This is a genomic window from Prosthecobacter sp., assembly GCF_046154365.1.
Lineage (GTDB): Bacteria > Verrucomicrobiota > Verrucomicrobiia > Verrucomicrobiales > Verrucomicrobiaceae > Prosthecobacter.
In genome coordinates, this window is the sequence record NZ_JBJXFV010000065.1 from 1 (window position 1) to 89330 (window position 89330).

Below are 89330 nucleotides of genomic sequence, written 5' to 3' on the forward strand. Positions count from 1 at the left end.
CTATCTTTCAGCGGCTTGATGTTCAGCTCCATTCTCACTCTAAGGCATAGAATAACCATAGGGTACAGTGGTATTTTTGAGAATCTACAGCCCTCTAATCTACATCATTCCGGCGACGCACCCGTCACATCAGCGGCCGCCTCATCCGGGAACAAAACGTCGTTCCTTTGCAGTGACCAGAAGCGACCTGTTTGAAGCTGGCGCAGGATTGCCGCGATCTCCGCCACCCACGTCGGGGCATCTGCCAGAGGCTCCAGCCAGATGTCCACGTCCTTCGTTTTGCGTTCAAGACCGTGAGCAATGACCGCGAGGCCGCCGAGCAGCATCACACGATGCCGCCGTGCTAGCTCCCGGACGAAAAGGTTCGCGGATAGTTGTTCTTCCATTGCTCGATCTCCTCGGTGATCTGATCGGAAATCCACATGCACTCCGCCACGGTGCGCGGCGGGTGCGGCAGCCAGGACACTGCATTGTCAGGTGTTCTGGGCGCGTTCAGGATTTCAGGCCGTTCCGCGCGATGACCTTCCAGCATCTTTTTCCGCATCAGGTCGCGGGAATAGCGCAGTTGGAGTGCTTCGATGCTGGGCCGGATTGTTTTCACAACGGCAGAAGCATAACCTCGTCGTCTGCATCGGCCAAGAGCGAATATTCATTCGGCACACCGCCGCGACCTGCGCTAAACCTGTTTCATGTCACAGCCCCCGCCCACCCGCACCGGACTCGCCCGCGCCATGTCGAAGCTCGGCTTCTGCTCGCGCAGCCGTGCCACAGAACTGATCCGCATGGGCAAGGTGAAGGTGAACCTCACCGTGCGGAAGAATCCCGAGTTCCCCGTGGTGCTCAAAAAGGATGTCATCATCATGGATGACATCAGCATCAATCAAGCCCCGCGCATGTACGTCATGCTCAACAAGCCGCGCGGCCTTGTCACCAGCGCTTCGGACGAACTTGGGCGCGAGACGGTGTTTTCGTGCTTTGAAAACTCCAAACTGCCGCATCTCTCGCCCGTGGGCCGACTCGACAAGGCCAGCGAGGGCATGCTGCTGTTCACCAACGACAACGTCTGGGCCGACACGATCACCAATCCCGACACGCACCTCGATAAAACCTACCACGTCCAGATCAGCGGCGAAGTGGATGCGCAGCGCCTCGCTCAGCTCAAAAAAGGTGTGGAAGACGAAGGTGAGCACCTCGCCGCCAAGGACGTGAAAATCCTCCGCACCGGCGAAAAGAACACCTGGCTCGAATTTACCCTCGACGAAGGCCGCAACCGCCACATCCGCCGCCTGCTCGAAGCCTTCGGCATCGAAGTCCTGCGCCTCGTGCGCGTGAAGATCGGCATGCTCGTGCTCGGCAACCTCGTGAAAGGCCAGTGGCGTGAATTGACGAAGTATGAAGTCTTGAAATCACGTGAACCGCAGGTGGTGAGGCCGGGGTAACCGAGCGCTCCGCGCTCCGCATGAAAGCCTAACGGGCTTTCGTCATGCAGCCCAGGGTTGGAACAATCCTGGGGCACAAGCATCCCTGAGGAAGTGGCGTCGCTTCGATGCGCGAACAAACTCGCTGCGCGAAAAGGTGGATCTGCTGGCGCGGCGTATCTTCGGCAAAAGCAGTGAGCCGATGGATGGCGGCTGCTCATGCTGCAGCAGGGAGATGACGGCGCAAAAAATGCTCCCGCCGCCGTAACTATTCAGTACCTGATGCGAGGCACTGAGGGTTTCCAAGCACGGCGTTCCGTTACATCACGCGAAGATTGTTGCGCCGCTGCAAATCACTCCGCCTGCCTGGAGGCGGAGAATTTATCCAGATTCCAAATGCGCATGGAACGATCGCCGGAGAGGCAGGCAAGACGGCGGCCATTGGGGCTGAAGACGAGTTGTCTGGGCGGGCCGACCGGGCCGCTGAGTTCTTCGAGGAGTTTGCCGTCCGCCAAGTTCCAGAGCTTGATGGTGAGATCTTCGGAGGCAGTGGCGAGAATCGGCCGCGTGGGATGAAAGGCGAGCGCCATAATGGGAGCGTCATGGGCGCGCAACTCCTGTTTGACCGCCAATGTCTGTGGATCACGCAGGCGTACCATGCGGTCGGCGCCGCCTTCGGCGAGCAGGGTGCCATCGGCCGAGGTGGCGATGGCGTTGATGACGCTGCCGTTGATGACGGAGTGTACCCTCACGCCCGAACCGGCATCATACAGCACCAGCCGGTCTTCCGAGCCTGGCAGGCTGCGCGACGCCTTGGCGGCGAGGAGCGCGATGATGCGCGGTGAGGATCCGACCCACTCCGCCTCGCGGATGGAAAATGTCTTGTCCCACGCGACGGTGGTGCTGTGGCCGGTCTGGGTATCGACCACATAAAAAGCGCTGGCAGCGCGGATGAGCAGGCGGTCCCCCGGGGGATTGAAGTGCATGAAGGTAAGCCCGCCGGGTGCAGTCAGGAGTCGCACCTCCACGACGTGATCTAGGTCACGACGCAGCAGTTGAATGTTGGAGACAGATTTATTGACGGCTGCCACGGCTGCCATGACGCCATTCGCGCTGGCGGTGACGATGCGCGCTGCTTTGTCGGATGCCTGCCAGACCGGCGGGCTCGCCGCGCTCTCAAGTTGTAGATCGATGAGATCGATGCCGGAGGTTGCGCCGTGGGTGAAGATCAGGTCGTCGCTGCTCCAGAAGCAGGTGTTGGCAAATTCACGTGCCGTCAGGTGGAAATCTTCACTTATGCCTTTGAGCCGCCAGGCTTTGGCAGTGAGGCCCGTGGCAAGAATTTCTCCGGAGAGCGGATGCACGCACAGATCCCTGCCGGTGCTGCTGGCATTGAGCAGCGGCTGGAGAAAGACACCGGTGGGCGCATCCCAGACCTGGATGGACTGGCGGCCGCCTGAAAGATTGGAGAGAGTGACGAAACGCTTCCCGTCCAGCGCATAGGCCAGGGAGGACACCGCGCGGTCATTGGCGCGGAACTCGTAGCGGAGGTTGCCGGTTTTGAGTTCCAGACAGCGCACAAAGCCGCGCTGATCGCCAGTCAAGGCGTAACGGCCGTCAGGACTGATCGTGAGCGCGGTGAGGCGCATGCGCGGAATGCTCAACTCGCGCAGCACATCGCCGCTGAAGGCGTTGATGATCTGGAGCCTCTGGCCGTTTGTCGCTTTGTTGCAGACTATTTGACGCCCGGTGCGGTCAAAGGCGGCGTGCATTAATGACTCCGTCCCTGCGGCAGTCCAGAGTATCTCCCCATTAAGCGCCAGGCGCATGTGGGCTGGCCCGTTGCGCGATATTTCCAAAAGACGCCGACCATCGGGGCTGTAAATCAGCGCGTCCGTGTCAGAGCTGGCCCAGCGGGTGATGACACTGCCGTCCTGCAGGTTATGAATGACGGTGCCACCGCCGCTGAGCTTCGCGACCGCGAGCCGTTCTCCATCTGGCGAAACAGACAGGCAAAAGTCAGGCGCAGAGCGATCTTCAAAATCGAGCTGGAAGTGCAGCAGAGTCGATTCAGTGCCGAGTTTGGTGATCGACACCCAATGGTCTGAGGAGACGGTAATAAACACGCCCGCCCGGGTGGGGTGCGGCAGCACCCGCTCTACCGCAGCACCACCGGGCACCTGGATGCTGGCCATCGAGGTGTCTGATTTTCCCATCAGATAGCGCCAGTTCGAGTCACGCAGCTCCATTGGGACCGCCTGAAGCGCGGCCTGCATCGCACTGCCGTCCTGATCGCGATACGCGGCGTCTGCCAGGGCGATTTGTGCCTTGGCCAGAGATCTTCTGGCGGCTTCCTTTTCCTCATGCGCGCTGAGCTCACTCAGTTCGGCCAAACTACGCAGCCGGTTGTGTTCGCGCTCGGCCTGCGTGATGCGCCAAGTCTGCATGCCACTGACACTAATGCCGATAAGAAGCGCTACGGCCACCAGGGTGCCCATGATGTAAACCAGCCGGTTGCGGTTCACCAGTTTTCGTAGTCGGTAACGATTGTTGTGCGGGCGGGCGACCAAGGGCTCGCACATCAGATACCGCTCCACGTCCATGGCTAGGCCATTCGCTGTTTCATAGCGCAGGTTGCGATCTTTCTGCATGGCCTTCATCACGATCCAGTCCAGGTCCTCACGCAAAGCAGCGGTCAGCAAGGCCAGTGTGCTCTGTTGACGTGCCGCCACCTTGGCGGCGGCGTCTTTTGGCACCAAAGCGAGCGCAGCCGAAGGCTTTGGGGGAATCTCCTCGCAAATCACCCGGCGGATTTCTTGTTCGCCAGCAGCCAGCAGTTTTTTCTTATCAAAGGGGGTGCGCCCGGTGAGCAGTTCATACAGGAGAACACCCAGGGCATACACATCGCAGCGGGTGTCGATGTCGATGTTCCCCGCCGCCTGCTCCGGGCTCATGTAAACCGGTGTGCCGATCATCTGCTCGCATGGCGGGTGGGTCTTCACGCCGTTCGGCATCGGGCGGGTGGCCCTAGCAATGCCAAAATCAATCACCTTAGGCAGCGGTTGTCCGTCGCTCCTGCTGACGAGAATATTGCTGGGCTTGATGTCACGATGGCTGACGCCCTTTTGATGCGCATGCTGCAAGGCTTTGCAGACGTCAATGAAGAGGCGCAGGCGCTCTGTAGTACGCAGTTGATGTTCATCGCAGAATCGCGTGATGGGAATCCCGCCCACCAGCTCCATCACAAAGTAGGGCAGCCCCTCGTCGGTCGCCCCCGCATCATAAACCTTCGCGATGCAAGGGTGGTCCATCAATGCCAGCAGTTGCCGCTCGGCTTCGAACTGCGCGATGATTTCGCGTGTATCCATGCCCAGTTTGACGACTTTCAGCGCCACCCGGCGTGGAATCGGTCCTTTTTGCTCGGCGTGCCACACGCAGCCGAAACCTCCGGAGCCGATCACTTTCAGCAGCCGGTAACGGTCGATATGGGCATGTTGTTGATGGTCTTCCTGCTGCGCCAGATGCAAGGTTTCCTCATCCTCATCTGCCTCGTTATGTCCTGGTTCGTGTGCCGCACTGCCATTCCGAGCCGCAAGTCGTTCCTCGATACGACGCCTCAAGGCATCGTCATCACCACATTCCCGCTTCAGGTAGGAATTACGCTGAGCCATCGGTCGCTTTAAAACGGCCTGAAAAAGAGCTTCCTCAGCAGGGTGTGAAGCACTCATGGTTAGCGAACATTCTGACGAGTTCGCCCAATGAGGCAATCGCTCACTTCAAAAGTTATTAGAAATGGAATGGCTGCGTTTATCAGCTTCCGACTGCTGAATCCCGGCGATAAAATCAGTCCAACAGCTTCTCCCCACCAGTGTATTTCTTCACTGCATCGGGGTCGAGTTCGAGGCCGAGGCCGGGCGTCGTCGGAATTGCCAGCATGCCATCCGCATCAAGCTTCCAGCCACCGACGGTGATTTCGTCGATGAAGGGCGAGCCGGTGAGATACTCGACGAGATCCGTACCGGGGAATGCCGATGCGAGATGCAGATCAGCCGCGAGACCGACCGCCGTGTTCCAGCCATGCGGGATGAACTGCACACCGTGCTCCTGCGCCATCCAGGCGATGCGGCGCTCCTCGCTGATGCCGCCGACTTTGGTCACATCGGGCTGGATGATGTCGAAGGCGCGCGCTTCCAGGAAGGGCTGGAATGCCTGACGACGTGTGAGCACCTCGCCGCCGGAGATCGGCACGGGCGAGTGCTCGCGAAGTTTGGGGAAGTCTTCGAGCGAGTCGGGCGTGAGCGCTTCTTCAAACCAATGCACATCGTAGTCGGCGAGCATCTTTGCGGTGTTCAGCGCCCACTTGTACCCGTTCGTCCAATGTGCGTCGCTGCCACCGGCATCGACCATGAGCTTGTTATCCGGTCCCACGGCTTCGCGTGCTGCTTTGACGATGGCTTCATCCGTCGCCGCATTGCGCCGACCAAACGGCCCCCAGCCGATCTTGAAGGCGCGGAAGCCCTGCGCTTTCACTTTGAGCAGGTGGTCGCGCAGTTTTTCAGGCTCATCCATCAGCAGCGAGGCATAAGGCTGCACACGTTCGCGATACCGACCGCCAAGCAAGCGTCCGACGGGCTGCCCAGTCGCCTTGCCAAGCAAATCCCACAGCGCGATGTCGATGCCGCTGATCGTATGCGTGATCGAGCCGCCGCGCCCGAGCCAGAACATGTTCTGCTGCAGCTTCTCACTCACGCGTTCGGGTTCGAGTGCGTTCTCGCCGCGATACAGTGGCTCCAACACGGCCAGCGAAGCGCGCACCAGCGCATCGTTGGTGAACACACTGCCGAGTCCAACAGCGCCTTCATCGGTGTGGACGGCGATGAGCGTGTGGACGCAGTCATCAGGCCGGAGTTCGTTGCTCCAGCCGCCTTCAGGTGTGGCTCCGCGCAAACCTGCGCAGCGGATTTCTCGGATTTTCATGGGCGCAAAAAAAGTTTGGGATTGGGAGTGAAGGTGACATCCGCATCGAGCGGGAAAATCGGTCGTGAGCAACGGGTGTGTCCGAGATACGGCAAATTGGCGCTGGAGGAGCCGGGCGCATCCACATTCACCATCCGCACGCACCACGCTGCGTACATGTGGTGCTGACAGTGTGGCGACTTGATCACCACGGCGTCGAATCGCTCTGGGTTCTGACCGTGCGCGTAAAAGAACGAGCGGTCGTAGAGATTCACAGCGCGGCTGCTGACGACGAGCGTGAAGTTTTCAGTCTCCAGCACCGCCGTCGGACCAGCGAGCCACTCTTCGCCGAAGGATTCGCTGCGGAATCGACCGTCGGCGAGCAAACGCACCTTGGCGGTGATTTGCAGCGGTTTGAAACGCTGCGGATCCAGTGTGCCGCCGATCGTCGTCGTGAGCGTAGCCCCGATGCCCGCCGCGAAGGCCATCTTCACGACCGGTTCATCGACGATGGGCAACAGCGTGCGCAAGGCGCAGCCGGATTCCATGAGCGCACGCAGGATGGCGTTGCTATCGCCCGAAGCTCCGGAGCTGGTCGCATCTGCGGCATCGACAAGCGCGAGCGTGCCGCTGGTGAGTGCATTGGCGATGCGCGCCATCTCCTCCAGGCTCACCAGCGGCACCTGCATCTTCTCGTGATGCTCCCAGAACAAGTTCGCGATGCGAAGCGCCTCGCGCTCGGCCAGCACCGGGTCGTTATCGGTCACCACAAAGGCACAGGAGGCGAGTTCCGGCACATCGGTAAACGGATTGCCCCACATCATCGCCGCAGACAATCCGCCAGCACTTTGCTCGATCTCCTTCGCCGCATTCACCGCATGGTGTATCGAGCCACTGGCCGTGATCAGCTCGTCACCGCGCACGAGCGCTGGCACAGTGACTTTGGCAGTCACCGGCTTCACCTCGCCTGCAACGATCCGCAGTAGCAACCGCGCTGCGCGCTGGCCCGTCTCAAAGAAATCAACATGCGGGTAGGTGTGATACGCCACGATGGCATCGCTGTGCTGTAGCATGCGATCCGTCAAAATACCGTGCAGATCGAGCGACACGACGATGGGAATGCGCTCGCCGAGAATCTTCCGCGTCTCCGCCAGCAGCCAGCCTTCGGGATCAAGCTCCACCTCGCTCGCCATCGCCCCGTGCATGCAGAAATACACGCCATCCACCGGCGGTGCCGTGCGGATGGAATCGAGAAACTCCGCCGCGATGCGCTCCCAGTCCGCCTTTGCCAATGTGCCGCCCGAGGTGATGAAGAACGCGCTGTAAGTCGGCACCAGTTCGGCGTCAGGAGTCGAATCGAAAACGCTGAGCGCTCCGCCGATCTCATTCCGCACGGAGCGGTGATAACTCAGCAACTCCCCACCACGCCGAATACCGAAGTCCGTGTAGCCGCTAAGGTGCGGATTGAAGGTGGAGACCTCCTGTTTGCATTCGGCGATGAGGATGCGCGGCATGATTGAGAAAGTAGTGCTGGCCTTTAGCTCGCATCAGTTACGCATGACGTTAATGACAGCTTCCAGGAGAACGATGTTTTCACGGGCTAAAGCCCATGACTACATAAATTGGTTCTTCATGGAAGCACGGGCGGGTCGTTCATTACCTGCGCCTCGATGTCCATGCCCACACGGTGACTCCACGCGCCGATCATCTTCTTGAACAACGGCCCCGGTTTGCCATCGCCGATGGGGATGTTGTTGTTCTTCGTGCAGGGAGCGAGGCAGTAGGGCGTGGTGGTCAGCCAGGCTTCGTCGGCGTTGATCACGTCGTAGGGCTGGAAGTCCTTTTCGATGAACTCCATGCCGATCTGTGGCGCGAGTTCCTTCACGGTTTGCAGGCTGATGCCCCAGAGGATGTTGCGCGTTGTCGGTGAGATGATCGTGCGGCCTTTGATGATGACGAAATTCGAGCCGGAGCACTCAGTGACATTGCCATCAAGGTCGAGCAGCAGCGTGATCGCGCGCGGGTCCACGGCTTGCGCTTGTTTCTCCGCGAGGAACCAGTGCAGGCGGCTGCGGTTCTTCATCTTGGGCTCAATGCACTGCGGCGGAATGTGGCGAATGGACGGCGTGACGACATGCGCGCCATCGACAAACAAATGCCGCCACATGCTGAAGCGCAGCGGGAACGAGTGGATGCAAATGGTCGGCGTCATCGGACCTGAATCTCCAGCGCTGCCAGCGTAGAGCGCGTTCTCGCCAGGTGTGACGAAATGCACGATGCCGATGTCTTCTTCGGGTCGCAACAGCTTGCAGTTGGCTTCGGCCAGTTCGCTGGTTCTCGCCAGCATCTCATCCTGCGACAATGGCACCGCGATGTCGGAATACTTCAGCGACCGATACAGCCGCGCCACGTGATCCGCTGCTCGATACGGCTGATGACGAAACGTGCGCGTCATCTCGGTGAGCGTTGCACCGAGCACGATGCCGAGGTCGTAGATGTTCAGCTTCGCCTGTGAGGCGGAAACGAAGCCGGTGTTCAGATAGACGATGGGTTCGCTCATTGGGCGTGCGGGCTTTGTTTGATGCGGTCGAAGATGTTTGACGTGATGCGTTGCGCTCGCGCATCGACTCCTTTCGGTTCGGTATAAACCTTGGGTCGCACATAGCCTGGAGGCTCGGACAAAGCGTCGGCCCACCAACAGGTGGCGGCGTTGAAGACGAGGTTCTTCTTCGGGCCGGGATACATCGTCGCAGTGTAAACGCCTTCGCCCTTGGGCCCTTTGGTGCCGTTGCGGGTCTTGCCGGTGGACATGACTTCGAGTCCTGGAATGTCTGCAGGCATGCCCATCCACTCCCAACCGACCAAGCCGGGAATGTCATCGCCTTGTTTCATGCCGATGAGCGGCGGGGACAAAGCCAGCGCACTGGACTGGGCGATGAAGTTTCTGCGGTTCATGCGGCGATCAATTGGCAGAGGTGGTCTCATCCTGTGCTGGCTACTTCTACGCGGGCCGCGCCGTTGCATTGCAAGGCAGCGACCAGGTGCCGTGGTTTTATGTGAGCAGCCACTGCCACGCCGTTTGCACTTCGATCTTTGCGGGCGGGGATGTCTTTGGGAAACCCGTCTGGTGCAGTGTGAGCAGCGTTCGTTTGGCACGGGGAAAGCTCGTCGTCGCATCGGCCAGGGCTCGGAACTCACGCTCCGCCGTCGCAGGATCGCTTGCATCTGCGCATACTTGGATCAGCTCCTGCCGTCCATCTGCGTGCCGCGCCAGGAAGTCGATCTCGTAACCGGCAGGCGTGCGCACCCACGTCACTGCCGCCCGGCGGCGCTCAAGCTCCAGGAGCACCAGCGTTTCCAGCATATGGCCGGTGTTCGCGCGGCCCGAACGATCATAGAGCGCCATGAGCGCAGGATCGATGGGATAGGCCTTGCGCGGGTTCACCATGCGCTGCCGCTCCGACGCGGATTCCATCCACACGGTACGCACGAGGAAGGCCTCCTCGAGATGGGCGAGCAGATCATGCAGCGTGTTCTTCGCCACCGGCATGCCCTGCGTCGTGAGGAAGTTGTGAATCTTCTGCACGCTGAACGGGCTGCCCGCATTAGCGAGCAGATGCCGCACGAGGAACCGCAGCGCGCTCACGTTGGCCACTTGATGCCGCTCCACCACGTCGCGCAGCAGCGCCACATCGACATAGCTCTGCAGAAGCCGCGCGCGCGCATCCGGCGGCAGCCCGATGGTCTCTGGAAACCCGCCGCCGACAAGATAATCGGTCAGCGCCTTCTCCATGCGCGAGCGCTTGGCTGGCGTCAGCACGGCCACGTCATCGGGCACCGGCAGTCCCTGGTGCGTGAGCACCTCGCGAAAGCTGAACGGATGAATGACAACCTCCAGCGCGCGGCCCCGCATCGAGGTCGCCACTTCCTGGCTCAGCATCCGTGCCGACGAACCGCTCACAAAAACCTCCACCTTCTCCGTGTCGAGAATGCGTCTGACGAACGACTCCCAGCCCTTCACCAACTGCACCTCGTCGAGACACCACAGCACCTTCTGCTTCGACCGGGTGGCGGGATGTGTGCGGTAGTATTCGTCGAGCACAAAGGTCAGCGCCTCCGCCTCCAGGGAGGGCAAGCGCTCGTCCTCGAAGTTCAGGTAGATCAACTGCTCGCGCCGCGCACCCTGCGCCAGCCGCTCCTGCATCTGTTGATAAAGAAAGCAGGTCTTGCCCGCGCGCCTCATGCCGATCACCGCCTGGGCCTTGCCGGGCAGCAAGGTCATCACCACCTGTCGTGGCGTCAGCACCGGCAGTTCCTGGCTCATGCCGAGGGCGAGCTTTTCCTGGAGAACCGCTTTCTGACTGGCTGTCATTTGTCTTTTAAAATGGGATAACTTTGGCCGCATCTATCTCTCATAGAAAGATAAATGGCAAATGCTCCCTCGACATCACTACAGGAAGCGCGGCGACGATGCTTCGTCTTCGGGCCAATCGCCGGGTTCTTCAGCTTCCAGTCGCGCGTGCCAAGCCGCGCATTCCCCTTCTGGATCACCTCGGATGCTCCCGATGCATTCGCCTCCTTTCTAATCTGTGCAGCCTCGTCTGCTTGAAACAAAATACAGCGAAGCGCGAGGTTGGACTTCACCTTGTCCGCCGGCGGCGGGTAGCTGATGTGCCTGGTGAACTTTGCCACCTCGCCATCAAGTTGCCTCGGCAGCGGCGCGGTGTCATTGCGATTGAAGAAGCCATCGGCCCAGGAATAGCCACCGCGTCGCTCGACGCCGAAGAACACCACGCTCCTGAGTTTGTTTTAACCACAGATTATTTCTACTCTAAAAATCTGTGGGTTTTCTGAATCTGCGGCAATCAGGTTCCTGAGAGCTGCAAGTTTTGGTGCGTAAGCCCTGCATTGTTTCGAGTGAATCTGAAACATGGCTGCCGGGGACGCGTTGTCGCGCCTCATCATGCGTTCCCTCACTCTCGTCCTGCTCTTGGCCCTTGGCTCTACGCTCTACTTGCCCTCCGTAGCCTTGGCGAAGGATGGTGCGGCCAAACCCAACGTGCTCGCCATCATCGCCGATGATCTTGGCTACAATGATGTCGGGTTTCAAGGCTCGAAGGAGATTCCAACGCCGCATCTCGACAAACTGGCCACGCAGAGCCTGCGCTGCACGAATGGCTATGTCTCCCATCCGTTTTGCAGCCCGACTCGGGCGGGCATCATGACCGGGCGCTATCAGCATCGCTTCGGGCATGAGAACAACCCGGCCTGGCTGCCGGAGAGCACCACAGCGGGGCTGTCGCTGAACGAGACGACGTTTCCATCGCTCATGCAGCAGGCGGGTTACACGACCGGCGCAGTCGGCAAGTGGCATCTCGGCGCGCATCCGCAGTTTCATCCGCTGAAGCGTGGCTTTGATGAGTACTTCGGTGCGCTGGGCGGCGGGCATGTGTATTTCCCCGGTGTAGGCGGCGGCGCGGAGTACAACATCCCGCTGAACCGCAACGGGAAGGACGAACCGCAGACGAAATACCTCACCGATCAGTTTGGCGACGAGGCGGCAGCGTTTGTGGGCCGTCATGCAGACAAAGCGAAGCCGTGGATGCTCTATCTGGCCTTCAACGCGCCACACACACCGCTGCAAGCGCCGAAGGAGTGGCTGGAACAGCTCAAGCACATCGAAAACGACAGCCGCCGCACTTACGCGGCGATGGTCTGCGCGCTGGATGCTGCCATCGGCGGTGTGCTGGTGAAGCTGGACGAAACGAAGCAGCGCGAGAACACCCTGATCTACTTCGTCAGCGACAACGGCGGCCCGAATCTGGCGGCGAAGAGCGGCACCAACTTCACCGACAATTCGCCGCTGCGTGGTGCGAAGGGCATGGTCTATGAAGGCGGCATGCGCGTGCCGTTTCTGGTGAGCTGGCCCGCGAAGATCAAGCCTGGAACGTATGATCAACCTGTCATCGCGTTGGATTTCCTGCCCACCGCGCTCGCGGCGGCTGGTGCTGCCGAATTGACGCCGAAGAATCTCGATGGCGCGAATCTGCTGCCGTTTTTGACCGGCGAGAAGACGGGAGCGCCGCATGAGCTGCTGTTCTGGCGCTCCGGCGGACCGGGCGGGAACAATGCGGTGCGTAATGGCAATATGAAGCTCGTGCGCAACGGTTCAGCCGCACCTGAATTGTATGATCTGGCCGCTGATGTCGGCGAAACGAAGAACCTCGCAGCAGAAAAGCCCGAAGTGGTGAAGGAATTCGTCACAGCCATAGCCGAATGGGAAAAGGGCACCATCGCACCGACATTTCAGAGTCCGAAGGCCGGGAAGCCGACAGTGAAGAAGCACAAGTAGCTCGGTATTCCGATACCGAGATTTGGAGCGCTGGGTGATGCGGTGATGTCGCGGAATCGGAATTCCGCGCTACGATCTGCCCATGATTTTACCCCGCATCATTTTACCTTTGCTGTTCTGTGGCGTTGTTCACGCGGACGAATTCGACGCGCTGCGCGAAGTCGTACACAAGGCGGTGGCGAAGGGGAATCCGCCAGGGGCGGTGCTTCACTTTGAAAGCGGTGAGAAGAAGCTGACGCTGGTGGAGGGACAGCGGGCAGTTTCACCAGCAAAGGAGGCGATGACGGCGGATACCGTGTTCGATGCGGCATCACTGACGAAGGTGGTGGCGACGTTGCCGTGTGTTTTGATCCTGATGGAGCAGGGGAAGATCGAGCTGGAGGCGGAAGTGCGGCGGTATGTGCCGGAGTTTCGCGCTGGGATCACGGTGCGGCATCTGCTGACGCATACTTCGGGCCTGAGGCCGGGCATTCCGAAGGAGCCGGAGTGGACGGGCTATGAGGCGGGTATTCGACGTGCGGTCGAATTGGAGCCAGATGGGCCGCCAGATCGCTTTTTCCGCTATTCGGACATCAATTTCATCCTGCTGGGCGAAATCGTGCGCCGCGTGAGCGGTGTGGCTTTGAATGAGTTCGCGGCAAAACACGTGTTTGAGCCGCTGAAGATGGATTCGACGCGGTTTCTGCCTCCAGACGACTGGAAGCCGCGCATCGCGCCCACGGAGAAGGATGAGAATGGCGTGATGCTGCGCGGCGTGGTGCATGATCCGACCTCGCGCAAGATGGGCGGCGTCACGGGGCACGCGGGCTTGTTCACGACGGCTTCCGATTTGGCGAAGTATGCGCGGATGATTCTGACTGAGGGTGCGGGTGTGCTGAAGCCGACAACGGTGAAGATCATGACGACACCGCAGACGATTACGACGGTGTTTGAGCGGCGTGGACTCGGCTGGGACATTGATTCGCCTTTTAGCAGGCCGCGTGGGAAGGTGTTTCCGATTGGATCATTCGGCCACACGGGTTTCACCGGCACGAGTTTATGGATCGAGCCGCAGACGAAGACGTTCATCATTTTCATGAGTTCACGTCTGCATCCGAATGGCAGAGGCAGTGTGCGCGAGTTGTATGAACAGATCGGCACCGTGGCAGCACAAGGGATGAAGTTTGCGGCGAACGGGCCGCCGTGGCCGCGTGATGAGAAGGAAGTGCCGACGGTGCTCAACGGCATCGACGTGTTGGTGCGGCGCAAGTTTGCCGATTTGAAAGGCCTGCGGATCGGTTTGATCACGAATCAGACCGGCATCGACGCGCAACGACGCAGCACGATTGATCTGCTGGCGAACGCGACCGAGGTGAAGCTGAAAAAACTCTTCAGTCCCGAGCACGGCATTCGTGGAGAGCTGGATCAGGAGAAGATCAGCAACTCGAAGGACGCAAAGACCGGCCTACCCGTGCTGAGCTTGTATGGCGAGCAGCGTGCGCCGACGGCGGAGCAACTCGCAGACGTGGATGCGCTGGTGTTCGACATCCAGGACATCGGCTGCCGGTTCTACACCTACATCTCGACGTTGCGGGTGTGCATGGAGGCGGCGGCGAAGGCGAAGAAGGCGTTCTATGTGCTCGACCGTGTGAACCCCATCGGCGGCAACGCCGTGGAAGGCCCGGCGGTGCCGGACAAGGAGACGTTCACCGCCACGCATGCGATGCCGCTGCGCCACGGCATGACCGCAGGCGAACTGGCGGCGATGATGAACGCGGAGCGCAATATCGGCTGCGATTTGAAGGTCATTCCGGTCGAAGGCTGGCGACGCGGCATGCTGTTTGATCAAACCGGACTGCCGTGGATCAACCCGTCGCCGAACATGCGTTCGCTGAATGCCGCGCAGCTTTATCCGGGCATTGGCTTGCTCGAATTCAGCGTCAGCGTCGGCCGTGGCACCGATTCGCCGTTTGAAGTGCTCGGGGCGCCGTATGTGAATGATCTGCGGCTGGCGCATGAGCTGAACAAACTGGGCCTGCCAGGCGTGCAGTTCACGCCGGTGCGCTTCACGCCGACGACGAGCGTGTTCAAGAACGAGGCCTGCGGCGGCGTGCGGATTCAAATCACAGATCGCAACATGCTGCGGCCCGTGCAGACCGGCATCGCCATCGCAACGGTGTTGCAGCGCCTGCACCCGAATTCGTTCGCGCTGGCGAAGGTGAACACGCTGCTGAATCGCGACGAGAGCGTGAAGGCGATCCGCGCGGGAGAACCGTGGAAGAAGGTGATGGAAGCTTGGAGCGAAGAGACAAGTGGGTTTGAGGCGAGGCGGAAGGAGTTTTTGAGGTATGCCAAGGAATGATCTGGCAAGGGGCCAGGCTTTCGGTGATCCACCGGCATGAAATCGAATGCCCCATCACTGCATGGCGAGGCTGAGGTCTTCCAGGACTTGCAGGCGGATGCGCTGGCGATCCACTCCGCCTGGTTGCGGAGCCGAGTCTCAAATGGATCAAAGGATATTTTCCATTACGCGCTTCAAACCATGCCATTTACCACGTTTTCGAGTGGCTGGCCGGTCACGGCGGCAAGTGCGATCCGCGCCGAGGTGCTGCGCATTTCGATCTTCGACTCCACGCTGCAAAAGGCTGCGTGACAGGTGGCGATGAGGTTAGGCGTGGCGGCCTCTTCGGTGGTGCGCAGCGGTTCGTCTTCGATGACATCGAGGCCCGCGCCTGCGAGGCGGTTTTCACGCAGCGCGGCGAGAATCGCGGTTTTTTCGATGATGGCTCCGCGAGCTGTGTTCACGATGAAGGAAGTCGGTTTGAGCAGCGAAAGCTCGCGCTCGGCGATGAGGTGACGTGTTTCAGCATTCAGCGGGCAGTGCAGTGACAAAACATCGGTTTGAGTGAGCAATTCATCGAGCGAGCGCACGCGTGTGATGCCCACCGCTTTGTCCGCGCCGTTGGGAAGATACGGATCGTGGAAAATGACACGGAAGCCGAGGGCTTTGGCTCGCAGCGCTGTCGCGGTGCCGATGCGGCCGAGTCCGACGATGCCGAAGGTGAGCGTACTGAGGCGGCGGAGCTTGGGGCCGACTTTGATGTTCCAGCCGAGTGCTTTGGCTTCTTGATCGAGTGGCAGGATTTGGCGGCACAGGACCATGGCGAGCGCGATGGCATGATCCGCGACCTCTTCGGTGCCGTAGTCCGGCACGTTGCACACGGCAATGCCACGTTCACGGGCTGCGGCGACGTCCACGCTGTCGAAGCCGACGCCATTGCGGATGATGGCGCGGCAGTTTTTGAGTTTCGCGATGCCCTGCGCCGTCAGCGGCATGTTGTGCCAGATGATGATGGCGTTGGCGCTGGCGATCTCGTCATCCAAATCGGCATCGGTGTCGCAGAGATGTCGTGTGACTTTCGCGGCGCTGCCGATGATGGCTTTTTCGATGGCGGACTCCGCATCGCCTTGCGGTGCGGTGCGCCAGTCGATGATGGCAATGTGTGAGTTGGGTGGCATGCAGATGGGACAAATAGGACTGATGGGAGGAATGCGACGAATGCTTTTTACGCGAGCAGTTCTTTGATCACGCCGTGGCCTTCGAGGCCGGTGAGGCGTTGTTGGAGGCCGTTGTGGTAGAAGGTCAGCTTTTCGTGGTCGATGCCGAGCAGGTGAAGGGCGGTGGCGTGCAGTTCGTAGCTGTGGGTGATTTTTTCGACGGCTTTGAAGCCGAGTTCATCCGTGCTGCCGTAGCCGGTGCCGCCCTTGATGCCGCCGCCTGCCATCCAGGCAGTGAAGGCTCCGGCGTTGTGGTCGCGGCCTTTGCCTGCGCCTTGCGCGGAGGGTTGGCGGCCAAACTCAGTGGTGCAGATGACGAGCGTCTCATCCAGCAGGCCGCGTGATTTGAGATCAGCGAGCAACGCACTCGCACCAGTGTCGAGAACGCCCCCCCAGTAGCCATGATCGCGCACCAGATCTTCATGGCTGTCCCAGTTCGGGCGGATTTTTTTCGCCGTGGTGTTTTCAGCGCCGCAGTAGATTTGAATGAAGCGCACACCGCGCTCCGCGAGTCGGCGTGCCATCAGGCACTGTCGGCCAAAGGGGCCGCGCTCGGGATCGTCGAGCGCGTAGAGTTTGTTGGTGAGTTCGGTTTCTCCAGAGAGGTTGGTGACTTCGGGCGCGCTGAGTTGGAGTCGTGCGGCCATCTCATACGCAGCGATGCGCGCATCGAGTTCGGTGTTGGCGGCGCGTGTTGCGCGGTGCTGCACATTGAGTTTTTGCAGGAAGGCCAGCGTCTGCTGATCTTGCTGCCGAGTGGTAAAATCCTTCGGCGGGAAGAGATCTGCGATGGGTTGCTCGGCGTTCGTGGCATCGAGCGTGGTGGCCTGATGCACGGCGGGAAGAAAGCCCGCGCCCCAGTTGATCGGACCGCCGGGCGGGAGTCCACGTGGATCAGGCAGCACGACGAATGACGGCAGATTGTCGCTCTCACTGCCGAGTCCGTAGGTGACCCATGCGCCCATGCTGGGGAAGCCGGGCAGCGTCTGACCCGTGTTCATCATGAAGCAGCCGGGGCCGTGCAGCGCGGTCTTGCTCTGCATGGAGTAGATGAACGCCATGTTATCGACCTGCGTGGCGAGTTTTGGGAAGAGATTGCTCACCCAGCGCCCGCTCTCGCCGTGTTGTTTGAAGGGATAATAGCTCGGCTGGCAGTTGCCTGGCTTCGACGCAAAGAACTGCATCTTCCCATCGGGATCGAAGGGTTTGCCCGCGCGTTTGATCAGCTCTGGCTTGAAATCAAAGGTGTCCACGTGGCTCATGCCACCTGGGCAGAAGATCTGGATGACGCGCTTCGCTCTCGCCGTGTGATGCGGCTGCGCGCCGCGAGCGAGCATGGAGGTCAACGCGAGTCCGCCAAGGCCACCAGCGGCGGTTTGGAGGAAGGATCGGCGTGAGTGAATGGCATTCATGGAAATGAAATGGAGAGTTGATGCCGCACACAATTCTGTGCTAGCCTGCCAGCATGAAAATGCTTCTCGAAAAAGACATCGTCAGCCTCACCGACTTCGCCCGGCAGACGCGCAAGCACACCGCTGAGCTGAAGAAGCACAACCGGCCGCGTGTTTTGACTCACAACGGGAAAGCGACTGCGGTGGTGCTTTCGGTCAGTGCCTTCGACAAGCTGATGCACGCGGCGGAGGAATATCGGCTGGATATGGAGCTGAAGGCGGCGCTGGAGGCCTATGATCGTGGGGATCGTGGCACACCTGGTGAAATAGCGTTTGAGCGCATTCGCAGCAAAGCCAACCTCCGTCAGGCGAAACAATGAGCTTTCTCTGGAGCCTCGCAGACACTGGTGAGGACGATATTGACCGTCAGATGATCTGGTATGAGTCGGATGAGTCTCACGGCGGAGCTGTGCTGGCGAACCGGTGGAGTGATCTATTGAGATTGGCACTCGATAAGCTGGCGCTTTCACCACATCGTCATGGGTTCGCCCCTGAGAGCGGTAAATGGATGCCACAATACGAAATCCGCCAGATGCTCTTTCGCCCCTGGAAGACAGGCGTTGGTTGGCGCGTGCTCTATACCATCGACGAAGCCAGGAAACTCGTGACGATCCTCCAAATCCGTCACGAGCACCGGCGGTGGCTGTTCGAGGCTGAGGATGACGAAAGCTAGTCCACATACACAAACTCGTTGGCGTTAAACAGTGATCGGCAGAAGGCAAAGAGTTCGTTGGCCTTGATGAACTCGGTGGCGAGCTGCTGTTCCTCGGCGGTGGGTTCGCGGGAAAAGGCGAGGGCGTAGGCTTGGTGGATTTGTTTCGCGAGATCGGTGCCGGCTTCGTGTTGCAGGCGCTCGGCGAAGTAACGGGACTGGCGGAGGATGAAGTCGTTGTTGAAGAGGGCGAGGGATTGCAGCGCGGTCGTCGTGGTCATGCGCGCGGGCGTGAGATTCGCGGGGTCGGGACAGTCGAGCGTGGTGAGGAATTTCTGCGGCGTGCTGCGCACGACGAAGCGGTAGATGCTGCGCCGCCATAGCTCGGGTGTGTCGGCGGTGATGTGCTGATACACGGGCGCGTAGCCTTCGGTGTAGGTGAAGTCGGTGAAGCCGGGGCCGCCGGTTTGCTGGAGGTTGAGCTTACCGGAAATGGCGAGGACGAAATCACGCGTGGCTTCGGCTTCGATGCGGCGCGGGTTTTGTCGCCAGAGGAATCTGTTTGATCCGTCTGATCCGACAGCTCGGTCGGATCTTTGTCGATAGGCTTGGCTCGTCACGATCAGCTTGTGCATGTGCTTGAGCGACCAGCCGCTTTTTAGCAGTTCATCAGCGAGATAATCGAGCAGCTCGGGATGCGAAGGCTGACCGCCGCCGAGGCCGAAGTCGCTGGGGGTGTTCACGATGCCTTGGCCAAAATGCCAGTGCCAGAGGCGGTTGACGATGACGCGCCTCGTCAATGGATTGCGCGGATCGGTGATCCACGCTGCGAGGGCTTTACGGCGGTCGCCTTCGGGCGCGTCGAGGGTGCCGAGAGCGGGCTTGAGGTCGCGCAGAAGGCTCAGCGTGCCGGGCGGGATGGATTCGTCGGCGGGAGACTCGGGATCGCCGCGTTTGAGAATCTGAACGGCGGGCGGTTTGTCGGCGATGACGGCGTAAACCTTGTCGGTGGTGACTTTGGCGTTCAGTTTGGCACTGAGTTGCTTCTCTTCGGCTCGCAGCGCGTTGACGCGGGCTTTGTCAGCGGCGGAGAGCGGCTGGGATTCGATGTCGAGCGTGAGTTTGGCATCGCCGAGGAAGAGGAGATCGTTGCTGATGCCGTCGCCGCCATCGGTGGCTATCAATGTGATCGTCGGCGCGTCAGTGGGGATGCTGAGATCGAGGTGCGCGGACTCATCTTTACGCATTTTGAGCCGCTGGAACTTTTGTTCGCTGCCGATGAACACCGTGAAGTCCGCGAGGCTCCTGGCGGCTTGTTGGTTGGCTCCAAAGCCAAGCATCGCGGTGAAGCGCATCTTCGCGTAGCCACTGACTTTGCGAATCTCTTTGAGGTCGAAGGTGACGGCGCTGTTCGCGTGCAGGCCGAGGATGCTGTGGCCGTCTTTCGCATAGTCCGTGCCGTCGATGGTGGTGGAGACTTGAGCGTTGAGTGGTCCGTTGCGGATGGCGTCCCAGGTGTGCCCGGAGGTGGCGGGGATGCCGGAGGGCAGGTCGTTGGGGACTGAGACAAATAGGACTGATGGGACGGATGGGACCAATGTCTGGCGATTGCTTTTGATGTCGCGGTGGTAGCCGAGTTTGGCAATCGTGAGGCTGCCGTTGCGTAGGTCGATGCCGGTGCCTTTTTTGCCGATCATATCGGCGAGATCAAGGCCTTCACCGGTGAGTTTGGCGAGTTCGGTGGTGACCTGGCGGAGGCGCGTTTGTGTTTTGGCACGCTCGGCAGTGAGGCGGGCGGACTCGGCGGTGTCGAGATCGCGATCACCGCGCTTCAAGCCGGCGAACACGGACCACAGCGAGTAATACTCGCGCTGCGAGATGGGATCGAGCTTGTGATCGTGGCAGCGCGCGCAATTCACCGTGACGCCGCATGCAGCAGTCATGACCTGCGTGACCATGTCGTCGAGATCGAGGGTGCGAGCACTGCGGCGCAGCACATCGCTCTTTGTTTCGACCTGCCCGACGAAGTCATAGGGTCCGGCTGCGAGGAAACCGGTCGCCACGATGGATGGCTGATTCAACACATCGCCAGCGATCTGCTCGCGCAGGAACTGGTCGTAGGGTTTGTCGGCGTTCAGCGCATGGATGACGTAATCGCGGTAACGCCAGGCATTGTCGCGGCGCTGATCGCGCTCAAAGCCGTGCGTGTCGGCGTAATGCGCGATGTCGAGCCAGTGGCGGGCGTAACGCTCGCCGTAGCGCGGTGAGGCAAGCAAGCGGTCGATGAGCTTTTCATACGCCTTCGGGTCTTTGTCTTGGCGGAAAGCTTCCACCTCAGCCGGTGTCGGCGGAAGACCATGGAGATTAAAAGTGAGGCGACGAATGAGCGAGCGGCGATCCGCTTCGGGCGAGGGCTGTAGTTTGTTCTCGGCAAGTTTTGCTTGGATGATCGAGTCGATGCTCTGAGGCATGCCGAACTTCGTCAACGGCTGCCAAGCCCAGTGCGAGAGACGTTTGTCAGCCAGTGCGGCTTTGTCGGCGGCGTTCTCCGGCCACACCGCACCGGATTCGATCCACGTTTTAATCGCGGCGATCTGTGACGGCGACAACGCGTCGCCTTTCGGCGGCATGCGCTCCTTGTCATCCGTATTGGTGATGCGCTGGTAGAGCGGCGACTTGTCGGGCTTGCCAGCGACGATAGCGGGGCCGTCGTGACCACCTTTGAAAGCGAATGGCTTCGCATCGAGGCGCAGCTCGCCTTTGTGCTTCTTTTCGCCATGACATTCGATGCAGCTCTCCTGAAGCAATGGACGAATCTCACGGTCGAAATCGACGGCGAGAGCTGGAACAGCCGCCAAGAGAATGAAGATCGTGGTTCTCATCGTTTTGCCTTCGTTTTGGCGGCGAGATCGCGAGCTGCTTCGTCCATGTGATGTTTCATTGCTTTGGCGGCAGCGGGGGCATCGTGCGCGGCCACGGCACTCAAAATAGCGGTGTGGTGATCAATCGCCCGCTGCCTGCCGACGTTGCTGATGGTGATGCGACGACTTTCACGACCGAGATCGGCGAGGGATTCAAGCATGAGCTTCAAAATCTCGTTGCTGGCGATGCGGGCGAGCGTGCGGTGGAAGTCGATGTCGGCCTCGACGGCTTCATCATGCGTCTCAGCGGCCACCAAGCGCTCATGAATGCTGCGGAGTTGCTTCACATCGGCCGTTTTGGCTTTCAACGCGGCTTGTTTCGCGATTTCAGGCTCGATGGCAGCGCGAGCTTCGTTCAACTGTCGCAGACGTTCGGACAATTCGGGTAGAAGCAGTGACAAAGAGCCGCTCAGGGGCTTGTGGAGTCGATTCACGGCTCGAATGCCGCTGCCGTGCCGAATTTCGAGCAGGCCTTGCAGTTCGAGGCGTTTGGTGGCCTCGCGAAGAACAGTGCGGCTCACCCCAAGGCGCTCGGCCATGAGACGTTCTGGCGGCAGCCTGCCATTGCCAGACTCAACTTCGTCGCGCAATTGGCGCGCGAGGCGCGAACAGACCTGATCGACAAGCGACGGGGCGGATTTGAGCGGGGAGAGAGTCATCAATAATTGGTAGGAGGTCATACCAATCGTGATTTGAGCGGTGAATTCTTTCATCCTGTCGAAAAAATGATCATGCATTGCCACCCATGACCTTTGTGTCACTTGCGGCTTGAGCCTGCCCGCGATCACGGGACAGTGCGCGCCAACTTCTGCCGCCTCCGAAATGCCCCTTCGTGACACCTTGCTCAATCTCGCCATCACCTGCGTGCTGGTGCTGATCATCGTGCTGGCGGCGATTCTGCTGAAGGAGAGCCGGCCGGTGCCGCTGGCGGCGCTGCCGATTCCGGTGGCGCAGGTGGTGCCGGGGCAGGCCACGAACGACACCGGGCGCACGTCGCTGCCAGAGTTTAAAATTTTCCCGAAAGCACGCCTCATTGAGAGCCGCACGAACGAGGCGGACACGCTGCGCATCAAGGTGAGCGACACGGAGGACGAGCACATCTTTGTGCTCTACTTCGTGGATGCGCTGGATGCCTCGTGGACACATCCGCAGCGGGTGCAGGAGCAAGGACGCTATTTTGGCGTGAGCAGCCAGCGCATCGTGGATGAAGGCGTGAAGGCGGGGCAATACGTGACGCAACTGCTCAAAGAACATGCGTTTTCGGTGATGACACGCTGGGAGGAGGTGCCGGACCGCAGCCGCTTTTATGCGCTGATCCTGGTGGAGATCAGTCCCGGCAAGCCGGTGTATCTGGCCGATCTGCTGGTGCAGCAGGGCTATGCACGGCTGGCGGGTGTCACGACGACGCTGCCGGCGGATGCACGGACGGCGGACGAGTATGCGCTGGAGCTGCAAGCGCTGCGGCGGCAGGCGCAGCAGAAGAAAGCGGGCATTTGGGCGGCATCGAAGCTGTGAGATGGTTGATGGTGAATGGTTGATAGTTTCAGAATCCGGCCATCAACTATCAACTCACGACCATCAACGGCTCGGCAAACTCCGGTATTGATGAACCATGATGCGTTGATACGATGGGTTTGCCTTGGCATCCATTCTCAAATCTCTAAGCCTTATCGCTGACCCGACGCGGGTGCGGCTGCTGCTGCTGCTGAAGCAGGAGGAGCTAAGCGTGGCGGAGCTGCAGGAGGTGCTGTCGCTGCCGCAGTCGAACATTTCGGCCCAGCTCGCGAAACTGAAGGCTGCCGGTTTGGTGAACGACCGCCGCAGTGGCAAAAACCGGCTGTATCAGCTCGATGAACCCGGCACAAAGGACCAGCCGACCCATGAACACTTTCTGGCGCTCATCGAGGCGGCCGGAGCAGAACTGCGCGAAGTCACCAAGGATGCCGAGGCGCTGCAAGTCGTGCTGCGGAAGCGGGCGCAGACAGCGCAGGCCTACTTCGATGCGCTGGCGGGTAAGTTTGGCCGACATTACATCCCCGGACGTTCGTGGAAGGGCTTGGGAGAGACTTTGCTCAAACTGCTGCCGCCGCTGATCATTGCTGATCTTGGTGCGGGCGAGGGAACGCTGTCGCAGTTGCTCGCACAGCGGGCGAAGAAGGTTATCGCTGTCGATAACAGCGAGAAGATGGTCGCCTACGGTTCGGAGTTGGCGCTGAAGCATGGCTTCACGAACCTCGAATACCGTCTGGGTGACCTCGAAGCACCGCCGATCCCGCCGTTGAGTGTGGACCTCGTGTTTCTGAGTCAGGCGCTGCATCATGCGCAGAATCCAGAGAAGGCGCTCAAGGCGGCGTATGCCATTCTCAAACCCGGCGGGCGCATCGTGCTGCTGGACCTGCTCAAGCACCAGTTTGAGAAGGCACGCGACCTCTATGCGGATGTGTGGCTGGGTTTCTCCGAAAGCGAGCTGCATGAGATGCTGGGCAAGGCTGGCTTCAAAAGCATCGAGACCAGCGTGGTGTATCGCGAGGGCAAAAGCCCGCATTTCCAGACGATCCTGGCGCTGGCCGAGAAGGAGAACCGCTTCACTTCGACAGGTCACTGGTCTGGCTCGTAACGCGTGCGGCAGGCAGGGCGAGTCCGTTTTGCAGCAACGTGAGGCCGTTGATCTGTTGTTTATCGTCACGCGTGAAGACGAGCGTGGCCTTGACGACATCATATTCAAAACGGTCTGGGGTGGTTTCAAACACGGGAACCGAAGGCTGGCCTTCAAGCTGGGCGAAGAGCGTGTTCGCCTGCACGGTGACTTTGAGTTTTTTCAAGCCCATGAGGGCATACTCACCCGCGTAGGGCTGGAGTTCTTTCGAGGTGCGCAGTTGGTACTCAGGCGGCGCGGCGCTGCTGCGCTTGGCGGTGAGTTCACGCCCGTTTTGAAACAGGGTGAGTGATTGAATCACGCCCTTGTCGCGATTGAAGGCGATTTCCGCTGTCACCGCCTTGTAGAAGAAACGATCCGGCACTTTGGCAAAGGCGTGTAGGAAGGCCTGGCCAGTGAGGTTCACCCACAACTTCCCGTCACGCAGCAGCACGGTGAAGCGGGCGTCGCGGTCGAGTTCATAGACGCCGGGATACTGCGTCAGCATCTCCACCGGGAGTGAAATCTCCTTCTGCTTTTGTGGCGTGGCCGATTTGGCATCTGACATCGCGGCGATGACCGCCGAGCCGCTGAGGCTGTTGTTGTTGATCAAGGCGATAAGCACGGTCTCTTTCGACGGGATGACTTGCAGCGACGCGCTGTAGCCGCCTGTGCCGCCATCGTGGCTGAAGATCATTTCACCCTCGTGCTTGCCCAAAAACAAACCGAGGCCGATCTGGCCGCCCATGGCCGGCGCTTCCGCCTGCGCTTGCAGAGCAAAGGCAAAGGCGTCTTTGAGCGGTGTTTTTTCAGGATGCAGCATCGCCTCGCCAAACTTCATCAGATCCGCCGCCGTGCTGCGTAGCGCCCCGGCTCCGGCCACGGCGTCGAAATTCCATGGCTTCACCCCTTTTTCACCGGCATGCGGTGTCGCCAGCGGCAGCTTCGGCTCAGGATGAACCGCCGTGTCCTTCAATCCGAGCGGCAGGCAGATTTTTGCCACCACCGCCTTCTCCCAGCCCGTCTCCCAAAGTTTTCCAAGCAGATGACCCAACAGACCGACACCCAGATTCGAGTAGCTGCATGAGTATGGCCCCTCGCCTTCCAGTTTGGCGCTGATGAGAAAGGCCAGCAGCAGCTTCTCATCGTAGTTCGCGTACGGATCATCCTCGATCGAGCCGACAGCAAGATTCGCCGGCAGCCGTGGCAGGCCGCTCGTGTGCGTGGAGAGCTGCTTCAGCGTGATCGCGGCGATGCGTGGATCGGCAAACTTGAGCTTCGGATCGAGCAAGCTGCCAATGGTCGTCTCCAGCGTCACTTTTTTCTCCACCACCGCCTGCGCCAGCAACAGACCGGTGAAGACCTTCGTGATCGAGCCGATTTCGAACACGATCTGCTCTGGCGGTGCGTTCTTCGCCTCTGGAGCCTTGCCAGAGATGGTAAAACGCACGTCATCGCCGATGCGTTCGCCGGTCACGATACAGCCGGCTTTCAGCTCCTTGGCCTGTTGAGCGGCCGCCGCCGCCAGAGTGCGGGCGTGCAACGATTGGACCGTGATCAAAAGGCTCAGGAGAACGAATTTCATGCACACAGGCTACGAAACCCGACCGCAAACATCAAGGCGTCTCATTGACGCGGCACGCTTCCCCGCCTCCAATGCCGCGCCGTGAGAGAGAGCCTGGAAGACTTGGAGAATTTCATCATCGACGTCGTCATCAACAACCGTCGCGGGATTCGCGCGGCCATGCTGCGGGGCGTCTTCCGCGGGCTTTCAGGCATCTATTCGGCGGTGGTGCGGACCCGGCTCTACTTGTACCGCCATCGCTACATTCACGACCATCACCTCGGCGTGCCGGTCATCAGCGTCGGGAATCTCACTGTCGGTGGGACGGGCAAGACGCCGGTCGTGGAGATGCTGGCGAAGGCCTTGCAGGAGCATGGCCGGCGCGTGTGCATCCTGAGCCGCGGGTACAAGAGCAAGCGACAGAGAAAGGTACCGTTCTCGAAAAAAATGGCCGCGCGCTTCGGCTTTATTCCGAAACCGCCGCAACCGCTGCCGCGCATCGTCTCTGATGGCGAAAACGTCCTGCTCGACTCACACAACGCGGGCGATGAGCCCTTCATGCTGGCGAAGAACTGCCCCGGCATCCCGGTCGTGGTGGACAAAAATCGCGTGAAAGCCGGGGCGCATGCCATTCAGCGCTTCGGTGCCGACGTGCTCGTGCTCGACGACGGCTTGCAATACCTCAAGCTCAAGCACCGCCACGACATTGTGCTCATCGACAAGACCGCCCCGTTCGGCAACAACGGCTTCATGCTGCCACGCGGCACGCTGCGCGAGCCACCACGCAGCCTGCTGCGCGCCAGCTACATCTTCATCACCAAATCTGATGGCGACAGCGAGGAGATCATCGCCCAGATCCGCCGCTACAACCGTGCCGCCGAGATCATTGAGTGCCGCCATCGGGCGATGCATTTTGAAGACATCCACACTGGCGAACGTCTGCCGATGGACGGGTTGAAAGGCCAGTTTGTCGGCGCTTTGTCGGGAATTGCCGTGCCGGAGAGTTTTGAGAATGGTTTGCGCAAACTTGGAGCGAAGGTGGAGGTCATCGCCCGCTTCGCCGACCACCACCGCTTCCACGGCCCGGAACTGAAGCAGTTCGTCGAGCGCTGTGTGCGGCGTGACGTGCATTGCATGGTCACGACCGAGAAGGATTACGTGCGCTTCCCCAAACTGCCCGTCGCCGACATTCCGTTCTACTTCATGCGCGTCGAGATCGAGATCATTCGCGGCCGCGATGTCTTCGACAAGATGGTGCGCTTGATCGCGGAGCCACGCCGCGTGCCTGCGGGCGTGCTGCCGGCGGATTTCATGGAGGCTTCGTGATGAGCGCGGATAATCCAGCCATCGCCGAGGTCCGCATGGTCAAGGTGAACGTCACCGGCGTGCAAAGCGAAGTCAGCGATGTCACCGCACGCGAAGAGCCGCTGGAAATCCGCGTCGAAGGCCGCTCCGTGGCTGTGGTGATGCGCACGCCGGGTCACGATGAAGAACTCGCCGCCGGCTTCCTCGTCAGCGAAGGCGTAGTGCAGCGTCCGCGTGACATTTTGGAGATCTCGCAATGCCCCAGCACCGGCAACAACAAGGGCAACATCGTCGATGTGCTGCTCGGTGGTGCGGTGGTGAACTGGGACTCGCTCACGCGCCACGTCTTCAGCGCTTCAAGCTGCGGCCTGTGCGGCAAGACCAGCATCGAAAGCGTGTTTCAACAATTCCCTCCCGTGAAAGGCGACTGGCAGGTCACACCGGCCTTGATCGCGAGTTTGCCGGACAAACTGCGTGCCGCGCAGGAAACCTTTTCCAAAACCGGCGGCCTGCATGCGAGCGGCATTTTTGACCTCGAAGGTAATCTTGTCGTGTTGCGCGAGGATGTGGGCCGTCACAACGCGCTCGACAAGATTCTCGGCTACGCCTTGCAGCGTGATCTGCTGCCGCTGGATCGCCACATCCTGCTCGTCAGCGGTCGTGTGTCGTTTGAGATCATTCAGAAGGCTCTCGCCGCAGGCATTCCACTGCTCGCCGCGATCTCGGCACCGAGCAGTCTCGCGGTCGAATTCGCCCAAGCAGCCAATCAAACGCTCATCGGCTTCCTGCGGGGCGAAACGATGAATGTTTACACGCATCCGAGACGGGTCCGGTAGCTGAGCTGTCGCACTCCACGGCGTCGTACTCAGTCCAGCCAGTTCTCCACCCGCAGGCCTGGCAGGCAAGTGAAGTCCTCGTCATTGCGCGTGAGCAGCGTGGCATCATGTGCCAGGCAGATGGCGGCGATTTTCAGATCCATGGTGCCGCCCCTGCGAAAGGCACGGCGCAAGCCGGAATAAATCTGCGCGGCATCGTCATCAAAAGGCAGCATCCCGAGCTTCACAACGATTTCCAAGGACTCCTGCATCCGCGCATACGTCTCCACCTGCGCGGGTCCGGCGGTGTGGCGTTGGAGCAGCGCCAGCCAACCTCGCACATCCTCCTCCACGGTCACGATGCAGGCAAAGACGGCGGCTTTCTCCGCAGGAATGCGCTCTCGGAGCCTGCGTCCCGCAGCGGAAGTGCGGCTCACGAGTTTCCGCAGGTGGTTCGTGTCTAAGATGGCGAACATCAGCGGCGGGCATTCTCGGCTTTGCGCCAGGCCTCGCCCAGCCGTGCGGCTTCGCGGAACAGGGCATCATCCTTCACCGTCCCCGCCACCGCTGTCCAGTTTGACTTGGGCAAGGGCTTCCCCTGCGCCGCACGTCGCGCCCGCACGGACGTCACCAGAGTTTCCAATGCCTCCACGGGTTCATTTTTTGTCTTCATGCCCACGATCTTAACTCGTCAGCCAACCCTGACCACCAAAAATCTCTCCCTCTCATCTCTGACTTCTGTCCCTGCACTCATCCATCCACGAACCATCAATGTCGAATTCGCCCAAGCAGCCAATCAAACACTCATCGGTTTCCTGCGGGGTGAAACGATGAATGTTTACACGCACCCGCAACGACTTACGCTTTAACCATGAAACCGATCCAACCTGTTGTCCTCATCATCTGGGCGGCGCTGTGCTTCGCTCTCATCGCTTATGCGGTGATGCTGAGCGCCATCACATTCGTGCCGGCCAAGGCGGTGCAACCGTTGCTGACGAACATTTTTGCGCTGGTGGCCGGATGCTCCGCCGCGCTGAGTTTTTTCCTGCGCAAGCTGCTGCTGGGCGGATTCATTGACGGAACGCAGAGTGTGGATGATCCGGCCAGCCGGGGGCGTTTTCTTGCCGGGCACATCGTGATTTTTGCGCTCAGCGAAGGCGTGGGGGTGCTGGGATTGGTGAACGGCTTGAACTCGAAGGGCGTGGGCGATGCCTGGGTGCCGTTTATCGGCGGGGCGCTGATCCTGATGCTGCTGCACATCCCGCTGCGGTCGCGTTTCAAGTCTCTCGCATGAACGGCTACTTCGATCACAACGCCACTACGCCGCTGCATCCCGCCGCACGCGAAGCATGGCTGCGGGCGAGCGAGAAGCACTGGCACAATCCTTCGAGCTTGTATCGCGATGCAGGCATTGCCAGCCAGCAGCTTGAGTCTGCGCGGGAACGGCTCGGCACACTATTAGGGGCCGAAGCGGAGCGCATCGTGTTCACCTCGGGTGCGACGGAGTCGAACAACGCTTTGATGGCGTCCTTTGAACGTGTGGCAATCTCCGCCATCGAGCATCCGAGTGTGCGCATGGCACGCAAGGCGCTGGAGCTGCCGGTCAATGCCAACGGTGTCGTGGAACCGGAGGCAGTGAAGCAGATGATCGAAGCGAAACGACCCGCACTCGTGTCCGTAATGGCGGCGAACAACGAAAGCGGCGCGTTGCAGCCCTGGCGTGAGATTGCGGCGATCTGCCGTGAGCATGACGTGTTGTTTCACACGGATGCAGCGCAGTGGCTCGGCAAACTCGACGCCGCCAACCTCGGGGAATGCGATTTCATCACCGGCAGCGCTCACAAATTAGGCGGCACCAAAGGCTGCGGTTTTCTGGTTCTGCCTGCTGAGGATTCGCGGCTGAATTTCATGCGTGGAGGGCCACAGGAAGGCGGCAGACGTGCGGGAACGGAGAATTATCCGGCGGTGGAGGCGATGGTGACGGCTTTGGAGGCGATCACGCCTCGGCTTGATGAGGTTGAACGCGTGCAGACACAGTTGCGTGATGATTTCATCACAGCGATACGCGCACGCTTTGAAAACTTGCGTGTGATCAGCGAGTCCGCATCCCGACTTTGGAACACGGTGCTGATGGTGATGCCTGCCCAGCAAAATTTGAAATGGCTGACGGCCCTTTCGCGGCGTGGCTTCAGCATCTCGACGGGTTCGGCGTGCAGTTCGGGCAAAGAGGGATCATCGGTCGTGGTCTCGGCGCTCGGAGCGAGCGCGGAGGAGCTGCGACGCGTCGTACGCATCAGCGGCGGCTGGGAGACGATGGCGGAGGACTGGCTGGCGCTGGCTGCGGCCTTCGGTGATGCGTTCGAGGAGCTGAGCCGGGGCGGTAGGCCGCAATAGGCAGTTGCTCAGCGTGGGATCTCACCTACTCTCGCCGCCATGAACTGGCGGAATTTTTTGCTCGTCGTTGTCATGTCGGGCGCATCTGCTCCGGCGCGTGAATGGCGCAGCGCGGACGGTGCGCGCACGGTGGAGGCGCAGTTTGCGGGATTGCAGGAAGGAAAACTGCTGCTGAAGTCCAAGGACGGCAAGGTGGCGTCCTATCCGGTAAGTGCGTTCTCCAAAGAGGACCAGCAGTTCGCACAGCAGGCACAGGTGACGCTGGCGGCGGCGGTGAAGGCCAGGCCGTTGAATTTTGAGGTGAACCAGATGCTGCCAGAGGGCCTCCTCTGCCGCGTGGTGAGTGAGCTGCCCACACAGAAGGGCCTGTGGATGGCTTCGGGGGCCTCGTTTCTAGTGCTGCCCGGCGGCGAACTCACGGTGGAGCGCGGCTCGAAGGTGCTGGCGCAGACGCTGTACCATGCGGGCACCCGCACCTACCAGGCGCTGGATGGCACGACCTCGCTGATCAGCGCCTACAGTCTGACGCTCGATGAGGCGGTGAACACGGCGCTGCTAATCCAGACCGCGAGCGGTGGTGATCCGGCGAAGCAGGCACCGCTGATCGTGGAGCCGCTGATGGAAAAGGTCGTGGTGCGCGGTCTGGGCCTGCCGATTGGGAAAGGGTTTTTCATCACCGATGCCGCCTTCGCCGAAGGCAAGCATCCCGTGGCGCTTCATTATGAGGGGAAGGACGTGCCGGCGAACGTCGTCAAACTGGACAGCAAACGCGGCCTGGCCGTGCTGCAATGCACCGCCGTCGTGGTGCCGGCGGGCGCGTTCATCGCGCGTGAGGAGGCGGTGTTCGGGCAGGGCATCTTAGTGGCATCGCTCACGCTGAACTCGACGCGCAAGGCCTTCGAGCCGGTGACGCTGACGACCGGGATCGTGGGCCGTCTCATTGACACCACGCGGTTTCAACACGATGCGCCGCTGGTGCCGGATGCGGTGGGCGGCTTTGTGCTGAGCGACCGGATGGAGGTGCTGGGGGTGTTTTTTGCACCTGAAACCCGCAGCGTGGGGAAGGGCTCGTCATCTTCCAAAGCGTCCAGCAGCCCGCCTGAACCGCGTGGCATCACCGAATGCCATCGCAGTGAAATTTTGGAGCAATTGCTCGGCGACAGCAGCAAGGGCAAGCGGCTGCCCGGCGTGCCGGAGTTGAAACGCGGCAGCCTCGGCAGCGACAAACAGAGCGCCGCCGACCTGCTGCGCAAATCCTGTGTCCTGGTGGTTTCCACTCGTGAGATCGCGAAGACTCCGCCTGCCACTGCCGCCACCAGCCAACCGCCGGGTGGTGGCGGCCCAGGCCCAGGCCCAGGCCCAGGCCCAGGCGCGGGCGCGGGCGCCGGACCTGGAGCTGGCAAGAGCCTGAGCGCCTCCGGTATCCGCCACAATGCCGGCTGCCGATATTACAATGCCGCCAAGCCCTGCCAGGCCGGGGAAGGGACGCCGTGCAAGATCTGCGGCGGGTGAGGTGCCTTTCGCAGCCTCCAGGGTGCGAGGGGCTCAGACTGTTTTTTGGCGCCACTACTGAAGTGCTCAGTGCTCAGTCGGAGTGACTTTACGCGGTGATAAACTGAGCACTGGGCACTTCATCTGATCAGGTGTGAGATTCCGCCTTGGGCCGGATCATGAGCACGATCAGCAGCGAAACCACGCAGATGAGGGCGAAGACGCCGAAGATCAGGTTCAGCGGCACATGGCGGTCGGTCATCACGCCGAAGCCCCAGTCGGCGACACCGCCGCACATCATGCTGACGAAGTTCATGATGCCGTAGCCGGTGGCGCGCAGCTCGGGGCGCACGAGCTGGCTGAGGATCGGCATGTTGTTGCAGTCAAAGAAACCCCAGCCGATGCCAAACAAGATCAACGACGCGATGGCGAGCGCGAACGAGTTCAATGCGGGGGCGTTGCCCACGCCGAACATCGCCGGGACGATGAGCATCATGCCGAGCGCACTGACGTAAATGCGGCCGCGTGCGCTGCGCCGCATCCAGCGGTCGGCCAGCCAGCCACCGAGAATCGCGGAGAGCAGCGCCGCGCCCTGCCAGTAGAGCGCGGCAGACACGCCAGCCTTGCCCTGGCTGATGTTGAAGGCTTTTTGCAAGATCGCAGGCATCCAATCGCGCACCACCCATGCGGCGAGGGCGGGGAGCGTGAAATACAGCACCAGCAGGATGAAGTTGCGGTTCGTCAGCAGCTCGGTGATTGCGGTGCCGACGGATGGCTTCGCGGAAACGGCGCCGGAGCTGTCCGGGCTGGTTTGACGCGGCGCGTCACGTAGCAGGAGCAGCAGCGGAATGGCGTAGAGGATTCCCGCCAGCCCGGTGAAGTCGAACATGGAGCGCCAGCCGAGCGTCGGCGCATCGGCAACGAAGCCGGCGAAGCCACCGACCATCACGCCGCAGTAAATACCCATCTGATGCACCCCCACCGCCCGCGACCGCGTGCCGCCGGTGTGGTAGTCCGCGATCAGGGCCAGCGCCGCCGGAATGTAGAATGCCTCGCTGATGCCCATCGCCGTGCGTGCCCAGTACAGCTCGTTGAAGCTGCCGACATGTCCGGTCAGCCAAGTGATGAGCGACCAGACGAACAGACTGCCGCAGATCGTGAGTTTGCGGCTGAAACGGTCGGCGATGTAGCCGCCGATGGGACTGAAGATAGCATACACCCACTTGAAGGACGCCAGCATGTGCCCCCAGTTTTCCTCGCTGCCAATGTCCTTGATGTCGCCCATCACGGAGACCTTCATCGAGGCGATCATCTGCCGGTCCAGGTAGTTCAACAGCGCCACGGGAAAGAGCAGCGCCACGATCAGCCAGGCGCGTCGCATGAAGGTTGGCGAGTCAGAAGCTGCGGACGGCGAGGAAGACATCCCGCCATTAATCACAGCCAGCCGTGAACGAAAAGCCTGAATTCATGCCCAGGCTTGATGCGGGCATGATGGAACCGGGTTTCAGGGCATGCGGAGTTGTATCATGACCTGATCCTCGCACTTGTGGAAGTTCTTGTTCTGGGCATGGATGCCGCCATGACCCTTCAAACCTACCACATTCTTCATCTCGTCGGCCTGATCCTCGTGTTCATCGGCTTTGGCAGCCTGCTTTCCGTCGAAGGCGCGAAGTCGGCCATGAAATGGCACGGCACCGGCCTGCTCATCAGCCTCATCTCCGGTTTCGGCATGCTGGCGAAAATGGGCATCATGGGGGCGATGCCGAAATGGGTTTGGATCAAGCTCGGCCTCTGGCTCGTGCTCGGGGTGCTGCCGGTGCTGGCCAAGCGGCGCGTCATCGCCGCTCCGCTCGTGGTGCTGATGGCCGTGATCGTCGGCGCAGGCATGGCCACCCTCGGCTACCTCAAGCCGGTGTTTTAAGCTGCATCAGCGATAGATCGCGTGAGTGCCGATGTCCACACTCACGACATCGGCACCATCCAAATAGAACACAGCTCGCAGATTCCCTTCGATCCAAACGGAATGAATGGTGCGGCCAAAACGCGCGGAAAGACTGGCGATCCGGTGTGTTTTAAGCCTTGGATCAAAAGGATCCTCCTTGAAGATGAACCACGCGCGGCGTGCCGACGACTGCTGACTTTCCGTGAGCCTGGCATAGGACCGCCAGAACTGTGGCGTGGCACGGTAACGACGGTCCATCACACCGGGGGAAATTGGAAATGTTGGTCTTCCATGTCCAGCAATTCACCACGCCGCGCCTCCGCCATGCCTTGCAGGAACGATTCGGGAATCAGCGTCTCTTCCAGCTCATGAACATGCATGAACACCTGCTCCTTTTCTTCCTGAGGGAGTCGGTCGATTTCAGCAATAAGCTGCGTGGCGGTCATGACAGGAAGAATAATGTTACAATGTAAATTGGGCAACTGCGATGTCGGGATGTGCGGCCTGACAGCTCAAGCGCCCAGCGCCTTGCTCTTTTCCGACGCTGCACGCACGGCTTGGATCAGGGCATTTCGCAAACCGTGCTGCTCCAGCCTTTCGAGGCCAGCAATCGTCGTTCCGCCGGGGCTGGTGACTTCATCGCGTAATGAAGCGGGATGCTTGCCAGTCTCGAGCACCATTTCGGCGGCTCCGGCCACGGTTTGCGCGGCGAGACGCAGTGCAATAGCACGCGGCAGGCCCATGAGCACGCCGCCATCGGCCAGCGCCTCGATCACGGTGTAAATGTAGGCCGGACCGCTGCCGGAGAGACCCGTGACGGCATCGAGCAGCTTTTCAGCGACTTCATCCGCCGTACCAACGGCACCGAGGATCTTCGTGGCGAGTGCGGCGTCTTTCGTGGTGGCTTTGCTGCCGCGTGTGAAGGCGGCGGCACCCTGGCCCACGAGCGCGGGCGTGTTCGGCATGCTGCGGATGACACGCTGTCTGCTACCGAGCCATGCTTCGAGATTTGTCAGCGAGATGCCGGCGGCGATGCTGAGATAAAGCCGCGAGCCTTTGACCTCGGCGAGTGTTTCACACAGCGCCCGTATGTCGCCGGGTTTCACCGCGAGGATGATCACATCCGCCGCCGCCGCCACTTCGGCGGGCGTGCCGGTGATGGATTTGCATGAGAGGCATTTCCGCAGCGAGTTCACCGCCTCTGGCACCACATCGCTGAGCGCCACCTGCAGGCCACCTTTGCCAAGCGCCTGCTCCACGCCGCGCAGCAGCGCGCCGCCCATTTTTCCACAGCCGATGAGTCCGAGTTTCAACATGCCCGCGACTGTGCGGCGGAAGTGCCATCGTGCAAGTGCGCCAATCTTTCCTTGCGCACAGGGGAGGGTCTTTGCCATGCTGCGGTTAATTGCTCGCAAAAAATGTACACCGACGACTTCCAGCCTGAAAAACTCCTCGCCATAGGACCGGCGGCGAAGGTGTATCGCGGTATCGAAACGGCGACCGGACGCAAGGTGCTGCTTAAAGTGCTGCTGAACGATTACGAGGCCCCGCACCCGCTGGATCGCGAAAAATTGCAGCTCCTCGCGCCCTTGCTCATGCAGGTGCGTCATCCGCAGATCGCCGGACTCATCACCCTGCTGCCTACGGAGGACGAGTTCGCACTGGTCTATGAATTCATGCCGGGAGTGAACGCCCGGGACTTCGCCGCCGAGCGCCAGCCCGGGCCTGCGGATGTGCGTGCGCTCGCGGTGCAGTTGATGCAGGCGCTGCTCGTCGGCGAGCATCTGCGCCAGCCACATGGCGACCCCAAACCGAGCAACCTCATCATCGCTGATCATCCCGGCGGCGGCTTGTTCCTCCAAGTGCAGGACTGGGGTCTGTCGCTGGCACGCACGACGCTGCCACCGGAAACACTGTGGTTCCGTGCGCCGGAACTGCACGCCGGCGGCCGGCCGACATCGCAAAGCGATCTGTTCACCGCCGCCGCGAGTTTGTTCTGCATCGCCACTAACACCGCTCCGGCTCAAGGCGAAACCGTGGAGCAAGTCATGGCCGACTGGCATGCCTTCACCACCAATCAGGTTCTAAAGCAGGTGCGGCTGGATTTGGATCAGCCGCTGCGTGACTGGCTGGCTTGGCTGCTCAACATGATGCCGCAGCAGCGGCCGCAGTCGGTGGCACAGGCGCTCGATGTGCTGATGGCGGGGATGCACCCCGGCTTCACTTACATGCCGCAGGAGGCACCAGCCATGGCGCCCGGCACGCAGACTGCACAACTCGCCGCCGCCTCACATCCCAACGCGCCGAAGCCAAGGCCGATCATAGCGAAAGCCGCGCCCACAACATCGCACGGGATGAAACAATCCAACACGCCTGCTGCGACAGCGGCACCTGTGGTGAAGCAGCGTTCTGTCGGTCGCATTTTGGCCATGGTGCTGTTGAACGTCGCTGCCTTGGGCATCGCCGGCTTTTTCCTGTGGCCCATGCTCCGCAGCACCGAGGAGCAGACATCATCCAGTGTGAAAAGTACTGGCAAAACAGCGCCGAGCGCCGGTCTGCGGGGGCGTTATGTGCGCGTCGAGATATGGCGCAAAGACGTCCTCAACCTCGCGGAAGTCCAGGTCTTCAGCGGTATGGTGAACCTTGCCCGCCAAGGCACCGCCACCCAGAGCAGTGTGGAATGGGGAGGCGTGCCGGAGTTTGCCATCGACGGCAACACCGACGGCGTGATGGATCACCATAGCGTCTCACACACTCACAGAGATACGACAAACCCGTGGTGGCAGCTTGACCTGAAAAGCGAAGTGAGCCTGAACACCATCATCATCTGGAACCGCACGGACGCGAAGTATGCAGGTCATCTGGAAAACTTTACCGTCAAGGTCTTGAACGAGCAGCAGAAAGTGGTCTGGGAGACGAAAGTGGTGCAACCGCCCACGCCCAGTGTCACGCTGCCGGTGGGCGGATAAGGCAAGGCGCATGCTTTCCCATGTGGCTGGCGGCGGCTTTCGTGCCGCCAATCTTCGCTTGCACAACGCGCATGGTTCTTGCGATGCTGCTGCAAATCGCCGCCCAAAATGCCCGCCGACCACTTTCAGCCCGAAAAACTCATCGCCGCCGGACCTTCGGCGAAGGTGTATCGCGGCATGGAACCAGCCACTGGGCGCAAGGTGCTGATCAAAGCGCTGCTGCACGATCATGAGACCGCGCAGCCGCTGGATCGCGAGCAGTTGCAACTGCTCGCCCCATCGCTCATGCAGCTGCGCCATCCGCAGATCGCGGGACTCATCACCCTGCTGCCCACGGAGGATGAGTTTGCGCTCATCTATGAATTCATGCCGGGATTGAACGCGCGCGCCTTTGCAGCGGAGCGCAAACCGACGCCGACCGATCTCCGTGCGCTCGCGGTGCAGCTCATGCATGCGCTGCTGGTGGGCGAGCATCTGCGCCAGCCGCATGGCGATCTGAAACCGAGCAACCTCATCATCGCCGACCACCCTGGCGGCGGCTTGTTCCTCCAGGTGCAGGACTGGGGCCAGTCGCTGGCACGCAGGGAGCATCCGCCGGAGACGCTATGGTTTCGCGCACCCGAACTCCACGCGGGCGGCACACCGACGACGCAAAGCGATCTGTTCACCGCCGCCGCGAGCCTGTTCTGCATCGCCACCAACACCGCACCTGCCCAAGGTGACACCGTGGAGCAGGTCATGACAGACTGGCGGGCATTCAACGCCGGACAGGTGCTCAGCCACATGCGTCCTGATTTGGACCAGCCGTTGCGCGACTGGCTGGGCTGGCTGCTCAATCTCGCCCCACAACAGCGTCCACACTCAGTGGCGCAGGCACTGGATGCCTTGATGCTCAGCATGCAGACCGGCTTCACCTACATGCAGCAGCAGGCACCGGCCATGGCGCCCGGTACGATGACCGGACCATTGGTCTCGGCTGTGCATCCCAATACGCCCAAGCCGAAACCGATTGTGCCCAAGTCATCGCCCGCAGCAGCCGCACAGCCAGAAGCGGCGGCGAAACAAGGTTCCGGCAGCCGTTTCTTGATCGCCGTGGTGCTCAATCTCGCCGCCTTCGTGCTGAGCGGCATTTTCCTCTGGCCGTTCATTCGTGAAGCGATCTCTGATTGGAAATTCACCACCACTGCAAGCAGCACGGTCAAAGCCGCCGCCATGGCTCCGCCATCCGCACCGGACCACGCTGGCAAACCAACGCCCACGGTTACGCAAGCCAAGTCTGCTGTGACCACCAGCGTCGCGAAACCGCCGGTGGCTCCCGCTGCGAGCGGTCCCGGCTTGAACGGGCGTTTTGTGCGCATCGAGATCCCCGTCAGCCGCGGTATTCTCAACCTCGCTGAAGTGCAGGTCTTCAGCGGTGGCGAGAATCTCTCTCTCAAAGGCACCGCCACGCAGAGCAGCGTCAGTGGCGAAGGAAGGCCCGAACTAGCCATCGACGGCAACACGGATGGCGACAAGACCAAGAACAAAAGCGTCATGCACACCAATGGCAACGCACGCGGCGCGCCGTGGTGGGAGGTCGATCTCGGTCGCGATGCGCCGGTGCAGACCATCGTCATCTGGAATCGCACTGACGCGGAATACGGTGACCGCACCGTGAACCTCACAGTGCAGGTGCTCGACGCGGAAAAGCAGGTTGTTTGGCAGAAAAAGGGCCTCCCAAAGCCCGACCCGTCGCTCGAACTCGCTGTCGGCCAATGAAGCGGCCCAACAGCATTTTCCATGCGGCGGGCACTGATTTCGCATGTGAGTCCGGCGTATGAATCTCCAATCGTGAAAAGCTCCCCAGCCCTTCTTTTGTTCCTGCTCGCGTCGCCCGCCGCCGCTATCGACTTCGTTCGGGACATCCAACCGATCTTCAGTGAGCACTGCTACCAGTGCCACGGCCCGCACAAGCAGGAAGCCGCGTTCCGTCTCGATCACAAGCCCAGCACTCTTAAAGGCGGCGACTTCGGCATCGCCATCGTTCCCGGCAAGGCCGAGGAGAGCCGCCTCATGCACGCCGTGCTTGGCACGAATCCAAAAATTCGCATGCCACGCAAAGGCGGTCCGCTCACCGCCGATCAAATCGCGAAGCTCAAAATCTGGATCGATACCGGAGCCATTTGGCCGGACAGCGCGAGCGTGAAGCTCGAGCAAAAAACTGATCATTGGGCTTTCAAGCCGCCCGTGAAGCCGAAAGTGCCCGCGAATGCCAAGCATCCCATTGATGCGTTCATCCGTGAGCGCCTCGAAAAAGAAGGCCTCCAACCTTCACCAAGAGCCGCGCCGGAAACCCTGCGTCGTCGCTTGCACCTTGATCTCGTGGGCCTGCCGCCGGATCCGTCCGACCTGTCAGACCCGTCAGACTTGTCCGACAAACTTCTGCAGTCCCCCCACTTCGGCGAACGCTGGGCACGTCACTGGCTCGACGCCGCACATTATGCCGACAGCAACGGCTATGAGAAAGACCCCATGCGCTTCATCTGGTTCTATCGTGACTGGGTCATCAGCGCCTTCAACCGCGACCTGCCCTACGACCAGTTCATCATCCAGCAGCTTGCCGGCGATCAGCTTCCCAAGCCCACGCAGGATCAAATCGTCGCCACCGGCTTTCTGCGCAACACCATGGTCAACGAAGAAGGCGGCGTCGATCCCGAGCAGTTCCGCATGGAGGCCATGTTCGACCGCATGGACACCATCGGCAAAAGCATCCTCGGCCTCACCATCGGCTGCACGCAGTGCCACAACCACAAGTACGATCCCATCACGCAGGAGGAGTACTACCGCATGTTCGCCTTCCTCAACAACGACAACGAGCCATGGCGCGTCGTGTACACCGCCAGCGAGCAGATGCAGCGCTCCACATTGCTTGCTCGCATCGCCGAACTCGAAGCCAAGCTCAAACACGATCATCCCGACTGGCAGCAGCGCATGAACGCCTGGTCCACCGGCATCAAGACCGCGCAGCCGAAATGGCGCACGCTCAGTTTTGAAGACGATCCCTCCGGCGGCGAAAAAGCACTGCGTCAGGCGGATGGCAGCATCCTTGCACAAGGCTACGCGCCGACGAAATCCGAGGTGAAGTTCGTGGTGAAGCTCGAAACGCCCGTCACTATCAGCGCTTTCCGGCTCGAACTCATGAACGACCCCAATCTGCCCGCCTACGGCCCCGGACGTTCGCAGAAAGGCACCGCCGCCCTCACCGAGTTCAACGTGGAGATGAAGATCGACGGCAAGATGACGAAGCTGAAGTTTGTCAAAGCCAGCGCCGACTTTGGCGAGCCGGAGAACACGCCGCTCGCGCCGTTTGCCCGCGATCAAGACGCCGCGAAAGACAAACGTGTCACCGGACCAGTGAGCTACGCCATCGACGGCAACGACAAAACCGCCTGGGGCATCAATGCCGGTCCCGGCCGCCGCAACGTGCCGCGCAACGCCGTCTTCGTGCTCGAAAAACCCGTCGAGGTGAAACCTGACGTCGAACTCACCGTCGGCCTCAGCATGAAACACGGCGGCTGGAACAGTGATGACCTGCAAACCATGAATCTCGGCCGCTATCGCATCAGCAGCACCGAAGCGCCCAATGCGGAGGCCGATCCACTGTATGGCAAGAAGTCCGAGTTCACCGCCTTCCGCACCACCGTCCCCGAGTGGAAATCCATCAATGACGAAATCGAAGCCGCATGGCAGCAGCACCCTGAAGGCACCACCACGCTCGTGCTCGATGCACGCGACCAGCCGCGCATGACCGCGCTGCTAAAACGCGGTGACTTTACCAAACCCGGCGGTTCAGTCACCGCTGGCGTGCCCGCCATCCTCAATCCACTCCCGCAGAACGCGGATGGCAGCCGTTTGACCTTCGCGAAGTGGCTGGTGAGCAAACAATCGCCCACCACGGCCCGTGCTTTCGTCAATCGAGTGTGGCAGACCGTTTTCGGCACCGGTTTGGTCGAAACCGCCGAAGACTTCGGCACGCAGGGCAGCCCCCCGAGTCATCCTGAACTGCTCGACTGGCTCGCCGCCGACTTCATGGAGCACAACTGGAGCACCAAGCATCTGCTGAAGCTGATCATCACCAGCGAAACCTATCAGCAGTCCAGCAACGTCACGCCGCAACTCCTCGAACGCGATCCCTACAACCGCCTCCTCGCTCGCGGACCGCGATTCCGCGTCGAGGGTGAAGTCGTGCGCGACATCCAACTCGCCGCCAGCGGCCTGCTCAATTCCGAAGTCGGCGGACGTCCTGTCATGCCGCCAGCACCCGCGCATCTCTTCGAAAAACCCGCCAGCTACGCGCCCTTCCCGTGGAAAGTCGAGGACGGTGCTGAGAAGTATCGCCGCAGCGTTTATGTCTTCCGCCGCCGCAGCACGCCGTATCCGTTTTTGAGCACCTTCGACGTGCCCAACGGCGAATCCTCCTGCATTCGTCGCTCCAAGAGCAACACACCATTGCAGGCGCTCATGACGCTCAATGAAACCATGAGCATGGAGACCGCCAAGGCCCTCGGTGAACGCATGTGGCTGGAAGGTGGCGCTAATGATGCCTCTCGCATCGCCCACGGCTTCAAACTCTGCACCGGTCGTGCTCCGAGCACCAAAGAAGCCGCCGTCCTCCTTGCGATGCTGAAACGCCACCAGTCCCAGCCCGGCGAGATTGACCCACACACCCTCGTCGCCCGCGTCCTGCTTAATCTCGACGAGACGATCACGAAGGAGTGACCCAGTGGGATGGGTGTGGCGACAGCCCGCCCGTCCATCTGGCGCACACGCAAGGTCCACCACCCCAAACAGTCGGGCGGTGCTGCGATGTTGATTCTGATCGCATGCGGGAGACGATTGCGGAGTTGCTTCGGGCAAAGTGACTTGGTAACGATGGCACCTTATGATTCTCGACACCCTCGACCACGCCGCCCGCTATGAATCGCTGAATTCGCGCTTTGCGAAGGCTTTCGCTTTCCTCCGCACGGTGGATGGCACGCAAGCGCTCGGACGGCATGATCTTGATGGCGACCACTGCTTCGCGTTGGTGCAGACGTATGAGACGAAGCCGATAGAGAAGGCCAAATTTGAGGCGCATCGCAAATACATCGACGTGCAGTTCATTTACAGCGGGCGTGAGACGATCCTGTGGGCACCGCTGACGGCGATGCGGGAGGAGACGATGGCCTACACCGAAGAAAAAGAGGCGGCGCTGTGGAAGTTGGTGGCTGATATGACGCCGTTGCACATGAGCGCCGGTCAATTCGCAATTCTGGCTCCCCAAGACGCCCACGCGCCGTGCGTGGAATGGGATAAGCCGGAACAGGTGTTCAAGGTGGTGGTGAAGGTGGCGGTGGAGTAAGTTTCAGCCCCACAGGCTCTGCAACACTTCGGCTTCCTTCAAGCCGAGCGGGAATTTCTTGCTGAACGGATGATCGACGATGCCCGCGAACTGACGCAGCGCGTGATAGATGTGTTCGGGGCGGACGCGGACGCCTTTGGCTTTGTCGGTGGCGAGTGTGTGCGGATTGAGCGGCACATGGAGCTGACCGTCGTCGGTGGCACCAAGGACGCGGTTGCCTTTGATGCCGGGGCCAATGAACATGATGGAGCCGACGGACCAGTGGTCTTTGCCATTGCCTTTGTTGTAGTCCGGCGTGCGGCCCATTTCGCTTTGAATGATGACGACGAGCTTGTCGCGGATCTTGAGTTCCTCCGCGCGGCGGATGAAATAGGCGATGCCAGCGAGGAACTCGGGGATGAGCTTCATTTGATCGACATCGTTGTTCGCGTGGCTGTCGAACTGGCCAATGCTGAGATTTGCGGAGACACAGACGCCCGCCTTGAAGGAAGCGAGTGCGATCTCGGCCTGTTGTGAGAGACGTTCCTTCGGGATGCTCTTCGGAATGAACGGCGTGACACGTTGCAGGGCCTTGGAGTTCACCTGCGCGGCATAGAGCATGCTTTGCGCACGTTCCTGACGCGGGAGACGGATTTGAGAAGTACGGGCGGCATTTTGCTCCTCCAGCGCCCGCTCGATGCGGTCGAGAGCGAAGTCGTCGTGGTAGGGTGAACGCGGATTGCCTTCAACGAAGTCAGCGTTGGCGATGCGCTGGAGCGATTGCGGATACGGCACACGCGACATGGCGACGACGTTGCCAGTGTTAGAGTAATTGCCGAAGGTGAGGAACGAGATCGGGCACGTCGGGCCTTTGCACGCGGCGACGAGGGCGGCGAAGGTCGGGTAGGCGAGGCTGTCGAGCTTGCCGGTGGCCATGTAGCGTGCGCCGGGCGAGTGATTATTCACCGAGTAGTCGAGGCCATTGAGCGTGAGCAGCTCGCTGCCGAACTCCTTATAGAAGTCCTCGTTGCTCATGCCGGCCTGGATGTGTTTCGCGTTGGGCGCGAACTTGTGCGTGCCGTGCGTGAGGATGTCGCCCTCTTTGTAGAGGCGGTTGATTTCGTTGATACCCTTCGGGTCCATCAGGTAGGTGGTGTCCCAGCCGCCGGAGGCATTGAACACGACGTAATATGGCCCCTCGTAAGCCGGGTTTTCCTTTGACGCAGCGCATAGGGCACGCGGAATCGAAAGACCGAGTCCGGCGAGCGTGCAGCATTTGATGAAGTCGCGTCTCATGATGGTTTACTCGTAGAGGAAGTCGTGCTGGCGGAGGAGGTAGGTCACCACGCCACGCCAGGCACGCACGGTGTAATGCGGATCGGGGGAGGGTTTTTGATCAGGTGCCGGACGGCAGTAATAGCTCTCTTGTTTCTCCACGCCCTTGCGTTCATGCGCATCAGCGAGGATGTCCGAGAAGAGCTGGAAGGTGCGTTCGACCTCCGCTGCCTCGACGCGTCCAAGAATGCGCTGATGCAGATGCTCGATGGCTTTGCGGAGTTGCGCGTTCTTCTCGGTGGTTCCGGGCTGCACATCAGGCTCGATATGTGGAAACAGCACGCGTTCTGCGGCTGGTCGGCTGAAATCGAGCGCGGTTGCCTTGCAGGCGACATCGTTGGACAAAAGACGCTGGATCGCACCCATCGCACCGCTGGGATCGAGAGCGCGTTCGGTGACTTCCTTGGAATCGATGCCGCCGTAAAGCATTCCGAGCCCGCCATCGTTGCTATGCAGGCGGCCCCAGCCTTTGCCGAAGATCGCCGCAAGTTTTCGCTCAACTTGCTCGGGTGCGAGCATTCGCACGATGCCGAGGTCGTCGAGTTCGGCCTCTCGCTCTGGATTGATCGCGACAGTGGTGAGTCCGTCGGCGCGATAGAAGTCGGAGGTGACCCAGTCTTTGAACACATGCTTCAAATTGAAGCCGCTTTTGGCAAATTTTGCCGCGACGGTCTCGATGAGTGCGCGCTGCTCCTGCTGCGCGCGGTGCCGGGCCGTGAAAAGCGGATCATCGAGATCTTTTGGCGACAGCAGCACTTTGCGGCCGGTGAGGATGTAATAAACATGCTCGACCATCGCGACGGCGAAGCGCGGATCTTTCGCCGTTCGCTCACCGAGCCATTGCAGCGAGCGCCAGCGCTCGGCGGGGGCCAAGTCTTCACCTTCATAGCCAGGACCGAACATGTCAGTAAACCAGCCTTCCTTGCGCTTGCCATACACGCCTTGCTCCGCGAAGCGCCAGTAGTCCTGAAACAGTCCAGCAACAGGATCGAGCGTTTTGTGGCACACGACGCACTCGGCGGCCTCCATGGTCGGCACTTTGTATTTCGCGGTCGCTGCTGCCGCATCCGACACACGCGCGGCGAGTTCCAGCACATCCACACCGAGAAAGTGTTGGTAATACATGCGCGCCCGCAGCCGGTTGCGGTTCGTCTCCGTCGTCGGATAGCGGCACAGGTACTGGAAGGTGCTGAGCAAGCCTGCGTGCGGATAGAAACCCGTCGCCGACTCCTGATCCTGCTGTTTGCTGCGGCCCTTCAAGGCCTTGAGCTTCACCGGCACATACTCAAAGGGATCGTCCACGTTTTTGAACTGCGCTTTGATCTCCACAAAGACACCGTAGCCGCGTGCGGAATAGGGCGTGACCATGATGTAGTCCGCCGTGACGATCTCGGTGAAGGGCTTGTCGTTGCGCACGATGTGCTCAATGAGCCGCATGGGTTCGCCGTGGATGGCTTCGCGATACTGGTTGGCGAGCTTGTAACCGGCCAGCCTGCGTTCCTTCTCGTCTTTGATGTGGCTGAGGTCGTGCTTCTGATACCACAGCCGCGTGTTCTGGAAGTGATCATACGACAAGAACGTCTCCGCATTGCCATCAGCGCCGACGGTGAGGAAGATGTCGTTAAACCCCTCACGCAGTCGGTCGTAGAAGGCGTCTTCCTTCATCAACGCATCGAGCACTTTCGACAAAGCATTCGGCTTGCCGAGAGATTTCAGTTCCGCATCACTCGGCAGGCGACCTGCGAGCGACAAGGCCACGCGCCGCAGCAGGCGCTGATCATCGAGCATCGAAACGCCATCGAAGAACGGTGGTGCGTTCTTGGCGGCAGCCGCAGGTGGTGACTGCGGGCTGTCGAGCCGGCGCACGAAGTCGGACAGGATGCGATAGCCGGTGGAATCAGGTTTAAGCACCTCCTCGCCCTCATGATCGAGCTTGCCCGTGGCTTTGAGCAGCAGACGCGATTGATCGTCCTTCAGCGATTTCGCCATGCGCGTGAAGGCTGCGTGATTGTGAATCTGTGACACATGACGGCCTGGAGTTTGATCACGCGCCGGGTCCTGGAGCACAAAATTGCTGTCCTCCGCATCACCGCCGTTCTTGTGGCACTTCAAACACGAGTGCGCGCCGACTTTGGGCCAGACTTCCTCGGTGAAATACGAGTCAGCGCCTGCTGCATGGATCGTGACCGTGATCAGCAGGGTCAGTGCTGGCAGGAGGCTGGTGGGTCGTTTCATCGGGCAGTGATTCAAACGTGAACGACTGGAGTTACTTTCCTCGGCAACAGGCCGCCGCTTCATCCCGTAGGTTTGTGCCCCCTGATGAAGCTGACGCCTGCTGTTTTCCTTTGCTCCCTCGCCGTGACTGCTCACGGCGCAGACGCCGTGCTCACATTTGAAAAGGACGTGCGGCCGATCTTAAAGACGCACTGCACGCATTGCCATGGCGAGGAGGAGAAGCCCAAGGGCGGACTCGATCTGCGGTTGCGGCGGTTCATGGACAAGGTGCTCGATGAGGGCAAGCATGTCCTTGTACCGGGACAGCCGGAGAAAAGTGAGATGGTGCAGCTCATTCGCAGCGGCGAGATGCCGCAGAAGGGCGCGAAGATGTCGGCGGCGGAACTGGCGGTGATTGAGAAATGGATCGCGCAAGGTGCGAAGACGGCGAAGACGGAGCCGCTAGTGCTTGCGCCGGGACCGCTGATTTCCGATGAGGATCGTGAGTATTGGGCCTTCCAGCCGGTGAAACGGCCTGCAGTTCCTCAAATCGTAAATCATAAATCAAGAATCATAAATCCGATTGATGCGTTCCTGCTGCACACGATGCGCGAGAAGGGGCTCGACTTTGCGCCTGAAGCAGATCGGCGAACGTTGATCCGGCGTGTGACGCTCGATTTGACCGGTCTGCTGCCGACGCCGGAGGAAGTGGAGGCATTTGTCGCGGATCAGTCGCCGGCGGCCTATGAGCAGCTCGTGGAGCGCCTGCTGGCGTCAAAAACTTATGGCGAGCGTTGGGCGCGGCATTGGCTGGATGTGGTCGGCTATGCGGACTCGAATGGTTACTCGGAGGCGGATTCGGTGCGCCCGCAGGCATGGCGTTATCGTGACTATGTGATTCGCTCGATGAACGAGGACAAGCCGTGGAGCGAGTTCATTCAAGAGCAGCTCGCGGGTGATGAACTCGCCGGTGCCACGCATGGCGATTATCAGCAGGCGGTGCTCGATCCGAAGCGTCGGGATGACCTCACGGCCACTGCTTTCCTGCGCATGGCCCCCGATGGCACAGGCGATGGCGCGGATGATCCAAAGCTCGCGAAGAATCAAGTCATTGCCGAGCAGATGAAAATCGTGACCTCGTCGCTCATGGGCATGACGGTGGCGTGCGCGCAATGTCACGATCATCGCTACGATCCGATCACGCAGGCCGACTATTACCGGCTGCGTGCGATCTTTGATCCTGGCTACAACTGGGAGGCGTGGCGTGCACCGGCGCAGCGGCTTTACTCGCTTTACACGCCGGAGGAACGAGCGAGGGCGAATGAGATCGAAAAGCGCGTGGGCGACATCAATCGTGAAGCGCAGGCAATGAGCAAAAAGTTTCTCGACGAAATCTTCGAGGTCGAAATTCTCAAGCTCCCGGAAGCCGAACGCGCATCGTTCCGCGTCGCACGCGCCACGCCGAAGGACAAGCAAACACCGGAGCAGAAGGCGCTCATCAAGAAGTATCCGTCAGCACTCGCGACCTATTCGCTTGATCTCTACGACAAGAAGAAACAGGATTTGGTGCTCGCCAAGATGGCGGAGGGCGAAAAGCTGCGCGAGACGAGGCCAGCCGAGGGCTTCGTGATGGCGCTCACGGAAATGAAAGGTCAGACCCCGGCTAGCAAACTCTTCAATCGCGGGGATCACGATCAGCCGAAGCAAGTCGTGACTCCTGGCGAGTTGAGCGTCATCGCGAAACCGGAGATCGAGCCGTTCAAACCGGCCACGGTGAGCACGGGATCCTCCGGTCGTCGTCTCGCGTATGCGCAGTGGCTCACGTGCGGCAAGCATCCGCTCGTCGCCCGCGTGCTGGTGAACCGCTTTTGGTTGAATCACATGGGTCGCGGCATCGTGAACACACCCGGCGATTTCGGCAGGCAGGGTGAATTGCCCACGCATCCCGAACTGCTCGACTGGCTCGCCGATGAGTTTATGAAGGGCGGCTGGGAATTGAAACCGCTGCACCGGCTCATCCTGCTGAGCACCGCGTATCGGCAGTCGTCATCGTCCGATGCCTCGCTGCGTGCCGATCCGGAGAACAGGCTTTACGCCCGCTTCAAAATGCACCGCCTTGATGCCGAGACGCTGCGCGACTCGATGCTCGCGGCGACGGGTTCTTTGATTCAGGCGAGCTACGGACCGCCGAGCGGCATCGGACGCGATCCGTCGGGACGCGTCGTTGTCGGCATCGACAAAGGCACCATCACCGCCAACAAAGTGGAGAGCGCTGGCGCGGATGACTTCCGCCGCTCCATCTATGTGCAGGTGCGCCGCAGCCGGCCGGTCACCGTGCTCGACACCTTCGATGCGCCCACCATGGTGCCGAACTGCGAGATGCGCGCCCAGACCACCGTCGCTCCGCAGTCGTTGCTGCTGATGAACGACACCTTCATCCTCGATAACGCACGCCGTCTCGCCGACCACTTGCAGGCGCAGGCGCCGGATGATCGCCGCACGCAGCTTCAGCGCGCCTGGAATCTGCTCTACAGCAAGCCGCCGACCGAAGCCGACCTCGTGCGCAGTCTGTCGTATCTCGATGAGCAGACGAAAGCGCTCACGCAATACCATCACGACATCCAACACGCGAAGGGCGTGCCCAAGCCCAATCCACCGCAGGAGGCGATGGCCAGCCTGTGTCAGATCTTGTGCAGCTCGAACCGGTTTTTGTATGTGGAGTGATCGCTTTGGCTATTCGCCAAGAAGAAACTTGGCTGCTGTCACAAGTTCTTCGCGCACACGGCGTTGATCGCTCGCGGTGCCGCGCAGGAACTCGGCGGCACGGACAGGTGCATCCGAGTCGATGTGGCAGAAGTCTCGCCTCAGTTCCTCAACGGCCGCGTTGTAAGCTGTGTTGTTGTGTCTGGCCTCGGCATGAAATGCCGTCAGCGCCGCCTGCGGGCCGTCGATTTGTCCGTAACGCGATTGGTGTGGCGCGCCACAGCGGTTGACAGCGAAAGCCCGCCCGCCTACTCTCCGCCGCTTTCGAGCGTGGCGAGGTAGCAAAGTGGTAATGCACTGGTCTGCAAAACCGGTATGCGCGGGTTCAATTCCCGCCCTCGCCTCCACTTTGAAATTCAATGGTTTACGTAGTGAAGTTCGGAAAGTAAGAACACGTTCGGCCACCTCCCATGATGTTTGAGGAGAGTCAGAGGCTTTGATCAAGTTTGGCCAACATTTTGAGTTTCCGGGCGTGCCCTAGAGTGAAACTTCGCAACAGTGGATTTCATCGGCTTGCTTCGAGGAAGGCGCTCTGTTAGCCGTGCCATGCCAGATGCCACCATTTCGCGCGTATAAATTTCATCGAATGAACCGCCCGCATCTCTGCTCACGCCGTCACTTTCTTCATGCTAATGGCTTCGGCCTTGGCACGCTCGGGCTTGCTTCGTTGCTGGAACGCGACGGGCTTCTCGCCGCACCGGTGAAGCCGGAGTTGTTTGGTGCGGCGCGTTACGATCTGACGCCGAAGAAGCCGCACTTTGAGCCGCGGGCGAAGGCGATGATCTCGATGTTCATGATGGGCGGTCCGTCGCAGATGGATCTGTTCGATCCGAAGCCGATGCTGACGAAGTATGACGGCCAGAAGTTCCCCGGTGAGATCAAATACGACAACCTAGCGCAGGCGTCGTCGAAGTGCTTCGGCTCGCCGTGGAAGTTCGCGAAGCAGGGGCAGTGTGGCATGGAGTTGAGCGAGTTGCTGCCGAATCTGAGCAAGGTGGTGGATGACATCACGCTGATTCGTTCGATGACCTCCGGCGTGAGCAATCACGCGCAGGGCCTCTACGCGATGAATGCGGGACGCAGCGTGGCGGGGCGTCCGGCGCTGGGCTCGTGGCTCACCTATGGCCTCGGCAGCGAGACGGACAATCTGCCTGCCTACATGGTGCTCTCGCATCCCGGCGGTCTGCCCACTTTCCAGGGCGAGCATTTCACCAACGGCTGGCTGCCCTCGCTGTTCCAGGGTACGCTAATCCGGCCTACCGAGCCGCGCATTTTGAATCTCGATCCGCCGCCATCGCTCGCTGGTGCTCCGCAGGATCGCCAGCTCGCGTTGTTGAAGGCCTTCAACGAAGAACATCTCGCGCAGCATCCTGGCGAACTCGACTTGCAGGCACGCATTTCCAGCTACGAACTCGCGGCGAACATGCAGACCGCTGCGAAGGAGGCGCTCGACATCTCGAAGGAGCCGGAGCACATCAAGAAACTCTACGGCGTGGACAATCCGGCGACGAAAGATTACGCCACGCGCTGCATCATCGCGCGTCGTCTTGTCGAGCGCGGCGTACGCTATGTGCAGGTGCTCAATGCAGGCCAGTCGTGGGATCAACACGGCGGTCTCATCACGGCGCTGCCAAAGAATTGCGAAGCCACCGACCAGCCGAGCGCCGCACTGCTCATTGATTTGAAACAACGCGGCCTGCTCGACACCACTGTCGTGCATTGGGGCGGCGAAATGGGTCGTCTGCCCGTGCTGCAAAACGACGCGGGCCGCGAGAAATGGGGCCGCGATCACAACACCTACGGCTTCAGCATGTGGGTCGCCGGTGGCGGCTTTAAAAAAGGCCATATCCACGGCGAAACCGACGAGTTCGGCCACAAGGCCATCATCGACGAGGTAAAGCACTTCGATTATCACGCCACGCTGCTCAAACTCTTCGGCCTCGACCACAGCAAGCTCACCTACAAGCGCAACGGCCTCGCTGCGAGCCTCACGGACAATCAGGGCGCGAAGGTGGTGGAGCAACTCATCGCATAACTCGCAGTCATCTCACCGCGCGGCATCAGGGCAAGATCACCGGCATCGCAGGTGTCGTCGCGTGGGTGCTGCCCGCGCCGAAGGAATCGACTTTCTGGCGCGACTGAGTCAACACTTCCGGCAGCGCCAACGCACACTCGTTTCATTCCCGTGACAGCACGGACGACACGATGAGCGCAGAGATGATTTTGAAAATGACCGCATCCCTTCCGACCTCTGCGGTCATTGTGGCTCGCTTCGCGGCTTCGCAACTGCGGCTCCATGCAGAACCATCAATTCGTCAGCAAGCCTTCGAGTTTGGCCAGCGCGATGGCCTTCGCGTCAAAGCTCAGGAAGCGCGTGCAGCCAAGATGCAGCGCCGAGGCGACGTGCATGATGTCGTAAGTGCGGAAGCCATGCTTCGCGGTGTGGCGGCCGACGAGGGAGTCGAACTGCGCATCAATGTTGATCGGCGTGAGGGACGTGCGTTTCAGAAAACAGCCCGCATCCAGGTCGGCCTCAAAACTAGATTTTGCGGCATAAGCATGCTCTTGCGTGACACGCCATTGGCCGCCCGTGCGGCTCTCGAAGACCATGCGCTGGAATCCATTCGTGACCTCTTGCCTGAGCAAATCTGTCACTGCTATCGGCATGACGGCCTTGATGTCAGGCCTCGTGACCCATTGATAGGCTTCACCGCTGCCATCAAAATCAAGATAGAGGCGGATCAGCAAATTGGCATCGACATAAACGCTCATATCTCGCCGGCGATGATGCGGTTGATGCCATCATTCTCCGCAGCCGGTGGAGGGATTAATCCCATCTCCCGCAGACGTTTCCAGCGCGCAGGGAAATCTGGCACGATGTCATCCGCAACCTCATCAACGACTGGTTTGGCCGCCGGCTTCTTGGTGACCTCAAACGTCTCGCCTCCGCTGGTGCGCACGCTCGCGCTGCCGAAGCGGCGGGCCGCGTCGAAAACCTTCGCCACATCGGGCGCGAAGTCCTGGATCGTGAAGGTGGCTGCCTGGGTGCTCATGCGCCAAGGGTGCTCTCCCGGCCCCGATCTGTCAACGCTCCAAACCACGGAGAAACCATAGAGAGACCCGTCACCGACAGCGTTTGTTTCACCGCATGTTGATTTGCCGCGTTCTCCAAGCCTCACTCGTCTGCGTCATCGCCTCGGTGACGAGTGCGGGCGCGCAGGACGTGGCTTTTTTTGAAGCAAAGGTGCTGCCAGTGTTGAAGGCGCGCTGCTATGAGTGCCATTCGCATGAGAAGAAGATGAAAGGCGGGTTGACGCTCGATTCAAAACCCGGCTGGGAGGAAGGCGGCGAGAATGGGCCGGCAATCATGGTGGGGAAGCCGGAGGAGAGTCTCATCATCAAAATGGTGCGCTGGACGGGCAAGGACCATCAGATGCCACCGAAGGAAAAACTGCCGGCTGCGGAGATTGCGGTGTTGGAGGAATGGGTGAAGCGCGGCGCACCTGATCCGCGCGTGCTGGTGACGCGGCCGACTTCGACAGACTGGTGGTCGCTAAAACCGCTGCCAAGGAAGGGCGCTTTGCAAGCGCCCAAGGCGGTTGAAAACCGCCTCTCCTTGAATCCGATTGATGCCTTCATCGGTGCGCGGCTTGCGGAAAGAAAGATCACGTTATCGGCAGAGGCGGATCGCCGCACTTTGATACGGCGTGTGATGTTCGATCTGCACGGACTGCCGCCGACGCTGGCGGAAGTGGAGGCGTTTGCGCGTGAAGGTGATTATGAGGCGTTGGTGGATCGTTTGCTCGCGTCGCCGCGCTATGGCGAGCGATGGGCGCGGCACTGGCTGGACACGATTCACTTCGCGGAGACGCACGGCTGCGGTCACGATCTGCCGCGTGATCATGCGTGGCGGTATCGCGACTACGTCATCGAGTCGCTGAACAACGACAAGCCGTGGCCGCGCTTTGTGCGTGAGCAATTGGCGGCGGATCGCTTGTTCCCGGAAGAGCCGCAACTCATCACGGCGCTCGGTTTTCTCGGTGCGGGCGTATTTGATCACAGCGCATATCAGACGGCGCCGACGAACTTCGATTACCTCGACCGCGATGACCTGGTCACACAAACGATGGCCGCTTTCACCAGCACCACGGCGAACTGCGCCCGCTGCCACGCGCATAAGTTCGATCCGATCACGCAGGAGGACTACTACGCGTTGCAATCGGTCTTCGCGGGTATCATCGAGGGCGATGTGGCCTTTGATGAAAGCGTGAGTGTTTCGCAACAGCGTAAGCGCTGGCAGTCGCTCATCACCGCAGCAGATGCGCAGGACAAAGCAGTGCTGCTGACACCGGAGAATGCGGCGCTCGTCGCCGCATGGGAGAAACTACAGGGGCCGCCGGTGAAGTGGACGACACTGAGCTATGAGAGCTTCATCAGCACCGAAGGCTCGGCGCTTTCACGCAGTGGAGATGTCATCATCTCCGGCGGAGGGAAGCCAGACAAAGACACCTATGTCATCACCACCGCCGTGCCACTCGGCAAGGTGACGGCTTTGCAGATCGACACGCTCGCTGACAAATCATTGCCCATGAACGGGCCGGGCAGACAGGACAATGGCAATCTGACGCTCAGTGAAATCGAGGCGCAGCTTTTTGAGCCGGGCACGGCGCAACCGGTGAAGCTGAAGTTCTCGCGTGCCACCGCTGACTTCGATCAACAAGGCTGGACGTCGTCGATGGCGATGGATGGCAATCCCGCCACAGGCTGGGGCATTCATCCGGCGGTCGGGCAATCACATCATGCGGTGTTTGAACTGGCGCAGCCGCTCACATTGAAGCTCGGCGCAAAGCTCACGATCTCGCTGAGGCAGTTGTCGGGGAAATCTCATCTCATCGGCCGCTTCAAGCTCTCCGCGACCGGCGAATCGGCTGCACATGCCGCAGCCATGCCAGTTCTTGCCTCCGAATCGCTCGCCATCCCGGTGGAGAAGCGCAGTGTGCCGCAGCGCCTCGCTCTCGCTGCTCATGCGTTACGCATTCACGCCAATGAAGAAGCGGACAAACTGCCTGCGCCATCGCTCGTGTATGCCGCAGGCAAGAAGGCGGGGGTGTTGCTCGCCGTGAGCAAAGGTACGCCCACCACGATCGCGAAGCCGAAGGTCGTGCAGTTGCTGAAGCGTGGCGAGTTCGGCAAGCCGATGGCCGAGGTGCCCAGCGGTTCGCTCAGCGCCGTGGCTGCATTGCCTGCTCGATTCACTGCCGCACACGGGGGCGATGAATCGGAGCGCCGTGCCGCGCTCGCGGATTGGATTGCCGATGACAAAAACCCGCTCACCTGGCGCAGCATCGCGAACCGTGTGTGGCACTATCATTTCGGTCGCGGCATCTGCGATACGCCGAGCGATTTCGGGCGCATGGGCGGCGTGCCTTCGCATCCCGAACTGCTCGACTGGCTCGCGTGTGAACTGCGCGACAGCGGCGGCTCTTTGAAGCATCTGCATCGCCTCATCGTCACCAGCGCCGCGTATCGCCAGAGCAGCGAGCACCGCGACGATGCCGCGAAGCTCGACGGCGACAATCGCCTGCTCTGGCGCATGAACCGCCTGCGACTCGATGCGGACAGCTACCGCGACTTCGTCCTCGCCGCCGCGGACAAACTCGACCTCACCGTCGGCGGTCCCAGCGAGCGGCAATTCATCACCGGCCCGCCCGTGCAACTCACGCCCACGCTCGACTACGCCGCCTACGACTGGTCCGCGTTGCCGAAACATCGCCGCAGCATCTACCGCTTCGTCTGGCGCGGTGTGCCCGACCCTTTCATGGACACGCTCGATTTCCCCGACCTCGGATTGCTCGCCCCGAGCCGCAGTTTCTCCGCGTCCTCGCTGCAATCCCTCGCGCTCTACAACAACAGCTTCGTCCTGCACTTCAGCAGCGAACTGGCCAAACAAATCACCACGCCCGCCGATGCCATCCGCCGCATCCTGTTGCGCGAACCGACGGCGGATGAACTCCGCGACTTCACCACCTACGCACAGAAGAACGGCCTCGCCGCCCTCTGCCGCGTGCTCATCAACAGCAACGAGTTTCTCTTTGTGAACTGAGTCCATGAATCATGAAATACATCCTTAACTTCCATCCCGTCTTTCGTTTGGCGATAACAGCCTGCGCCGCGTCATTGATGAGCACCTCCGCCGTTGCCGATGATTCGCCACTGTGGGATTTGTCGCGAAATGATATTCTCCCCGCGCTGCGGTCGGGAGCCGTCGAGAAGGTGGAGGGCGCGGTCAAGTTGCGCGACGGCGCGGCGTTCGCTGTGCCACCGGAGGCATTTCCCGACCAGGCGAACTTCACCGTGCAGGTCACCCTTTCACTCGATGCGCTGGTGCAGGATGCGGTCTTTACCGCGATGCGAAAACAGAGCGAGCAGGACGACGGATTTTCCTTCTACTTCAACTACCGCGACAACCCGTATTACGCACGACAGGTCAACTCCGTGGTGAACAACATCCTCATGACTGGCGGCTCGCTGAACGGTCGTCTGGAGCCAAAGCTCGACACGCCCTATACCCTCACCATCGCAGTCCGCAAAGGCCTCGCGACGTTCTACCTCGACGACATTCCGTGCAAGACGTGCTTCATGGAACTCATCCCCAATCGCGAACCGATGTGGATTGGCCGCAACGCGAACCCGAAGGCGAAGACCATGCCCGTGACGATTCGCGGCGTGAAAGTGTTCGGTCCTTCCTTCAGCTATGTCTCGAAGCGCGAGTCCAAGCCCGAGTTCCCACGCGGCGCAGTCGCGGGCAAAGGCTGGGCGCTCGACGTTCCCAAGCTCGACCACCCCGATTGGCCGAAGGTGCTCATCTACGGGGACTCCATCTCCATGGGCTACAGCGGTTCCTTCATCCCGGAGATGTTGAAGCAGAAAGTCTATGTGTTTCACTGCGTGCATTTCGTTGGCGGTGACGTGCCCGAAGCCGCACTCACCGAGATGGCCGCGCGCTACAAGTTCGACGTGGTCGTCTTCAACAACGGTCTCCATTCCCTGAGTTGGACTCCCGACAAAGTCTCCGACACCGTCGTTCTGGAGCGCATGCAAAAGCTGACGCGTTGCTTCAAAAAAGGCGCACCACAGGCGAAGATTTACTATCTTCTCACCACGCCTCACACCGCCGCCAAATCGGCTCCAGACAAACCGGTCACTAGCCTCGGTGACAAGAACGATGTGGTCATCCGGCTGAACACGCTGTCGAGCCAAGTGATGAAAGAGGAAGGCATCGAGGTCATCGACGCCTATGCCCTCCTGGCCTCACACCTCGAACTCGCCGCAGGCGACAACTTCCACTGGCAAGGCCCCGCCTACCAGTTGCTCACCCAGGAAATCAGCAAGCGAGTCATGTCCACGCTGGAGAAATGCAAGTGATGAACACCATCAAGCTCACTCTCCTTTCCGCCCTGCTGCTCGCGCCGCAGGCCGCGCTCCACGCGGCCGATGCGCCTGCCACGGAATGGAAGAAATGAATCCCAACACAAAGCGCACCCTCACCGTTCCCAGCTACTTTTGGAAATCAGCTTGGCAGGTTGTTTGCCGAGTCGCTTGCAGGAACTCCGGGAAGCGATGGGTTTGAGCTACGTCTGCCCAGGCTCGTGAGCGTGGCATTAGCCGGGAATCCATCGGTAGGAGCAACGGTGGCTGCGTCAGACTGACCGCAGAGGAACCAGCGATTCGGGAATTGTGGACGAGGGGCTGAGGCCGCTCGCGAGGCATCTGCAGGACATCACGGTCGTGCAGGGCTGCTCGAATAAGTTTGCCAACGAAGGGCACTGGTGCTGCACATTCTGACTCACGGGCGCGAATCGGTATGCGGAGCCGGAGCAGAGCTTCCACAATGGCATCGGTGCCGATCAGGTGGCGGCGGCGCATTTGCGTAAGGAGACGCGCTTTGCCTCGATCCAGCTCAACACTCCAGACGTGGCGGAACTTCGAGCAAGTCTATTTCCTTTGTTAAAAAGCGCACTGAAACACACGTATTCGATGACTCATGAAAACCCGCCGCCAATTTCTTCGCAATGCCAGCACGCTCATCGCTCTGCCGATGCTGGAGTCTTTTTCGCCGCGTGGTGTCGCTGCGGACGCGACGGGCCAAGTCTCTGCCAACGCGCGAGCGAAGCGGCTTGTGTGCGTGGGTGCGTATCTCGGGCTTCATGCGCCGGCCATTTATCCGAAGGGCACCGGCTCAGACTACGAACTGACTCCGCTGCTGCAGCCGCTAGCGCATCTGCGGGGCGATTTCACGCTGTTCTCCGGGCTGGATCATCGCGCGCCGGGCGGGCACGGAAACTGGCCGAACTTTCTTTGCGGCAAGAAGATCAGAGCGGTGACGCTCGACCAGCAGGTCGCCGCGAAGATCGGGGGCGCGACGCGCTTTGCCTCGCTGGTGCTCGCGGCCGGGAGTTCTGAGGGCGGCGTGGCGATGAGTTACGGCGAGGGGGGCGTGGCGCTGCCGAGCATCAATCGCCCGAGCGTGCTCTACAAAAAGATGTTTGCCTCCGATGCGGACCGGCAGCGCACGGAGTATCTGCTGAAGAGCGGCCACAGCGCGCTGGACCGCGTGCTCGATGAAGCGCGCGCGATGCAGAAGCGCGTGAGCAGCAGCGACCGCGTGAAGCTCGACGAGTATTTCACCTCCATCCGCGAAGTGGAGACGCGCATGGGCCGGCAGCTCGAGCATTTGCACGACGTGGTGCCGGTGCCGGATTACACGATGCCGGAGGCCGACCCGGTGGCGATGAATCAGATGCTCGAATGCGAAGCGGTGATGCTCGACCTGATGGCCATCGCGTTGCAGACGGACTCGTGCCGCGTGCTCGGGCTGCGTCTGCCGGGTGAAAGCCAGGTCTTCACCATCGACGGGCAGATGCTGAAGTTCAGCTATCACTCCATGTCGCATCATGGAAACGACCCCGTCAAAGTCGGCGAGTTGATCAAGGTGGACACGCAGCACATGCGGCTCTTTGCGCGCTTCATCGAGCAGCTCAAAACGAAGACCGACGCCGAGGGCCGCGCCCTGCTCGACAGCACTATCGTGATGTGGGGCAGCGGCATGGGCGACGCGAGCCTCCACGGGAACACCAACATCCCCACGCTCGTGGCCGGTGGCGGGCTGAAACACGGACGCCATCTCGCCCTTGCCAGAAGGAAGCCGTCGGACAAGGAAATCCTGCTCGGTGATTTGTTCATCACGCTGCAGCGGCAGCTCGGCATCGAGTGCAACCGCTTCTGCGAGGCGCGGAACGGCATGGATGAGTTGCTGGCATGAACTTGCTCCGCATCAGTTTGATGAGCGGGCTGGTGCTCGCGTCGCCGGGCTTTTGCCCAGCGGAACCGCTGCCAGCGCCGTTGGCGTCGTTTCTCTCCGCGCACTGTCTCGACTGCCACGATGCGGCGATGACGAAGGGCGAGGTGAATCTCGACTTCCGTGAAGTGAACTGGAACGACGCGGCGAGCGTGCTGCTGCTGGAGCGCGCGCACCGCGCCGTGACGCGCGGTGAGATGCCGCCGAAAAAGAAGGCGCGCCCTGCGACGGAGGAAACCGCGGCCTTTCTCGCGTGGCTGGATGACGGACTCATGCACAAGGTCCCGCAGCACGGCACCACGTTCCGACGCCTGAGCCGCGTGGAATACGCGCGCACCGTCGAGCAGGTGTTCGGCACTCGTTTCGAGCTGCCGACGAGTTTTCCCGAGGACACTCGCGCGCATGGTTTCGATAGCGTCGCCGAGGCTCTTACGCTCTCGCCCGCGCTGCTGGAATCGTATGCCGAATGCGCGTCGATGATTGCCGATGATTTCTTCGCGCCGCCGAAGCCAACGCTGCCGCCGGCAAAGAAATTCACCGCGCGCATGAGAGACATGTCGTCGTCGAACAACAGCTACGGCCCCACCACGCTGCTAGTCGGGGATGTGATGCGGCTCGCGCTGCGCAAGGAATCCTCCTTTCCGACGAAGTTCGAGGCGAAGGTTTCCGCGATGTATCGCGTCCGCGTGAAGGCCCGCGCGGTGAAGCCGGAGCCCGGTCGCGCCATCACGCTCGCCGTCACCGGCAACGGCCGGGAAATCAAAAAAATCAGCGTGCCGGAAACCGGCGAGATTGATGAGACCATCGAGGTCGCCATTTTCGCGGGGCGCAGCGCCGAGTTCACCTACGCCGATGCGCCGAACGCGAACATCAACTCCAACTTCCCGCATCCGCAGACCGAGGAGGACATCCTGCATCGCTTCCAGCAGCAGCCGCGACTGCTCGCCGCGTGGCTCTCCATCCATGAGGAAGTGACGGACAAGGATGGCAAGCTGCGCACGAGAGCCAAAGGCACGCTCTTCGAGAACTTGGAAACCTCCAAGGTCGCGATTCTCAAAAACATCGACGAGGCGGTGAAGCGCACGGACCTCGACCTCAACACGGCCACGCCGGATGCCGCGCGGCATTTGTATAAGGTGATGGTCGGCACCGACCAGGGCGCGCCGAATATCAACAAAGGGTTCTTCCAGCGCTACACCGAGGCGATCAATCGGCAGGCTTTCACCGAGTGCGCCGCCATCGACCTGCTCGCCGTGGAAATTGAAGGCCCTCTCCAAGCGGTGGAGGATGACACCGATGCGCAGCGCACGCGGATGCGCGCACAGTTGCTCAACAACGAGATTCCCGCTGACGCGAAGGACGTCGCAGCCATGAAAAAGGCTGCGGCCATCATGTTGACGAAACTTTTCCGCCGTCCGGCCAAGGACGAAGAAGCCGCCGCCTACGCTGCCATCGGCGTCGAGCACGCCAGCGCAGGACGCAGCCTGAATGAAGCGCTGCATCTCATGCTGCGCACCGCGTTGATCTCGCCGCAGTTCATCTACCGCGAGCAGCCGCATGAGAGACTCGATGCACACGATCTCGCCACGAGGCTCGCCTACATGCTCACCGTGCGACCGCCGGACAAAAACCTGCTCGCCGCAGCCGCGAACGACAGCCTCACCAAGCCAGAAACGCTTCGCGCCGAAGCAGAGCGTTTGCTCAAGACGAAGGAGGCGAAGTTTGCCCTCATGCACTTCGCCCATCAGTGGCTCGGCACGCGCATGCTGCCGAAAATCTCGCCCGATCCGCTGCTCGGGCCATTCACCGAGAAACACCTCGCGGGTCTGAGTGAGGAAATCGAGATGACGCTGGGTGAAGCGCTCGAAAAGAACCTTCCGGTCGGCGAGCTCATCGATCCCGACTTCACTTTCACCAACACCCGCGTGGGCCGCGACATCTACGCGCTCGGCAAGGACTGGCTCACGCAAGTCGCGAGCAAAAGCGACAAATCATCCGACGGCAGCGGCCCCACCTTTCGGATCGAAGTCCCGCGAGGCGGTCGCATGGGCGGCCTGCTCGGCATGGCCGGCATCATGATGGCCACCGCCAATGGCGTGGACACGCAGCCCGTGGTGCGTGGCAAATGGGTGCTCGAAAACATCTTCGGCGATCCGCCACCACCTCCACCGGCCTCCGTCCCCGCCATCACGCCCGACACGCGCAACGCCAAAACCATCCGCGACCTCATGGCAGCACACACGGCGGATGCAAAGTGCGCTGGCTGCCACAAGAAACTCGATCCCCCCGGCTTCGTCCTGGAAAACTATGACGCCATCGGCAAATGGCGCGATACGTATCCCGTGCATCTCACCGGCCCCGACGGCAAAATCACCAGCAAGCCTGGCCCCGCCGTCAACTCTGCCTCCGTGATGCCCGATGGCACTGCGCTCAAAGACGTCACCGACCTCAAGCGATACGTCCGCCAACATCTCGACCAGTTCGCCGGTTGCCTCGCCGAGAAACTTTTCACCTACGGCACCGGCCGCACGCCCAGCTACGCCGAGCGCCAGGAACTCCACACCTCCGCCGACCGCATCCTCGCCGACCACGGCGGCTTCCGCGACCTGCTGCTCGCTGTGATCGCAAGCGAAGCATTCAGGCTGCGGTGAACGGAACGCTTTCCAAAAAGCATTTCCATGAAATACATCCTCCTCACCGCCCTGTTGCTCGCGCCGCTGGCCGCGCTGCACGCAGCCGACGCACCCGTTTCTCACCGCGTCCTGTGCACCGACTACAAGGGCAACCGCGTGGTCATTCTCTCGGCCAAGGGCGAGATCGAATGGGAGTTTCCGGCGAAGACGCCGCAGGATTGCTGGTTGCTGCCAAATGGGAACGTGCTCTTCAGCCAGATTACCGGAGCGGCGGAGGTGACGATGGATAAGAAGGTGGTGGAACTCGATGCCGACGGTGCGCAGTTGCGCGAGGTTGCCTTCGACGGCCAACCGGGTGCAGTCGTGAAGCTGCCGAATGGGCATCTCATCGTCAGTCTTTGGGACAAGACGAGCATCGTCGAACTCGACGAAAACTTGAAGACCGTCTGGCAGATTGCGGAGAACGAAATCCCCGGCAATCCACTGCGCATCCCGATGGGCATCCATCGCCTGCCCAATGGCAACACCGTCATCGGCAACTACATCGGTCACGGTTTCGAGGGCAAGCAGCCGATGGTCTTCGAGGTCACGCGCGACAAGAAAGTCGTGTGGGAATTCGCCGACCACGCACGTTTCAAAACCGTGTGCCAGATGCAGGTGCTCGATGTGCCTGCCGACGCGACAAAAGGCGAAGTGCTTCGCTGAATGCCTCCACCATTGAACCCCATGAACACACTTCCACTTCACACCCGACGCGATTTTCTCGCCGGCATCAGCAGCGGATTCGCGGGAGTCGCGCTTTCGCAAATGCTCGCTCGCGATGCCTTCGCCAGCGTCCCAGTGCCGAGGCCGGAGTTCAATGGCGGCATTCATCATCCGGCCAAAGTGAAGCGCGTCATTCAGCTCTTCATGAACGGCGGCGCGAGCCCGATGGACCTCTGGGATTACAAGCCGATGCTCACGAAACAGCACGGGCAGAAGCTCGGCTCGAAGGTGAAAATCGAAGGCGCGACCGGCATGCAGGGGCCGCTGATGAAGAGCCCGTTCGAGTTCAAGCAGCATGGTCAAAGCGGACGCTGGGCGAGCAGTCTATTTCCCGAGCAGGCGAAGCTCGTGGACGAGATGGCCTTTCTCATGGCGATGCAGGGCCGGTCCAATGTGCATGGCCAGAGCGCCTACCTCATGAACAACGGCTTCCTTCTACCCGGCTTCCCGTGCATGGGCGCATGGATTTCCTACGCGCTCGGCAATCTCACCGACAACCTGCCCACCTTCATCGTGCTGCCCGATGCGCGCGGCCTGCCTTACAACGGACGCGGTTGCTTCACCTCCGGCTTCCTGCCCGCGGTGCATCAAGGCACCGTGATCAAAGCAGGCGCGTCGCAACCCATCCCCGACCTCTTTGCCAGTGACAAGTTCGCCTTCGCCACGCGCCAGGCCGATGGCGACGGTCTCGCCTTGCTGAACCAAATGAATCATGCGCACGCCGCGCAGCATCCCGGTGATTCACGACTCGATGCCCGCGTTGCCGGCTATCAACTCGCCGCGAAACTTCAGCTCAGTGCGCCGGAAGCCTTCGACGTGATGCGCGAGCCCGAGTCCGCCCGCAAAGCCTATTGCCTCGACAGCGCCGACAAACCCACCGCCGACTTCGGCAAACGCTGCCTGCTCGCCACGCGACTCATCGAGCGCGGCGTGCGTTTTGTCCAAGTCTGGAGTGGCCCCGAGGGCGCGGTGAACAACTGGGACAACCACGGTGACATTCCCAAACAGCTCCCGCCCATGGCTGCGAGCATCGACAAGCCCATCGCCGCGCTGCTTCAAGACCTCCGCCAGCGCGGCCTCGCCGAAGACACGCTCGTGATCTGGACCACCGAGTTCGGCCGCACGCCGTTTTCACAAGGCTCACTCGGTCGCGACCACAACTGCGGCAGCTTCGTGAGCTGGCTCTGGGGCGCTGGTGTGAAGCCCGGCATTGCCCACGGAGAAAGCGATGACTGGTGCTATCAAGCCCGGCACGACATCACCACCGGCTACGACATGCATGCCACCATCTTGCACCTGCTCGGCATCGATCACGAGAAACTCACTGTCCGCACGAATGGCGTCGATCGACGTCTCACGGATGTGCATGGGCGGGTGGTGGCCGAGTTGCTTGCATAGTTTGGCGGCAGCGCGGCGTTTATGCGGCTATGAAACGTGTTATCGCTCTCGCTTGTCTGCTCGCTGTTCGTTGTCTGGCGGATGATCCCGTCGCCGTGTGGTCCAAGGACGTGACCATCAAGCCGATGTCGTCGATTGAAGGACGGCATTCAATTCACAGCTACTACGTGGCCAATCCTGAGAGTCCAGATGGCAAGCATGTGCTGTTCTTCACCTCAACGCATGCTGCAGGTTATGTCGGCGAGGTGCGTATCATGGAACGAGCTACGGGCAAAGAAATCGTGCTGGCGGAGAATGTGCATACCGAGGACGCGCACCGCGTGGCATGTCAGCAGTGGCTCTCAGGCGGCAAGCGCGTGGCGTTCCATGAGGTGATCGACAAAAAATGGCGTGTGGTCGTGGTCGATGTGGCGACGCTGGAGAAGACAATCGTCGCGGAAGATCATCAAGTCGGCTTTGGCAGACCGGAAGGCGATTTGCTGCCGATGTATGGCTGCCATTGGAAGCCGGGGCCGTATCGCGATCTCGAGGTGTGGGATGCGGCGACCGGCAAAACAACCACACGGGCCAAAATCGCCGAGGTGGAGGCGAAATACGGCGAATGGCTCGCCAAGGAGTTTGCGGGCAAGCCATGCTCGATCTTTTTTCCAGTCCTCAGCCCGGATTTGAAGCGGGTGTTCTTCAAAATCGCGGCGGGCAATGGCGGCGACAATTTCATGGCGAAGAACGCGAGTCATCGGCAGGGCATCGTCTGTTACGACTTTGAAAAAGCCGCATGCATCTGGCAGCGCGGCCAGTGGGGTCATCCAGGCTGGACGCCGGACTCTCATCACATCTTCGAGGTCGGTAATATCACGATGGACACCGACAAGCCGGTCTTCACTTACACGAAACTGAAGGACATCCCGAATCTGCGCGGCTCGCATCCTTCCGTCAGCCCCGATGGCAAGCTGATGGTCACCGACGGCATGACGGAGCCCGTGGGCGGCAAGCCGAACGAGTGGGGCATCATGGTGGCCGACATGAACGGCGGGAAATGGGTGCTGCTGCACAGCTTCGAGCAAAATCGCGGCGCACGCTCCTGGCGGCGCAACGATCCGCATCCCGCCTTCAGCGCGGACGGCAAACGCATTTACTACAACACGAGCGACGGCCAGTTCACGCGGTTGATGGTGGCGGAGCGTCCGTAACTTGCACGCAGATGAAAAGCCTTGTTGCGTTGCTGTTGCTGTCCGCGAGCGCTTTCGCCGCGAAGCCGAATATTGTCTTCATCTTCGTCGATAACTTTGGGAATGGCGATCTCGGCTGCTTTGGCTCCAAACTGCACCGCACGCCGAATGTGGACCGGCTGGCGGCGGCGGGGACGAAGTTCACGAGCTTTTATGTGGCGAGTGGTGTCTGCACGCCGAGCCGAGCGGCGTTCATGACGGGCTGTTACCCGCGTCGGGTGAACTTACATGTGAGCGACACGGGTGGTGCCGTGTTACAGCCGGTGGCGCGCAAGGGGCTGAATCCTGCCGAGGTCACGATGGCGGAAGTTTTGAAGAGCGCGGGTTATGCGACGATGTGCATCGGCAAATGGCATCTGGGTGATCAGCCGGGCTTTTTGCCGACGAAGCAGGGCTTCGATGAATTTTTCGGCATTCCCTACAGCGATGACATGATGAAGGAGAAAAAGCCGGACGTGTGGCCGGAACTGCCGCTGATTCGTGGTGAAAAGGTCATCGAAGCACCGGCGGATCGCGATCATCTGGTGCAACGCTGCACCGAGGCGGCGATTCGATTCATCGAGAAGCACGCGGCGGCGCCGTTCTTCCTCTATCTGCCGCACACGATGCCGGGATCGACGCCGCGGCCGTTTTCGAGCGAGAATTTCCGTGGCAAGAGCACGAATGGCGATTACGGCGATGCGGTGGAGGAACTGGACTGGAGCACGGGTGAGATCATGGCGGCGTTGCAACGGCTGAAGCTCGAGGACAGCACGCTGATCGTCTGGACCTCGGACAATGGTGCCGTGAAACGCCATCCGCCGCAGGGCAGCAATGCGCCGTATCGCGGCTCAGGCTACGACACGTCCGAGGGCGCGATGCGCATGCCCTGTGTGATGCGTTGGCCGGGGAAAATCGCCGCCGGCGCGGTGAATGATGCGTTGTGCTCGACGATGGACATGCTGCCGACGTTTGCGGCGCTCGCGGACGCGAAGCTGCCGCTGCAGAAGATCGACGGGCATGACATTCGTTCGATCTTGTTCGATGCGAGCAGCACGAAGTCGCCGTGGGATGACGATGGCTACTTCTTCTACCGCATGGAACAGCTCCAGGCCGTGCGGGCGGGTGATTGGAAGCTCTATCTGCCGCTGGAAGGCAAATTTGCGAACCTGCAGCGCAAGCGTGAGCCAGCCAGGCTCGAACTCTACGACGTGCGCCACGACGTGAGCGAGCAGCAGGAAGTCTCCGCGCAGCATCCTGAGATCGTGCAGCGCCTCGCGGCTCTCGCCGAGAAAGCGCGTGCTGACATTGGTGACGTGGACCGGCCTGGGACCGGCCAGCGTGAGGCGGGAATGGTCGAGCAAGCAGTGCCGCTCTTGCCGTGAGACGGATTGCCTGCTGTGTTGGCAGCATGCACCCAGGCAGCCGCTCGCTCATCCTCCTGATCCTCGTCATTTTTGCGGGCATCGTCGTGCCGTTTGTGATCTGGGGAGCGCAGTTTGATGCGGCGCTCAGTCTCGAAGGGGCGCGGCAGTGGATGGCAGGCTATGGCGCGTGGGCCTGGGCGGCGGGGATCGTGCTGTTGATCGCGGACATCGTGCTGCCGGTGCCTTCGACGGTGGTAATGTCAGCGCTGGGCTGGATGTATGGCTGGTGGCTCGGCGGTTTGATCTGCGCTGCGGGATCGATGCTGTCGGGCATCATCGCGTATGCAGGCTGCCGCTGGCTGGGACGTGGTGCGGCGCTCTGGATTGCGGGTGAGGCAGGTTTGCGCAGAGGCGAAGAAATTTTCGAAAAGCGCGGTGGCTGGCTGGTGGCGTTGTCACGCTGGATGCCGGTGCTGCCGGAGGCGGTGGCGTGTCTTGCGGGCCTGTCGCGCATGCGGTGGCGCGTGTTTTTGCCTGCGCTGGTGTGTGGATCGGTGCCCACGGGTTTCGCCTTCGCGGCGATTGGTCATGTGGGTCAAAGCGAACCGGGCTGGGCGATGGCTTTGAGCTGTATCATGCCGGTGCTGCTCTGGCTGGGCGCGGCGCGGGTGCTGCGGCGTTAAGGCATCGCGGTCAAACCGGCCGCCACGGCAGCGAGGCGTGCGAGTTTTTTCATTTCACGACCTGCGAGCCACAGCGCGAGCGGGGTCAGCACAACGACCGCGATGGCCCCAAACGCACCGATCACGAGCAGATGCCTCGTCGTCATCAACAATCCGGCGATCACGAACCACAGCAGAAAATTCCAGCCAATACCGCGCCGCACGCGCAGAATGCATCTGACCTGCGTCAGACAACGTCCCTCGCCGTGAAACTCAGTGACGCTGAGCCAGGCGCGTGAAACTTCCGCCCATGGCCAGGCTTCGAGGTCAAACCAGCGCCAGCCGTCGTCCTCGCGATAGATGATGTGTGCTGACTTGAGTGCTTTGCGCAGTTCATAGAGCCAAGCGTCGCGAGTGACGCCGGTTTCACTCCAGAAGCGCAGCGTGCCGAGATTGAGCGCAATTTTGTGTGGCCGCACTGGCGGCATGATCTCCGGCAGCATGGGATGCCGGCTTGGGCGTGCGCCGAGCCGCAGCATGCCGCGCAGCCGCGCCCATTCACGCACGACGGGCTGCAACCAACTCAGCCACCACAGCAGCAGGCGATTCCACGGGCCGTGCAAGTTGGCCGAAGCAGCATGGCATGAACTGACACGCCAGGCGGACCAGATGGCAAACAGCAGCACTGCCACGGCAAGCCACGGCAACTGGCAGGCGAGCGCCAGCACCATGCACGCGATCCACAGCAGACCGGTGAACCATTCCCACCAGCGAAAGTTCGATGTCGCATAGATCACCTGAAACGCGCCGAGGCCGAAGGGACCGTGGAAGATGCTGCCTTCGACGGGATGATCGGCCGGCAGCCGGTCACCATAGATGCCGCCACGCCAGCGTGCGCCACCGAGCGGGCCGAAGCGTGCGGGATGTTCCTTCATCAGCAGCGCCTCAGCATGGCCGTAGCCACGCTGCTGCTGCAAATACGCCCTTACCGTGAAGCGGCGATGATGCCAGACCATCGCGCCGGCCACAAAACGCAACACGCCATGCTCGCGCAGACGCCAGCAGACATCGACATCATCACCGGCGGCCATGAACTCGGCACGGAAGCCGCCGATGCGTTCAAGCAGGTCTTTGCGGATGGCGAGGTTGCAGCCGGGCAGGTGCTCGGCCTCGGTATCGTTGAGCAGCACATGAGCGGGTGCTCCAGGTGCGGCGGCGACGATGCGCTCGGTTCGGTTGCGTGGTGACGGCGGGATGTTTGGCCCGCCAGCGGCCACGACAGCGTCAGCGCTGAACGCATGGCTCAAATGCAGCAGCCAGTCAGGGTGCGCGATGCAGTCATCATCGGTGTAGGCGAGAATGGTGCCGGTGGCAAGTTTGGCGCCCAGGTTGCGTGCCACGCTCAGTCCGGCGTGCTCCTGAAACTTATAGCGCACGCGTGGAAAACCTTTGGCGATCTCTGCCGTGGCATCATTTGATCCATCATCGACCACGAGGATCTCGAAATCGGGATAGTTCAGCGCCGTCACGGATTCGAGACAGGACCGCAAGGTGAGAGCGCCATTGCGGGTGCAGACGATGACGGAAATGCGCGGTGCAGGCGATGGTGCGGGCAGTTGCGACGTCAAAGCCTGAACGACAGCGCAGACAGGCCGCTCATTGCGTTCGCGATCCACGATGCCAAACCGCCAGTCCGTGATTTCGCGCCCACCGCGATGCCATTCGTCCGTGTAGGCAAACCAGACGCCGCCTGCCGTGCCGCTATGTAAAAGGCAGCCGTGCTGCCAGCGCATGACTTCGGCCTGCTTCTCGGGGCTGTGCGTGGCAACGTCGAGACCGAACTCGGTGATGAGCAACGGTTTGCTGCCAGCGAGATTCTGCAAACGCGCGAGGCAGGCGGTGAACGCCTCGCGTGATTCGAGATAGACGTTCACCGCGAGGAAATCGGCATTGCGCGGCACGAGATACTCGGTGGACGGATATGTGGCATAGCTAACGAGCGTCTGTGGTGCGTGCTGGTGGGCGATGTCGATGAGATTCTCGATGAAATCACGCACACGCTCCGGCTGCATCCAGCGCACGAGCGTCTTTTCGATTTCATTGCCGACGAGAAACGCAGCGATGCAGGTGTGATCGCGGAGTCGTGCGGTAGCTTCTGCGATGCGTGCTTCGATTCCGCGGCAAAGTCCGCGATCTGAAAGAAAATCGACGTGTTCGGCCCATGGAATGCCGACAATGAGCCGCAAGCCGAGTGCTTCGACTTCACGCAGCATGGCAGGCGTGGGCAGTTCGTAGAGGCGCACCGTGTTGAAGCCTAGAGATGCGATGTGGCGCAGATCAGCGGCCAGACGTTCGTCTTCAGGGAAGGGTTCGCTGCGCGTGTTTGGCTTGAACGGACCGTAGCTGACGCCACGCATGAAAAACGGCGTGCCAGCGGCCAGTTGCAGAAATTTTCCTGCCGTCAGCACACGCGTCCCATGGATCACGGGCGCGTGGTTTGGAGACGGCAGTGCGGAAGTCATGAGAACGACGAAGATGAAACACAGACGCGCTCAAGGCCAGCCGGATTCAGCTTCCGACCCGCTCAGACGACGGTTTCTGGCTTCGTTGCGTCCTGATCGGCCGCAGGCGCAGGCTGCTGCACTTCCATTTCCACCCAGCCGTCGCCTTCGCGCTCGATGCGGCGGGTATTGATGACGAAAACGATGCACAGGCCGATGAATGCGGCCGAAGCCTCGAGCACGAACGGCGTCGTGAGGAAGGCAAACAGATAGGCTAGGCCCTGCATCACGATCTCACGCGCGGTTTCGTTCACATAGGCGGCCACGCTGATCGCGATGGCAAAGCAAACCGTCCAGATGAGCGGTTCCAGCCACCAGCGTGACTTGGCAGGAGATGTTTCGGGCGTAGGCATCAGGTGGATCAATCGACGGGGGTTGCTTTGCGCACAGACACCGGGAAATCCACATGCTTGGTCTTCAGCTTCGTTGCATCCACCGTGCTGAGGGCGTCAGATACAGAGGCAGAAGCTGGCGCACCATCCTCGACCGGCAGCGCCTTCAACGCCGCAGGCTCCATCTGACGGCGCAAGTCAGCCACATGCCTGCCCCACATCGCCGTGCCGGCGAGAATGATCACAAAGACGGCGATGGCGGCAGGCAGTGGTGATTTGATAGACTTCACGCGATTGTTCGCAGGAGCGGTGATGCGATCCGGGCGTGCTTCACGATCACGCAGCCAAGGACCGTGCGATTGCGTGAGGTAGCGGTAATCACGCTCTCCAGCCAGCATACCTTCCGGCAGCTCTTCGAGGGCTGCACTCGCATCCACGGCAAGAAAGTCGCTGTAACCACGAATGAAGGAGCGTGCATACGTCATGCTGCCAAAGGCGGCGATGTTGCCGGACTCCAGATGCATCAAGCGCTGCACGGGGATGCGCGTTTCATGGGCGGTGTCTTCGAGTGACAGGCCGCGTTGTTCGCGCGCGGCTTTGAGTCTCTGTCCAAGGGAGGCTGGCATGGGTGGGTTGGGCTGGGCAAGTGTGACACTTCTCGCCCTGGATGCGATGAAATTTTTTGCGCTCGCCGCAAGATTGCATGACCAAAACCGGCGCAAGGTCATCTCCAGTCTTCTTGTAATCAAACCAAGCAATTCTAGAATCCCCTCCACGAGATCCGCCTGAAGATTCATCGTGAACTGGAAGCCCCATCGGCGCTGCGCAAATTTGGCAGCGGCTGGATCAGCGGCGTGCTGGGCTTGATGTTCGACCACCGGGTCCCCCGAAGGGGAGCCTGCGGCATCAAGCGATCAGCTCACGAATCACATGCCCATGCACATCCGTGAGGCGTCGATCAATGCCGTTGTGCCGCACCGTGAGCTTGGTGTGGTCAATGCCAAGCAGATGCATCATCGTGGCGTGGATATCATAGCAGGTCGTCGGATTCGCGCGGTCGAGGGGTTTGTAGCCCCATTGGTCGCTCTCACCGGCGGTCACGCCACCTTGGATGCCGCCACCGCAGAGCCAGTTGGTGAAGACGTAGGGGTTGTGATCGCGTCCCTTGCCGCCTTGAGTGCTCGGCATGCGGCCGAACTCGGTGGTCCACAAGATGATCGTGTCATCGAGCAGACCACGCTGTTTCAAATCGAGAATCAATGCCGAAACGGCCTTCGCCATGCCCCAGGCGAGTGGACCGTGATCGCGCTCGACGTCTTCGTGGCTGTCCCAGTTGCGACGCGGGAAGCCATTGTCGTTGCCGCTCCAAATCTGTACAAAGCGCACGCCGCGTTCGAGCAGGCGACGCGCGGCGAGGCACTTGCGGCCCATGTAGTCGGCTTCTTCTTCGGGATTGATCTCCGTGGGCCAGACTTTGCGGTGCTCCTGGATGCCGTACATTGTTTTCATCGCCGCAGACTCCTTGCTGATGTCGAGCGCCTCCGGCGCGGCGAGCTGCATCTTCGCCGCGAGTTCGTAGCTCTTGATGCGTGAGTCGAGCCGCGAGTCTTCCTCGCGCAGATGCTGATGTTGACGGTTCAACTGCTCCAGCAGCGCAAAACCTTCGCGATCCGACTTCGCGGTGATGTAGCGGCCGGCTTTGTGCGGAAACAAATCCGCGATCGGCGTCGCTGCGCCGGGATAAATGATCGTCCCGGCGTGCTGCGATGACAAAAAGGCGCTATCCCAATTCTTCGGCCCGTTGGAGGCAAAACCGCGATGATCCGGCAGCACGACGAAGGTTGGCAAATTATCACTCAACGAACCCAGCGCATAGCTCACCCAACAACCCACACCCGGAAAGCCCGGCAGATTGAAGCCGGTGGATTGCAGCAGCGTGCCTTGGGAATGCACGCCGGTCTTGCCGACCATGTTATGCACGAAGGCCATGTCATCCACGCAGGCTCCGAGCGGCGCGACGGCCTCGCTGAGCATCTTGCCGCTCTGTCCATACGGCTTGAAGTCCCACACCGGCTTCTTCCACGGTCCGAGGCCGTTTTGAAATGCTTCCACGGCCTCGCCGAAGTTGGACTCCTCGCCGTGATGCTTGATGAGCGCGGGTTTGAAATCAAAGAGGTCCACATGGCTCGCCGCACCGCCCATGAAGAGCTGCACGACCCGTTTCGCCTTCGGTGTGATGATCTGCGAGTGATGCGCTGTTTCGCCTGCCTGGATTGACGCAAACGCGAGCGCACCAAACCCTTGTCCGGTCGTATGAAGCAGTTGGCGGCGGGTGAGCATGGTCGATGGTGCTGCTGACACTACGCACGCGCCAGTCACGTCTTTGCGGGACGGAGCTTTCAGCTCATCCCACCATCCGCTCCAGCGTGGGCCGCAGGCGCAGCATTTCCGTGTCGAGCGTGGCACAGGCGGCTGGCGCGGCCTGCAAATCTGTTTCGTGGCCGATCGTTTCCAGCCGCTGTGCGGCGGCGGTGGCGCGGTCTGAGCCGAACAGGGCCAGCGCGCCTTTGAGGGAATGCGCGTGAGTTTGCAGCGCCTTCGCGTCACCGTTGGCGATGGCGGTGTGGATGCCAGACAGAAGCGTGGCAGACTCTTCGATGAACACCTGGGCGAGCTGGCGCATGAAATCGACACTGCCGCTGGCAGACTTCAACACCTGGGCCCGGATGGCGGCGTCCTCGGGGTGGAGATCAGTCAGCGCTGGTGCAGGGGCTGTGGCCACTGGCAACGACGCGGGTGGCAGCAGCTCTGCCATGGTTTGCCAGAGTTCGTCAGGCTGGATGGGCTTGGAGACATAGCCGTCCATCCCGGCTGCCAGGCAGCGCTCACGGTCGCCTTTCAAAGCGTGGGCGGTCATCGCGATGATCGGGACGTGACCACCGATGATTTTTTCGCGCTCACGGATGGCGGCAGTCGCCTGAAAGCCGTCCATCTCAGGCATCTGCACGTCCATGAGCACACAGTCGAACGACTCACGTTCAAAGGCGGCGAGCGCCTCCCTGCCGTTTGGCGCGATGAAATTAGTGTGCCCCTGTTCATCGAGCAGCAAGGCCGCGAGCTTTTGGTTCACCGCATTGTCTTCGGCGACCAGGACATGCAGGCGGCTCCCGCTGGCGATGGTGGTCACGGTGCCCGTGGCAGCAGTCGCGGACGGCGGATGGCGGAGCGTGTGATCGATGTTCAGCGCTCCCAGCATCGAGTCGAGCAGTTCGGACTGCTTCACGGGCTTGGTCAGGCAGGAGGAGATGCCCATTTCACGCGACCGTGCGGCATCGCCAGCTCTAGGGCCCGAGGTCAGCATCACGATGGGCGTGGGAGCCAGTTCACGCAGTTTTGCGGCAACGGTGAAGCCATCCATCTTGGGCATGTGGAAGTCGAGGAGGACCAGGCCAAACGGCAAGCCGGTCTGCGTGGCGATTTGCATGGCCGCAATGGCCGCTGTACCGCCGTCGGTCAACGTCGGCTGCATGTGCCAACTGTTGAGCGTCTCTTCCAGAATGCGGCGGTTGGTCGCGTTATCGTCCACCACCAGCACACGCAAGGCATTGAGCAGATCCAGCCGCACCGGCGTCTCGCTCGACACCGGATTGGCCACTTTTTGGAGATGGGCGGTGAAGTGAAACGTGCTGCCCCGGTGCAGCTCACTCTCGACCCAGATGCGCCCGCCCATCATGCCGACCAGACGTGCCGAGATCGCCAGCCCCAGACCGGTGCCGCCATATTCACGCGTCGTGGAACTGTCGGCCTGGGTGAAGGCGTCAAAGATCAACTGTTGCTTATGTGCTGGAATGCCGATGCCGGTGTCGCTCACGGTGAAGTGCAGGCAGCAGGCTTCGTCGGCTTGCGACTCGACGCCCACATCCAGCACGATCTCACCCTGATGGGTGAATTTGATCGCATTGCCCACGAGGTTCACGATGATCTGGCGCAGGCGTCCGGGATCGCCCGCCAGAACGTCGGGCACCTCGGCATGGAAATGACAGGCCAGCTCCAGGCTTTTCTCGTTGGCGCGATTGGCGAGGGTTTTCATCGTGTCGCCAAAGATTTCGCGCACGCGGAACTCCATGTGGTCGAGGCTCAGCCTGCCCGCTTCGATTTTGGAGAAGTCCAGCACGTCGTTGATCACCGTCAGCAGCGCATCGGCGCTCGTCCTGACCATGGTGAGGTATTCCCGTTGTTCGGGGGTGAGCGGTGTGTTCAGCGCCACGCCCGTCATGCCGATGATGCCGTTCATCGGCGTGCGGATCTCATGGCTCATCTGGGCGAGGAATTCGCTCTTGGCATGGCTGGCACGCTCCGCCTCGGCCTTGGCGGCGAGCAGTTGGGTGTTCATGACCTGCACTGCCTGTGACGCCTGCATGATGCGTTCCGCAGCGAGTTTCGCCTCGGTGATGTCCCAGTTCGTGCCGATCATGCGCACGGCGCTGCCCGCAGTGTCACGCTGGACGACGCCGTTGGCTTTGATGTGCCGCACCGTGCCATCCGGCCACACCACACGGAATTCCGTGTCGAACTCTCTTTCCCCACGCAGGGCCATCTGCAGCCGCTCCACTTGGTGGGCCTTGTCGTCAGGATGCAGGCCGGACTCCCATGCCTCATAGGCACCAGAAAAAGTCGCCGCCGTGATGCCATAGAGCCGGTACATCGCATCGTCCCACTCCAGGCGCTGATGCACCACATCGTAATCCCAGATGCCCACGTTCGCGGCGCGCGTGGCCAGCTGTAGCCGGTCAGCCATCCTGCTCTGCGCTTCCTCCGCCCGTTTGCGCTCCGTGATGTCCTGGCCCACGCCGAGGAAGCCGGTGATCTGTCCGCTCTTGTCCATCAGCGCCGTCACCGACAGCAGCACCGGATAACGGCTGCCGTCCTTGCGGATGTAAGTCCATTCGTTCTCATCCGGCATGCCTAGTCGCGCTTTCGCCACAAAAGTTTCAAAGCCAGGCTCCACGGGGCGGCCCAGTTCCTTCGTGAGCACTGCCGCGCGCTTCACCACCTCTTCAGGATCGTGAATGATGGCGGGTGATACCTTGCCAACCACCTCCTCCGCAGTGTACCCCAGCTTGTGCTCCGCCTCGGCATTGAAGGTCTGGATGATGCCGTCCGGCGCACCGGAGATGATGGTGAAATTCGCACCGTCCAGAATCGCCTGCTGCAACTGCGTGGTGTGGCGCAGCTCTTGCTCCATGATTTTTTTCGCCGTGATGTCACGTGCGGCGGCAAAGATCAGCCCCCGCTCGCGGTCAGGCATCGCATGCCACAGCAGCCAGATGTGGCCGCCGTCTCTGCACCGGAAGCGGTTTTCGAACGACAACGTCAGTGCGCCCGTGCTGAGCTTTTGCGCTTCCGCCACCGTGCATGCGATGTCATCGGGATGAATGAACTCCACATAAGGCACGGCCATCAATTCCTCGCGGCTGAACCCCAGCGCCCCCTCCCATGCCGGATTCAGTTTGGTGAACCAGCCCTCAAAGTTGGCGACACACAGCAGATCCAACGAATGCTCAAAGAAGAAACGCATCTCATCCTCAGTCGGACGAGTGTCAGTTGGAGTGGCATCGTGGTCGCTCATGCTCATCGTGAGCTTCACCATAGGAGATGCCAGTCCCGTCTGACAAGCGGAGTCTTGCTTTCCTCAGGCGGAAACCGTGAAAATGCGCACGTGAATCACTTCACCAGCATCCACGGCAGCCAATACGCCTGCACCATCACCAGCACGCCCATGAGCAGCGCCAGCGCCACGCTGTGCCAGAACACGCTGCGCAGCACGGTGCCCGCATCAGGACTCTCTGGGTGACCGCCCGTCGCCACAGCGGCGACGACGATGCTCTGCGCGTCGATCATCTTGCCCATCACGCCGCCGCTGCTGTTCGAGGCCGCCATGTGGATCGGTGAGAGTTGCAGTTGGTTCGCGGTGACTTGCTGAAGATTGCCAAACAGCACGTTCGATGACGTGTCGCTGCCGGTGAGCGCCACACCGAGCCAGCCGATGAGCGGGGAGAAAAACGGGAACATCCATCCCGTTGAGGCCATCATGAGGCCCATCGTGGTGTCCGTGCCGCTGTAGCGCGTCACATAGCCGAGCGCGAGCATGAGTGAGATCGTCAGCAACGGCACGCGCAGCTTCCAAATCGTCACGCCATACAATTTGAGCAGACGTTTGGGCGAAAGGCCGAGGCAAAGCCCCGCCGCCATGCCGGCGAGCATCGCCGCCGTGCCGGTGGCCGAGAGCGCGTTGAATTTAAACACCGCTTTCTCCACCTCTGCATGCACCACCACCGGTGGCACGCGCTCCACCATCTTGTGCAGCATCGGCACCTCAATCTCGCGGTTGAAAACACCATTCAAACCGCTTTTCGCCGCCGGCATGCCCCAGCAGAACACGAAGGCCGTCAAGAACACCCACGGCAGCCATGCCTTCCATGGCGATGCCTCACGCACTTCTGCCGTCACAGGCTTTTCGGCGGCAGCCTTCGGCTTCCACACCTTCATGAACAGCACAAGCACCGCCATCGCCACGACTGCGCTCACGATGTCCACCAGCCACGGCCCGTGGTAGTTACTCATCACAAACTGCATCACGCCAAAGCTCGCACCCGTTACGAAACACGCCGGCCATACGCCAAGCATGCCGCGCACGCCGACCTGCGCCGCCACCAGCCAGAACGGCACGATGAGCGAGAAAATGGGCAGTTGTCGCCCCACCATTGCACTCAGCGACATGAGATCGAGACCCGTGATGTCCGCCAGCGTCGTCAACGGCGTGCCGAGCGATCCAAACGCCACCGGCGCAGTGTTGCCGATGAGCGCCAGCTTCGCCGCTTCGAGCGGTTTGAAGCCGAGTCCAATCATGAGCGCCCCCGTGATCGCCACTGGCGCACCAAAACCTGCCGCGCCTTCAATGAACGCACCAAAGGCGAAGGCGATCAGCAGCGCCTGAATCCGCCGATCACTCGAAACACTCGCGATCTGGCGTTGCAGCACCGCGAACTGGCCCGTTTCGACACTCAGATTGTAAACGAACATCGCGTTCAGCACGATCCAGCCAATGGGGAAGAGACCGAAGAGCGCACCGTTCACCGCCGCCATGCCCGCCATCGTTGCCGGCATGTGATATACGAAGATTGCGATCACCAGCGCCACGATGAGCCCCGCCCCCGCCGCCAGTTGCGCCCGCACATGCCAGAACGCCAGCAGCCCCAGCAGCACCACCACCGGCACCGCTGCGACGAGTGAGGAAAGAATCAGACTGCCGAGAGGGTCGTAGTTTTGGGACCAGGTCATGAGAATCAAGGCAGAGCATCACGGACAAGCTGCATCGTGTGTTTCACCTCAATGTGCGAACCAATTCTTTTGAGATGCAGCGCTACCTGCGTCATGCAGCCGATGTTTCCCGTCACCACCACATCCGCGCCCGTGGCGATGATGCTTTTGGCCTTCTGCTCGCCGAGTGATGACGCGATCTCCGGCTGGTCCATGTTGTAACTGCCTGCGCTGCCGCAGCAAAGATGCGCGTCGGTGATTTCGAGCAGTTGCAGGCCCGGAATGGCCTTCAAAAGATCGCGTGGCTGCCTGCGCACGTTTTGCGCGTTCGAGAGATGGCACGCATCGTGGTAGGCGGCTTTGAGTTTCATTTCACGCAGCGGCTCGCGCAGGCCGAGCCTCATCAAAAACACGCTCACATCCATCACGCGATGCCGGAAGGCCTCAGCCCGCGCTTCATCCGCCGTGCCGCGCAGCACGAGGTGGTATTCATGCATCGCCGAGCCGCAGCCAGCGGCGTTCGTCAAAATCGCGTACACATCGTCGGGAAACGCCGCCAAATTCCGCCGCGCAAATTTCTGCGCCGCTGCCAGATCGCCCGTGTGCCACGCCAGACCGCCGCAGCAGCCCTGCGTGCGTGGAATGACGACCTCAATGCCGTTGCGCGTCAGCACCTCGATTGTGGCCGTGTTGATGTCCGGATCGAGCACCTGCTGCGCACAGCCGAGCAGCAACGCCACGCGCGCACGCTTTTCACCGATGGCCGGATTCACCGCAGCCCATGACTGTGCAGGCGGCAGCGCCTCCGGCATCAGCTCCAGCATCGGCCGCCAAGCCTTCGGCATCAGTCCCATCCGACCTATCCGTCCTAGCTTCGCCGCCACACGAAAGCGCCACGGATACGGCACCGTCTGCGCCGCCACAAAACGCCGCACCCGCTCCAACAGGCCCCGCTTCATCTTCCCCGCTGCCAAAGCACGAAACGGGCTGATCAAATCCCGATACGGCACCCCGCTCGGACACGCAGGCTCACACGCCAGGCACCCCAGACACCGATCCACATGCGGCTGCGCAGCCTCAAAACTCATCCTGCCCTCCAGCACTTCCTTCATCAGCACGATGCGACCACGCGGCGTGTCCATCTCCTGCCCCAGCTCGTGATATGTTGGGCATGCTGCCAAGCAAAACCCGCAATGCACACACGCCGACACCGCCTTCGCCATCGGTTCGCCCAGCGGGCCGAATTTTTCGGTTGGAATGGCGTGGAGCATCAGTCGTCGAGAGTGGGAAAACGATTCTGCGGATCGAGCGCCTGCTTCACCGCCGCCTCAATGGCAAAACGCGGCCGTGTGCCGATCCACAGCGGCGCATCACCGCGCAGCGTCATGCCGCGAGGAGGAAGCGTGTTCGAGAAGGCCACATTGCCGCCGCAGCTCACATGCGCGGCTTTGAATTCGCCGATTTGATCCGGCGTGATGTCCGTTTTAAAGTTCCAACGTGCTTCGCGAATCTCGTTCCAGACCGCATTGTCGATGATTTCGCCGCCGATCTCCTGCGCGAGCACTTCGAGGGCTTTTCCAGGTCCGGCGAGTCGCACGAGCATTTTTTCGCCGCCGGGCAGAACATCGAGCGCATCGGCCTCGAAGCGTGAATTCGCGATCCGGGCCATCTTTTCAGCCTCGAAGGGCATCTGCAGCGTCAGCGTCGATTCGCGACGCGGAAACACTTTGAACGTCACCTCACCGATCACGCCGAATCTGCCGAGACTGCCGATCAGAAACTTCGGCACATCAAATCCCGCCGCGTTTTTGACCACCTTGCCACCCAGCCGCAGCAAACGGCCCAAGCCATCGACAAAGCGCACGCCGAGGATGAAGTCACGCACGCCGCCGTAGCGGAAACGACCCGGACCACTCAAACCACTGGCCACCACGCCGCCGATGGTGCTGCCAGCATCGACGAGCATCGGATCGAAGGGCAGGTATTGACCCTTCTCATCCAACGCCGCGATGATCTTCTTCACCGGTGTTCCGGCGAGAGCGGTGAACGTGAACTCACTCGGCTCATACTCCGTGATCCCGCTCAACTGCCGCGTCGAAATCTTCACCGCATCCACCGCCGACAAACGTGGCTTCGTCTCCGCCCCCACGGCGATCACGCGCGGTGCAGAGAGCACGGCGTCGCGGAGTTCGGGGAGTGTGGCGGGTGTTTCCATGGGTCAGCCGAGTCGGTGCATCAGTTGCAGCGCTGCGGGAGAAGGATAGCAGCCTGCGTGGATCAGCAGAGATCTCTTCTCAACGCGATCAGGCTCGTTCAGGCCCAAGACATGGATGGTGGCCGTGCCGATGCGGCTGCGGGCTTTGATCAGCGGGCCGTCGAGCACGAAGTGATCGGACCAGCACTCGATTCGTGGATTGTAGAGCCTGACAAACCTGCCTTGGAGGATCGTGGCGACATCACTGCCCTTAGAACGATTGCAGTGTGAGCATGCAAGGCAGAGGTTGTGCTCCTCAGTCGGGCCGCGATGTTTTTCGGCGATCACATGATCTATGTGAAAAGCATGAATCCCGTCTTCTTGCCGCAAGAGGCAGTACTCACAGAGTGCCATGGCCCGGTCCTTCACCTTTAGCCGCAGGTGTTCGGGTATCTGCGCACGGCTCATGATTTCAGGCGGCCTTTGCATTCAGCATGACTCGCGCCTGTGCTTTCGCCCGGGACAACACACGCTCCATCTCCATCACCCGATCCAACTCGGCTGTTTCCTCCGGCAAAAGCCCTTCGCTTTTCTCTTTCGCGATCAACTCCTCAAATCTTCGCGATGCCTCTTCGGATGCCTTGAATGCGATGAGCTGCTCCGGTGTGTATCCACCGGCCAGGAGATCCATGGCTTCATCGTAAATCGTATTCATGCGCTCAAGATAGTAAGACTCGCGTTTGCAAACAAGACCAATTTACTCCCGTGAAATGACGCCCGCCTTCTCCAGCGGATGCAGGCCGACATGCGACAAAGCGGGCGCTTCTTTGCCGGGGAACATCTTGCCGGGGTTGGCGATGCCGAGGGGATCGAAGGCGGCGCGGAGGCGCTGCATGCAGTCGATCTCGTCGGCGGTGAACATGTCGGGCAGGAACTCGCGCTTCTCGACGCCGATGCCGTGCTCGCCGGTGATGGAGCCGCCCATTTCGATGCACATCCTCAAAATGCGACCCGCGAGTGATTCAGCGCGATGCAAAGCGCCTTCCTCGCGACCGTCGAAGAGGATCAGCGGATGCAGATTGCCATCGCCAGCATGGAAGACATTCGCGACGCGGATGTTCGACTCCCGAGCCATCTCGGCGATGCGGCGCAGTGCTTCGCCGAGCTTGCGACGCGGGACGACGCCGTCCTGCACGATGAAATCGGGCGAGAGACGGCCCACGGCACTGAAGGCGCTCTTGCGGCCTTTCCAAATCGCCATGCGTTCATCAGCATCGCGAGCAGGACGCATTTCGACGGGTTGACTGGCAGCGAGGATGGCATCGAGTCGTTCGCGTTCGATGGCGACAACTTCGCGCGGGCCTTCAAGCTCGACGATGAGCACAGCCTCGCATCCGGGCGGATATTCGGCATGCACCGCAGCCACTGCGGCCTCAAGCGCGAGCGCATCCATGATCTCGATGGCTCCAGGCAGCAAACCGCTCGCGATAACGGCAGAGACAGCGTCGCCGGCTTGTTCGAGCGTGCGATAACCGGCGAGCACGGTGTGGAAGCTCTCGGCTTTCGGCAGCAGTTGCAGCGTGATCTCGAGCGCGATGCCAAACAGGCCTTCGTTGCCGGTGAACAGGCCGCACCAGTCGGGTCCGAGCCGTTCGCGACTGCCGCCGCCCCATTCGACGACTTCACCGGTGCCAAGCACGGCCTTGATGCCGAGGATGTGATTCGCGGTCATGCCGTACTTGAGGCAATGCGCGCCGCCGGAGTTGAAGGCGACGTTGCCACCGATGGTGCAGATGCTTTGTGACGAAGGATCAGGCGCGTAGTGCAGTCCAAACGGTGTCGCAGCCGTCGTGACCTGTGTGTTGATCACACCCGGCTCAACAACCGCGATGCGTTGCGCGGGATCGAGCTTCAGGATGCGGTTCAGACGATTGAGCGCGATGACGATGCCTTCCGCGATGGGCAGCGAGCCGCCGGACAAACTGGTGCCGCTGCCGCGTGCGACAAACGGCAGCTTCAGTTCATGACACAGCCGCACAATGGCAATGACTTCATCCGTCGTCTCCGGCACGACCACAGCGAGAGGTCGTGTGCGAAAGGCGGTGAGACCGTCGCTCTCATACGCCGCCAGCTCGACCGGGCGCACGAGCAGACGGTCAGGCGGGAGCAGTGAGGCGAGTCGTGCGAGGGGCATGGGCACACCGAGGTTAACAAGATCTTCCCAGCCAGCGGAAAACCGCCGTCTCAACTCGTTCAAACTGTTCGGGCGTGAGGACTCCAAGTCTGCGAATGCCGGTTGCCACAGGAAAGGTTTCCACACTTTGCGTCAAGAATGCCCCGGCCCTCAAGAAGGACACGGTGACAGGCACCTCCCATTTTGATTCGCGCAGACTGGTGGTGTGCATGACAAAGGACACCAAGGCGCGGTCCTCATCATCGAAGGGCACGCTAAGGATGAGAACCGGCCTGACTTTCTTTGCCATGCCGCAGTCCCAAAGCCAGACTTCACCGCGTCTGGGGCTCATAAGCTGTCTCCTCGGCCTCCAACATGGCGGCCACGAGCGATCCGCCTGCACAGAGTTCCTCGTCGCTGATCTCGCCCGAATCGATCACCGGCATGCGCCGCCAAAAGATCTGGGCGAAAAGAGATTTTTCCGACTCTGGCAGAGTCTCATACTCACGAAACAGGTGTTCAGCTGAAGCGATCATGGGTTGATTTTGTCATCAATGTCCTGGGAAAGCGAGCCGATATTACTTCAGCACGTTCTGCAGTGCCGTGAGCACGAGATCGACATTTCGCACGCTCGCGCCGTGGCCCATGAGGCCGATGCGCCAGGCTTTGCCGGCCATGACGCCGAGTCCGGCACCGATCTCGATGCCGTATTCTTCGAGCAGACGTTTGCGTGTGCCGGCGTCGTCGGCGCCGGCGGGGATGTGGATGCAGTTGAGCGTGTGGAGCGAGTGCTTCGGCACATAACTGATGCCCATCGCCTCCAATCCGGCACGCAGGCGCTGATGCATCTGTGCGTGGCGGGCGATGCGGGCGTCGAGACCTTCTTCCAGCACAATGGCGAGCGCTTCACGCAAAGCGTAGGTCATGTTGATCGGTGCGGTGTGGTGATACACGCGGCCACCGCCGCCGCCGAGGTAGTATTTGCGCAGCATCGAGACATCAAGATACCAGGACTGCACTTTTGTTTTGCGCGCATCCATGACGGCGAGGGCGCGGTCGCCAAAGCTAACGGGCGCGAGGCCGGGCGGGCAGCTCAGGCATTTCTGCGTGCCGCTGTAGATGGCGTCGATGCCCCAATCATCGACCTTCAATTCGTGACCGCCGAGGCTGGTGACTGCATCGACGACCAGCAGCGCGCCTTTGCCATGCACGATGTCGGCGAGGCCTTCGAGCGGCTGCAGCGCGCCGGTGCTCGTCTCGGCATGCACGATGCCGACCAGTTTGCTTTTCGGATGCTGCTCAAGAGCAGCGGCAATTTGATCGAACTGAATGACATCGCCCCACGCCGCCTCGACGGCATGCACGGTGGCACCGCAGCGTTCCATCACATCCTTCATGCGACTGCCGAAGACGCCGTTCACACAGACGATCACTTCATCACCAGGCTCGATCAGATTGACGGCGATGCATTCCATCCCGGCCATGCCGGTGCCGCTGACGGGAAAGGTGAGCGCGTTCTTCGTTTGAAACACCTGCCGCAGCATCTCGCAGACCTCGTCCATGATGGCGACATACTGTGGATCGAGATGTCCGAGCGTCGGCGCACCGAGCGCACGCAGCACGCGTGAGGGGACAGGACTGGGGCCGGGGCCGAGAAGGATGCGTTCAGCGGGATGTTGGGTGTTCATGGAGGTGCCGAGTATGGGCAACAGCTCGTTTCGGGCAACGCATTGTTTCAATCCTCAAGGCTGAACTCGGCCATGTGCAGGAAGCCCTGTGAGATCACACCCGCGTCTCGCGTTCACGGGGACATGCAGACTCTCGCCGTCATCCTTCGCAGCAGCATTGCCTTCGCTATCGTCAGCACCGCTGCCTTCGCCGTCTGGGTCTTCGGCGGTCCGTGGTTCCATCTTCACGGCGGGGAGACGGCCATGTATGCCGCCTGCTGCCTCGTTTTCCTGCTGCTCGCCGGGCTGCTGTTACGGCCAGCGCTGCGCTGGCCTGGCGGGCTGCTGCGGTTCTACGGCTTCTTTTTGCCCGCCTTCCTGCTCTACGCCCTGGCGTGGTGCGCGGCATGGTTCAGCTTGGGAGCGGGTCGAGGAGAGTGGATCGCCTCGCTGATCGGCAGCATGGCTTTCACCATCGCCATGGCGGCGGCTCTGCGCGGCTGGCGTGCCTGGCCCGTCGCTGCGATGGCGGTGTTCATCGGCCACTCGGCAGGGTACTTCGCAGGCGAGCTAGTCTGCTACCGCTCGCTGCACTCCACCGCCAGCGAACTCGCCTGGGGCCTGCTCTACGGCATCGGCTTTGGGGCCGGCATCGGCTACGCCTTCACCGCCATGCAGCGCTCATCCTGGAAACCTCAGTTGATAGTGAATGGTTGATGGCCGGAGCCGCCGCTCCCATGCGCAAGACATTCAGTATCAGGCTATCAACCATCAACTCTGAACCATCAACTGCCGCATCTAGGCTCATGGACACCGGCCTCTTCATAACCAAGGCCACCGCCATCGCGGCTTTCGTCACCTACATCACCGCGCTGATGCTGCACCGCCATGCCGCTGCCAATCGAGTGTGGTGGACGGCAGGCTGCCTCGCGCTGCTCGTTCACAGCGTCTGCGCCTTCCACTTCGTCCATCACTGGAGTCACCACGCTGCCTATGAAAGCACCGCGCAGCAAACGGCCGCGCTCACGGGCCTCCGCAGCGGCAGCGGCCTCTATTTGAATTACCTGCTGTTGCTGGTCTGGCTCGGCGACACCGTCTGGTGCTGGACCGCTCCCGCACGGCACGCCGCCCGGTCACGCTGGATCACTTGGCTGCTGCACAGCTTCCTTGGTTTCATGTGGCTCAACGCCACGGTGGTCTTCGGCCACGGCATGGCGCGCTGGCTCGGCCTGTGTGGCTTCGTTGCGCTATTGATTCAGAGATGGCGGTCTCGCCACACGCTCAATCCACGAAGCTGAACTCATTCAGGTTCAAAATCACGCGGCAGGTGTTTTCGAGGCCTTCGCGTTTGGCGTAGGCGAGTAGCGGCGTGAATTCGTCCGCTGACGGCTCACGGGAGAGTGCGAGGACGAACGCACGCTTGGTTTGCGCTTCGAGATCTTGAGCTTCCTTGGTCACGCGTGCGGCGAAGTGCTTCGCCATCGTCACGGTGAGGCCGTTGTTCATCATGGCGAGGGCTTGGAGGGGGCTGAGGGACTCGTTGCGCTTGTCCACGCGCATGGAGGGATCCGCGCAGTCCATGACGGTCATGAACGGCTGCTGCTGGCTGCGAACGATGAAGCGATAGATGCTGCGTCGCCATGACTTGGGGTCTTCGGGATCGTGCAGGGTGTATTCGTAGTGCGGGCTGTGCTGCGGCTTCTCGATGATGAAGTCCTGGAAGCTCGCGCCGCCCATGCTGAGGTCGAGTTTGCCACTAACGGCGAGGATGGAATCGCGAATGGACTCGGCGTCGAGCTTGCGGCGGTTTTGGTGGGAGAGGAAGACGTTGTTGGCATCGGATGGGGCCAGTCCATCCGAGCGCTGCCGATACGTCTCGCTCATCACGATGAGCTTGTGCAGCTTCTTGAAACTGCCGCCGAGATCATCACGAAAAGTCAGCGCAAGCCAGTCGAGTAGCTCAGGATGGCTGGGCTTGTTGCCCATTCGACCGAAGTCGTTGGCGGTATCGACCAAGCCTTTACCAAAGTGATGCTGCCAGACGCGGTTCACGATGCTGCGCCAAGTGAGCGCGTTGTTTTTGTCCGTGACCCATTTGGCTAAAGCAGCCCGTCGGGCAGATTCGTCGGTGCCTTCGACTTTGAAAGGCAGGCCGAAGAGCTTGCCGATTTGAGTGATGCTTCCAGGGCTGACTTCTTGAGCGGGCTGCTTGATGTCGCCGCGTTTGAGCACCTGGATGATGCGGGGTGTGCCGTGTGTACCTTTGAAGGCACCGCTGCCGTAGTGGACGGCTCCAGCATAGACTTTCTGCGGCGCGGGCAGTTGAGGCAGGGCATCGCGCTGCTTGCGTGCGGCGTGCAGCTTCTTCTTCGTGGCTTCATCGGCCTGCGCGAGCATGAGGGCGTCGCGTTCGCGGATGAGCTCCTGTTTGTCTTCGTCGCTGCGGCTTTCGGGAGCGATGCCGTCGGTGAGATTGGCTTTCCGCCAGCGTGGCGCGGCCTCAATGCTGTCCAGCGAGGTCACCGGGCGGCCCGCAGCGAGGTTGGGGCCGGTTTTGCTGTCATAAACCTCCATCTCGGCCAGTGCGAAGATGTAGTCATTGGCGCGTGGCGCGAGCTTCACGGCGGTGACGCGCACAAAGTGTCCCGTGACGCCATCATCGCCCGCGGTTCCGGTTTCAAAGGGCTTGAGGCCGGGATTGGCAAAGTCGTTCATGAAAGTGGCGTCGTGCTTCCGCCACACGAGTGTGACGCCGGTTTTAAAAGTGGGATCATCGCTGACTTCGATCTTGAATCGCACCGGGAAGCCAAATCCGCCACCGATCTTGCCAAAGTCGTCGTAGCAGGGCTTCAGCACGATGCGCTCGACTTGGACGCTTTTGCCCAGATCGACCTGGACCCACTTCACCGCGTCCTGCGTCGGCGAAATGGCGCTGTGAAAGCCGAAGTCGGGCTTCGCGTTCGGATTCGCGCCTTTTTCGGCAGCGCCGTCGATGCGCTTGCTGAGCGCGGCGTAGGCTTCACCGGCTTTTTTCTTCAAAGGCTCTTCAAGCGCGGCGATCTCGTCGGTGAGCTGCTTCTTCTGCATTTGAAGCGCGGCGAACTTCTGCATCGAGGCGTCGTCGGGATAGTAATCAACGTCGGTGCGATCAATGCCCGCGAAGACGGCCTGAAGTGAGTAGTAGTCCTCCTGCGAGATGGGATCGAACTTATGATAGTGGCACTGCGCACACTGCACCGTGAGAGAGCAAAAAGTGCCGATGGCGTTTTGCACCATGTCATCGCGGTCGAGGTGGCGGGCGATCTTGCCATCGAGTTTCGTCTCCGGCACTTCCGCATGCCCAATGAGATCCCACGGACCTGCCGAGATAAATCCGAGCGCGGTGATGCCATCGGTGGTGCCAGGATAGAGCACATCACCGGCGATCTGCTCTTCGATGAAGCGGGTGTAGGGCTTGTCGTTGTTAAAGGCGCGGATGACGTAGTCGCGGTAGGGCCAGGCATTCATGCGCGGCTTGTCTTTGTCATAGCCGTGCGTTTCGCCGTAGTGGACAAGATCCAGCCAGTGGCGAGCCCAGCGCTCGCCGTAACGTGGTGAGGCGAGCAAGTCGTCCACCAGCTTCTCATAGGGTAGCGCGGTGTATTTCGTGATTTCCTCCGGTGTCGGCGGGAGGCCGGTGAGGTCAAAGTAGAGACGCCTAATGAGAGTTCGTGTGTCGGCAGTAGGTGCTGGTGATAGGCCCTTTTCATCAAGTTTGGCGCGAATGAAGGTGTCGATGGAAAACAAGGAGTGACGACTTCCAGTCGTCTTTGCTGATGGCTGGAAGCCATCACTCCTTGTGAGCGTCTTGAAGCTCCACCAGTCGAGTCTGTCTTCGACTTTGGCGATGTCCACGCCTTCAGGCCACACCGCGCCTTCGTCGATCCAGCGTTTCAAGGTGTCGATCTCCGCGCTGCTGAGCTTCGACTTCGGTGGCATCGCGATTTTTTCATCCGCACCACTCACAAAACGAAACAGCGGACTGTCCGCACTCTTTCCCGCGATGATGTTCGGCGCGTGATCTTCGCCTCCCGTCAACGCGATGGCTTTGATGTCGAGTCGGTAGTCGTTCTTCTGTTTCTTCGCGCTGTGGCACTCATAGCAGTGCTTTTCAAAGATGGGGCGCACCTCGCGGACGAAATCGACCGCGAAGGCGGGCGTGGAGCAGGCGATGAGAAGACAGAGATGGCGCATTATTTCTCATACGGCATCAAAAGCCTCATTTCATGCCACGCGAGTGCGGGACAGCGTGATTCATTCGGCGTCGGCATCTTGCTGCCACTCAGATCGAGCCTATAGAGCGACATGCCCTTTACCTCACTCGGTCTGTCAGCTCCACTTTTGAGTGCCGTTAACCAATACGTCGCGCCAACACCGGTGCAGTCGGCTGCCATTCCGGTGTTGCTGAAGGGTGGCGATGTGCTGGCGACGGCGCAGACGGGCTCGGGCAAGACAATGGCGTTTGTGCTGCCGTTGCTGCAGCGCTGGCTCGCGGCACCGTTGGAGAAGCCGCGCAGAGTTCATACGCTGATTCTTGTGCCCACGCGTGAACTCGCAGCGCAGGTCACGGAGACGGTGTTGCGTTGCGCGGTGCATCTGCCAGAGCGGATCAAAGTCGTGAGCGCGTTTGGCGGTGTCTCGATCAATCCACAGATGATGGCGCTGCGGGGTGGTGCTGATTTTGTGATCGCGACGCCGGGCCGTTTGCTCGATCTCGTGGATCACAACGCGCTGCATCTCGACCACGTCGCTGCGCTGGTGCTGGATGAGGCGGATCGCATGCTCGATCTGGGCTTTGCGGATGAGCTGGCTCGGGTACTGGCTCTGTTGCCAAAGCGTCGGCAGAATTTGCTCTTCTCCGCCACGTTCCCGGATGCCATTCAATCCTTGGCGCAAAAGCTTCTGCACGAGCCCACGCGAATCGAAATCGAGACAGCACCCACGGCGATGCCCGTCATCGAGCAGCGTGCCATCGAGGTGGACGAAGATCAGCGCACGCCTTTGTTACGGCACTTGATCAAGACGGAAGGCTGGAAGCGTGTGCTGGTCTTTGTGGCCAAGCAATACTCCGCCGAGCACGTCGCGGACAAACTGCGGCGCCACGGCATCAGCGCCGTAGCGTTTCATGGGGATCTGAGCCAAGGCGCGCGCGGTCAGGCGTTGGCGGCTTTTAAAGACTCGCAAATCCATGTGCTCGTCGCCACGGATCTCGCAGGACGCGGATTGGACATCGTGCAACTGCCTGTGGTCGTGAACTACGACCTGCCGCGCTCCGCAGTCGATTACACGCACCGCATTGGGCGCACGGGGCGTGCTGGCGAATCTGGATGCGCCGTGAGCTTCATCACAGCAGCCTCTCACGCGCATTTTTGCCTCATCGAGAAGCGCCACCATCTGACCATTCAACGCGAGCACATCCCAGGCTTCGAGCCTCAAGATGAAGCACCGCAAGCATCCAGCACCGGCGGCATCAAAGGCCGACGCAAGAGCAAGAAGGACAAGCTGCGTGAAGCCGCGGCGAGGCAGTCATAGTCCTCAGTATTTCGGGAAGATGGCGGGCGTTGGGAAACGCTCTTCGAGACTGTCGTTGAGGTATTCTTCGCGGGGGACCTGGGCCTGCGGCCAGCTCGCGGGACGCACACGGACGATGCGGGTGGGGCGGATGCCTTCGATGATGAGGTCGGTCTCGAAGCGGATCTGGATGCCGCTGCTGCCAAGCGGGGCTTCGCCGGGCAACTTGATGACGTCGAGGATGGGGCCTTTGGACGCCATATGAGCGGGGCCGTAGCCTCCGTGGGTGTGCTTCAAGGTGTTGGCGACGGGATTCATCAGGGCCGGGCTGCCTTTGGTGAAGTCGGCGTAGAGAGATGGGTCCATGCCGCCAAAGAGAGTCGCTGTGACGGTGGCGCGGCCGAACTTGCCATACTCGACATTGTCGATCCATGCGGCCATCCAGCGGCTACGGATGAAGGCTTTGTGCGTTTCGGTTTGGTTCTTGGCGGTGCGTTGCATGGAGGCATCGTCGAGCCAGATATCGGAGATGTGAAAGCGAGTGAAGATGCCGTCCGGCGTGGGTTTCCAAGTGATGCCGAGTTGGACGGCTTGGCCGCCGAGAGATTTCTTCCCTTCAGCGGGCCACTTGCCTTCGGCGATGAGTTCCTCGATCCCGAGGCATTCGCGGCCACGCCAGACGCGGGTGGCAGCATCGAAGGTCAGCTTTTCTTCGGTGGCCTTGCTGTCTCCTCCTTTCTTTGGTTCGCAGGTGGCGATGATCATGCCCTCTTTGTTCTTGATCTCCACTTCCTTGAGCTTCCAGGTCAAACCCTCGCGCTGGCAATGGCTGGGCTCGTCTTCGAGGAGAAGGACATGATTCTCGGCGGGGAAGATGCCTGCGCCGCGATTGTGATTGGCGTCCTGCTTCCCGCTATCGATTGGCAAGACCGGCACGGCGGAGGTCTTCGGGTCGGGTGGGAGAAAGGCGCGGACGTGCATCACGGTGCCGAGCGGGATGTCCCGTAGATCTGCCGGTGCGCCGTGATAACGAACGATGCCGTAAGGCAACATGGCGAAGGGGTGCGGGTCATTGCGGAAAAACATGCCCGATCCCTGCAGGCGAATGCTGCCGCGGCGGTTCGCATGATCCACGAAGATAAGTTCGCCCCGGTAGGAGTGCGCTTTTTCCAAAGAAGGGAACTTTCCGGCTTCAGGGCGGAAGGGTTCGGTTCCTTGTTCTTGGTTCTTGGTGCTTGGTTCTTCGTTGGCGAAGGTTGCGGACGCCGCGCACGAAAGAGCGGCGATGAGCAGGAAGGAGAGTTTCAGCATGGCAAAATGGAATCGTCTTGAGAGATGTGACTTAACGCTTCTCAAGACCGATTTGTTCATCACCCCCGAGTTCTCGGGGCCTCCAGAGTTCAACATGGAAAACAGTTGGACTACCCGCACCCTGCGACGACATAGAACCCGTAGTTTAGCTCCGTGGTCATCGCCAATTGTAGGTGGTAGCTAAACTCCGTGTTGCAGAAAAAACTCGGACAGCGAATCTCCGCATTGCGGAAGAAACAGGGACTCACTCAAGAGGCTCTGGCGGAGGTGATTGGCTGCTCGGTCGAGTTCATCAGTCTGGTCGAGCGTGGAGTGAATGCGCCTTCGGTGGCTGGACTCCAAGGCTTCGCTGATGCCCTGAAAGTGGAGGTTCGTGATCTGTTCACCTTTGAAGGGAAGAAACCGCGATGAATACCGCCTATCTCTCCAAATTGAATGACACTCTAATTCTGCTTTGTTAGAAAAATTCATTGACATTTTTGGCGGACGCGAGCATTAGGGCGGGCCGCGTGCGCGCATTCTGTGCGCACGCGAGCAAAGCCAACAACCAGCCCAGGCCGACGTACGTCGGCTAGATAAAAAATGAATCGGGGCCCGTCCGGGCTCTGGCTAACCGCCTGTCTTCGTTGATCGAAGACTTCTCCCCTTGTTTCCAAACCAAGTCCGCCGTGAGCGAGCAGCTCGCGGTGCGCTACGTCAGCGGCCTGCTCAGCCAGACGCAGCGCAAGAACATGGAGCGCATGGACGAGCGCTTGGAG

At 60.8% G+C, this 89330-nt stretch carries 74 protein-coding genes and 1 tRNA gene; 35 read left to right on the top strand and 40 right to left on the bottom strand.

From position 1 onward, the window contains the following. Nucleotides 1–104: 104 nt before the first annotated feature. Entirely contained in the window at nucleotides 105–386 is a 282-nt protein-coding gene (locus tag ACKVY0_RS07655; protein WP_409214210.1) for a hypothetical protein, read from the bottom strand. After that, nucleotides 344–601: a hypothetical protein gene (locus ACKVY0_RS07660; RefSeq protein ID WP_409214211.1), complete on the bottom strand. Its 258-nt coding sequence runs from the start codon at nucleotides 599–601 to the stop codon at nucleotides 344–346. Before ACKVY0_RS07660 ends, ACKVY0_RS07655 begins: the two co-directional genes overlap by 43 nt. A gap of 88 nt (nucleotides 602–689) precedes the next feature. On the opposite strand from ACKVY0_RS07660, the gene ACKVY0_RS07665 reads away from it, so the two are divergent. Continuing rightward, entirely contained in the window at nucleotides 690–1439 is a 750-nt protein-coding gene (locus ACKVY0_RS07665; RefSeq protein WP_409214212.1) for a pseudouridine synthase, read from the top strand. A 332-nt stretch (nucleotides 1440–1771) separates the two neighbouring features. On the opposite strand, the gene ACKVY0_RS07670 is transcribed toward ACKVY0_RS07665, so the two are convergent. Further along, nucleotides 1772–4852 (bottom strand): protein kinase domain-containing protein, encoded by a 3081-nt coding sequence (locus ACKVY0_RS07670; protein WP_409214282.1) that lies wholly within the window; start codon nucleotides 4850–4852, stop codon nucleotides 1772–1774. Between ACKVY0_RS07670 and ACKVY0_RS07675 the strand changes: the two genes are divergently transcribed. Beyond that, nucleotides 4742–5101 (top strand): hypothetical protein, encoded by a 360-nt coding sequence (locus ACKVY0_RS07675; protein WP_409214283.1) that lies wholly within the window; start codon nucleotides 4742–4744, stop codon nucleotides 5099–5101. The two genes, ACKVY0_RS07670 and ACKVY0_RS07675, sit on opposite strands and share 111 nt — an antisense overlap. 160 nt (nucleotides 5102–5261) lie before the next feature. Here ACKVY0_RS07675 and ACKVY0_RS07680 read toward each other — a convergent pair whose 3' ends face one another. From ACKVY0_RS07680 to ACKVY0_RS07705, 6 genes are all read right to left on the bottom strand, one after another. Beyond that, nucleotides 5262–6395, bottom strand: a complete 1134-nt coding sequence (locus ACKVY0_RS07680; RefSeq protein ID WP_409214213.1) for a mandelate racemase/muconate lactonizing enzyme family protein — start codon at nucleotides 6393–6395, stop codon at nucleotides 5262–5264. Then, complete coding sequence (locus tag ACKVY0_RS07685; RefSeq protein WP_409214214.1) at nucleotides 6392–7888, bottom strand: M81 family metallopeptidase; 1497 nt, start codon at nucleotides 7886–7888, stop codon at nucleotides 6392–6394. The genes ACKVY0_RS07680 and ACKVY0_RS07685 overlap by 4 nt, the downstream gene beginning before the upstream one ends. A gap of 116 nt (nucleotides 7889–8004) precedes the next feature. Continuing rightward, complete coding sequence (locus ACKVY0_RS07690; protein ID WP_409214215.1) at nucleotides 8005–8934, bottom strand: aminotransferase class IV; 930 nt, start codon at nucleotides 8932–8934, stop codon at nucleotides 8005–8007. Beyond that, nucleotides 8931–9329, bottom strand: a complete 399-nt coding sequence (locus tag ACKVY0_RS07695) for a hypothetical protein (protein ID WP_409214216.1) — start codon at nucleotides 9327–9329, stop codon at nucleotides 8931–8933. Before ACKVY0_RS07695 ends, ACKVY0_RS07690 begins: the two co-directional genes overlap by 4 nt. Nucleotides 9330–9426: 97 nt before the next feature. Further along, nucleotides 9427–10746: an ATP-binding protein gene (locus ACKVY0_RS07700; protein ID WP_409214217.1), complete on the bottom strand. Its 1320-nt coding sequence runs from the start codon at nucleotides 10744–10746 to the stop codon at nucleotides 9427–9429. Beyond that, nucleotides 10743–11168: a hypothetical protein gene (locus ACKVY0_RS07705; RefSeq protein WP_409214218.1), complete on the bottom strand. Its 426-nt coding sequence runs from the start codon at nucleotides 11166–11168 to the stop codon at nucleotides 10743–10745. The genes ACKVY0_RS07700 and ACKVY0_RS07705 overlap by 4 nt, the downstream gene beginning before the upstream one ends. Before the next feature lie 169 nt (nucleotides 11169–11337). On the opposite strand from ACKVY0_RS07705, the gene ACKVY0_RS07710 reads away from it, so the two are divergent. Together ACKVY0_RS07710 and ACKVY0_RS07715 are read left to right on the top strand one after the other, a co-directional pair. After that, nucleotides 11338–12726, top strand: a complete 1389-nt coding sequence (locus ACKVY0_RS07710) for a sulfatase-like hydrolase/transferase (protein ID WP_409214219.1) — start codon at nucleotides 11338–11340, stop codon at nucleotides 12724–12726. Nucleotides 12727–12808: 82 nt separating this feature from the next. After that, on the top strand, nucleotides 12809–15067 hold the full coding sequence (locus ACKVY0_RS07715) for an exo-beta-N-acetylmuramidase NamZ domain-containing protein (RefSeq protein WP_409214220.1): 2259 nt from the start codon (nucleotides 12809–12811) through the stop codon (nucleotides 15065–15067). 173 nt (nucleotides 15068–15240) lie between these two features. On the opposite strand, the gene ACKVY0_RS07720 is transcribed toward ACKVY0_RS07715, so the two are convergent. Together ACKVY0_RS07720 and ACKVY0_RS07725 are read right to left on the bottom strand one after the other, a co-directional pair. After that, on the bottom strand, nucleotides 15241–16224 hold the full coding sequence (locus ACKVY0_RS07720; RefSeq protein ID WP_409214221.1) for a C-terminal binding protein: 984 nt from the start codon (nucleotides 16222–16224) through the stop codon (nucleotides 15241–15243). A 47-nt stretch (nucleotides 16225–16271) separates the two neighbouring features. Beyond that, nucleotides 16272–17675 carry a DUF1501 domain-containing protein gene (locus ACKVY0_RS07725; protein WP_409214222.1) on the bottom strand — a complete coding sequence of 468 codons (1404 nt, stop codon included), beginning with the start codon at nucleotides 17673–17675 and terminating at the stop codon, nucleotides 16272–16274. A gap of 53 nt (nucleotides 17676–17728) precedes the next feature. Between ACKVY0_RS07725 and ACKVY0_RS07730 the strand changes: the two genes are divergently transcribed. Continuing rightward, nucleotides 17729–18034, top strand: coding sequence for a type II toxin-antitoxin system Phd/YefM family antitoxin (locus ACKVY0_RS07730; RefSeq protein WP_409214223.1), 306 nt, complete (start codon nucleotides 17729–17731; stop codon nucleotides 18032–18034). Then, complete coding sequence (locus ACKVY0_RS07735) at nucleotides 18031–18387, top strand: type II toxin-antitoxin system RelE family toxin (protein WP_409214224.1); 357 nt, start codon at nucleotides 18031–18033, stop codon at nucleotides 18385–18387. The genes ACKVY0_RS07730 and ACKVY0_RS07735 overlap by 4 nt, the downstream gene beginning before the upstream one ends. Here ACKVY0_RS07735 and ACKVY0_RS07740 read toward each other — a convergent pair. Further along, complete coding sequence (locus ACKVY0_RS07740; RefSeq protein WP_409214225.1) at nucleotides 18384–21248, bottom strand: DUF1553 domain-containing protein; 2865 nt, start codon at nucleotides 21246–21248, stop codon at nucleotides 18384–18386. The genes ACKVY0_RS07735 and ACKVY0_RS07740 overlap by 4 nt on opposite strands. Beyond that, nucleotides 21245–22000 carry a FadR/GntR family transcriptional regulator gene (locus tag ACKVY0_RS07745; protein ID WP_409214226.1) on the bottom strand — a complete coding sequence of 252 codons (756 nt, stop codon included), beginning with the start codon at nucleotides 21998–22000 and terminating at the stop codon, nucleotides 21245–21247. Before ACKVY0_RS07745 ends, ACKVY0_RS07740 begins: the two co-directional genes overlap by 4 nt. Before the next feature lie 109 nt (nucleotides 22001–22109). Here ACKVY0_RS07745 and ACKVY0_RS07750 point away from each other — a divergent pair, with 109 nt between their 5' ends. Next, the gene (locus ACKVY0_RS07750) at nucleotides 22110–22802 is read left to right on the top strand and encodes a hypothetical protein (protein ID WP_409214227.1); all 693 of its coding nucleotides are present in this window, start codon (nucleotides 22110–22112) and stop codon (nucleotides 22800–22802) included. Between the two features lie 124 nt (nucleotides 22803–22926). Further along, on the top strand, nucleotides 22927–23904 hold the full coding sequence (locus ACKVY0_RS07755) for an ArsR/SmtB family transcription factor (RefSeq protein WP_409214228.1): 978 nt from the start codon (nucleotides 22927–22929) through the stop codon (nucleotides 23902–23904). On the opposite strand, the gene ACKVY0_RS07760 is transcribed toward ACKVY0_RS07755, so the two are convergent. Beyond that, nucleotides 23873–25507: a serine hydrolase gene (locus ACKVY0_RS07760; protein WP_409214229.1), complete on the bottom strand. Its 1635-nt coding sequence runs from the start codon at nucleotides 25505–25507 to the stop codon at nucleotides 23873–23875. The genes ACKVY0_RS07755 and ACKVY0_RS07760 overlap by 32 nt on opposite strands. A gap of 81 nt (nucleotides 25508–25588) precedes the next feature. Here ACKVY0_RS07760 and lpxK point away from each other — a divergent pair, with 81 nt between their 5' ends. Both lpxK and fdhD read left to right on the top strand, forming a co-directional pair. After that, entirely contained in the window at nucleotides 25589–26812 is a 1224-nt protein-coding gene (gene lpxK, locus ACKVY0_RS07765; RefSeq protein ID WP_409214230.1) for a tetraacyldisaccharide 4'-kinase, read from the top strand. After that, a complete protein-coding gene (gene fdhD, locus ACKVY0_RS07770; protein WP_409214231.1) occupies nucleotides 26812–27627 on the top strand; it encodes a formate dehydrogenase accessory sulfurtransferase FdhD in 816 nt (271 codons plus the stop codon). Before lpxK ends, fdhD begins: the two co-directional genes overlap by 1 nt. A gap of 29 nt (nucleotides 27628–27656) precedes the next feature. On the opposite strand, the gene ACKVY0_RS07775 is transcribed toward fdhD, so the two are convergent. Both ACKVY0_RS07775 and ACKVY0_RS07780 read right to left on the bottom strand, forming a co-directional pair. Continuing rightward, the gene (locus ACKVY0_RS07775; RefSeq protein ID WP_409214232.1) at nucleotides 27657–28082 is read right to left on the bottom strand and encodes a type II toxin-antitoxin system VapC family toxin; all 426 of its coding nucleotides are present in this window, start codon (nucleotides 28080–28082) and stop codon (nucleotides 27657–27659) included. Then, nucleotides 28082–28279 (bottom strand): hypothetical protein, encoded by a 198-nt coding sequence (locus ACKVY0_RS07780; RefSeq protein WP_409214233.1) that lies wholly within the window; start codon nucleotides 28277–28279, stop codon nucleotides 28082–28084. The genes ACKVY0_RS07775 and ACKVY0_RS07780 overlap by 1 nt, the downstream gene beginning before the upstream one ends. On the opposite strand from ACKVY0_RS07780, the gene ACKVY0_RS07785 reads away from it, so the two are divergent. Genes ACKVY0_RS07785 through ACKVY0_RS07800 form a run of 4 tightly spaced genes read left to right on the top strand, consistent with a single transcriptional unit; the run spans nucleotide 28278 to nucleotide 31512 of the window. After that, a complete protein-coding gene (locus ACKVY0_RS07785) occupies nucleotides 28278–28475 on the top strand; it encodes a formate dehydrogenase accessory sulfurtransferase FdhD (RefSeq protein WP_409214234.1) in 198 nt (65 codons plus the stop codon). The genes ACKVY0_RS07780 and ACKVY0_RS07785 overlap by 2 nt on opposite strands. 2 nt (nucleotides 28476–28477) lie before the next feature. Then, nucleotides 28478–28900, top strand: a complete 423-nt coding sequence (locus ACKVY0_RS07790) for a hypothetical protein (protein WP_409214235.1) — start codon at nucleotides 28478–28480, stop codon at nucleotides 28898–28900. Next, nucleotides 28897–30000 (top strand): cysteine desulfurase family protein, encoded by a 1104-nt coding sequence (locus tag ACKVY0_RS07795; RefSeq protein WP_409214236.1) that lies wholly within the window; start codon nucleotides 28897–28899, stop codon nucleotides 29998–30000. The genes ACKVY0_RS07790 and ACKVY0_RS07795 overlap by 4 nt, the downstream gene beginning before the upstream one ends. 39 nt (nucleotides 30001–30039) lie before the next feature. Beyond that, nucleotides 30040–31512, top strand: coding sequence for an SHD1 domain-containing protein (locus ACKVY0_RS07800; protein WP_409214237.1), 1473 nt, complete (start codon nucleotides 30040–30042; stop codon nucleotides 31510–31512). Between the two features lie 127 nt (nucleotides 31513–31639). On the opposite strand, the gene ACKVY0_RS07805 is transcribed toward ACKVY0_RS07800, so the two are convergent. Continuing rightward, on the bottom strand, nucleotides 31640–32872 hold the full coding sequence (locus ACKVY0_RS07805) for an MFS transporter (RefSeq protein ID WP_409214238.1): 1233 nt from the start codon (nucleotides 32870–32872) through the stop codon (nucleotides 31640–31642). A gap of 198 nt (nucleotides 32873–33070) precedes the next feature. On the opposite strand from ACKVY0_RS07805, the gene ACKVY0_RS07810 reads away from it, so the two are divergent. Next, a complete protein-coding gene (locus ACKVY0_RS07810) occupies nucleotides 33071–33412 on the top strand; it encodes a hypothetical protein (protein WP_409214239.1) in 342 nt (113 codons plus the stop codon). A 6-nt stretch (nucleotides 33413–33418) separates the two neighbouring features. Here the strand turns inward: ACKVY0_RS07810 and ACKVY0_RS07815 are convergent, their stop codons facing one another. From ACKVY0_RS07815 to proC, 3 genes are all read right to left on the bottom strand, one after another. After that, the gene (locus ACKVY0_RS07815) at nucleotides 33419–33691 is read right to left on the bottom strand and encodes a hypothetical protein (protein ID WP_409214240.1); all 273 of its coding nucleotides are present in this window, start codon (nucleotides 33689–33691) and stop codon (nucleotides 33419–33421) included. After that, nucleotides 33691–33879, bottom strand: a complete 189-nt coding sequence (locus ACKVY0_RS07820; protein WP_409214241.1) for a hypothetical protein — start codon at nucleotides 33877–33879, stop codon at nucleotides 33691–33693. The genes ACKVY0_RS07815 and ACKVY0_RS07820 overlap by 1 nt, the downstream gene beginning before the upstream one ends. A 66-nt stretch (nucleotides 33880–33945) precedes the next feature. After that, nucleotides 33946–34827 carry a pyrroline-5-carboxylate reductase gene (gene proC, locus ACKVY0_RS07825; RefSeq protein WP_409214242.1) on the bottom strand — a complete coding sequence of 294 codons (882 nt, stop codon included), beginning with the start codon at nucleotides 34825–34827 and terminating at the stop codon, nucleotides 33946–33948. 24 nt (nucleotides 34828–34851) lie between these two features. Between proC and ACKVY0_RS07830 the strand changes: the two genes are divergently transcribed. The 4 genes from ACKVY0_RS07830 (at nucleotide 34852) to ACKVY0_RS07845 (ending at nucleotide 41782) form a co-directional block, all read left to right on the top strand. Beyond that, entirely contained in the window at nucleotides 34852–36402 is a 1551-nt protein-coding gene (locus ACKVY0_RS07830) for a protein kinase domain-containing protein (RefSeq protein WP_409214243.1), read from the top strand. Nucleotides 36403–36510: 108 nt separating this feature from the next. Continuing rightward, nucleotides 36511–38160, top strand: coding sequence for a protein kinase domain-containing protein (locus ACKVY0_RS07835; RefSeq protein WP_409214244.1), 1650 nt, complete (start codon nucleotides 36511–36513; stop codon nucleotides 38158–38160). A 72-nt stretch (nucleotides 38161–38232) separates the two neighbouring features. Further along, a complete protein-coding gene (locus ACKVY0_RS07840) occupies nucleotides 38233–41160 on the top strand; it encodes a DUF1553 domain-containing protein (RefSeq protein WP_409214245.1) in 2928 nt (975 codons plus the stop codon). A 163-nt stretch (nucleotides 41161–41323) separates the two neighbouring features. Further along, a complete protein-coding gene (locus ACKVY0_RS07845; protein ID WP_409214246.1) occupies nucleotides 41324–41782 on the top strand; it encodes a YhcH/YjgK/YiaL family protein in 459 nt (152 codons plus the stop codon). 3 nt (nucleotides 41783–41785) lie between these two features. On the opposite strand, the gene ACKVY0_RS07850 is transcribed toward ACKVY0_RS07845, so the two are convergent. Together ACKVY0_RS07850 and ACKVY0_RS07855 are read right to left on the bottom strand one after the other, a co-directional pair. Continuing rightward, nucleotides 41786–43057 (bottom strand): DUF1501 domain-containing protein, encoded by a 1272-nt coding sequence (locus tag ACKVY0_RS07850; protein WP_409214247.1) that lies wholly within the window; start codon nucleotides 43055–43057, stop codon nucleotides 41786–41788. Nucleotides 43058–43063: 6 nt separating this feature from the next. Beyond that, the gene (locus ACKVY0_RS07855; protein WP_409214248.1) at nucleotides 43064–45331 is read right to left on the bottom strand and encodes a hypothetical protein; all 2268 of its coding nucleotides are present in this window, start codon (nucleotides 45329–45331) and stop codon (nucleotides 43064–43066) included. 84 nt (nucleotides 45332–45415) lie between these two features. On the opposite strand from ACKVY0_RS07855, the gene ACKVY0_RS07860 reads away from it, so the two are divergent. The 3 genes from ACKVY0_RS07860 to ACKVY0_RS07870 all read left to right on the top strand — a co-directional run bounded on the left by ACKVY0_RS07860 (nucleotide 45416) and on the right by ACKVY0_RS07870 (nucleotide 50108). Further along, complete coding sequence (locus ACKVY0_RS07860) at nucleotides 45416–48034, top strand: PSD1 and planctomycete cytochrome C domain-containing protein (RefSeq protein WP_409214249.1); 2619 nt, start codon at nucleotides 45416–45418, stop codon at nucleotides 48032–48034. A gap of 311 nt (nucleotides 48035–48345) precedes the next feature. Continuing rightward, nucleotides 48346–48420, top strand: a tRNA-Cys gene (locus ACKVY0_RS07865). Nucleotides 48421–48659: 239 nt separating this feature from the next. Continuing rightward, nucleotides 48660–50108 carry a DUF1501 domain-containing protein gene (locus ACKVY0_RS07870; RefSeq protein ID WP_409214250.1) on the top strand — a complete coding sequence of 483 codons (1449 nt, stop codon included), beginning with the start codon at nucleotides 48660–48662 and terminating at the stop codon, nucleotides 50106–50108. A gap of 272 nt (nucleotides 50109–50380) precedes the next feature. On the opposite strand, the gene ACKVY0_RS07875 is transcribed toward ACKVY0_RS07870, so the two are convergent. Continuing rightward, nucleotides 50381–50845, bottom strand: a complete 465-nt coding sequence (locus tag ACKVY0_RS07875) for a type II toxin-antitoxin system VapC family toxin (RefSeq protein WP_409214251.1) — start codon at nucleotides 50843–50845, stop codon at nucleotides 50381–50383. Next, nucleotides 50842–51126 carry a hypothetical protein gene (locus ACKVY0_RS07880; RefSeq protein ID WP_409214252.1) on the bottom strand — a complete coding sequence of 95 codons (285 nt, stop codon included), beginning with the start codon at nucleotides 51124–51126 and terminating at the stop codon, nucleotides 50842–50844. Before ACKVY0_RS07880 ends, ACKVY0_RS07875 begins: the two co-directional genes overlap by 4 nt. Before the next feature lie 95 nt (nucleotides 51127–51221). On the opposite strand from ACKVY0_RS07880, the gene ACKVY0_RS07885 reads away from it, so the two are divergent. From ACKVY0_RS07885 to ACKVY0_RS07925, 9 genes are all read left to right on the top strand, one after another. Beyond that, a complete protein-coding gene (locus ACKVY0_RS07885; protein ID WP_409214253.1) occupies nucleotides 51222–54176 on the top strand; it encodes a PSD1 and planctomycete cytochrome C domain-containing protein in 2955 nt (984 codons plus the stop codon). An 11-nt stretch (nucleotides 54177–54187) separates the two neighbouring features. Continuing rightward, entirely contained in the window at nucleotides 54188–55498 is a 1311-nt protein-coding gene (locus ACKVY0_RS07890) for an SGNH/GDSL hydrolase family protein (protein ID WP_409214254.1), read from the top strand. Between the two features lie 619 nt (nucleotides 55499–56117). Beyond that, nucleotides 56118–57395, top strand: a complete 1278-nt coding sequence (locus tag ACKVY0_RS07895) for a DUF1552 domain-containing protein (RefSeq protein ID WP_409214255.1) — start codon at nucleotides 56118–56120, stop codon at nucleotides 57393–57395. After that, nucleotides 57392–60082 carry a DUF1588 domain-containing protein gene (locus ACKVY0_RS07900; protein ID WP_409214256.1) on the top strand — a complete coding sequence of 897 codons (2691 nt, stop codon included), beginning with the start codon at nucleotides 57392–57394 and terminating at the stop codon, nucleotides 60080–60082. The genes ACKVY0_RS07895 and ACKVY0_RS07900 overlap by 4 nt, the downstream gene beginning before the upstream one ends. Nucleotides 60083–60109: 27 nt before the next feature. Next, a complete protein-coding gene (locus ACKVY0_RS07905) occupies nucleotides 60110–60769 on the top strand; it encodes a hypothetical protein (RefSeq protein WP_409214257.1) in 660 nt (219 codons plus the stop codon). Nucleotides 60770–60790: 21 nt separating this feature from the next. Next, nucleotides 60791–62227: a DUF1501 domain-containing protein gene (locus tag ACKVY0_RS07910; RefSeq protein ID WP_409214258.1), complete on the top strand. Its 1437-nt coding sequence runs from the start codon at nucleotides 60791–60793 to the stop codon at nucleotides 62225–62227. A 29-nt stretch (nucleotides 62228–62256) separates the two neighbouring features. Then, the gene (locus ACKVY0_RS07915; protein WP_409214259.1) at nucleotides 62257–63417 is read left to right on the top strand and encodes a hypothetical protein; all 1161 of its coding nucleotides are present in this window, start codon (nucleotides 62257–62259) and stop codon (nucleotides 63415–63417) included. 11 nt (nucleotides 63418–63428) lie between these two features. Beyond that, nucleotides 63429–64820 carry a sulfatase gene (locus ACKVY0_RS07920; protein ID WP_409214260.1) on the top strand — a complete coding sequence of 464 codons (1392 nt, stop codon included), beginning with the start codon at nucleotides 63429–63431 and terminating at the stop codon, nucleotides 64818–64820. A gap of 26 nt (nucleotides 64821–64846) precedes the next feature. Continuing rightward, nucleotides 64847–65485 (top strand): TVP38/TMEM64 family protein, encoded by a 639-nt coding sequence (locus tag ACKVY0_RS07925; protein ID WP_409214261.1) that lies wholly within the window; start codon nucleotides 64847–64849, stop codon nucleotides 65483–65485. Here the strand turns inward: ACKVY0_RS07925 and ACKVY0_RS07930 are convergent. The 14 genes from ACKVY0_RS07930 to ACKVY0_RS07995 form a co-directional block, all read right to left on the bottom strand. Then, nucleotides 65482–67986, bottom strand: a complete 2505-nt coding sequence (locus ACKVY0_RS07930) for a glycosyltransferase (protein ID WP_409214262.1) — start codon at nucleotides 67984–67986, stop codon at nucleotides 65482–65484. The two genes, ACKVY0_RS07925 and ACKVY0_RS07930, sit on opposite strands and share 4 nt — an antisense overlap. 62 nt (nucleotides 67987–68048) lie before the next feature. Further along, on the bottom strand, nucleotides 68049–68378 hold the full coding sequence (locus ACKVY0_RS07935; protein ID WP_409214263.1) for a hypothetical protein: 330 nt from the start codon (nucleotides 68376–68378) through the stop codon (nucleotides 68049–68051). 8 nt (nucleotides 68379–68386) lie between these two features. Then, a complete protein-coding gene (locus ACKVY0_RS07940; RefSeq protein ID WP_409214264.1) occupies nucleotides 68387–68983 on the bottom strand; it encodes a helix-turn-helix domain-containing protein in 597 nt (198 codons plus the stop codon). A gap of 280 nt (nucleotides 68984–69263) precedes the next feature. Then, nucleotides 69264–70697, bottom strand: a complete 1434-nt coding sequence (locus ACKVY0_RS07945; protein WP_409214265.1) for a DUF1501 domain-containing protein — start codon at nucleotides 70695–70697, stop codon at nucleotides 69264–69266. A 64-nt stretch (nucleotides 70698–70761) separates the two neighbouring features. After that, nucleotides 70762–73986, bottom strand: coding sequence for a response regulator (locus ACKVY0_RS07950; protein WP_409214266.1), 3225 nt, complete (start codon nucleotides 73984–73986; stop codon nucleotides 70762–70764). A 95-nt stretch (nucleotides 73987–74081) separates the two neighbouring features. Further along, complete coding sequence (locus tag ACKVY0_RS07955) at nucleotides 74082–75698, bottom strand: L-lactate permease (protein ID WP_409214267.1); 1617 nt, start codon at nucleotides 75696–75698, stop codon at nucleotides 74082–74084. A gap of 5 nt (nucleotides 75699–75703) precedes the next feature. Further along, on the bottom strand, nucleotides 75704–76948 hold the full coding sequence (locus ACKVY0_RS07960) for a (Fe-S)-binding protein (protein ID WP_409214268.1): 1245 nt from the start codon (nucleotides 76946–76948) through the stop codon (nucleotides 75704–75706). Continuing rightward, entirely contained in the window at nucleotides 76948–77892 is a 945-nt protein-coding gene (locus ACKVY0_RS07965; protein WP_409214269.1) for an FAD-binding protein, read from the bottom strand. The genes ACKVY0_RS07960 and ACKVY0_RS07965 overlap by 1 nt, the downstream gene beginning before the upstream one ends. 3 nt (nucleotides 77893–77895) lie before the next feature. Continuing rightward, nucleotides 77896–78360, bottom strand: a complete 465-nt coding sequence (locus ACKVY0_RS07970; RefSeq protein WP_409214270.1) for an HNH endonuclease — start codon at nucleotides 78358–78360, stop codon at nucleotides 77896–77898. Then, complete coding sequence (locus ACKVY0_RS07975) at nucleotides 78344–78586, bottom strand: hypothetical protein (protein WP_409214271.1); 243 nt, start codon at nucleotides 78584–78586, stop codon at nucleotides 78344–78346. Before ACKVY0_RS07975 ends, ACKVY0_RS07970 begins: the two co-directional genes overlap by 17 nt. Before the next feature lie 42 nt (nucleotides 78587–78628). Then, nucleotides 78629–80065, bottom strand: a complete 1437-nt coding sequence (locus ACKVY0_RS07980; RefSeq protein ID WP_409214272.1) for an FAD-linked oxidase C-terminal domain-containing protein — start codon at nucleotides 80063–80065, stop codon at nucleotides 78629–78631. Between the two features lie 13 nt (nucleotides 80066–80078). Beyond that, nucleotides 80079–80396: a type II toxin-antitoxin system PemK/MazF family toxin gene (locus tag ACKVY0_RS07985; protein ID WP_409214273.1), complete on the bottom strand. Its 318-nt coding sequence runs from the start codon at nucleotides 80394–80396 to the stop codon at nucleotides 80079–80081. After that, nucleotides 80377–80580, bottom strand: a complete 204-nt coding sequence (locus ACKVY0_RS07990; RefSeq protein ID WP_409214274.1) for a hypothetical protein — start codon at nucleotides 80578–80580, stop codon at nucleotides 80377–80379. The genes ACKVY0_RS07985 and ACKVY0_RS07990 overlap by 20 nt, the downstream gene beginning before the upstream one ends. A 42-nt stretch (nucleotides 80581–80622) precedes the next feature. Beyond that, complete coding sequence (locus tag ACKVY0_RS07995) at nucleotides 80623–81732, bottom strand: pyridoxal-phosphate-dependent aminotransferase family protein (RefSeq protein ID WP_409214275.1); 1110 nt, start codon at nucleotides 81730–81732, stop codon at nucleotides 80623–80625. Between the two features lie 123 nt (nucleotides 81733–81855). Here ACKVY0_RS07995 and ACKVY0_RS08000 point away from each other — a divergent pair, with 123 nt between their 5' ends. Then, a complete protein-coding gene (locus tag ACKVY0_RS08000; protein ID WP_409214276.1) occupies nucleotides 81856–82428 on the top strand; it encodes a hypothetical protein in 573 nt (190 codons plus the stop codon). Nucleotides 82429–82517: 89 nt separating this feature from the next. Continuing rightward, nucleotides 82518–83009: a hypothetical protein gene (locus tag ACKVY0_RS08005; protein WP_409214277.1), complete on the top strand. Its 492-nt coding sequence runs from the start codon at nucleotides 82518–82520 to the stop codon at nucleotides 83007–83009. Here ACKVY0_RS08005 and ACKVY0_RS08010 read toward each other — a convergent pair. Next, on the bottom strand, nucleotides 82993–85944 hold the full coding sequence (locus ACKVY0_RS08010) for a DUF1553 domain-containing protein (protein WP_409214278.1): 2952 nt from the start codon (nucleotides 85942–85944) through the stop codon (nucleotides 82993–82995). The two genes, ACKVY0_RS08005 and ACKVY0_RS08010, sit on opposite strands and share 17 nt — an antisense overlap. Nucleotides 85945–86055: 111 nt before the next feature. On the opposite strand from ACKVY0_RS08010, the gene ACKVY0_RS08015 reads away from it, so the two are divergent. Beyond that, on the top strand, nucleotides 86056–87282 hold the full coding sequence (locus tag ACKVY0_RS08015; protein ID WP_409214279.1) for a DEAD/DEAH box helicase: 1227 nt from the start codon (nucleotides 86056–86058) through the stop codon (nucleotides 87280–87282). A 3-nt stretch (nucleotides 87283–87285) separates the two neighbouring features. On the opposite strand, the gene ACKVY0_RS08020 is transcribed toward ACKVY0_RS08015, so the two are convergent. Further along, on the bottom strand, nucleotides 87286–88572 hold the full coding sequence (locus ACKVY0_RS08020) for a hypothetical protein (RefSeq protein WP_409214280.1): 1287 nt from the start codon (nucleotides 88570–88572) through the stop codon (nucleotides 87286–87288). A 189-nt stretch (nucleotides 88573–88761) separates the two neighbouring features. Between ACKVY0_RS08020 and ACKVY0_RS08025 the strand changes: the two genes are divergently transcribed. Next, the gene (locus ACKVY0_RS08025; protein WP_409214281.1) at nucleotides 88762–88983 is read left to right on the top strand and encodes a helix-turn-helix domain-containing protein; all 222 of its coding nucleotides are present in this window, start codon (nucleotides 88762–88764) and stop codon (nucleotides 88981–88983) included. The last annotated feature ends 347 nt before the right edge of the window (nucleotides 88984–89330 follow it).

Bases quoted from the DNA above. Each gene is read 5' to 3' on its own strand.
- ACKVY0_RS07725 (WP_409214222.1), bottom strand. From the start codon at position 17,675: ATGAATGCCATTCACTCACGCCGATCCTTCCTCCAAACCGCCGCTGGT.
- ACKVY0_RS07790 (WP_409214235.1), top strand. From the start codon at position 28,478: ATGAAACCGATCCAACCTGTTGTCCTCATCATCTGGGCGGCGCTGTGC.
- ACKVY0_RS07955 (WP_409214267.1), bottom strand. From the start codon at position 75,698: ATGACCTGGTCCCAAAACTACGACCCTCTCGGCAGTCTGATTCTTTCC.
- ACKVY0_RS08015 (WP_409214279.1), top strand. From the start codon at position 86,056: ATGCCCTTTACCTCACTCGGTCTGTCAGCTCCACTTTTGAGTGCCGTT.
- ACKVY0_RS08010 (WP_409214278.1), bottom strand. From the start codon at position 85,944: ATGCGCCATCTCTGTCTTCTCATCGCCTGCTCCACGCCCGCCTTCGCG.
- ACKVY0_RS07850 (WP_409214247.1), bottom strand. From the start codon at position 43,057: ATGAGACGCGACTTCATCAAATGCTGCACGCTCGCCGGACTCGGTCTT.
- ACKVY0_RS07895 (WP_409214255.1), top strand. From the start codon at position 56,118: ATGAAAACCCGCCGCCAATTTCTTCGCAATGCCAGCACGCTCATCGCT.
- ACKVY0_RS07655 (WP_409214210.1), bottom strand. From the start codon at position 386: ATGGAAGAACAACTATCCGCGAACCTTTTCGTCCGGGAGCTAGCACGG.
- ACKVY0_RS07710 (WP_409214219.1), top strand. From the start codon at position 11,338: ATGCGTTCCCTCACTCTCGTCCTGCTCTTGGCCCTTGGCTCTACGCTC.
- ACKVY0_RS07970 (WP_409214270.1), bottom strand. From the start codon at position 78,360: ATGCAAAGGCCGCCTGAAATCATGAGCCGTGCGCAGATACCCGAACAC.
- ACKVY0_RS07925 (WP_409214261.1), top strand. From the start codon at position 64,847: ATGCACCCAGGCAGCCGCTCGCTCATCCTCCTGATCCTCGTCATTTTT.
- ACKVY0_RS07890 (WP_409214254.1), top strand. From the start codon at position 54,188: ATGAAATACATCCTTAACTTCCATCCCGTCTTTCGTTTGGCGATAACA.
- ACKVY0_RS07985 (WP_409214273.1), bottom strand. From the start codon at position 80,396: ATGAGCCCCAGACGCGGTGAAGTCTGGCTTTGGGACTGCGGCATGGCA.
- ACKVY0_RS07935 (WP_409214263.1), bottom strand. From the start codon at position 68,378: ATGCCTACGCCCGAAACATCTCCTGCCAAGTCACGCTGGTGGCTGGAA.
- ACKVY0_RS07920 (WP_409214260.1), top strand. From the start codon at position 63,429: ATGAAAAGCCTTGTTGCGTTGCTGTTGCTGTCCGCGAGCGCTTTCGCC.
- ACKVY0_RS07980 (WP_409214272.1), bottom strand. From the start codon at position 80,065: ATGCCCCTCGCACGACTCGCCTCACTGCTCCCGCCTGACCGTCTGCTC.
- ACKVY0_RS07875 (WP_409214251.1), bottom strand. From the start codon at position 50,845: ATGAGCGTTTATGTCGATGCCAATTTGCTGATCCGCCTCTATCTTGAT.
- ACKVY0_RS07940 (WP_409214264.1), bottom strand. From the start codon at position 68,983: ATGCCAGCCTCCCTTGGACAGAGACTCAAAGCCGCGCGCGAACAACGC.
- ACKVY0_RS07915 (WP_409214259.1), top strand. From the start codon at position 62,257: ATGAAACGTGTTATCGCTCTCGCTTGTCTGCTCGCTGTTCGTTGTCTG.
- ACKVY0_RS07945 (WP_409214265.1), bottom strand. From the start codon at position 70,697: ATGCTCACCCGCCGCCAACTGCTTCATACGACCGGACAAGGGTTTGGT.
- ACKVY0_RS07910 (WP_409214258.1), top strand. From the start codon at position 60,791: ATGAACACACTTCCACTTCACACCCGACGCGATTTTCTCGCCGGCATC.
- ACKVY0_RS07750 (WP_409214227.1), top strand. From the start codon at position 22,110: ATGCCCCTTCGTGACACCTTGCTCAATCTCGCCATCACCTGCGTGCTG.
- ACKVY0_RS07730 (WP_409214223.1), top strand. From the start codon at position 17,729: ATGAAAATGCTTCTCGAAAAAGACATCGTCAGCCTCACCGACTTCGCC.
- ACKVY0_RS07775 (WP_409214232.1), bottom strand. From the start codon at position 28,082: ATGTTCGCCATCTTAGACACGAACCACCTGCGGAAACTCGTGAGCCGC.
- ACKVY0_RS07900 (WP_409214256.1), top strand. From the start codon at position 57,392: ATGAACTTGCTCCGCATCAGTTTGATGAGCGGGCTGGTGCTCGCGTCG.
- fdhD (WP_409214231.1), top strand. From the start codon at position 26,812: ATGAGCGCGGATAATCCAGCCATCGCCGAGGTCCGCATGGTCAAGGTG.
- ACKVY0_RS07815 (WP_409214240.1), bottom strand. From the start codon at position 33,691: ATGGACCGTCGTTACCGTGCCACGCCACAGTTCTGGCGGTCCTATGCC.
- ACKVY0_RS07805 (WP_409214238.1), bottom strand. From the start codon at position 32,872: ATGCGACGCGCCTGGCTGATCGTGGCGCTGCTCTTTCCCGTGGCGCTG.
- ACKVY0_RS08005 (WP_409214277.1), top strand. From the start codon at position 82,518: ATGGACACCGGCCTCTTCATAACCAAGGCCACCGCCATCGCGGCTTTC.
- ACKVY0_RS07810 (WP_409214239.1), top strand. From the start codon at position 33,071: ATGACCCTTCAAACCTACCACATTCTTCATCTCGTCGGCCTGATCCTC.
- ACKVY0_RS07800 (WP_409214237.1), top strand. From the start codon at position 30,040: ATGAACTGGCGGAATTTTTTGCTCGTCGTTGTCATGTCGGGCGCATCT.
- ACKVY0_RS07735 (WP_409214224.1), top strand. From the start codon at position 18,031: ATGAGCTTTCTCTGGAGCCTCGCAGACACTGGTGAGGACGATATTGAC.
- ACKVY0_RS07665 (WP_409214212.1), top strand. From the start codon at position 690: ATGTCACAGCCCCCGCCCACCCGCACCGGACTCGCCCGCGCCATGTCG.
- ACKVY0_RS07690 (WP_409214215.1), bottom strand. From the start codon at position 8,934: ATGAGCGAACCCATCGTCTATCTGAACACCGGCTTCGTTTCCGCCTCA.
- ACKVY0_RS07975 (WP_409214271.1), bottom strand. From the start codon at position 78,586: ATGAATACGATTTACGATGAAGCCATGGATCTCCTGGCCGGTGGATAC.
- ACKVY0_RS07990 (WP_409214274.1), bottom strand. From the start codon at position 80,580: ATGATCGCTTCAGCTGAACACCTGTTTCGTGAGTATGAGACTCTGCCA.
- ACKVY0_RS07715 (WP_409214220.1), top strand. From the start codon at position 12,809: ATGATTTTACCCCGCATCATTTTACCTTTGCTGTTCTGTGGCGTTGTT.
- ACKVY0_RS07720 (WP_409214221.1), bottom strand. From the start codon at position 16,224: ATGCCACCCAACTCACACATTGCCATCATCGACTGGCGCACCGCACCG.
- ACKVY0_RS08000 (WP_409214276.1), top strand. From the start codon at position 81,856: ATGCAGACTCTCGCCGTCATCCTTCGCAGCAGCATTGCCTTCGCTATC.
- ACKVY0_RS07870 (WP_409214250.1), top strand. From the start codon at position 48,660: ATGAACCGCCCGCATCTCTGCTCACGCCGTCACTTTCTTCATGCTAAT.
- ACKVY0_RS07680 (WP_409214213.1), bottom strand. From the start codon at position 6,395: ATGAAAATCCGAGAAATCCGCTGCGCAGGTTTGCGCGGAGCCACACCT.
- ACKVY0_RS07960 (WP_409214268.1), bottom strand. From the start codon at position 76,948: ATGCTCCACGCCATTCCAACCGAAAAATTCGGCCCGCTGGGCGAACCG.
- ACKVY0_RS07700 (WP_409214217.1), bottom strand. From the start codon at position 10,746: ATGACAGCCAGTCAGAAAGCGGTTCTCCAGGAAAAGCTCGCCCTCGGC.
- ACKVY0_RS07780 (WP_409214233.1), bottom strand. From the start codon at position 28,279: ATGAAGACAAAAAATGAACCCGTGGAGGCATTGGAAACTCTGGTGACG.
- ACKVY0_RS07885 (WP_409214253.1), top strand. From the start codon at position 51,222: ATGTTGATTTGCCGCGTTCTCCAAGCCTCACTCGTCTGCGTCATCGCC.
- ACKVY0_RS07965 (WP_409214269.1), bottom strand. From the start codon at position 77,892: ATGGAAACACCCGCCACACTCCCCGAACTCCGCGACGCCGTGCTCTCT.
- ACKVY0_RS07685 (WP_409214214.1), bottom strand. From the start codon at position 7,888: ATGCCGCGCATCCTCATCGCCGAATGCAAACAGGAGGTCTCCACCTTC.
- ACKVY0_RS07740 (WP_409214225.1), bottom strand. From the start codon at position 21,248: ATGAGAACCACGATCTTCATTCTCTTGGCGGCTGTTCCAGCTCTCGCC.
- ACKVY0_RS07880 (WP_409214252.1), bottom strand. From the start codon at position 51,126: ATGAGCACCCAGGCAGCCACCTTCACGATCCAGGACTTCGCGCCCGAT.
- ACKVY0_RS07845 (WP_409214246.1), top strand. From the start codon at position 41,324: ATGATTCTCGACACCCTCGACCACGCCGCCCGCTATGAATCGCTGAAT.
- ACKVY0_RS07905 (WP_409214257.1), top strand. From the start codon at position 60,110: ATGAAATACATCCTCCTCACCGCCCTGTTGCTCGCGCCGCTGGCCGCG.
- proC (WP_409214242.1), bottom strand. From the start codon at position 34,827: ATGGCAAAGACCCTCCCCTGTGCGCAAGGAAAGATTGGCGCACTTGCA.
- ACKVY0_RS07835 (WP_409214244.1), top strand. From the start codon at position 36,511: ATGCCCGCCGACCACTTTCAGCCCGAAAAACTCATCGCCGCCGGACCT.
- ACKVY0_RS07745 (WP_409214226.1), bottom strand. From the start codon at position 22,000: ATGAAAGAATTCACCGCTCAAATCACGATTGGTATGACCTCCTACCAA.
- ACKVY0_RS07995 (WP_409214275.1), bottom strand. From the start codon at position 81,732: ATGAACACCCAACATCCCGCTGAACGCATCCTTCTCGGCCCCGGCCCC.
- ACKVY0_RS07785 (WP_409214234.1), top strand. From the start codon at position 28,278: ATGCCCACGATCTTAACTCGTCAGCCAACCCTGACCACCAAAAATCTC.
- ACKVY0_RS07820 (WP_409214241.1), bottom strand. From the start codon at position 33,879: ATGACCGCCACGCAGCTTATTGCTGAAATCGACCGACTCCCTCAGGAA.
- ACKVY0_RS07930 (WP_409214262.1), bottom strand. From the start codon at position 67,986: ATGACTTCCGCACTGCCGTCTCCAAACCACGCGCCCGTGATCCATGGG.
- ACKVY0_RS07860 (WP_409214249.1), top strand. From the start codon at position 45,416: ATGAAGCTGACGCCTGCTGTTTTCCTTTGCTCCCTCGCCGTGACTGCT.
- ACKVY0_RS07695 (WP_409214216.1), bottom strand. From the start codon at position 9,329: ATGAACCGCAGAAACTTCATCGCCCAGTCCAGTGCGCTGGCTTTGTCC.
- ACKVY0_RS07830 (WP_409214243.1), top strand. From the start codon at position 34,852: ATGTACACCGACGACTTCCAGCCTGAAAAACTCCTCGCCATAGGACCG.
- ACKVY0_RS07950 (WP_409214266.1), bottom strand. From the start codon at position 73,986: ATGAGCGACCACGATGCCACTCCAACTGACACTCGTCCGACTGAGGAT.
- ACKVY0_RS07855 (WP_409214248.1), bottom strand. From the start codon at position 45,331: ATGAAACGACCCACCAGCCTCCTGCCAGCACTGACCCTGCTGATCACG.
- ACKVY0_RS08020 (WP_409214280.1), bottom strand. From the start codon at position 88,572: ATGCTGAAACTCTCCTTCCTGCTCATCGCCGCTCTTTCGTGCGCGGCG.
- ACKVY0_RS07760 (WP_409214229.1), bottom strand. From the start codon at position 25,507: ATGAAATTCGTTCTCCTGAGCCTTTTGATCACGGTCCAATCGTTGCAC.
- ACKVY0_RS07795 (WP_409214236.1), top strand. From the start codon at position 28,897: ATGAACGGCTACTTCGATCACAACGCCACTACGCCGCTGCATCCCGCC.